This window comes from Mesorhizobium tamadayense (genome assembly GCF_003863365.1).
Taxonomy (GTDB): Bacteria; Pseudomonadota; Alphaproteobacteria; order Rhizobiales; family Rhizobiaceae; genus Mesorhizobium; species Mesorhizobium tamadayense.
The window spans coordinates 1-85,783 of record NZ_RQXT01000032.1 but is presented as its reverse complement, the minus strand read 5'-3'; the positions used below and the strand labels follow the sequence as shown (position 1 = coordinate 85,783).

The following is an 85,783-nucleotide window of genomic DNA, read 5'->3' as shown; positions in this document are numbered from 1 at the left end:
CGTGCGCGGATGGCGGAGAGGGAGGGATTCGAACCCCCGATGCCCTTGCGAGCATGCCGCATTTCGAGTGCGGTGCATTCGACCACTCTGCCACCTCTCCGCGAGGTCATGGTCGGCCGTTGCCGGCGCGGCGCACTAGATAACGGCTGGGCGCTGCAGTTACAAGGCCTTATTCAGCCGATTTTCAGGCTGCTGCGGAGAGCCGCAACGCCGCGATGATGCGGCCGTTGCCGGCACAGCCGGCTGAGGGCGCCTTCGCCGCTTGCCGCGCGGTTCGTGCCGTCGACCAACTCAGAGCGCCCGGCGCATGCCCGGTCACAACTTCGGGCGAGGCTCTGCTCAGGGACATTGTCGCTTCCCAGGCCGGGGTAAGTGCGGGGTTCCATTGCCTTGACTTCCGCGCAACCTTCGGTTAGGGACGGCGCGCAATCGGCGTGGAGGCTCTTCCGCGCCGCTTGTTTTTTGAACCCGCAGACTGACAAAAAGACGGCCGAACCGCTTGAGGCGGTTCATCGAGGCCGACCGAACAGCGAAAGGCAAAAAATGTTCGCAGTCATCAAAACGGGCGGCAAGCAGTATCGCGTCGCCGCTAACGATCTGCTCAAGATCGAAAAAGTCGAAGCCAAGGTCGGCGAGATCGTCGAGATCGGCAATGTGCTCGCGCATGGCGAGGGCGAGAATGTCACCTTCGGCGCGCCGTTCGTCGATGGCGCCATGGTCACGGCGGAAGTCGTCGAGCAGGGCAAGAACCGCACCGTTATCGCTTTCAAGAAGCGCCGCCGCCAGAATTCGCGCCGCAAGATCGGCCATCGCCAGCTTCTGACCACAGTGCGGATCGCCGAGATCCTGCTGGGCGGCGCCAAGCCGTCGAAGAAGGCCGCCGCGAAGCCGGAAGCCAAGGCCGAGGCCAAGGCGCCCGAAGCCAAGGCGGAAGCCGCTGCCGAAGCGAAGGCAGAGGCCGCTCCGAAGGAGGCCAAGGCCAAGAAGGAAGCCAACGCAGAGGTGGCTGCGAAGGAAGAGGCCAAGGCCGAGACCGCGGCGCCGCTATTCAAGGCGCCGAAGGGCGAGCCAGATGACCTGACCGTGATCAAGGGCATCGGCCCGGTCGCCGCCAAGGACCTGGCAGAGCAGGGCATCGTCACCTTCGCACAGCTCGCCAAGCTCACCGACAAGGATGTCGCCAAGATCGACGAGCACATGCCGTTCAGCACCGACCAGATCAAGGACTGGCGCGAGCAGGCCAAGGAACTGGCGAAGAAGTAAGGCGAGCGAACAAGTAGACGGGCCGGCGAAAAAACGTCGCCGGATCGGACTTGAAACGGAACGCGAACGCGTTCATAAGACCATTCAGGCGCCCTAGGGCGCATCGGAGTTAGTTAGATGGCACACAAGAAAGCTGGCGGTTCGTCGCGCAACGGTCGCGACTCGCACTCCAAGCGGCTCGGCGTGAAGAAGTTCGGCGGCGAAGCCGTCGTCGCCGGCAACATCATCATTCGTCAACGCGGTACCACCTGGCATCCCGGCGTCAATGTCGGCATGGGCACGGACCACACCCTTTTTGCGCTGGAAGCAGGCGCAGTCGCCTTCAACAAGAAAGCCAACGGCCGAACCTACGTGTCGGTAAACCCGATCACCAAAGCAGCGGAGTAGCCGGTTCCGCACCATAACACCGGCGCCCATCTCGGGAACCGGTGTCTGGCCAGGCCAGGAAAAGGATCAGGAGAGATGGGCTTCCATCTCTCCTTTTTATTTTCTTTGCCTGGAGGACTAAAATGGTTGCCGAAGCGGAAGACACCGAAGACGAAAGTTACGCGATCGATTGCCCCGTGCTCGCCACCGAGCGTCTGGTCATGCGTGCTCCTCGCGAGAGCGATCTCGAGCAACTCGTTGCTTTAGCCGACAACCGACATGTCGCCGAAATGCTGGCCCGCATGCCGCACCCCTACGGCGAGGCCGAAGCCCGCGCCTTCCTGGCCATGGCCTCGTCGCGCCGCGCCGGCATCGTCTACGCGCTGACGCTTGCCGGCACCGGCACCTTCGTCGGCTGCGCGGGGCTCAACACCACCGATCGCGGGCTGGAGCTCGGCTACTGGATCGGCGAACCCTACTGGAAGCGCGGCTACGCCACCGAGGCCGCGCACGCGCTGGTCGACCTCGCCTTCCAGAAGACCCCGATCCAGGTGCTGCACGCCTCGACCAGGGTCATCAATCCGGCCTCGCGCCGGGTCATGCACAAGTGCGGCTTCCAGTATGCCGGCCAGGGCATGCTGAACTCGATCGTCGCCGGCCAAGTGCCGGTCGAGCGCTACCGCCTCGACCGGAAGACCTGGACCAGCTTGCGGAACTGGGTGCATTTTTGATGGCTGCTCCGCAAGCTGTGCTTGATTAAGAGTCCCCCTCACCCGGATTGCCGACCGAATTGCGAAGAGCAATTCGGGGCAATCCGACCTCTCCCCTAGGGGAGAGGAGTTTGAGGCGCCGGTGCCTACCTCTTCCCCCTTAGGGAGAAGGTGGCCGCGAAGCGGCCGGATGAGGGGGCTGCTACGCGGTTGGGCTCAGCCCAGCTCGACCCAGACCGGCAGGTGATCCGACCCACGGGCCTGCCGGTCGGCCCACAGGCGCTTCAGCGAGCCAGCGAGCGAGGCGCTGGTGAAGACATAGTCGATGCATTTGTGGCGGCCGGCATCGTCGGGCCGCTTGGGATCGACCCAGGTGACGAGATCGGAGACGCCGAGGCGCTGGGCGGCATCGACGGCGAGATCGGCGGTGAGCGGCATGCCGAACTCATGGTCGGGACGGCCGGCGAGATCGACATATTCGGGCGACCCCGGCAGCATGTTGAAGTCGCCCATGACGATGAAGGCTTCCGGATAGGGCAGGTCCGGCAGGCCGATCTCGGGAATGCCGGAGAGCCCGCCGCCTTCCAGCGCGTAGTTCAGCAGGCGCTGGCGCAGGAAGCGGATCTGGCTTTGGCGCTCGACCGGGCTGCGGTGGTCGAGATGGGTTGAGTAGAAGCGGACGAAGCCGAGCGGCGTCTCGATCAGCGCCTCGAGCGCGCCGCGCTGGAAGTTCATCGCCTCGAGGCTGCGGCTGCGCGGCAAAAGGAGATTGCGCGATAGATGAATGGGCGTCTTCGACAGCACCATGTTGCCGAGCTGGAAGGTCCTGGTGACGGCGCGGCCGGCATCCAGGCGCGAGCCGACATTGACCTCGAAATTGCTGCCGTAGGCGACAAAGTAGTCCGGCAGCGCCTCGCCGATCTCGGCCACCATGTCGTGGTCGCCGTTGCGCGGGTTGTTGCGGGTCACCTCCTGTAGGGCGATCACATCGGCGCCGCGCACGGCATCGGTAATGCGGTCGACATCGTAGCGGCCGTCGAGACCGATGCCGTACTGGATGTTGTAGGTGACAAGCAACATTGCGGCATCTCCCCAGCCCTTGCGCATATGCACGTCCAAAGGACGCGCGACGCTGTTGTTGCAAAACGGCCTCGCCCTTCGCCTCGCCTTGGTTTAGAGCAATCCCGCAAAGCCACTAGCAGAAACTCAGCAATCCTATGAAATTCCTCGACCAGGCTAAAGTTTACATCCGTTCCGGCGACGGCGGCGCCGGTTCGGTGTCGTTCCGGCGCGAGAAATTCATCGAGTTCGGCGGCCCGGACGGCGGCGACGGCGGCCGCGGCGGCGATGTCTGGGCCGAAGCCGTCGACGGCCTGAACACGCTGATCGACTACCGCTACCAGCAGCATTTCAAGGCCAAGACGGGCACGCACGGCATGGGCCGCAACATGACCGGCGCCAAGGGCGCCGACGTCACGCTGAAAGTGCCGGCCGGCACCCAGGTCTTTGCCGAGGACAATGAGACGCTGATCTGCGACCTGACCCAGGTCGGCCAGCGCTTCCTGCTTGCCAAGGGCGGCAATGGCGGTTTCGGCAACCAGCATTTCAAGACCTCGACCAACCAGGCGCCGCGCCGCGCCAATCCCGGACAGCCGGGCGAAGAGCTCAACATCTGGCTGCGGCTCAAGCTGATCGCCGATGCCGGGCTGGTCGGCCTGCCCAATGCCGGCAAGTCGACCTTCCTGGCCGCGGTCACCGCCGCCAAGCCGAAGATCGCCGATTATCCGTTCACCACGCTTTATCCCGGTCTTGGCGTTGCCCGCATCGACGGCCGCGAATTCGTGCTGGCAGACATTCCCGGCCTGATCGAGGGCGCGCATGAGGGGGTCGGCATCGGCGACCGTTTCCTCGGCCACGTCGAGCGCACGCGCGTGCTTTTGCATCTGGTTTCGGCGCTGGAGGAGAATCCGGGCAAGGCCTACAAGACCGTGCGCGCCGAGCTCGAAGCCTATGGCAACGGGCTAACCGACAAGGTCGAGATCGTCGCGCTCAGCCAAGTCGACATCCTCGATGCCGATGCCCGCAAGAAGAAGGCGGCGTCGCTGAAGCGCGCCGCCGGTCGCGCGCCGATGCTGGTGTCGGCGGTCACCGGCGAAGGCGTCGAGGCGGTGTTGCGCGCGCTGATGGCGGTGGTTGCCGAGGCGCGCGACGCCGTTCCCGCCCCCGTCGACACGCGCTGGCGGCAAGACCGATGAAATCGCTGAAATCATACCGGCGCATCACCGTGAAGATCGGTTCGGCGCTGCTCGTCGATCGCGAGACCGGATTGAAGCGCGACTGGCTGAGCTCGCTCGCCGACGACATCGCGGTGCTCGCCGATGCCGGCGCGGAGGTGCTCGTCGTCTCGTCGGGCGCCATCGCGCTCGGCCGCACCATTCTCGGCCTCGGCAGGCGCGCGCTGAAGCTCGAGGAGAGCCAGGCCGCGGCCGCCGTCGGCCAGATCGCGCTTGCCGGCGCCTGGTCGGATGCGCTCGGCAGGGACGGGCTGAAATCGGGCCAGGTTCTCTTGACCCTTGGCGATACGGAAGAGCGCCGTCGCTACCTCAACGCGCGCGCTACGATCTCGACGCTGCTCAAGATGAAGGCGGTGCCGGTCATCAACGAGAACGACACGGTGGCGACCTCCGAGATCCGATATGGCGACAACGACCGGCTGGCCGCGCGGGTGGCGACGATGATGGCGGCCGATCTCCTGGTGCTGCTCTCCGACATCGACGGTCTCTACACGGCGCCGCCGGCCAAGGACCCTGGCGCCAAATTCATTCCCGTTGTCGACCGCATCACCCCCGACATCGAGGCGATGGCGGGAGCGGCCGCTTCCGAATTGTCGCGCGGCGGCATGCGCACAAAGCTCGACGCCGGCAAGATCGCCAACGCCGCCGGCACGGCGATGATCATCACGTCCGGAACGCGGCTTTCGCCGCTGATGGCGATCGAGCGCGGCGAACGCGCCACCTTCTTCCGCCCGAGCGCTAACCCGGTGAAGGGCTACAAGACCTGGATCGCCGGACAACTGGAACCGGCCGGCCGGCTCACCGTCGATGCGGGCGCCGTCGGCGCGCTGAAGTCGGGCAAGTCGCTGCTGCCGGCCGGCGTGAAGCTGGTCAGCGGCAATTTCTCGCGCGGCGACACGGTGGCGATCCTGTCGCCCGAGGGCCGCGAGATCGCGCGCGGGCTGGTTGCCTACGATGCCGCCGATGCCGTAAGGATCGCAGGTTTGAAGACGGCAGAGATCGAAAATGTGCTTGGCTACGAGGCGCGCTCGGCGATGATCCATCGCGACGACCTTGTGGTAAGCCTTGCTGGCGACCAAGTATTGGCCAGCGATCAAGTATTGAGCGGCGAATGACCCGGCGGAGGATGAACCATGCTGAAGCTGCATGAAAAATCCGGGGAAGACACGGTGACGCTGATGGCCGATATCGGCCGTCGCGCCCGCGCCGCCGCCCGACCGTTGGCTGTTGCAACTACCTCCGCCAAGAACGCCGCGCTGCTGGCCATGGCCGACGCGATCCTGCGCAACGAGCAGGCGATCCTCGACGCCAACGCCATCGACATGTCGAACGGCGGGGAAGCCGGCCTGTCAGTGTCTTTCATGGATCGGCTCAAGCTGACACCGTCGCGCATCAAGGCGATGGCCGACGGCATGCGCGAGATCGCCGCGCTGAAGGATCCGGTCGGCGACGTGATCGCCGAATGGGACCGCCCGAACGGGTTGCATATCGAGCGTGTGCGCACGCCGCTCGGCGTCGTCGGCGTCATCTATGAAAGCCGCCCGAACGTGACGGCGGACGCCGGCGCGCTCTGCCTGAAGGCCGGCAATCCGGTGATCCTGCGCGGCGGCTCGGATTCGATCAATTCGTCGTCTGCGATCCATGCCTGCATGGTCGAAGGGCTGAAGGCGGCGGGCCTCCCCGAGGATGCCGTCCAGCTGGTGCCGACCACCGACCGCGCCGCCGTCGGCGAGATGCTCAAAGGCTTGAGCGGCAATCTCGACGTCATCATTCCGCGCGGGGGCAAAAGCCTGGTCGGGCGCGTGCAGAACGAGGCGCGCGTGCCGGTATTCGCGCATCTCGAAGGCATCTGCCACCTCTATGTCGACCGCTCGGCGAAGCTCGACATGGCGGTGAAGATCGCCGTCAACGCCAAGATGCGGCGCACCGGCGTCTGCGGCTCGGCCGAGACGCTGCTGGTCGACCGCGCTGTGGCCTCCACGCATCTGGTGCCGATCCTCGAGGCGCTGCGCGCGGCCGGTTGCGAGATCCACGCCGACACCGAGGTGCTGCAGGCTTTTTCCGACGCGAGCCCGGCGACCGATGCCGACTGGGTGACGGAATATCTCGACGCCATCATCGCCGTGAAGCTGGTCGGCGGCGTCGCCGGCGCGATCGAGCATATCGAGACCTTCTCCTCGCACCACACCGAAGCGATCATCGCCGAGGATGCGCAGGCGGTCGAAAAATTCTTCAATGAGATCGATTCCGCCATCCTGCTGCACAACGCCTCGACGCAGTTCGCCGATGGCGGCGAGTTCGGCATGGGCGCCGAGATCGGCATCGCCACCGGCAAGATGCATGCGCGCGGACCGGTCGGCGTCGAGCAGCTGACCTCGTTCAAATACCGCGTGCGCGGGTCGGGACAGGTGAGGCCTTGAAGTTGTTTGGCGCTAGAGCGTAGACCGTTGCGCCTGGACACCCCCCTCTGCCCTGCCGGGCATCTCCCCCGCAAGGGGGGAGATCGGCTGTCACAATTCCCTTCGCCAATCGCCGGCGCTGCAAAGTTTGTGCCTTCGCCGAAACCGCTAATCTCCTCCCTTGCGGGGGAGATGTCCGGCAGGACAGAGGGAGGTGCCTAGCGCATGCTTTCCCAGCCCGAGCAGCCTGTCCCAACCCGCTACTTAAAAATGCCGCATGCCGGAAAGGGCCTCGCCGTCGGCCTGTTCGGGGGCTCGTTCAACCCGCCGCATGCCGGCCACGCGCTGGTGGTCGAGATTGCGCTGAGACGCCTCGCGCTCGATCAGCTCTGGTGGATCGTCACGCCCGGCAATCCTCTGAAAAGCGCACGCGAGCTGGCGCCGCTCGGCGAACGCGTCGCGCTGTCCGAAAAGATCGCCAGGAATCCGAAGATCAAGGTCACCGCCTTCGAGGCAGCGCAGCATGTCCGCTACACTGCCGATACGCTGGCGCTGGTCAAGGCGCGCAATCCGGGCGTCGACTTCGTCTGGATCATGGGCGCGGATAGTTTGCGCGACTTCCATCGCTGGCAGCGCTGGCGGGAGATCGTGCTGACCTTTCCGATCGCGGTCATCGACCGCCCGGGCGCCACGCTCTCTTTCCTGTCGTCGGTCGTCGCCAAGACCTTCGACTATGCCCGCGTCGACGAAGGCGACGCTCCGCTTCTTGCCCGCATGCGGGCGCCGGCTTGGACCTTCGTCCATGGTCCGCGCTCGTCGCTGTCCTCCACCGCGATCCGCAACGCGGCGAAGGGGTAGCTCCTTACCTTTTCCCACATGGGGAGAAGGGAAGACCGGCCATGTCGCTTTTACGGCGGCTTTTCGCCCTTCGGTGAGCGATGCTGGCAGCCATGCTGGAGAAGAGCCGCACCGCGATCGACCTGGGCGCGCAGTCGTCGCCGCTGATCGCCATCGCCAGCGTCGTCGTGTCGATGGCGCTGATCGCGATCGGCAACGGGCTGATGTTCGCCTTCATTCCCGTCCGCCTCGGCGCCGAAGGCTTCGATCCGACCTGGGCCGGACTGATCGTCACCGGCCTTTCGGCCGGCGGGCTCGCCGGCTGCATCCTGACCGGACCGCTCGTCAGGCGAGTCGGTCATGCCCGTGCGTTCATGGTGCTCTCGGCGCTGATCGCGCTCTCCAATGTCGCGATCGGCGCCGGACCGATGCCGCTGCTGTGGATCGCGGCGCGGGCGCTCTACGGCTTTGCCATCTGCGGCCTGTTCATCGTCGCGCAGAGCTGGCTCAACGACGCCTTGCCGAATGCCATACGCGGCCGGGTCATGGCCGTGTTCTACGTCGCCTATATCGGCGGATTGGGCGTTGGCTATGCGACACTTGCCGCGATCGACATCGAGACAGCGGCGGCGCCGCTGATCGGCGTCGCCTTCACCGCGCTCTCCATCCTGCCGGTGGGCATGACGCGGCTTGCCCAGCCGCCCGCGCCGCAGGCGGCTTCGGTGGCGCTCGGCCAGGCCTGGAAGATCTCGCCGGTCGGCGTCGTCGGCATGCTGGCGGTGGGCGGGCTGTCGATGATCATTTCCGGTTTCGCGCCGATCCACGCCACCGCCAAAGGCTACAGCCAGGCGGATGTGGCGCTGCTGTTGTCGGCGATGCCGGTGGGCACGCTGATCCTGCAGATACCGCTCGGCTGGCTCTCGGACCGCACCGACCGGCGCTACGTGCTGGCGGGCGCGGCGGCGCTCGCGGTGGCGGCGAGCCTGCTCGCCATTGTCTTCGACGGCGGAGCGCTGATCGCGCTGGTGGTGATCTATCTCATCTGGGACGGCGCGTCGGAATCGATCTATTCGATCTCCAGCGCGCACGCCGCCGACCGCGCCGGGAGGGAGGAACTGCTGGCGCTCTCGAGCTCGCTGCTTTTTGCCTGGTCGCTGTCCGGCTTTATCGTGCCCGGCATCGTGACGGCGCTTTCCGCCGTCTTCGGCACCGAGACCTTCATCTATGTCGCCATCTTCATCGCTTCGGCATTTTGCCTGTTCGTGCTGTGGCGCGTGATGGCGGCGCGGCCGACGCCTGCTGCCGCCACCGGCAGCTTCGCGCCGATGTCGGCGCAAACACCTCTGCCGGTGGAGCTCGCCTTCGCGCCGGACGAGCAGTCACGACAGGCCAAGAACTGAGCCGTTGGATTTCGCTTTGCAATCCGGACAGAAAACCGCTTCACGCTTTTCCTGGAATTGCTCGAAGGTTTGTTTTTGAACCATGATCTTCTCCGAAAAGTCTGCGACTTTTTAGGGATCGTGGCCTACTGCTTGCGAGCCTCCGCGTCCGGCAGCTCGGGCGGCGGCAGCGGGATCGAAATGCCTTCGTTGTCGAAGGCCTGCTTGGCGCGTTTGGTCATGTCGATCTGGGTGGCGAAGTAATCGGCAGCCGACGTCCAGTAGCGCAAGGTCAGCGAGACCGTGCTCTCGCCGAGGTTCGCGATGAAAGCGATCGGCGCCGGTTCGCGCCGGATGCGCTTCTCGGCATTGGCGATGGCAAGCAGCGTCTTTTGCCCGCGGTCGATGTCGTTCCATGAGCCGATGCTCAAGCTGATGTCGCAGCGCCTGACGCCGTTGCGGGTGAAGTTGCGCACCGGCTGGTTCCACAGCGTCTGGTTGGGCGCCAGGATATAGACGCCATCGACAGTGCGCAGCTTGGTCGCGAACAGCCCGATCTCCTCGACCGAGCCGGCAATCGAGCCGACCTCGACATGTTCGCCGATGCGGAACGGCCGCAGCGCCAAAAGCATGATGCCGGCGGCTATGTTCTGCAGCGTGCCCTGCAACGCCAGTCCGATGGCCAGGCCGATGGCGCCGATGGCGGCGATGATGGAGGCTGTCTGCACGCCGAACTGGCCGAGCACCATGATGACGACGAGAATCAGGATGGCGTAGCGGACGATCTTCGAGAAGAAATGGCGAAGCGTCGCGTCGAAGCCGTGGATGTGGCCGAGGCCGGCGAAGATCGAGCGCTCGGCAAGGCCGGCGACGAAATAGCCGACAATCAGAAGGATGATGGCGCCGATCGCCGAGAAGGAATAGGAGACGATGAGCGTGCTGAGCTGGGCAAGCCCGGCCTGGACGGTGAGGAGGGCGCTTTGCGGGTCGGTCGGCATGGAAAAGTCCCCATTGGTCAATGAGCCGATAACCCGTGCCAAGCGTAATGGGTTCCGATTTTTTCGGGAGTGCGGAACCCAACGAAGAGGGGCCGCGTTGGCACCGATAGGCCGGCCCGTCTTGAAACTGCAACGGAACTCTGCCTATCTAAGTGGTGTCACCTGATTTGCCGGGTGATTTGGTTGTTCTTGTTGGGAAAGGAAACACACTGAGAACAGCACTGCGGAAGAAGGCCGATATCGTGCCTTCGCCGGCCGGGATCAGCGGAAGCGATGCTGCGTCCCTCGCCATCGACACAGTCCTTGCCAGTCTGGAAGACTCCAAGGCCGAAAATATCGTCTCAATCGACATCCAGGGAAAATCGAGCCTCGGCGACTATATGGTCATCGCCTCGGGCCGATCGCACCGTCATGTCTCGGCTGTCGCCGATCATCTCCTCAAGGCGCTCAAGGATGCCGGTCTCGGCACGGCGCGCGTCGAGGGGCTGGCCAGCGCCGACTGGGTCCTGATCGATTCGGGCGACATCATCGTCCATGTCTTCCGTCCCGAAGTCCGCGAATTCTACAATCTCGAAAAGATGTGGCAGGCGCCGGACCTCGAGGAAGAGACCTTGCACTGAGCCGTATCGCATGCCGTGACCGTTCCGGTCGGGCGTCGATCGAGGGCTCGCCGAGGCGAGGATGAAGATCACCGTTCATGCCGTGGGCCGGATGAAGTCCGGCCCCGAGAGAGAACTCGCCGACCGCTATTTCGAGCGCTTCGCCAAGAGCGGGCCTGCGGTCGGGCTGGAATTTGCCGGCATTGTCGAGACCCCCGAGAGCCGCGGCCAAAGCGCCGACGACCGCCGCCGCGAGGAGGGCCAGAAGCTGCAAGGTCAGTTGCAGCAGGGCACCGTGCTGTTCCTGCTCGACGAACGCGGCAAGGCACTGTCCTCCGAGGATCTGGCGTCCCGCATCGGCCAATTGCGCGACGGCGGCCGCAAGGCGCTGGTCATCGCGATCGGCGGCGCCGACGGCCACGACAAATCCTTGCGCGAGCAGGCCGATATTGTGCTGTCGTTCGGGGCGCTGACCTGGCCGCATCAGCTGGTGCGCGTCATGCTCGGCGAACAGCTCTATCGCGTCGCCACCATTCTGTCCGGACACCCCTATCATCGCTCTTGAGGCATCGTTCGCGATATGACTCCCGAAAGCTGGGGATCACGTCCGCTTGCACGGATTTCCGCCTCATTGGCCCGACATCACAGTTGTTGCGGGTGCGCCAACATGGTTGATGGTTCGTTAACGAAGCGGCGGATAGAGTCGAGGCCTGATGTCTGAAGGCTGGAATTCGAGAACGCGCGCCTGGCGCAGCCGCCGCGGCTTGACACTTGTCGCCGCGCTGATGGCGCTCGGGTCGGCTCAGGCGGCGGAAAACACGCTCGATGTCGCGCCGGACCCCGACCAGAGCCGGGCCGAATACGAGCAGGTCTCCAAGGAAATCACCTTATCCTCCGAGCGGCTGGCCAAGCTCGCCGCCGATGTCGCGACGGTCAAGAAGGACCATGCCTCGATCAGCGCGGCGCTGATCCAGTCGGCGATGACCGAGCAGAAGCTCGGCCAGGACATCGAGGACATCGGCGCCAAGCTGGAAGGGCTGAAGGCCGAGGAAGAGAAGCTGCACGCCTCGCTGGTGGCGCGTCGCGACGTGCTCGCCGAGGTGCTCGGCGCCCTGCAGCGCATGGGGCTCAACCCGCCGCCGGCGATCCTGGTCAAGCCGGAGGACGCGCTGTCGTCGGTGCGCAGCGCCATCCTGCTCGGCGCCGTGGTGCCTGAACTGCGCCAGCAGACCGACAGGCTGCTCGCCGATCTCAAGGAACAGTCCCGGGTGACGGCCTCGATCGAGGCCGAACGAGGGCGGCTCAGCGCCGCCGTCACCGAGCAGACGGCGGAAAAGAAGCGGCTGACCATGCTGCTCGAAGCCAAGCGGAAGCTGCAGGCCGATACCGAAGCGGCTTTGACCGCCGAGCAGCAGCGCTCGCAGCAGCTGGCGGCCAAGGCCAGCAGCCTCAAGGACCTCATCGCTTCGCTCGAGGCCGACAAGGCGCGCAAGGCGGCCGACCTGGCCAAGGCGGCCGAGCAGAAATCGGCCGATGGCGACACGACGGCGTCCACCACGGACCTTGCCGCGCCGCCGGTGCCGGAGGGCAACCGTTTGGCCGCTGCCGCTCCGTTCGCGGCGCTGCAGGGCCAGATCGCGCTGCCGGTCATCGGCAAGATCAAAAGGCGCTTCGGGGCCGACGACGGCAATGGCGCAATGATGCAGGGCGACATGGTTGCGACACAATCGGGAGCCATCGTCACCGCGCCGGCGGATGGAAATGTGCTTTATGCGGGGCCGTTTCGCTCCTATGGTCAACTCTTGATCCTCAATGCGGGCGATGGGTATCATGTCGTCCTGGCGGGGATGAGCAGAATCAGCGTCGCGACTGGCCAGTCGGTGCTCGCAGGAGAACCGGTCGGCGCGATGGGAGAGGCGCGGGTGGCAAGCACCTCGGCCTCGCAGAATGGAAATGCGACGCCGGAACTCTATGTGGAGTTCCGCAAAGATGGAAAACCCGTCGATCCGAACCCCTGGTGGGCGGACCGATTTTCTGGAAGGACGTGAAATGATGCGGAAACTGTCGCTTCTTTTTGCCGGCGCGCTGATGGGCGCTTCGGCAATGAGCCTGGTCTATGGCGCGCCCGGCTCGGCGGCGAACGCTGCGGGTTCCGAGACTTACAAGCAGCTGGCGATCTTCGGCGACATCTTCGAGCGGGTGCGCGCGCAATATGTGACGCCGCCGGACGACAAGTCGCTGGTCGAGAACGCCATCAACGGCATGCTCGCCTCGCTCGACCCGCACTCCTCCTACATGAACGCCGAGCAGGCGCAGGACATGCGCGTGCAGACCAAGGGCGAGTTCGGCGGCCTCGGCATCGAGGTCACGATGGAGAACGACCTCGTCAAGGTGATCACGCCGATCGACGACACGCCGGCCGCCAAGGCGGGCGTGCTTGCCGGCGACTACATCGCCAAGATCGACGGTGAGGAGGTGCGCGGGCTGACCCTCAACGACGCGGTCGAGAAGATGCGCGGCCCGGTCAACACACCGATCAAGCTCACCATCCTGCGCCAGGGCGCCGACAAGCCGATCGAGCTGACGGTGGTGCGCGACATCATCAAGGTCAAGGCGGTCAAGTTCCGCGTCGAGAACGACGTCGGCTACATGAAGATCACCTCCTTCACCGAAAAGACCTATGACGACCTCGAGAACGCCATCGAGACCATCAAGAAGCAGGTTCCGAACGACAAGCTGAAGGGCTATGTGCTCGACCTGCGCCTCAATCCGGGCGGCCTGCTCGACCAGGCGGTGAGCGTGTCGGACGCCTTCCTCAAGCGCGGCGAGATCGTCTCGACGCGCGGCCGCGATCCGAAGGATGTCACCCGTTTCGACTCGAAGCCGAAGCAGAATGACGACATCAACGGCAAGCCGCTAATCGTGCTGGTCAATGGCGGCTCGGCAAGCGCTTCCGAGATCGTCGCCGGCGCGCTGCAGGACCTGCGCCGCGCGACCGTCGTCGGCACGCAGTCCTTCGGCAAGGGCTCGGTGCAGACCATCATCCCGCTCGGCGAGAACGGCGCTCTCAGGCTCACCACGGCGCTCTATTACACGCCATCCGGCAAGTCGATCCAGGGCAAGGGCATCACGCCCGACATCAAGGTCGAGCAGCCGTTGCCGCCGGACCTGCAGGGCAGGGACCTGACCCGCGGCGAATCGGACCTCAAGGGCCACATCAAGGGCGCCGACGAGGGCACAACCGGCTCGGGCTCGGCCGCCTATGTGCCGCCGGAGCCGAAGGACGACCTGCAACTGATCTATGCCGAACAGCTGCTGCGCGGCCAAAAGACCGATCCGGCCTTCCCGCCGAACCCGGACAAGGCTGTGCTGAACCAGTAAAGGCGGGAAGGCCGGGGCATATCGCTCTGGCCGCCCGATCGAAGCGATGCGATGCTGCCGGGACCGCGAGGTTCCGGCAGTTTGATTCGGGGACATGTTGGTTCGGGATGGGCGCCGGGGCGCCGAGGGTTTGAATTCGCACGTGAGCGCTGATCCGATCCGCTACACTGATCCGATCAGCCGCGCCACGGGCTTGGGGATGCGGCTTGGCTGACATCGGCAAGGACATCGAGCGCCCGCTCGGACAGACGCTCCGGCCTCAGCGCCCTGCCTCTCGCGGCATCAGCGCCGGCACGCTTGGCACGGCGGTCGTCATCTTCGCCGTGGTCGGCATTTCCGGCGCGATCGCCTTGCGTGAAAGACCTTTCCGCAAGCCGGAAGAGATAGCCGTTTCGACGCCGAAGGCGGCCGAGGCGCCGGCCCCGGCGCCGGCACCGGCGGCGACGCCGGCGCCGGCTGAGGTGGCGACGGCGAAACCCGGCGCCAGCACGCCGATGAAGAGCGGCGGCCCGCAGATCATCCATGTCCAGACCGAAGAGGGCGACGGTCCGCCAAAGGCCGGTATCGTCATCCGCGATCCTTCGACGCTCGGCCAGAACCTGAAGGTCGCGCATATCCCGGACAGGGCGCTGATCGAGGCCAGCGACACCGGTCCGCTGCCGGTCCGTTCCGCCGACGGCAGGCGGCCGTTCGACGTCTATGCGCGGCCGTGGTCCGGCGCGCGCGGCGCGCGCGTGGCGATCGTCATCGGCGGGCTCGCCGTCTCGCAGACCGGCACGCAAGCCGCGATCGCCAAATTGCCGGCCGAGGTGACGCTGGCTTTCGCACCCCAGGGCAACAGCATCGACCGCTGGATGAAGGCGGCACGCCAGAGCGGGCACGAGGTCGTCATGCAGGTACCGCTAGAGCCGTTCGACTATCCCAACGTCAATCCGGGGCGCAACACGCTGACGGTTTCGGCGAGCCCGGACGAGAACCTGAAGCGCCTGCACTGGGCGCTGTCCAGGACGACCAACTATACCGGCGTCATGAACTATATGGGCGCACGCTTCTCGGCCGATGCCAATGTGATGGGACCGTTCATGACCGAACTCGGCAAGCGTGGGCTTGCCTATGTCGACGACGGCTCGTCGGCGCGAAGCCTGGCGCCCGACCTTGCCCTGAAGGACGGCGTGCCGTTCGTCGCCGGCGACATGGCGATCGACGCGGTGCAGGATCGCGGCGAAATCCTCAAGAAGCTGGACAGCCTCGAAGCGACCGCGCGGGCCAAGGGCTCGGCCGTCGGCATCGGCTCGGCTTTCGACGTCACCGTCGACACGGTGACGTCCTGGGTCGCCGAGGCGAAGAAACGCGGCATCGAGATCGTGCCGATTTCGGCGGTAGCGATCGATCCGCAAAAAGGCTAGCCACGGGGATCCATGGAATGTCCACGAAAATGATCGATCCCGAGACATTGCCTTACCGCCCGTGCGTCGGGCTGATGATCCTCAATCGTGCCGGGCTGGTCTGGATCGGGCACCGCATCGCCGAACCGGACAGCGAGTTTTCCGACACCACAAAGCTCTGGCAGATGCCGCAGGGCGGCATCGACAAGGGCGAAGAGCCGCTTACCGCGGCGGAGCGGGAGCTTTACGAGGAAACCGGCATGCGCAGCGTGTCGCTGCTCGCCGAGGCGCCGCATTGGATCAATTACGACCTGCCGCCGCATCTGGTCGGCCTCGCCTTCAAAGGCCGCTATCGCGGCCAGACGCAGAAATGGTTCGCCTATCGCTTCGAGGGCGACGAGAGCGAGATTGAGATCAACCCGCCGCCGGGCGGCCACACGGCCGAGTTCGATCAATGGGCGTGGCGGCCGATGCAGGAGCTCCCTGATCTGGTCGTGCCTTTCAAGCGCAAGGTCTACGAGCAGGTGGTGGCGGCCTTCCAGCACCTAGCCAGCTAGCCGCGAGTATCGCGGATGCAACAGGCCGTGGTCTTCGGCTGAGCAAAACGGGTTCACACTGCTGGAAATCGTGCTCTATTTACGCCGATGCGTCCCAAGCAAGAGGCAGGCATGAATGACACATGGCAACCGCACATCAATTGGGCGTCAGCGCTGCCCCTCACCTGCCTGCCGGCATCCTCTCCCCGTATAGTGACGGGAAGAGGGGCGCTGTCGCCGCCGACTTCGCCAGCCTCCAGCGTCGCAAGAAAGGCGCCGAGGTTGTGGCCAGCCACTTCTCCCCGTCACTATACGGGGAGAAGTGCCCGGCAGGGCGATGAGGGGCAGCGCCGACTTAGACAGCCGGGCGTCTCCGCGACAAGCGTAGGTTCTCCTTGTCTGAAGCGATTGCTTCGATGAAGGACGCCAAAGCGCCTTTGCCGAAAGCGGACGTCTCCGGCAGCCAGCCGGTCAGCGAAGCGGCGGCCGGCGCGATCCTGACCATCGATCTCGGCGCCATCCGCGAGAACTACCGGCGGCTGAAGGCGCGGCTGGCGGGCGTGCGCTGCGCTGGCGTGCTCAAGGCCGACGGCTATGGTCTTGGCGCAGCGCCGGTGGCATCGGCGCTAATGAAGGAGGGCTGCGACATCTTCTTTGTCGCGCTGCTCGGCGAGGGCATCGCGCTGCGCAAGGCGCTTGGGCCTGGGCCTGGGCCTGACATCTTTGTCCTCAACGGCCTGCCGCCGGGCTCCGAATCGGAGGCGCTCGCGGCCGGACTGCATCCCGTCATCAACAGCGCCGCCCAGTTGAGAGCCTGGCGCGAAGCGGCGCGCGCCGCCGGCCGAAAGCTGCCGGCCGCGATCCAGGTCGACAGCGGCATGTCGCGGCTCGGCGTGCCGCGGGAGGACGTCGAGGCGCTCGCGAAGGACGCTTTCGACGGCATCGACATCCGCTTCGTGATGAGCCATCTCGCGTGCGCCGATGAGCCGCGCAATCCTGCCAACGAAGCCCAGCGGCTGGCATTCGAGCGGCTGCGCAAGATACTGCCCAAGGCGCCGGCCTCGCTTGCCAATTCGTCCGGCATTTTCCTCGGATCGGCCTACCACTACGATCTGGCGCGGCCGGGCGCGGCGCTCTACGGCATCAACCCGACGCCGAGCGAGACCAACCCGATGCTGCCGGTGGTGCGGCTGCAGGCGAAGGTGGCGCAGACGCGCGGCGTCGAAGACGGCGCCGGCATCGGCTACGGCCACACCCATCACGCGCGCGGACCGCTCAGGCTGGCGACGATCTCGCTCGGCTATGCCGATGGCTGGCACCGGCGCGCGGCTTCGGCCGCCTGGTTCGACGGCGTGCGGCTGCCTTTCGTCGGACGGGTATCGATGGATTCGATCATCCTGGACGTTTCAGCGCTTCCGGCCGGCAAGCCGGGCGAAGGCGAGCTCGTCGAGCTCATCGGCCCGTCGCAAAGTCTCGACGACGCGGCCGCGCATGCCGGCACCATCGGCTACGAGGTTCTTGCCAGCCTGGGTTCGCGCTTTCATCGCCATTATGTCGGCGGCTGAAGCCGTATCGCGCTGACAAGGCTTCAGGCGGCCTTTGATATGCGTGTCGTTTTCCCGAAGCCGCCTGCACGCTTCGGGCGACATGTGCCAGCGGAGCCCTTGGCGGGGGCGGCAAAATCCGGCAGACAGAAGATGACGATCCGGCCCCTCGGCGGCATGATCGGCTTTGAGGGAGCATAGAATGAAAGTCCTGGTGCTGGGCGGCGGCGTGATCGGGATCACCACCGCCTACTTCCTTGCCGAGGCCGGCCATGAGGTCACGGTGATCGACCGGCAGCAGGGCCCGGCGCTGGAGACCAGCTTCGCCAATGCCGGCGAAGTGTCGCCCGGCTACGCTTCGCCATGGGCGGGGCCCGGCATCCCGGTCAAGGCCGTCAAATGGCTCTTGATGAAATACGGTCCGCTGGTGGTGCGCCCCGCCTTCGATCCGCATATGTGGACCTGGCTCATCAAGATGCTGCGCAACTGCACGGCCGAGCGCTATGCGCTCAACAAGTCGCGCATGGTGCCTTTAGCCGAATACAGCCGCGACACACTGAAGGCGCTGCGCGCCGCGACCGGCATCGCCTATGACGAGCGGGCCAAGGGCACGCTGCAGCTGTTCCGCAAGCAGAAGCAACTCGACGGCACCGGCGGCGATGTCGAGGTGCTGAAGAAATACGGCGTTCCCTATGAGGTCCTCGACCGGGACGGCTGCATCGCGGCCGAGCCGGCGCTGGCCGGCGTGCGGGAAAAATTCGTCGGCGGGCTGAGATTGCCCGGCGACGAGACCGGCGACTGCAACATGTTTACCGAGAAACTCGCCGAGCTCTGCGTCGCGCGTGGCGTCACCTTCGAATACGGCACGACCATCCGGCGCGTCGTCAGGAACCGCAACCGCGTCGTCCAGGTCGGCACCGACAAGGGCTGGCGGATGGCGGACGCCTATGTGATGGCGCTGGGCAGCTATTCGGCGCCCTTCATGCGCAAGATGAAGCGGCCGATCCCGGTCTATCCGGTCAAGGGCTATTCCATCACCGTGCCGATCACGGATGCGGCGGCGGCGCCGGTGTCGACGGTCATGGACGAGACCTACAAGGTAGCGATCACCAGGCTCGGCGACCGCATCCGCGTCGGCGGCACCGCGGAGATTTCGGGCTTCGACCTTCGCCTGCATGAATCGCGCCGCCGCACGCTCGAGCATTCGGTCGGCGACCTGTTCCCGGGCGGCGGCGACCTCAAGGCGGCTAGTTTCTGGTGCGGCTTGCGGCCGATGACGCCGGACGGGCCGCCGCTGGTCGGGCGCAGCGAGCTGTCCAACCTCTACCTCAACACCGGCCATGGCACGCTGGGTTGGACCATGGCCTGCGGCTCGGCCAAGGTGCTTTCCGACGTCATGTCCAACCGGGTGCCGGAGATCAACGCGCTCGACCTCAGCCCGGACCGGTATTTGAAGTAAGGAAGGCCGCATCCAGAGCGCTACACGAATAACCCCCTTTCCCGCTCCACGGCCTTGGTAATGAAATTGGCGACGAGTTGGACCCGGCGCAGCGGCCTCACCGATTCGTGATAGACCAGCCAATAGGCGCGGCGGATGGGCGCCACGATGTCGACCGGCACGAGCTCCGGCATCGAGCGGGCGACGAAGGTGTGCAGGATGCCGATGCCGGCGCCCGACCGCACCGCTTCAGCCTGGCCGAGCGCCGAGGAGATGGCGAAGCTCGAGCACCAGTCGGCGCTGAACTCGGCGGCATAGTCGAGCGAGGGACTGACGATGAGATCGGGCACGTAGCCGATCAGCGCGTGCCGGCCGATCTCGGCTGCCGTCTTCGGCAGGCCGTTCGCCTCGGCATAGGCGCGGGAGGCGAACAGGCCGAGCGTGTAGTCGACCAGCTTGCCCGCCACCAGCCGCCCCTCGGTCGGCCGTTCGACGGTGATGGCGATATCGGCCTCGCGCCGCGACAGCGAGAAGGAGCGCGGCACCGGCACCAGCTGGATGGTCAGCTCGCGGTGAAGCGCGGTCAGCTCGCCAAGCCGCTTGGCGAGGAAAGCGACGCCGAAGCCGTCGGGCGCGCCGATGCGCACGGTGCCCGACACATCGTCGCCCTCGCCGGCAATGGTCGAGCGCGCGGCGATCATGTCGCTTTCCATGCGCTCGGCAATGTCGAGGAAGCGCTCTCCGGCGGGCGTCAGCTCGCTGCCGGTGGTCAGGCGACGGAAAAGTTTTGTGCGCAGGGCGTCCTCGATCGCGGCGATGCGGCGCGAGACGGTCGCATGGTTGAGCTCCAGGCGCTTGGCCGCGCCGAGGATCTGCCCGGCACGCGCCACGGCGAGGAAGATGCGGACGTCATCCCAGTTCATGGGAAACGTCCATGCTAATGATGAGCGTCGAGTTCCCGCCCACCCCCCTCTGGCCTGCCGGCCATCTCCCCCGCAAGGGGGGAGATTGGCAGCTTCCTTGACGGCACTTCTCCTCGTGCGTTGGCGATTGGCGAAAGCGGGCGTGACGTCCGATCTCCCCCCTTGCGGGGGAGATGTCCGGCAGGACAGAGGGGGGTGTGAAGGAACGCAACCTTCAATCCTTTTCAACGATCGAGCAGCCAACCATTTTGCGGCAATTAATGCACGCCCGGCGGCGGTTGTCTATTTTCTGCACAACGGTTGCGTTTTGGCTCGCGTTGCCATCTCCGCCGCAAAGGCGGACAATGCGCCATCACGAACACAGGGAGAGAAACCATGATCGAGTACGGTCATTTCATCGGCGGCAAGCGTGTCGCCGGCACCAGCGGCCGCAAGCAGGATGTCATGCAGCCGATGGACGGCTCCGTGCGCGGCACTGTGGCGCTGGCCTCGGCGCAGGAACTGCGCGCCGCGGTCGAGAATGCCAAGGCCGCGCAGCCCAAGTGGGCCGCCACCAACCCGCAGCGCCGCGTGCGCGTGCTGATGAAGTTTCTCGAGCTGGTCCAGCGCGACTATGACGAGCTGGCCGACATCCTAGCGCGCGAGCATGGCAAGACCATCGCCGACGCCAAGGGCGACATCCAGCGCGGCCTCGAAGTGGTCGAGGTCTGCATCGGCGCGCCGCATATGATGAAGGGCGAGTTCACCGACGGCGCCGGCCCCGGCATCGACGTCTATTCGATGCGCCAGCCGCTCGGCGTCGTCGCCGGCATCACGCCGTTCAACTTCCCGGCGATGATCCCGCTGTGGAAGATCGCCCCGGCGATCGCCTGCGGCAATGCCTTCATCCTGAAGCCTTCGGAGCGCGATCCGGGCGTGCCTATCCGCATCGCCGAGCTGTTCATCGAGGCCGGCCTGCCGGCCGGCATCCTCAACGTCGTCAACGGCGACAAGGAAGTGGTGGACGCCATTCTCGACGATCCCGACATCAAGGCCATCGGCTTCGTCGGCTCGACGCCGATCGCGCACTACATCTACTCACGCGGTACCGCGTCAGGCAAGCGCGTGCAGTGCTTCGGCGGCGCCAAGAACCACATGATCATCATGCCCGACGCCGACATGGATCAGACGGTCGATGCGCTGATCGGCGCCGGCTACGGCTCGGCCGGCGAGCGCTGCATGGCGATCTCGGTGGCGGTTCCGGTCGGCAACGACACCGCCAACCGGCTGATGGAGAAGCTGGTGCCGCGCGTCGAGAGCCTGAAGGTCGGTCCGTCGACGGATTCCTCCGCCGATTTCGGCCCGCTGGTGACGCGCCAAGCGCTGGAGCGAGTGAAGGGCTATGTCGACATCGGCGTCAAGGAAGGCGCCAAGCTGGTCGTCGATGGCCGCGGCTTCAAGATGCAGGGCTATGAGAACGGCTACTATATGGGCGGCTGCCTGTTCGACAACGTCACCGCCGACATGCGCATCTACAAGGAAGAGATTTTCGGGCCGGTGCTCTCGGTGGTGCGCGCGCCGACCTACGAGAACGCCATCAAGCTTGCCAACGACCACGAGATGGGCAACGGCGTCGCCATCTTCACCCGCGACGGCGACGCTGCGCGCGACTTCGCGTCGAGGGTCCAGGTCGGCATGGTCGGCGTCAACGTGCCGATCCCGGTGCCGATCGCCTACTACACCTTCGGCGGCTGGAAGGCCTCGTCCTTCGGCGACCTCAACCAACACGGGCCGGACGCGTTCCGCTTCTACACCAAGACCAAGACGGTCACCTCGCGCTGGCCGTCCGGCATCAAGGACGGCGCCGAGTTCGTCATCCCGACGATGAACTGATCCAACATAGATCGAACAGTTGAAGGCCCGGTACATGCCGGGCCTTTTGCATTCCTGTGCGCCAAAATGCCGACGCGATGGAACCAAGACGGCACCATCCGCCTTAGCCTTTATTCCTGCAAAGATTGCAGGCCAATCAAACAGCGCCGGTGGCAGCCGGGGTTCTCGTCTGGCGCGAGGAGGTGTCAGATGACACGATGCCTTTTGACGACAGTCTTCCTTGCGGCGATAGCAGTGTCAGCCGCAACCGCTCAGGCCAATGCGGCCGCGCAATGCGCCCCACGTGCTGAAGTGATCAAGGCACTCGGCGACAAGTTCCACGAAACCGTAGCGGGGCGCGGGCTGATCAATCCGAACGTCGTGCTCGAGATATTTGTCTCCGACCAGGGCAGTTGGACGGTCCTTGCTTCCGACACCAAGGGGCAAAGCTGCATTCTGTCCGTGGGCGAAGGCTGGGACAGCCCTTCGATCACGGCAGCCATGCCGGGTGCCTGAACACTCAAACGCCGGCGAAGCGCCTCGCCACGAGCGCAGGCGCTCGCCGCGCCCGCTTGTTTACGGAGCATAGGTTCACCATATCGAATCCAGGGAGTAATGGTCTCCCTGCGACAGACCGGAAACCAGAAGGAGTGACGTGATGAAGACGTCGAATCCGGCCTGGAACGTTCCGGCACACTGAGGCGGCCGAATGTGCCTCCCTTGCCGGAATGCCAAGGCAAAGGAGGTGCCCCCATGGCACGCGAATTTTCGTTTCGATGGATCAAGCCGGCGGCTGTCGGCGCCATGATGGCTTTGCCGGCGGTCCCAGTGCAGGCGCAAGTCATCTGCGGCGGCCATGACTTTCTGGTCGCAAGGCTGGCAGAGGCATTCGAGGAGAAGCGGCTGGGCTACGGCGTGGCCGGAGACGTCGCCATCTTCGAGGTGTTTGTGTCGGCTAGCGGAACCTGGACCATCCTGATGACCGACGTTAAGGGCCAGAGCTGCATCCTGGCGGCCGGCGAGGGATGGGAAGACACGCTGGCCACCGCGGTCGGGCAGCCGGGCGGCTGAAAGCAATTCCAGGAAAATGTGTAACGGTTTTCCTGAAATTGCGTAAATAACTGACCGGGGCAGTTCAGCGAAGGCTGAACCGCTCCGATTAGCGTGTCGCGGCCACCTCGGCGTGGCCGCGCAGCAGCGTCATCAGTTTCTTGGCGTCCTTGGCGGCGCCTTCCTCGTCGCCGTCGAGGATCGAGCGGATGAGCGCGACATGGTGTTCGGCTGATTCCGCCAGGCCGGTATCGGCCTTGTAGCGGAACCAGAAGCGGCGGCTGTGCGTCTGCAAGGGCGCCGCCACGCGCGCCGCGAACGGATTGTCGGCCGCGATCGCCAGTGCCTCGTCGAGCTGCTTGTCGGCCTGGATGAAGGCAAGCACATTGCTGGAGATCACCGCCTTCTGCATGGCAAGGGCCGCCTCGTGAAAAAGGTCGGCTGCCTCGCGGGTGACGAAGCGCGCGGCGGAGCGGGCGAGCACGACCTCGACGCCGCGCCTGGCGTCGATGACGCGCAGCCAGTCGCCGGGGTGGAGCGGCGCGACCGCGATGCCGGCGCGCGGCCTGACGTCAAGCAAGCCTTCCCAGGCGAGCCTCTGGATCGCCTCGCGCACCGGGGTGCGGCCGAGGCCGAGCCGCTCGATCAGCGCGCCCTCGGTGACGAAGCTCGAGGGCGCCAGCTCAAGCGTCACGATCATGTGCTCCAGCACACGATAGGCCTTGGTCGCCACAGGCTCGAAGGCCGGGCTCGTCTCAATGGATATCAATGAGGATATCAATGCCGGGCTCCTGATATATTTTTCATATATCATAACGGATTCCGTGTTGACAGCCCGCTTCTTAATAAATATACCGCTGATATATCAGATGGAGAGATAACCATGTGGGCCGGAGTTTTCCCTGCAGTCACGACCAAATTCACCGCCGACGACCGCCTCGATCACGCCGAGATGGAGCGCTGCTATGGACTGCAGATGGAGGCCGGCTGCGACGGCATCATCGTCTGCGGCTCGCTCGGCGAAGGGCCGATGCTGTCGCATGACGAGAAGATCGAGGTGCTGAAGACGGCACAGAAGGTCGCCGGCAAGAAGCCGGTGCTGTTGACCGTCAACGAGCCAGGCACCCGCGAGGCGGCAAGCATCGCGCGGCGCGCCGCCAAGGAAGGCGCCAACGGCCTGATGGTGGTGCCAAGCCCGATCTATCACACCGACCGGCAAGAGACCGTCGCGGCCCTTCGCGCCGTGGCTGAAGCCGGCGACCTGCCGGTCATGATTTACTCCAATCGGCTCGCCTATCGCGTCGACGTCACCGTCGACCTGATGGAGGAGCTGGCGTCCGACAAGCGCTTCGTCGCCATCAAGGAATCCTCGGACGACATCCGCCGCTCGACCGAGATCATCAACCGCCTCGGCGACCGCTACGACCTCTTCACCGGCGTCGACAACCTCGCCTTCGAAGCGCTGTCGGTCGGTGCCATCGGCTGGGTGGCCGGCCTGGTCACCGCCTTCCCGCGCGAGACCGTCGCCATCTACCAGCTGATGAAGCAAGGCCGCCGCGAGGAGGCGCTGAAGATCTACCGCTGGTTCCGGCCGCTGCTCGACCTCGATGTCTCGACCTATCTGGTCCAAAACATCAAGCTTGCCGAGGTGCTGGCGATCGATACCAATGACCGCGTGCGCATGCCACGCCTGCCGCTGTCGGGCGAGCGCCGCAGGGCCGTGGAAAAGATCGTTCAGGATGCGCTGGCCGCGCGGCCGGAACTGCCGCAGTTCTAAAGGTCTCTTCTCCCTGTTCGAGGAGAAGATGGCGGCAGCCAGATGAGGGGCAGCGCCAACGTGCAAGGTAATTCCAGGTCGACAAAAGAGGGGCGCCGCCGCGCCCTCCGTGCCCCTTCTCCCCATGAACGGGGAGAAGGGGAAGATGTCGTCATCGTCGGCGGCGGCATCATCGGCATCAATGCGGCGGCCTTTCTTTCCGAAGCGGGACGCAACGTCACCGTCTTCGACCGCACCGGCATCTGCGAGGAGACGAGCTCCGGCAACGCCGCCGCCTTCGCCTTCTCCGACGTGCTGCCGCTGGCGCATAAGGGGATGATCAGGCAATTGCCGAAATGGCTTGCCGATCCGCTCGGGCCATTGGCCATCCCGCCAGCCTATCTGCCCAAACTCCTGCCCTGGCTGATCCGCTTCTGGCGCGCGGGTGCCGCCAAGCATTTTGAGGCGAGCCTGGCGGCACAAGCCGGCATGATGAAGCTCGCTGAGGCCGAATGGATGGGCCTGCTCGACCGCTCCGGCACGAGGCCGATGCTGCGCGAGGACGGCTCGCTCGAACTCTACGAAAGCGAGGCCGAGTTCCGAGCCTCACTTGCGGGCTGGGCGCTGCGCGAGCGCTTCGGCATCGGCTTTAGCCATGTCGAGGGCGAGGAGATGACTGCCCTGCAGCCCGGCCTGTCTCCACGTTTCGTCAAGGGCACCTTCGTGCCTGGCTGGAAGACGGTTGCCGATCCAAAGCTGCTCGGCAAGGCGGTCTGGGCCCATGCGGAGAAGCTGGGCGCGCGATTCGAGCATGCCCGCATCGATCGCGTCGAAGCTGGCCCGGATGGCGCCACGATCATGCTTTCCGACGGCACGACGCGGAAGGCGAAGCAAATCGTCATCGCCGCCGGCGCCTGGTCGCATCTCTTGGCCAGGAACCTCGGCGACCGCATCCCGCTAGAGACCGAGCGCGGCTACAACACGACGCTGCCGGTGTCGGCCTTCGACGTGAAACGGCAGCTGATCTTTTCCAGGCACGGCTTCGTCATCACGCCGCTGGAAACGGGCTTGCGCGTCGGCGGCGCCGTCGAACTCGGCGGCATCGAACGTCCGCCCAATTTCGCGCGCTCGAAGGCGATGCTGGAAAAAGCAAAACGCTTCCTGCCGGGGCTCGATCCGGCGGGCGGCCGGGAGTGGATGGGTTTTCGCCCGTCGCTGCCGGATTCGCTGCCGGTCATCGGCCGGGCGCGGGCGCCGAACGTGTTCTACGCTTTCGGCCACGGCCATCTCGGCCTGACCCAGGCGGCGGCAACAGGCCGCTTGATCCGCGATCTCGTTCTCGGGCAGACTCTGCCGCTCGATCTCAACCCTTTCCGCCCGCAACGGTTCTGACATCAAGAGAGCATCATGGCCAAGAAATCATTCTTCTGCATCGACGGCCACACCTGCGGCAATCCGGTGCGGCTGGTCGCCGGCGGCGGGCCGCTGCTCCAGGGATCGACAATGATGGAGCGGCGCGCGCATTTCCTCGCCGAATATGACTGGATCCGCACCGGGCTGATGTTCGAGCCGCGCGGCCATGACGTGATGTCGGGCTCGATCCTCTATCCGCCGACGCGCGAGGACTGCGACATCGCCATCCTGTTCATCGAGACCTCGGGCTGCCTGCCGATGTGCGGCCACGGCACGATCGGCACCGTCACTTTTGCCGTCGAGCACGGACTGGTGAAGCCGAAGACGCCGGGCGTGCTCAGGCTCGACACGCCGGCCGGCCTTGTCGTCGCCGAATACAGCCAAGTCGGCGAATATGTCGAGGAGGTGCGCATCACCAACGTGCCGTCCTTCCTCTATGCCGAAGGATTGACCGTGGAGTGCCCGGTGCTTGGCGAGATCAGCGTCGATGTCGCCTATGGCGGCAATTTCTACGCCGTCGTCGAGCCGCAGGAGAACTACCGCGACATGGCCGACCATTCGGCCGGCGACCTCATCGCCTGGAGCCCGGTGGTGCGCCAGCGCCTCAACGAGAAATACCCATTCGTCCATCCGGAGAATCCCGGCATCAACCGGCTGTCGCACATGCTGTGGACCGGCAAGCCGAAGCATGCAGAGGCGGATGGGCGCAACGCCGTCTTCTACGGCGACAAGGCGATCGACCGTTCGCCTTGCGGCACAGGCACCTCGGCGCGCATGGCGCAGCTCCATGCCAAGGGCAAGCTCAAGGCCGGCGACAGCTTCGTGCATGAATCGATCATCGGTTCGCTGTTCAAGGGCAGGGTCGAAAAAGAGGTCAGCGTGGCCGGCAAGCCGGCCATCATCCCGTCGATCGGCGGCTGGGCGCGCATGACCGGACTGAACACCATCTTCATCGACGACCGCGATCCGTTCGCGCATGGGTTCATCGTCACGTAACCGTCACCCCCCCTCACCCGGCGGAAGGCATTCCGCGCAAAATGGACCGCTTCCATTGATGCAAGAAATCCGCTCTTCAACTTATTTTGACGGCGGTTTCTTCGAAATGGCGAGCATGATACGGCTGAATCGTCAAAGACATTGCGTTGTGCCAATGATAGGGTCCGCGATAGTCCAGGGCCTGGATGCGAAAAAACGGGCAATCGGGTGGCGTGCTTCCAAACCACGTCCGGCGATTGAAAAATCACGTTGCAATCCGGGCTCGAAACTTTACGACTAGGGGAAATATGAAAAGGGGTGCGACCCGGAAACGGGGCGACATTCCAGGGGAGCCGCATAAATATGCAGTACTTCGTCCAGCAGCTTATCAATGGGCTGACGCTGGGATCTATCTACGGGCTGATCGCGATCGGCTACACGATGGTCTACGGCATCATCGGCATGATCAATTTCGCCCATGGCGACATCTTCATGGTCGGCGCCTTCGCAGCCCTCATCGTTTTTCTCCTCCTCGGCGCGTTGTTCTATTCCGTGCCGGTGGTGGTGGCGCTTCTGATCATGATGATCGTGGCGATGCTTTTGACCAGTCTGTACAACTGGACGATCGAGAAGGTGGCCTACCGGCCGCTGCGCGGATCGTTCCGGCTGGCGCCGCTGATCACCGCCATCGGCATGTCGATCGCGCTGTCTAACTTCGTGCAGGTCACGCAAGGGCCGCGCAACAAGCCGATCCCGCCGATGGTCAGCCAAGTCTACACGATCGACGGCATCAGCGTCTCGCTGAAGCAGATCGTCATCGTGCTGGTCACCGCCGCGCTGCTGGCGATCTTCTGGTATCTTGTCAACAGGACGGCATTGGGGCGGGCGCAGCGTGCCTGCGAGCAGGACCGCAAGATGGCGGCGCTGCTTGGCATCGACGTCGACCGCACCATCTCCATCACCTTCATCATGGGCGCCGCGCTTGCCGCGGTCGCCGGCACGCTGTTCCTGATGTATTACGGCGTCGTGGTCTTCTCCGACGGCTTCGTGCCGGGCGTCAAGGCCTTCACGGCAGCGGTGCTCGGCGGCATCGGCTCGCTGCCCGGCGCGGTACTCGGCGGGCTGCTGATCGGCTTCATCGAGAGCATGTGGTCGGCCTATTTCTCGATCGACTACAAGGACGTCGCAGCCTTCTCGATCCTGGCGATCGTGCTCATCTTCCTGCCTTCCGGCATCCTGGGCCGGCCTGAAGTCGAAAAGGTCTGATCCTCATGGCCGTTACCGCATCTCCGGAGCGCGACATCGTTGTCCCTCCCATGCAGCGCGCTTTCCGCGAAGCGCTCTATGCCGGCGCCATCGCGCTTGGCCTGTTCGTGCTGTTCATCGGGTTGAGAACCGACCAGAACATCTCCAACGAGCTGATCCTGGTGCAGCGCTGGGGACTACTTGCCCTGGTGGTTATCCTCACCGCCGTCGGACGCTTCCTCTACGTCGCCTATGCCCAACCCTTCTTGGCCAGCCTAAAGGTCGCCGATGTTGCCACCGGCCTGCTGCCGGAGAGCATGGCGACGCGCTTCTTCCGAATCCCGTATTTGTTTGCGGCCATCATCATAGCGGTCGCGCTGTTGGCGTTGGCCGGCTCCCTCGATGGACTGCTGGGGCCGGACCTTGCCGGCTATGCGCGGTTCCTACGGGCGCTGGCCATTATCTATGCCGTAGCTTCGGTGATGTTTTACTTCCGCAGCTTCATTCACGATCACTTCTCGGCATTGGGCGTCAGCGCGCTGGCGTTGTATCCGGTCGTCGTCGTCCTGACGCTCGCGCTATATTCAGGATCTGTAGCCGGAGGGTTCCAAGGCTCGCTGAAGTGGGTCGACAATTTCGGCATCCAGATCCTGATCTATGTGATGCTGGCCTGGGGGCTCAATATCGTCATCGGGTTGGCCGGCCTGCTCGATCTCGGCTACGTCGCCTTCTATGCGGTCGGGGCCTATGCCTACGCGCTGCTCGGCACGCATTTCGGCCTGTCGTTCTGGATCCTGCTTCCGGCCGCCGGCTGCATGGCCGCCTTCTGGGGCGTCATGCTCGGCTTCCCGGTGCTCAGGCTTCGCGGCGACTACCTGGCGATCGTGACGCTCGCCTTCGGCGAGATCATCCGCCTGGTGCTGATCAACTGGCGCGAGGTGACCAACGGCTCGGCCGGCGTATCCGGCATTCCGAAGGTCTCCTTCTTCGGACTGATATCGTTCAACGTCTCTGACCCGAACTACATCGCCAAGGTGTTGAACATCGCCACATCGAGTGCCTATTACAAGATATTCCTTTACTATCTGATCCTCGGACTCTGTCTTTTGACCGCCTTCGTCACCATCAGGCTTCGCCGGCTGCCGGTCGGCCGGGCCTGGGAAGCGCTGCGCGAGGACGAGATCGCCTGCCGCTCGCTCGGCATCAACACCACCACCACCAAGCTCACCGCTTTCGCCACCGGCGCCATGTTCGGCGGTTTCGCCGGCTCGTTCTTCGCAGCCCGGCAAGGCTTCGTCAGCCCCGAATCCTTCGTCTTCCTGGAATCGGCGATCGTCCTTGCCATCGTCGTGCTCGGCGGCATGGGCTCGCTGCCCGGCATCGCCGTGGCGGCGCTGGTGATGATCGGCGGCACTGAAGCATTGCGCGAACTCGACTTCCTGAAGCGGATCTTCGGTCCCGATTTCACGCCGGAGCTCTACCGCATGCTTCTGTTCGGCATGGCCATGGTGATCGTCATGCTGTGGAAGCCGCGCGGCTTCGTCGGCAGCCGGGAACCGACAGCCTTCCTGAAGAAGCGAAAAGCGGTCTCAGGCTCCTTCACCAAGGAGGGCCATGGCTGATGAACGGGCAAGCTTCCGCAGGCGATCTCATTCTGCAGGTCGAGCATCTGTCGATGAAATTCGGCGGCCTGGTCGCCATCGGCGATCTGTCCTTCCAGGCCAAGCGCGGAGAGATCACCGCGCTGATCGGACCAAACGGCGCCGGCAAGACGACGGTGTTCAACTGTATTACTGGCTTCTACAAGCCGACGGAGGGCATGATCACGCTCAGCCGGGGCGACGGCTCGACCTATCTGCTCGAGCGCCTGCCCAACCACGAGATCCCGGCGCGCGCCAAGGTGGCGCGCACCTTCCAGAACATCCGCCTGTTTTCGGGCATGACGCTGCTCGAAAACCTGCTGGTCGCCCAGCACAACAAGCTGATGAAGGCCTCGGGCTACACCTTGCTCGGCCTGTTCGGCTTTCCGAGCTATCGCCAGGCCTCGGCCGAATCGATCGACCTCGCCAGGCACTGGCTGGAGAAGGCCGACCTCGTCGATCGCGCCGACGACCCGGCCGGCGACCTGCCCTATGGCGCGCAGCGCCGTCTGGAGATCGCGCGCGCCATGTGCACAGGACCTGAGCTGCTGTGCCTCGACGAGCCGGCCGCCGGCCTCAACCCGAAGGAATCCGCCTCGCTCAATCAGCTCCTGATGGACATCAAGGACAACACCGGCACCTCGATCCTTTTGATCGAGCACGACATGTCGGTGGTCATGCAGATTTCCGACCACGTCGTCGTGCTCGAATACGGCCGCAAGATCTCCGACGGCAATCCGCAGTCGGTAAGGACCGACCCGCGCGTCATTGCCGCCTATCTCGGCGTCGACGACGAAGAGGTCGAGACCGTGCTCACCGAAGTCGGCGACGAGGACGTCATCGAACAGCTCGACACCGGCCCCGACTCCGAGCATGGCCCCGGTTCGTCGTCTTCCTTTCTCGCCGGACCGGTGACAGACACGATCGGCCACAGTGAAGGCGAGCGCGTCACGGTATCGAAGGGCGCCTCGAAAGCGGCTCAGGTCGATGCGCGCAAGCCTGCGGTGAAGCCGAAGCCGGCCGCCAAAAAATCCACCTCGCCGGCTAAGCCGGCCGCGAAATCCTCGACAGCAAAGCCGCGCGGAGGGCGTAAATAATGGCCGGCGCAACGCTGCTCGATATCAAGGGCGTGCAGACCTATTACGGCAACATCCGGGCGCTGAACGGCGTCGACGTTACCGTCAACCAGGGTGAGATCGTGGCGCTGATCGGCGCCAATGGCGCTGGCAAGTCGACGCTGATGATGACCATCTTCGGCGCGCCCCGCGCCCGCGCCGGCACCATCACCTTCGCGGGCACCAACATCACCCAGATGCCGACGCACGAGATCGCCCGCATGCGCATCGCGCAGTCGCCGGAAGGACGCCGCATCTTCCCGCGCATGACGGTGATGGAAAACCTGCAGATGGGTGCCAGTCTCGACAACCTCCAGCACTTTGACGAGGATGCCGAGAAGGTGTTCACGTTGTTCCCGCGCCTCAAGGAGCGCATCGGCCAGCGCGGCGGCACGCTGTCGGGCGGCGAGCAGCAGATGCTGTCGATCGCGCGCGCGCTGATGGCGCGGCCGAAGCTGCTTCTGCTCGACGAGCCCTCGCTTGGGTTGGCTCCGCTGATCGTCAAGCAGATCTTCGACGCCATTCGCGCGCTGAACAAGACACAAGGATTGACCGTGTTCCTGGTCGAGCAGAACGCCTTTGGCGCGCTCAAGCTCGCCGATCGCGGCTACGTCATGGTCAACGGCAATGTGACGATGAGCGGCACCGGCAAGGAGCTGCTCGCCAATCCGGAAGTGCGCGCCGCCTATCTCGAAGGCGGCCATCACTAAGGTCGGGAGACACCACTCATGCATGGCATTCTCTACGAAGAAGCCTCGATCTGGCATTTTCTGTTCGTCACGGGCCTGCTCGGCGGCGGGGCGGCGTGGATGACCGGCAAGGCCGTGGCCCGGACCTGGGGCACCCACGTCCGCCTGTTCCTTTACATGCTTGGCCTCGGCATCGGGGTAAGGTTCATCCATCATGCGCTGTTCTGGAGCACGATGTTCTCGCTGCATTATTACATCGTCGATACCATCGTGCTGATGATATTCGGCTTCCTCGGCTATCAATACACGCGCACCAACCAGATGGTCACGCAATACAACTGGCTCTACGAAAGAGCTTCCCTATTGAGCTGGAAACCGAAGGGTTGAGGTTCATGCTTAACGTCGTTTCAGGGATGAATCGGCGTGACAAGTGCCTGAAAATCGGCATTCTATGCTTTCTGCGATAAGGGTGGGCATCGCATGAAAGTATCATCCACGCCCACTCCGTAAATGGGAGCGTTTCAATGAAAAAATCACTTTTGTCCGCCGTGGCGCTGACCGCGTTCATCGCGTTCAGCGGCAGCGCGTGGGCCGACATCCTGATCGGCGTCGCCGGCCCGATCACCGGTCCGAACGCCGCCTTCGGCGCGCAGTTGCAGAAGGGCGCGGAACAGGCGGTCGCCGACATCAATGCGGCGGGCGGCATCAATGGGCAGCAGCTCAAGCTTGAGATCGGCGACGACGTCTCCGATCCCAAGCAGGGCATTTCGGTCGCCAATAAGTTCGTCGCCGACGGCGTCAAGTTCGTCGACGGCCACTTCAACTCGGGCGTGACCATTCCCGCGTCGGAAGTCTATGCGGAGAACGGCATCCTCGTTATGACGCCGGCCGCGACCAATCCGAAGCTCACCGAGCGCGGCCTGTGGAACACCTTCCGCACCTGCGGTCGCGACGACCAGCAGGGCAAGGTGGCGGGCGACTACATCGCCAAGAACTTCAAAGACGCCAAGATCGCCATCATCCACGACAAGACGCCTTACGGCCAGGGCCTCGCGGACGAGACCAAGAAGAACCTGAACGCCAATGGCGTCACGGAAGTGTTGTATGAAGGCGTGAATGTCGGCGACAAGGACTTCTCGGCGCTCATCGCCAAGATGAAGGAAAGCGGCGTCACCCTGATCTACTGGGGCGGCCTGCACACCGAGGCCGGCCTGATCATCCGCCAGTCGGCCGACCAGGGCCTGAAGGCGCCGCTGTTCTCGGGCGACGGCATCGTCTCCAACGAACTGGCCTCGATCGCCGGCGACGCCGTTGCCGGCACGCTCAACACCTTCGCTCCGGATCCGCGCAAGAATCCGGCCGCCAAGGAAGTCGTGGAGAAGTTCCGCGCCGCCGGCTTCGAGCCGGAAGCCTACACGCTCTACTCCTACGCCGCCATCCAGATCATCACGCAGGCCATCGCCAAGGTCGGCTCCGCCGACGACGCGCAGAAGGTCGCCGAGTTGATCAAGTCGGGCGGTCCGTGGAAGACGGCGATCGGCGAGATCGGCTACGACTCCAAGGGCGACATCACCCGTCCGGACTATGTCGTCTACGAGTGGAAGAAGGGCGAGGACGGCAAGTACAGCTACTTCGAGAAATAAGCCGGCAAACAGAGCCGACTTTTCGGATGCCCGGCGCTCTGCGCCGGGCATTTTTCATTGGCGGATGCTTTTCCCCCACTCGAGGCGCCAACCTTCATGACAACGCCTGCAAACCGCTCCTTGAACCGTCGGGCGGAAGAATAGCGGCGTTTTGGCGCAAACGAGCGATTTAAATCGTTTTAGCTGTCGCGCGATTTTGTTTGCGCTGCAGCATTTTCACGCTAATCATTGCGCCGTTCACCTCACTTTCCGCTGCTGGAGCCCAGTCCTTGGCAATCACGAAGATCCTCGTCGCCAACCGGTCCGAAATCGCCATCCGCGTCTTTCGCGCGGCCAACGAATTGGGTCTCGAAACCGTGGCGATCTGGGCGGAAGAGGACAAATATTCGCTGCACCGCTTCAAGGCCGATGAAAGCTACCAGGTCGGTCGCGGCCCGCATCTCGCCAAGGATATGGGCCCGATCGAAAGCTATCTTTCGATCGACGAGGTGATCCGCGTCGCCAGATTGTCGGGCGCCGACGCCATCCATCCGGGCTACGGCCTGCTGTCGGAGAGCCCGGAATTCGCCGAGGCCTGTGCTGCCGCCGGCATCACCTTCATCGGCCCGAAGCCGGAGACGATGCGGCGGCTCGGCAACAAGGTCGCCGCGCGCAACCTGGCGATCGAGGTCGGCGTGCCGGTGGTGCCCGCCACCAATCCGCTGCCGGACGATATGGAGGCGGTCAAGGAGCTCGCCAAGGCGGTCGGCTATCCGGTGATGCTCAAGGCATCATGGGGCGGCGGCGGCCGCGGCATGCGCGCCATCCGCTCCGAAGCAGACCTCGCGCGCGAGGTCATGGAAGGCAAGCGCGAGGCGAAGGCCGCCTTCGGCAAGGACGAGGTCTATCTCGAAAAGCTCATCGAGCGCGCCCGCCATGTCGAGGTGCAGGTGCTCGGCGACGCCCATGGCAACGCCGTGCATCTGTTCGAGCGCGACTGCTCGATCCAGCGCCGCAACCAGAAGGTCGTCGAGCGCGCGCCGGCTCCCTATCTCAGCGAGGCGCTGCGCCAGGAGCTTTGCGGCTATGCGCTGAAGATCGCGCGCGAGACGAGCTATATCGGCGCCGGCACGGTCGAGTTCCTGCAGGACGCCGACACCGGCAAGTTCTACTTCATCGAAGTCAATCCGCGCATCCAGGTCGAGCACACCGTCACCGAGATGGTGACCGGCATCGACATCGTGAAGGCGCAAATCCACATCCTCGACGGCTTCGCCATCGGCACGCCGGAATCGGGCGTGCCGGCGCAGAAGGACATCAAGCTCAACGGCCACGCGCTGCAGTGTCGCATCACCACCGAGGACCCGGAGCACAATTTCATTCCGGACTATGGCCGCATCACCGCCTATCGCGGCGCTACCGGCTTCGGCATCCGGCTCGACGGCGGCACCGCCTATTCGGGCGCGGTCATCACCCGCTTCTACGATCCGCTGCTCGAAAAGGTGACGGCATGGGCGCCGACGGCGGCCGAAACGATCGCGCGCATGAATCGAGCGCTGCGGGAGTTCCGTATCCGCGGCGTCGCCACCAACCTGACCTTCCTCGAAGCGATCATCAACCACCCGAGCTTCGCCGACAATTCCTACACCACCAAGTTCATCGACACGACGCCGGAGCTGTTCCAGCAGGTCAAGCGGCAGGACCGCGCGACCAAGCTGCTCAATTACCTTGCCGACGTCAGCGTCAACGGCCATCCGGAGACGCGCGGACGGCCGATGCCGAAGGCGGACGCGGCAGCACCCGTCGTGCCCTATCTCAATGGCAAGGTGCCGGACGGCAGCAAGCAGCAGCTCGATGCGCTCGGGCCGGAGAAGTTCGCCGCATGGATGCGCGCGCAAGCCCAAGTGCTGGTCACCGACACGACGATGCGCGACGGCCACCAGTCGCTGCTCGCAACCCGCATGCGTACCTATGACATCGCCGGCATTGCCGGCACCTATGCGCGGGCGCTGCCGCAGCTGTTGTCGCTGGAATGCTGGGGTGGCGCCACCTTCGACGTCGCCATGCGCTTCCTCACCGAGGATCCGTGGGAGCGGCTGAGCAAGGTGCGCGAAGCAGCCCCCAACCTTCTGCTGCAGATGTTGCTGCGCGGCGCCAACGGCGTCGGCTATACCAACTATCCCGACAATGTCGTGCAGCATTTCGTCAAACAGGCGGCCGCCGGCGGCGTCGACCTGTTCCGCGTCTTCGACTGCCTGAACTGGGTCGAGAACATGCGCGTCGCCATGGACGCGGTGGGCGCCGAGGGCAAGCTGATCGAAGCGGCGATGTGCTATACGGGCGATATCCTCGATCCGGCACGCGCCAAATACGACCTCAAATACTATGTCGGGCTGGCCAAGGAGTTGGAGGCGGCCGGCGCGCATATCATCGCCGTCAAGGACATGGCGGGGCTCTTGAAGCCGTCGGCGGCGCGCGTGCTGTTCAAGGCGCTGCGCGAAGAAACCGACCTGCCGATCCATTTCCACACGCACGACACGTCCGGCCTGTCGGCGGCGACGGTGCTGGCGGCGGTCGAGACCGGCGTCGACGCCATCGACGCGGCGATGGATTCTTTCTCCGGCAACACCTCGCAACCCTGCCTCGGCTCGATCGTCGAGGCGCTGAAGGGCACCGAGCGCGACCCCGGCCTCGATCCGCAATGGATCCGCCACGTCTCCTTCTACTGGGAAGCTGTCCGCAACCAGTACGCCGCCTTCGAAAGCGACCTCAAGGGGCCGGCCTCGGAGGTCTATCTGCACGAGATGCCGGGCGGGCAGTTCACCAATCTCAAGGAGCAGGCGCGCTCGCTGGGGCTCGAAACGCGCTGGCATGAGGTGGCGCAGGCCTATCACGACGTGAACCTGATGTTCGGCGACATCGTCAAGGTGACGCCGTCGTCGAAAGTGGTCGGCGACATGGCGCTGATGATGGTGAGCCAGGATCTCACCGTCGCCGATGTCGAGAACCCGGCGAAAGACATCGCTTTCCCGGATTCGGTCGTCTCGATGCTGCGCGGCGATCTCGGCCAGTCGCCCGGCGGCTGGCCGCAAGCGCTGCAAAAAAAGGCGCTGAAGGGCGAGAAGCCGATCACCGTGCGGCCGGGCTCGCTGCTCAAGCCGGCGAACCTGGAAGCCAGTCGCAAGGAGATCGAGGAGAAGCTCGAGCGCAAGATCAGCGAGTTCGAATTCGCCTCCTGGCTGATGTATCCGAAGGTCTTCACCGATTTTGCAGCCGCGCAGGAAACCTACGGGCCGGTCAGCGTGCTGCCGACGCCGACCTATTTCTACGGCATGAAGTCGGAAGACGAGATCTTCGTCGACATCGAGAAGGGCAAGACGCTGGTGGTGCGCTGCCAGGCGTTCGGCGATGTCGACGAAAAGGGCATGGTCACGGTCTTCTTCGAGCTCAACGGCCAGCCGCGCCGCGTGAAGGTGCCGGACCGCGCGCACGGCGCCTCGGCCGCCAAGGCGCGGCGCAAGGCGGAGCCCGGCAATGAAGCGCATATCGGCGCGCCGATGCCGGGCGTGGTCTCCGCGCTTGCGGTTGCCGCCGGGCAGGCCGTCAAGGCCGGCGACGTGCTGCTCTCGATCGAGGCGATGAAGATGGAGACGGCGCTGCACGCCGAGCGTGACGGCGTGGTCGCCGAAGTGCTGGTCAAGGCCGGCGACCAGATCGATGCGAAGGATCTGCTGATCGCCTTCAACTGACGGACAAGATCGAGGGCTGTGAAGGGCGGCTGGCAGTAACCCTTCATCCCGCATCGATAATGTCTTGACCAGCCGCGCCTGCTCGGGCATCGAACCCGCTCCAATTTTGCCGGGGCGGGAATCGCCGTGGCGCAAAAAACGCGGAGAGAAAAATGGCCGACGAGATCACCGAGACCAGCCAGACTGTTGCCGCCGGCCAGCTGCGCGCCATCATCGAGCGCATCGAGCGGCTCGAGGAAGAAAAGAAGACGATTTCCGACGACATCAAGGACGTCTATGGCGAGGCCAAGGGCACCGGCTTCGACACCAAGGCGATCCGCACCATCATCCGGCTGCGCAAGAAAGACCAGGCCGAGCGCCAGGAGGAGGAGTCGATCCTCGATCTGTACAAGGCCGCGCTCGGCATGGTCTAAGGCTCTCGGCCGGAGGCGGCCATGAGCGAGTTCGACTTCGGCGGCCACCGCGCTTCGGAGTTCCGTCATCGCGGCTTCTGGGCGCTGTTCGCCGAGCGGCATCCAGAAGAAAGAGCCCGGCTGGCGAGGCGCGGTCCCTGGTTCTGGCAGCGCGGGCTGTCCGAATTCGGCCTGGTGCTTTCCATGTATGTCGCGCCCAGCGAAAATGTCGTCGGCGTCTTCTTCGGCCGCAACGAGAAGCTTGGCGCAACGGAAGTCTGGGCGCGGCTGAAGCCGTTCCAGCCGGCAATCGAGGCACGGCTGAAGCTCAGGCCGGAGCAGAGCGCGCAAAACCTCGGCATCAATTCGCAGTGGCGAGTGAACTGTTTCGCCGAGGACAACTGGCCGGCTATGGCCGACTGGCTGGTGACGGAATGCTCGCGTTTCGAGCAAGCCGTGACTAAAGTGCTGAGGCAGGAGTAGAGCGCAGATGCTTGCCAGCTTCTTCCGACTTCGCTGGCAAGGCAAAGCGCCTCTGGATCGGCTGTTCTGGCGCGACATGCTGCTTGTGGGTACGGCGATCAACATCGCTTCGTCGGGGTTGGCGCTGATCCTGCTGGGGCTGAAGCTGCCGCTGTGGCTGGTTCTCACGGTGCATTTCCTGCCGGTGCCCTACAACATCTTTCTCAGCCTTGCCGTCTGGCGGACGGCGGAAAAGGCCGGCGGCGCCAAGGCCTCGCTGATGATGCTGGGCTCGGCGCTTTGGCTGATCGCGACAGTTGTCGCCTGAAGGCCGCGCCTGGCACTGCGCACACGAAAAGGGCGGCCAAAGCCGCCCTTCCAAAACCATGACGAACTGCCTATCTGGCGGCCGGCTCGAATCGCAGCGCCACGCCGTTGATGCAGTAGCGCAGGCCGGTCGGCGGCGGGCCGTCCTCGAACACATGGCCGAGATGGCTGCCGCAGCGCGAGCAGTGGCATTCGGTGCGGACCATGCCGTAGCTGCGGTCGACGGTGGTCTCGATCGAGCCGGGAACGGGATCGTTGAAGCTCGGCCAGCCGGTGCCGCTTTCGAACTTCAGCTTGGATTCGAACAGCGGCTGGTCGCAGCCGACGCAGAAGAAAGTGCCGGCACGCTTCTCGTAAAGCAGGGCGCAGCTTCCGGGACGCTCGGTACCGTGATTGCGCATGACGGCATACTGCTCCGGCGTCAGCCGGGCGCGCCATTCGGCATCGGTGCGGGTGACGGGATAGGCGTGGGTGTCCATGAAATCTCCTCAGCCTTGGCGGCTCGTTGTTGGTTGCAACCCATATCCGCACCAACATAGGCATTTGTTACAGGCCTGCCCAGCCAGAGCCGCTTGCTAATGCTTGCGCGACAGCTGTTTCGTCGCCGCTTCGAGCCCGGCGAGGGTCAGCGGGAACATGCGGCCGCCGAACATGTCACTGATCGTCGCGATCGAGTGCGTGTAACGCCAGTTCTTCTCAGCTTCGGGGTTGAGCCACACAGCATTCGGCCACTGTTGCAGAAGACGGCCGAGCCAGACGCTGCCGGCCTCCGGATTCCAGTGCTCGACCGAGCCGCCGGGATGGGCGATCTCGTAAGGGCTCATCGAGGCGTCGCCGACGATGATGACTTTGTAGTCCGGGCCATATTTGTGGAGCAGGTCGAAGGTCGGGATGGTCTCGGCAAGGCGGCGGCGGTTGTCCTTCCAGACGCGCTCGTAAAGGCAGTTGTGGAAGTAGAAATATTCGAGCTGGCGGAATTCGGCGCGGGCGGCGGAGAACAGTTCCTCGACGGCGCGGATATGATCATCCATCGAGCCGCCGACATCGAAGAACATCAGGAGCTTCACGGCGTTGCGCCGTTCGGGCCGGGTTCTCACGTCGAGATAGCCGTGCTCGGCCGTGGCGTGGATGGTGCCGGGCAGGTCGAACTCTTCCTCGGCGCCCTCGCGCACCCAGCGGCGCAGCCGCTTCAGCGCCACCTTGATGTTGCGGGTGCCGAGCTCGACCGCGTCGTCGAAGTTTTTGAACTCGCGCTTGTCCCAGACTTTCACCGCGCGACGGTGGCGGCTCTCGCGCTGGCCGATGCGCACGCCTTCCGGGTTGTAGCCATAGGCGCCGAAGGGCGAGGTGCCGCCGGTGCCGATCCATTTCGAGCCGCCCTGGTGGCGGCCCTTCTGCTCTTCGAGCCGCTGCTTCAGCGTTTCCATCAGCTTGTCGAAACCGCCGAGAGCCTCGACTAGCTTTTTCTCCTCGTCGGTCAGGTGCTTTTCGGCGAGCCGGCGCAGCCACTCCTCGGGAATGTTGGCGACGTCGACGGCATCGGCGCCGGCAAGCGCCTCGACGCCCTTGAAGACATGCGCGAACACCTGGTCGAAACGATCGATGTGGCGCTCGTCCTTCACCAAAGCCGAGCGCGCGAGGTAGTAGAAACCCTCGACGTCATAGTCGACCAGTCCGGCTTCCAGTCCTTCCAGCAGGGAAAGATATTCCCGGAGCGAAACGGGGACTCGCGCGGCCTTCAGTTCGAGGAAGAAGGGGATGAACAATTGCTATCTGTGCCCCTTGATCAGAACGCCCGCGATTTCGCCGGATCGCAGCAGATCCGCCATCGAGCGCGGGGCAGGCAAAGGCAAGTGCCTGGCAATCCGTGCTTCGGCCCATTCGTGCATGGCGGATGTCGCGTCGGAAATCGCTTCCTCGGGGCTTGCGCCGCCGCCATGGCAGCCAGGAAGATCGGGAACGCGCACGCCCCAAACATCGTCCGCACCATCCACAATTCCGACATAGCGGATCATTCAGCTCGTCCCGCGGCTATTTCGATCGCGCTCTCATCATAGCAGATCATATTCGATGAAACCCGTACGCCGCGCGACATGGTCGTAGAGCCGGCGGGCGGTGGCGTTGGTCTCGTGCGTCATCCAGTAGACGTTTTTCACGCCGATCTTGCCGGCCTCCTGCTTCACCGCCTCGATTAGCGCGGCGCCGATGCCCTTGCCGCGCACATCCGGGTCGGCGAACAGGTCCTGCAAATAGCAGTTGTTCTTCTCCGACCAGCAGGAGCGGTGGTAAAGGTAGTGGGTCAAGCCGACTGCCTTGCCGTCGAGCGTGGCGATAAAACCCTTCGGCTCGAATTCGCCGTCCGTGAACAGGCGCTTCCAAGTGACGTCGTAGACCTCATCCGGCAGCTTGGTCTCGTAGAAGGTTAGATAGGCGGTCCACAGCCGCCGCCAGTCGGCGTGGTCGGACTGCGCCAAGGGGCGGACGGTGATCTCGGTCATTTGTTCCTCTCCAATGCTTCGACCCGAAGCTGCACCGCCAATCGCTTGCAGGCAACGGTCCACGGCCGGAGAAAGCGTGCTGCCGCCGCCTACTGTTGTCGCCTGGCCATGAAGGCCAGGCGCTCGAACAGGTGCACGTCCTGTTCGTTCTTCAAGAGCGCGCCATGCAATTTCGGCAGCGCGTTCTTTGGATCGGCGCGCAGGTCCTCCGGCGCGATGTCGTCGCCGACGAGCAGGCGGATCCAGTCCAGCGCTTCGGACGTCGACGGCTTCTTCTTCAAGCCGGGCACATCACGGATCTCGTAGAGCTGGGTGAGCGCCGCCCGTACCAGGTTCTGCTTGATGCCGGGGTAATGCACGTCGACGATGCGGTGCAGCGTCTCGATGTCGGGGAAGCGGATATAGTGGAAGAAGCAGCGGCGCAGGAAGGCGTCCGGCAGTTCCTTCTCGTTGTTCGAGGTGATGATGACGATCGGCCGGAATTCGGCGCGGATGGTCTCGCCGGTCTCGTAGACGAAGAACTCCATCCGGTCGAGCTCCTGCAGGAGGTCGTTGGGGAACTCTATGTCGGCCTTGTCGATCTCGTCGATCAGCAGCACGACCTTCTTCGGTGCCGCGAAGGCGTCCCAGAGCTTGCCGCGCTTGATATAGTTCCTGATGTCGCTGAAACGGTCGTCGCCGAGCTGGCTGTCGCGCAGCCGCGAGACTGCGTCATATTCGTAGAGGCCCTGCTGCGCCTTGGTGGTCGACTTGACGTGCCATTCGATCAGCTCCAGCCCGAGTGCTGACGCCAGCTGGCGGGCGAGCTCGGTCTTGCCGGTACCGGGTTCGCCCTTGACCAGCAAGGGCCGCTCCAGCGCGATTGCGGCGTTGACCGCGACCATGAGAGCCTTGTCGGCGACGTAAGCCGCGGTGCCTTCGAAACGCATTTCTTCTCCTATCCGCGCGGCGGGACCGTAAGGAGCCAGGCGCATGCGCGCAAGCTCTAACGGCCGCGCGTTTCCGCCGCTCTTTCTCTGGCGCTCGGCCAACCATCGGACTATATTTGGTCCTGGCGGTCTGCGCTTCCCGGCAGGAGAAACTTATCCCCGGGGCCTTATCGATCCTTAGGGAGCTGTCCCTGGGAAGACCCGTGGGTTTTCTCACACGGCGCCCACCTACTTTGTAGGCACCCGGGATCGACCTCTCCACCGGTTGTGTGGATCGTCACCGATCGAAAAGGCCATGTTTGGCGGCTTTTGTCGTCGCGCCGTTTTGTGCGGTGCTCACGAACGAAAAGTTCGCTCCGCCGATCTTTTTTCTGCGCATGATCTTTTCACCGAACCGCTGACACTTCGGTGGATCATGCGGTAGAAAACGTCGCTCCTAAAACTCCATCCAAATCTGACCTTTTCTAGCGTCTGCGCATGACCTCATCGAGAGAACTGAAAAAACAGCTCCGCAAGGAAGCTCTGGCGCGTCGCGACGCGCTCGACGAGTTCTGGCGGGTGGAAATCGCGCTCGAAATGGCCGAGACAGCCAGGGATGAGATCGCCGTCGAGCCCGGGCAGATCGTCTCCGGCTTCTGGCCGATGCGCTCCGAGGTCGACGTGCGGCCGTTGATGTTCGCCTTGCGCGAGAAGGGCGCCAGGCTCTGCCTGCCGGCGATCCTCGACAAGACCACCATCGTCTTCCGCGAGCTGGTGCGTGGCGCGCCGATGGTCGAAATGGGCTTCGGCACGGTCGGGCCGCATGAAGAGGCGGAAGAGCTCGATCCCTCGCTGATGCTGGTGCCGCTCGCCGCCTTCGACGCGCGCGGCCACCGCATCGGCTATGGCGCCGGCTACTACGACCGGGCGATCGCCAGGCTGGCCGACAAGGGCCTGCCACCCCGGCTGATCGGCATCGCCTTCGACTGCCAGGAGGTTCCAATGGTGCCGGACGAGAACCACGACGTGATCATACCTGAAATACTCACCGAGAGCGGGTTGCGCCGGTTCACCCCTTGACGCAAACGCCCTTCTGGCGAATACTACTGAAATCCAGTAGGACAATATGCTCGAATTTGAATGGGATGAGGACAAGGCAGCGAGCAATCTTGCCAAGCACGGTGTGGCATTTTCAGATGCCAAAGCGTCTGTTTGATGACATCCATGGGCTGCACTACGTCGATCGTTCCATGGACTATGAGGAAGAGCGCTTCATTGGTATCGGTGTCATCAACGGCGTGGTTCTGACAGTGATTTATACCGAACGTGGCGACCGAATAAGACTGATTTCCGCCAGAAAGGCGACACGCCATGAGCAGAAAGCATATGACGAAGCACGCCAAGGATGAAAGCGATTGGGATCGCCTGCGCAACATGAGCGATGCGGAGGCGGAGTCCGGCGCTTTGGCCGATAAAGACAATCCCCCCATAAGCAAGGATCGACTAAGCATGACGCAAGTTGCGCGCGTCAAAGTGATCCGCCGGGCTCTGCATCTTACGCAGGAGGAGTTTTCCGGCCGCTACCTCATTCCCTTAGGCACGCTGAGGGATTGGGAGCAAGGCAGGACCGAGCCGGATCAGGCGGCGCGGGCCTATCTTCGCGTTATCGCCAAGGAGCCGGAAACGGTGTCGCGGGCGCTCGGCACGCGTAACGCCGCATGAGGCTTCTCTTTCTCGGCGACATGGTCGGAAAAACTGGACGAACGGCAGTGTGGGAACAACTGCCGGGGCTGATTTCCGACTTCAAGCTCGACTTCGTCATCGTCAATGGCGAGAACGCCGCCGGCGGCTTCGGCATCACCGAGGAGATCTTTCGCGAGACGCTCGCGGCGGGCGCGGATGTCGTCACCACCGGCAACCATGTCTGGGACCAGCGCGACGCGCTGATCTTCGCGCCGCGCGAGGAGCGCTTCCTGCGCCCCTCCAATTTCCCGAAGGGCACGCCGGGTCGCGGCTCCGGCGTCTATATCGCCAGGAACGGCGCGCGGGTGCTGGTCGCCAACATCATGGGACGCGTCTTCATGCACCCGGAGCTCGACGATCCGTTCCAGGCCGGCGAGCGCGAGCTTTCAGCCTGCCCGCTCGGCGAGCAGGCCGATGCGGCGGTGATCGATTTCCACGCCGAGGCGACCTCGGAAAAGATGTGCTTCGCGCATTTCGTCGACGGCCGCGCCAGCCTCGTGGTCGGCACCCACACCCACCAGCCGACCGCCGATCATCAGATCCTCAATGGCGGCACCGCCTATATTTCGGATGCCGGCATGTGCGGCGACTATGATTCCTCGCTCGGCATGGACAAGGAGGAACCCCTCAATCGCTTCCTGTCGAAAGTGCCGAAAGGCCGGTTCGAAGCGTCGACCGGTCCTGCGACGCTATGCGGCGTCGGCGTCGAGATTTCCGACCGAACCGGGCTCGCCGAGAAGATAGCAGCATTTCGTCGTGGGCCGCGGCTGGAGGAAACGGCGCCATCCTTCTGGTCGTGACATTGATATGAGCGAGGCCAGTACCTAACTGGCGACGAAACCCGCGAAAACTGCTCTAGAGCGGTTCACCGTTTCACGGAAACGCAGAACCGCTCTATCTCTTTGTTTTTACGCAATTCCGGACGGAAAACCGTTTCACACCTTTCCTGGAATTGCTTCTGGATCGTAGAGGGGACGACCTTCATGCAGCTTGTCGAATTCCTGGCGCCGCACTTCGGCTTTGTGTCCGATCCGACCGCATGGGTCGCGCTGCTGACGCTGGTGGTGCTGGAGATCGTGCTCGGCATCGACAACCTGATCTTCATCTCGATCCTGACCAACAAGCTGCCGGAAGCGCAGCGGGCACGCGCGCGCCGGCTCGGCATCTCGGCGGCGCTGATCATGCGGCTGGTGCTGCTGGCCACCATCTCGATCATTGTGCAACTGACGACGCCGGTGTTCATGGCGCTCGGGCATGGTTTCTCCTGGCGCGACCTGATCCTGATCGCCGGCGGCCTGTTCCTGGTCTGGAAGGCGACCAAGGAAATCCATCACACGGTCGACCCCGAGGATCACCAGGACACGATGATGGGAGAAACGCTGAAGCTGTCGCTCGCCGGCGCCATATTCCAGATCCTGCTGCTCGACCTCGTCTTCTCGATTGATTCCATCATCACCGCCGTCGGCATGACTGACGAGATCGCCATCATGTATATCGCTGTCATCGTGGCGGTGAGCGTGATGATGCTGGCGGCCACGCCGCTCGCCAATTTCATCGCCAAGAACCCCAGCATCGTCATGCTGGCGCTCGGCTTCCTGCTGATGATCGGCATGACGCTGATCGCCGACGGCATGGGCTACCACGTGCCCAAGGGCTACATCTACGCTGCCATGGGTTTTTCCGCCCTGGTCGAGGGGCTCAACATGCTGGCGCGGCGGCGTAAGAAGCAAAGGTCCGGCGGCGGGCACTAAAGCCGCGGCGCAGCGGCGGACCTCTACCCGGCCGAGAGGCCCTTCGGATGACGGTCGCCGATCAGGCCGAGCGTCACGCCCTGTTCCAGCCAGGCCTTGGCGCCGGCCAGCACCAGCGAGAAGCCGCCGGTCGAGTCGATTGCCTGCTTCACCTGTTCGTCGCCGGAGCCGGCGAAGCCGAAATTGCGGACCTCTAGGGAGGTCGTATCGCCGGACATCGCGGTGAAGGTCCAGACGACCGTGGTCGGCGGATCGCTCCACCGCATGACGATTTTTTCGTTGGGGACGATCTCGCTGACCTCGACTTTGGTCGAGACGCCATACATGCGCCATTCCCACTGAACCGGCTTGCCCTCGTCCAACCGGCCGCTGGAATGCGTGAACCAGAATTTCGTGGTGACCGCCGGATCGACGATCGCCTCAAACACGTCGGCGACGGGCCGACGGATCAGCATGCCGGTCTCGGCGGTGGGAGATTCTTTGCGGTCCATACGGTTCTCCTTTCCGAACAGGGTTCACCAGGCGTCCGGCTCTCGCACGAGATGAATGATGTTGGCCGGGTTGGTGACCCAGCCGCCACGGAAGCCCTCACCCAAGGGCTCGATGGCGTCGCAACGCACGACGCCGGCCTTGGCGAGACGGTTGGCGGCGCTCTTGAAATCCGCTGTGAAAAGCTCCAGCCAGATTTCGGCCTGGCTCATCGTCGGTGCCTCGTCGATCCAGAGGCGATTGGGACCAAGCTCGAAGCCGATCGCCGGCGCTTTGGCCGTAAACGGCTTCAACCCCACGACATCGCGATAGAAGGCGATCGTCGCCTCGTATTGGTGCGACGGCACCTTCATGGCGATGTTGATGCCGCCGGTGATCTCCGTGTTCATTCTTTGCTCCATGCGTTCGGGAGTTGTCTTGGCGGCCGGCTCGACCTCCGGCGCATCAGGGCAGGTTGATCTGCCAGGAAACGCCGAACCGGTCGTTGAGCCAGGCGAAACGGCGGCTGAAGCCGTAATTGCCGGTCGGCATCAGGAATGCCCCGTCTTTTGCCAGCACCTCAACGATGCGCTCCAGCTCCTCCTCGGAGGAACAGTCGACGAAGAACGAGACCGACGGCGTGAAGGTGAAGGCGTGATGCACCGGACTGTTGAAGACCATCACCTCAGTGCCGCCGATCAAGGCGCGTGCGAGCTTGACTGTCCCTTCGGGTCCATCCTCGCCTGCGCCGTAGCGCGTGACGTCGATGACGCGGCTCTGCGGAACGGTCTCGCAATAGAGGGTCAAGGCCTCCTCGGCCCGGCCTTCGAACATCAGGAATGGCGTTACTTTCACCGCAGGCCTCCTTCGTTCAGATGTTGGGCTCAGATATTGGTCTCGTTGGCCGGCTCGCCCTTCATCTCGCTGCGGTAGTAGCCGTCGCGCAAATTGATGCCGTATTCGAGATAGGCCTTCATGCAGGCCAGCATCTGCGACCAGCCCTCGCAATTGAGGTAGGATTTCTTCAGGCCGGCCTCGCCTTCGCGCCAGCCGGCCTCGGCAATGGTGACGAAGGTGCCGCCGTCGTCCAGCGGTTCGAAATTCATCTCGATGCGGGTCTTGTAGGCGGGCTTGCCCTCGGTGTCGGTGGCGTCCCAGCGCAGCACGATGCGCTTGTCCTTCGTCACCTCGTCGACCTCGACCGGCACCGTCTTCCACCAGGTGACGGTGGTGCCGGCGACCAGCGGAGCGGATGCGCCGCCTATGGTGGTGAAATAGCCGCTGAGCTTCGTCGGATTTACCACAGCGTCGAAGACCTCGGCGACCGGTTTGGCTATGCGTCCGGAAATCCTGAATCCAAGGGACATATCCACAGCTCCTTCTTGCTCACCAGGATGATATGTTATAGAAATATAACATGTCAAGTCAAACCGCGGACGACCATGTTTTCAAGGCCTTGGCGCATCCGCGCCGGCGCGAGTTGCTGGACCGGATGAGGGATCAGCCGCAGACCACGGGCGCGCTCTGCGAAGCTTTCCCTGACATGGACCGCTGCACGGTCATGATGCACCTGAAGGTGCTTGAGGAAGCCGATCTGGTCGTGGCAAAGCGCGAAGGGCGCGAGCGCTGGAACCATCTCAACGCGCTGCCGATCAAGCAGATCCATGACCGCTGGATCAGCCAGTATGCCGGCCATGCCATCAGCATCCTCGACCGGCTCAAATCGGATCTGGAGGGCTGACCGAGTTCTCACTTGGCATTGTCTGGCAGCTTCTGCCCCGGCTCGACGGCGCGGCTGGACGAATTGAGCCGATTTATCTATAAGCCGGCCATTCCGACAGAGAGCGCCGCGTGCCTTTGCAGGCATAGATCAGACGTTCTGAAAATTTGAATTCGAGCATTCTGCAAAGAGGCGAGGTGAAATCACACGCTTCAGAATGCTCTAGCCGAACACGACAGGGGTGCCATGGCTGGCCATTCGCAGTTCAAGAACATCATGCACCGCAAGGGGCGCCAGGACGCGGTGCGGTCGAAAATGTTTTCCAAGTTGGCGCGCGAAATCACCGTCGCCGCCAAGACCGGCACGCCGGACCCGGCGATGAACCCGCGGCTGCGCCTTGCCGTGCAGAACGCCAAGGCCGTGTCGATGCCGAAGGACAACATCCAGCGCGCCATCAACAAGGCTTCCGCGGGCGACGGGGAAAATTACGAGGCGGTGCGTTACGAGGGCTATGGCCCTGGCGGCGTGGCGCTGATCGTCGAGGCGCTGACCGACAACCGCAACCGCTCGGCATCCAATGTGCGCGCCGCCTTCACCAAGGCCGGCGGGGCGCTCGGCGAAACCGGCTCGGTGTCCTTCATGTGGGACCGCATAGGCGAGATCTACTATCCGGCCTCGGCCGGCGGCGCCGACAAGGTGATGGAAGCGGCGATCGAGGCCGGCGCGGACGACGTGGAGTCCGACGAGCAAGGCCATACCATCTACTGCAGCTTCGAAAATCTCGGCGACGTGTCGAAGTCGCTCGAAGCCTCACTCGGCGAGGCGGAATCGGTGAAGCCGATCTGGCGGCCGCAGAACAATGTCCCGGTCGACGAAGAGCGGGCGCAGTCGCTGATGAAGCTGGTCGCCACCCTCGAGGACGACGACGACGTGCAGAGCGTCTACGCCAATTTCGAGGTCGACGACGAGACAATGGCCAAGCTCAGCGCGGCCTGATCGGTTACAGCATGAGCGAGCAGCCGCTACCCACCATCCGCATCACCTACTGCACGCAATGCCTATGGCTGTTGCGCGCCGGCTGGATGGCGCAGGAGCTCTTGTCGACCTTCGGCACGGATCTCGGTGAAGTGGCGCTGGTGCCGGGCACCGGCGGCATCTTCACCATTTCCTGCAACGACCTGCTCGTCTGGGACCGCAAGCGCGACGGCGGCTTTCCCGATGCCGCAAAGCTCAAGCAGTTGGTCCGCGACGTCATCGACCCGGAGCGCGATCTGGGACATGCCGATCGCAAAACCCACAAGAAGACCGACCCCGCCTGAGGCGGGGTCTGTTGCATTCTTCAGATGAAAGCCATGATGAAGCAGGCCATCGCCACGGTGGCGGTGATGGTGCGGACATGGTTCCACATCACCCAGTCGCTCAGGTAGTTCGTCCAGACCGCGGCGCCGTTCGCGCTCGCCGGATCGACGGCGGCCAGCGCATCGTTGAGCGGCACGTTGAAGACCATGGTCACGATCGGGTTGCCGATAAGATAGATCACGGCGCCGGCGAGCAGCCAGAACGAGCCAGGCTGGCTCCAGCCGATGATGGCGCCGGCAATCAGCGCCAGGCAGACGAGGCCGGTGCCGAACAGCGCCGTCATGAAGGTCGGCGTGATCACGGTGATGTTGATCGAATTCATGGCCGCGATGCCGCTGGCGGCAGGCAGCCGGGCAAGGGCCGGCATGACGAAATTCGAGAAGGCGAAGAAGACACCGCCGACCACGCCGGAGCCGATCGCGGCGATGAAGGCGAGGGTGGGAAGAAGTTTCATCATGTCGGTTGCTCCAGATTAAAGCGGGCGATGCCCGGGTGATTAAAATGTGATGAGTCCTCACATTTGCAAAACGTGATAAACCCTCGTATTTTGTGGAGTCAAGACAGTTTTCGAAAACCGGAGTGAGCCATGGAAGGCAAAGTCGCTGCCAAGGCCGAGCAGGCGGCCATCGCCTCACCACGGCGGGCGCCAACGCAGCAGCGCAGCCGCGAGCGGGTCGAACGCATGCTTGCCGCCGCCTCGACGCTGATTGCCGAGCAAGGCAGTGACGCCATGCGCATGGGCGAGGTGGCGGAGCGGGCAGGTGTTTCGATCGGCTCGCTCTACCAGTTCTTTCCGGACAAGCGGGCGATCGTCTGGGCGCTGGCCGAGCGCTACACCGCCGAAAGCCAGGCCTGCATTGCGGCGGCGCTGAAGGATGTCAGCGACGCCGAGGCTCTGAAGCGGGCGTTTTCGGAACTGGTCGATATCTACTATCGGCTATTCCTGGCCGAACCGGTGATGCGCGACATCTGGTCTGGCACGCAGGCCGACAAGGCGCTGCGCGAGCTGGAACTCGCCGACAGCCGGGCCAATGCCGAATTCCTCGTCGCGGTGCTGAAGCGCCTGCGTCCCCGCGCCGATCCGGTGGCGCTGGAGACGACGGCGTTCCTCGTCTGGCAGATGGGCGAGACCGCCATGCGGCTGGCGATATCGGTTGACCGGGAAGAAGGCGACAGGCTGGTCGCGGCCTACAAGCGTATGGCGCTGCGGGAACTGGTGGGCGAGTAGGACGCTCGTACCCTTCCCACGTTAGGAAGGGTCGTCCGAAGCAGCGGGGAGGACGGCGCCAGGACCCTACCCGGACCTTCGGTCCGACCTCTCCACAAGGGGGTAGGGGCAAGCGCCTGCAACAAAAAAACCCGCCTCGAAGGCGGGTTTTTTGAATTCTGCAGACGTATCCGGCTTAGAGGCCGAAACCTTCGAAGCGCTTCTTGAACTTCGACAGGCGGCCGCCGCGGTCGAGCAGGGTCTGCTGACCGCCGGTCCAGGCAGGGTGCGTGGTCGGGTCGATGTCGAGGTTCATCGTGTCGCCTTCCTTGCCCCAGGTCGAGCGGGTCGTGTACTCGGTGCCGTCGGTCATGACGACCTTGATGGTGTGGTAGTCGGGATGGATATCGGCCTTCATTGTCGTGTTCCTGGCTTGCCGGCGCTGGTGACGGGCCCATGGCCTGCGTCGATGCGCCCCTTTTTAAAACTCGAAGCCGCAGCTAATGAAAAAGCCACGGCTTCTAAAACGGTCGGCGAGCCTATACATCAGCCGGAATTGAATCACAAGGCCGCGGCAAGCGCATATTGAAGCGCATGACCGGCGAGCGGCCAGAGGAAACGCTCATGGCGGACATCGGTGCCAGTCTAGACGAGCGCAGGCGCTCGATCCGGCCGCTCAGACGCCTTTTTCCCTATCTTACCCGCTACAGGAAACTGGTCTTTGGCGCCATCATCTCGCTGATCGTGGCGGCGGTGACGACACTGGCTCTGCCGATGGCCGTGCGGCGCATGATCGATCACGGCTTCCAGGCGTCGGGCTCTACCCTCATCGCTGAGTATTTCGCGGCACTGGTGGCGATGGCAGCCCTTTTGGCCGCTGCCTCCGCAAGCCGCTATTATTTCGTCATCACGCTCGGCGAACGCGTCGTCGCCGACATCCGTCGCGATGTGTTCGCCCATGTCACGACCTTGTCGCCGGCCTTTTTCGACAAGGCGCATTCCGGTGAGATCGTGTCGCGTCTTGCCGCCGACACAACGCAGGTAAAATCGGCGGTCGGCGCCACGGCGTCGGTCGCGCTGCGCAATCTCATCCTCGGCCTCGGCGCCGTGGCGATGATGGTGGTCACCAGCCCAAAACTCTCCGGCCTGGTCATTGCAGCCATCCCGCTGATCGTGTTGCCGCTGGTTGCGTTCGGCCGCTCGGTGCGGCGCAAGTCGCGGCTGGCGCAGGATACGCTCGCCGAGGCCACCGCCTATGCCAGCGAGCAGATCGGCGCCGTGCGCACGCTGCAGGCCTTCACCAACGAGAAGCTGGTGACGGCGCACTTCTCGGCTGCGGTCGAGGCCGCTTTCGAGGCGGCGCGCATGTCGGTGTTTGCCCGTTCCTTCCTCACCTTCTTCGCCATCTTTATGATCTTTTCCTCGGTGGTGGCGGTGCTCTGGTTCGGCTCGCGCGACGTGCTTGCCGGCACGCTGTCGCCGGGCACGCTCGGCCAGTTCCTGCTCTATTCGGTGTTCGCCGCCGGCGCGCTCGGCGCGCTGTCGGAAGTGTGGAGCGAGCTGTCGCAGGCGGCGGGCGCCGCCGAACGACTGACCGAGATCCTGGCTGAGAAGCCTGCTATCCAACCGCCTGCCGTTCCGCAGCCGCTGCCGGCAAAGGCCAAGGGCGCGATCAGCTTCGACGATGTCTCCTTCTCCTATCCGGCGCGGCCGGACCGGGCCGCAGTTCATGGCCTCTCCTTCCAGGTGAAGCCGGGCGAGACGGTGGCGATCGTCGGGCCCTCGGGCGCGGGAAAAAGCACCGTCTTTTCGCTGATCCTGCGCTTCTACGATCCGGAAAACGGCCGCGTCGTCATCGATGGCGTAAACCTGCGCGAGGCCGATCCGGCCGCCATCCGCGAGCGCATCGCCATCGTGCCGCAGGACGTCACCATCTTCGCGGCCAGCGCGCGCGACAATATCTGCTTCGGCCGGCCGGGCGCCGGCGATGCCGAGATCGAGGCGGCGGCTAAGGCGGCCCTTGCCGACGAGTTCATCCTCAAGCTCGAAAAAGGCTATGACAGCCAGGTCGGCGAGCGCGGCGTGACCTTGTCCGGCGGCCAGCGCCAGCGCGTGGCGATCGCCCGCGCCATCCTGCGCGACGCGCCGATCCTGCTGCTCGACGAGGCGACCTCGGCGCTCGACGCCGAAAGCGAAACGCTGGTGCAGACGGCGCTGGAGCGGCTGATGCTCGGCCGCACCACCATCGTCATCGCCCACCGGCTGGCGACGGTGCTCAAGGCCGACCGGATCCTCGTCATGGAGGCCGGGCGCATCGTCGAGGAAGGCACGCACCAGAGCCTGGTCGCCAAGGGCGGCACCTATGCGCGGCTGGCCAAGCTGCAGTTCGAGACCGGCGCCAGCGCCTTCAAGGGCGCGGCGGAATAGCCGCGCCACAAAGCAACTGGTTATAGACTGCTACGCGTCAGCTGCCATACCGCCTGCGCAAGTGCTCGGCGAAGTAGGCGGCGTTGAGCTTCTCGCCGGTGGCGCGTTCGAGCAATTCCGGCGTCGACCAGCGCGAGCCCTGCGACCAGATCTTGGCGCGCCGCCACTCGTTGATGGCGCTGAAATCGCCCTTGGCGAGATCCTCGTCCGCAGCCGGATGCTCCCGGGTCAACGCCGCCCATTGCTGCGCCGCCATCATGGCGCCCAGCGTGTAGGACGGGAAGTAGCCGAAGGTGGCGCCCGGCCAGTGCACGTCCTGCATCGGCCCGTCGGCCGGGTTGTCGATGGTCGACAGGCCGAGATAGTCGCGCATCTTGGCATCCCATGCCTCGGGCAGGTCGACGACCTCCAGCCGGCCGGAGACGAGCTCCTGCTCGAGCTCGTAGCGCAGGATGACATGCAGCGGATAGGTGACCTCGTCGGCGTCGACGCGGATCAGGCCGCGCTCGACATGGTGGACATGCGGCAGGATGGCGTCGAGCGACCAGGCTTCGCCTAGATGCTTCTCGACCACCGGCAAGGCCCAGCGCCAGAAGGCGGGGTTGCGGCCGATCTGCTTTTCGACGAACAGGCTCTGGCTCTCATGCACGGCCATGCCGCGCGCCTTGCCGAGCGGCCAGTGCGACCAGGCTTTTGGCAGGTTCTGCTCATAGAGCGCATGGCCGGTCTCGTGCAGCACGCCCATCAGCGCCGACAGGAAGTCGGAGGTCTTGTAGCGGGTGGTGATGCGCACATCGGTCGGCACGCCGCCGCAGAAGGGATGGTGCGACACCGACAGCGAGCCGTGGGTGAGGTCGAAGCCGACCGCCGCCATCATGGCGAGGCCGAGCTCGCGCTGCTTTTCGACGGCGTAGCTGCCGGAGAGCGGCTTCAGCGGATGCTTCGCCAGCCGCGCCTCCTGCGCTGCCAGCGCCTCCGGCACGAAGCCCTTGAGGAAGGTCTTCAGTTCGGCGAAGACCGGGGTGATGTCGGCGGCTCGGTTGCCGGGATCGTATTGCTCCATCAGCGCGTCATAGGGGGCGAGGCCGAGCGCGTCGGCGCGCAAAGCCGCCTCCTCGCGCACCAGCGCCACGACGCCCTCCAGCGCCGGCAGGAAGCCCGTCCAGTCGTTCTTGGCGCGCAGGTCACGCCAGAGCTGCTCCGAGCGCATGCGCGCCGTCGTTTGGCGCTCGACGAATTCGACCGGCAGGCAGGTGAGGTTGGTGTATTGCCGGCGCAGTTCCCGCACCGCCGCCTGCTGCTCGTCATTCAGCGGCTCGGCTTCGGCGGCGGCGATCCAGTCGCCGATCTCCGGCGCGGTCGCCTGGGCGTGCAGCATGCCGGCAAGGGCGGACGTCGCCTCGGCGCGCTTCTCGCCGCCGCCTACCGCCATGTGGGTCGCCTCGTCGGCGCCGAGGATGGCCAGCGCATGCTCCAGCGCTTCGAGCTTGTGGCCGAGATGGTCGAGTTTTTGGAAGGACATGGATGGATTCCGGCTGCAAATGGGCTGGCGCGAAAAGATACCAAGGCACAGAGCTTGGCAACCCTGATCCGCCGGTTCCGGGTTGGTTCCGGGTTAACCCATCTTGCCTTGCAGCAGCGCTGCGTGATCAATGCCTGATGCGAACGAGCGGAGGGGACAATGATCGGCAATATCCTGGTCGGGCTGGTGGCGCTGATCCACTGCTACATCGTCTATCTGGAGATGGTGCTGTGGGACACGCCGCGCGGCCACAAGGCGTTCAACCTCAAGCCGCACTTCGCCAGCGCCTCGAAAGTGCTCGCCGCCAACCAGGGGCTCTATAACGGCTTTCTTGCCGCAGGCCTGATCTGGGGCCTCTATCTCGGCGCCGGCGGTTTCCGGATCAAGATATTCTTCCTGCTTTGCGTTGCTGTCGCCGGACTCTACGGCGCGGCGACCGCCGGCCGGAAGATCCTGTTCATCCAGACGCTGCCCGCGACGCTCGCCATCATCGCGCTCTGGCTGGACTGGTGATCGAAAAGGACGTGATCGAGGACCCCCTTGGGGCTAGGTCCAACGCCGAAGCCGGCCGACGGCGGGCACGCCCGCGCGCCAAAAAGACGCGCGAGCCGTCACGACAGCCGCAATGGATGGGTTCAGCCGTTCGGATAGTAGCCGGCGTCGGCGCCGTCGCCGATGAGCGGGCTGCTGCCCGTGGCGTTCCGCAGGCGCTGGCTCACGTCATCGAGCTGCGCCACCAACTGCTGATACTGCGGGGCCGGTATCTCACCATGCCCTGCTGCAGCTTCCCTTTGCGCGACCCTGGCGATGTGGACAGCCTGCATGTGAAGGGTGCGCGCCTCGTCCGGCTTGATCTTGTCCGCCTGCCTCGCGGCCATAATGCCCTGATCCAGGCTCTGTGCCTGATCGATCAGGCCTGCCGTGTGCGGGGTGTAGAAGCCGGCCGACGCGGCATAGGCGCCGGCAAAGGGTACGGTGGCGAGAAGTGCGGCGAGCGCAGCGGTCCTAGGTATCTTGAAAGAACGCATGGCTGCGTCTCCCTGCTACTGGGAAGGCGGCGCCGGGAGCGACCTGCCTTCCGGCTTGGGCCGTCCGGCTCCGTCGCGTCGCGATGTGGGAGGCACCGCCGGCGGTCCTCGGCCCCGATAGCAGCCTAGGAGCGGTGCCCGGCAAAGTGGAATTAAAAAATAGTAATCTTTTCAGGCTTTGCCACTCTCGCGCCCCGCCCTAAAACAGCGCCGCTGTTGGACGCAGCGTCCGGCTCGGACGGCTTCGAGCGGCCACTCAACGTTCGGTGAGCTTCAGTTCAATACGGCGGTTCTTGCTGCGCGCGTCGTCCGTGTCGGCCGGATCGAGCGGTTGGAACTCGCCAAAGCCGGCAGCGACCAGCCGGTTGGCCGGCACGCCGTTCTCGATCAGGAACTTCACCACCGAGGTCGCGCGAGCCGTCGAAAGTTCCCAGTTATCGCGATAGCGGCCAGTGCCGGACAGCGGCTTGTTGTCGGTGTGGCCGTCGACGCGCAGCACCCAGTTGATCTCAGGCGGGATTTCCTTCTGCAATTCGATGACCGCGTCGGCGAGCTTCTTCATCTCGACCTTGCCGGCATCGTTGATCTCGTCGGAGCCGGTCGGGAACAGCACCTCCGACTGGAAGACGAAGCGGTCGCCGACGATGCGGATGTTCTCGCGGTCGGCGAGGATCTCGCGCAGCCGGCCGAAGAAATCGGAGCGATAGCGGTTGAGCTCCTGGACGCGCTGCGCAAGCGCCACGTTCAGGCGGCGGCCGAGGTCGGCGATCTTGGTGTTGGAGTCGCGGTCGCGCTGCTCGGACACGTTGAGCGCGTCCTCGAGCGCGCCGATCTGCTTGCGCAAGGCCGCGATCTGCTGGTTGAGGATCTCGACCTGGCTCAGCGCCTGCTGGCTGATCTGGCGCTGGTTGTCGAGCTCGCCCGAAAGGGCCGAGGCGCGCTTGTTGGCGGCGTCGCCGGCGCCGGCGCCCTGCTCCAGCAATTGCTGAAGACGGCTCTTTTCCGCTTCCGCCGCCGACAGCGAGGCCTGCAGGTTGGCGAGCGTGTCTTCCTTGTCCTGGCTGTTCGAGCGCTCCAGCGCGAGCAGTTGGGTCAGCTCGTTGATCTGCGAGTTGAGGCGGTTGAGCACCGTGTCCTTGCCGGAGATCTCGCGGCTGAGCAGGAACTGCGCCAGCACGAACACCGTGAGCAGGAACATGATGGCGAGCAGAAGCGTCGACAGCGCGTCGACGAAGCCCGGCCAGTAATCGATGCGCCGATCGGCGCGTCGCCTTGCCAGCGCCACGTCAGTGCACTCCGGTCTTCTTCAGCGCGTCCGCGATCTTTTCCAGCGTGTTGCGCATGGCCTTCTGCTCGTCGGATTGGGCTTCCACCCAGTCTCGCATGATCTGCTGCTCCGAGCGCATGTTCTTGACCAGGCCGGAAATGCCGTCGGCGAGGTTGGCCATGGCGGTGGCGACGCGCGGATTGGAGCCGCCGCCATTCTCCTGCAGGCTGCGCAGCCGCTCCGACAGCAGGCGGATCTCCTCCGACGGCTCGGCCCGGGCCTGATCGGACACGACGATATCGGACGAGAGATCGGTGACCGACGACAGCCAGTTCTCGAGCTCGGTGTAGAAGCGGGTCTGGGCGCGGCCGGCCTGCAGGTCGAGGAAGCCGAGCACCAGCGAACCGGAGAGGCCGAACAGCGAGGACGAGAAGGCCGTGCCCATGCCGGCGAGCGGCGCCGACAGGCCCTGCTTCAGCGCGTCGAGCACGGCGGCGGCATCGCCGGTGCCTGGGTCGAGCGCCTCGATGGTCTCGCGGATCGAGGCGATGGTGTTGAGCAGGCCCCAGAAGGTGCCGAGGAGGCCGAGGAACACCAAAAGGCCGACGAGATAGCGCGAAGTGTCGCGGCTTTCGTCGAGCCGGGTGGCGATGGAATCGAGCATGGTGCGCATCGAAGAGGTCGAGAAAGCGATGGTCGACGAGCGGCCGATCATGGCCTTCATCGGCGCCAACAGCACCGGCTCGGTGGTCTCGGAGCCGGCGCGGAAGGAATTGACCCAGCGCACTTCCCTGAACAGCCGGCCGACCTGGACGAAGGCGAGGAGGATGCCGACGGCGAGCACGCCGATGATCAGCCCGTTGAGGCCGGGATTGCTGGAGAAGGCGCTCGAGATCTGGCGGGTGAGGATGGCGGCGATGAAGGCGACAATGACCAGGAAGATCACCATGGTGAGCAGGAAGACCTGCGGGCTCGACAGCTTGTGCGGATCGTAGACCAGGACGTCCGAACGCCTGCCGAAGGATCTGAGAAAAGCCATCCGTGCCCCGTTTCCGATGCCACCACCGCAGAATTGCCGCGACTCTAAACGGAATTGTGACCAAATTGAATGGCGCTTGGCAATATCGCAGCCGCCAAGGGCCGGCAAGGGCTCAGAAGCGGCTGACGACCAGGCAGTCGACCATTGCGGCCAGGTGCAGCCCGGCGCCGGCGACGACGAAACCGTGCCAGACGGCGTTGTGGAAGCGCAGCCCTTTCCAGGCGAAGAAGATGACGCCGCAGGAATAGACGATGCCGCCGGCCACGAGCAGCGCGATGGAGGCCGTCGGCAGCGTCTCGACCAGCGGCCCGGCCAGCACCACGCCGCTCCAGCCGATGGCGAGGTAGAAGACGATCGCCAGACGGTCGTAGCGTCCGGGCAGGAACATCTTGATCGCGATGCCCATCGCCGCCGCGCTCCACACGACAACGATCATCGGCAAGGCCAACGGCGTGGTGTGGAGCTGGGCCAGGAAAGGTGTGTAGGTGGCGGCGATCAGAAGGTAGATCGCGGCATGGTCGAAGCGGCGCAGGATCCATTTCGCCGGCCACGATACCGGCCACAGATTATAGGCCAGCGACACCGACAGCACGGTGAGCAGCGACACCACATAGAAGACCGCGGCGACATATTCGCCGGGACCGGAATGAAAAGCGGCGAGCGCCAGGAAGGCCGAGCCGGCCGCGATCGCCAGCACGATGCCCACGGCATGCACGATGCCGTCGGCGATCATCTCGGCGCGCGAATAGTGCCAGCGACCCACAAAGGGGATTTCGATCTGGGACCCGATTTCGATCCGGGATTCTGGGCGAGCGTCGTTCATGAGTGATCCTGCGCCCTAATCTGGGCAGTCGCGGACCAATATTTCAAGCTTCGGTTGCGGTTTTGCGACTGCGGCGCTTCAGCGCGCCGTGCCGTCAACGCGCCGCAAGCGGCTTTTTCACGGTCTTGAGCAGCGCGCGCTGGATAGGCTCGTTGCCGGCGACGACCGCGCCGGCGTCAAGCATGTCCTGCCCGCCATCCATGTCGGAGACGAATCCGCCCGCCTCGCGCACAAGCAGGATGCCGGCGGCGATATCCCAGGACGACAGGCCGGTCTCCCAAAAGCCGTCCATGCGGCCGGCGGCGACGTAAGCAAGATCGAGCGCCACGGAACCGAGGCGGCGAACGCCGGAGACTTCCGCCATGACGTTGCGCAATTCGATCAGAAAATTGCCGTGCTGGCCGCGCCCGAGATGCGGCACGCCGCAGCCGATCACGGCATCGGTGAGCTTGGCGCGTCCGGCGACGCGCAGCCGGCGGTCGTTCATGAAGGCGCCGCCGCCGCGCTCGGCGGTGTAGAGCTCGTCCATCGCCGGATTGTAGACGACGCCGGCGACGATCTGGCCCTGGCGCTCGAGCGCGATCGAGACCGCGAAGAGCGGAATGCCGTGCAGGAAGTTGGTGGTGCCGTCGAGCGGGTCGACGATCCAGCGATGCTGGCTGTCCTCGCCTTCGACGGCGCCGCGCTCCTCCATCAGGAAAGCGTAGCCCGGCCGCGCCTTCGACAGCTCGGCAAAGACGATCTCTTCGGCCTTGCGGTCGGCCTGGCTGACATAGTCGCCAGGTCCCTTCATCGAGACCTGCAGGTTCTGCACCTCGCCGAAATCGCGCGACAGGGACCGGCCGGCCTTCATCGCGGCCTGGACCATGACATTGAGGATCGCGGAGCGTGCCATTCTTTTTCTTCCTCTAGCCCGTCTACTCGGCGCGGCGGACGTAAGTGATCTCATTGGTGTCGACGACGATGCGCTCGCCGGCCGAGATGAAGGGCGGCACCAGCACGCGGACGCCGTTCTCCAGCACTGCAGGCTTATAGGAGGAGGCCGCCGTCTGGCCCCTCACCACCGGGTCGGCCTCGGTGATGGCCAGCGTCACCTGGTCGGGCAGCGAGATGCCGATCGGGCGTTCCTCATAGAGCTGGACCGTCACCATCATGCCGTCCTGAAGGAAGGCGGCGCGTTCGCCGACGAAGTCCTTGTTCAGCTCGAGCTGCTCGTAGCTCTCGGTGTCCATGAACACCAGCGCCTCGCCCTGCTCGTAGAGGAAGGAGAAATCCTTCAGGTCGAGCCGGATCTGCTCGACGGTCTCGGCCGAGCGGAAGCGCTCGTTGAGCTTGGTGCCGTTGATCAGGTTCTTCAGCTCGACCTGATTGTAGGCGCCGCCCTTGCCCGGCTTGACGGTGTTGGTCTTGACCGCCACCCACAGGCCGCCATCGTGCTCGATGACATAGCCGGGACGGATTTCGCTGCCACTGATCTTGGCCATGATGAACTGATCCGGAATGAGATTTTTCCGCGCCGAGCGCGCTTTGGCGCCTCCAAGACCACAAATCGTCCGGAGAGGCAAGGGAGCGCGGAAAGGAGGGGCACGGAGCCGATTGCGGCGGTGAAGGCCGCTAGGGCAGCCGGTTCGCCTTCTGCAGCGCCTGCCTGGTCTGGTCGTCGTCGAGGCCCTGCAGGAAATCGTCCATCTGCGGGTCGATCAGCCCGGCGCGGCGGGCGACGATATACCAGGCTCCGGCCAGGATCAGATCGGGGTCGGTACCGATGCCGCCCATATAGAGCTTGGCAAGGCGGTTCTGGGCGGCGACGTTGCCGCCCTCGGCTGCCCGCCTCATCCAGGCGAAGCCCGACTTCAGGTCGCGCGAGCCGCCGCGTCCCTCGATCATCCAGGAGGCGAGATCGATCTGCGCGGTGTCGTAGTTCTGCCGGGCGGCCTGCGCCAACAGGATGCGTGCCTTGGCGTCGTCACGGGGCCTGCCGCCGGCGCCATTGGCGTAGAGTTGCGCCATCGCGTATTGCGCGTCGGCAAGGCCGGTCGCGGCAGCGCGCTCATAGTAGACGGCGGCCTTGGCGAGGCCGCCATCGCCCGGATCCTGCTGGACGAGCAATTGCGCGAAGTTGAATTGCGCCAGGCGGTTGCCGGCTTCGGCGGCGGCCTGCATCAGCGCATAGGCTTCCTTGTCGTCCTTCTTCACATAGCGGCCGTCGAGCAGCATCAGCGCATACTGGAACTGGGCCTCAGGCACACCCTGCTCGGCGGCAAGCCCATACCATTTCGCAGCCTCGGCGGCGTTGAGCGGCATGCCAAGCCCGCGCGACAGGATCTCGGCGGCCAGTGTCTGGGCCGCAGGATCGCCGTTCTTGGCCCGGATCATGGCGAGGTTGTAGGCGGTCTTGTAGAGCCCGCGCTGGAAGGCGCCGTAGGCGGCGTCCGGCGGCTTGGCGCCGAAGCGATCGGGATTGACGCTATCGGCCGATGGCGGCGTGAGCGTCGCCGGCTGCGGCAGCGATGTCTCGATCGGCTTGTCGGCATGTGCCGCGCCAGTATTCGGGGCGCCATTACTTGGGGCGCCATTGCTTGGGGTGCCATTGGTTGGGGTGCTTGTCTCCGGCGCCTTCGTGCCCGGCGTGCCGATGTCCGGCCTGGGCTGCGGCACCGGCACGGTCTCCGCGCCCGCCGCCGCGGCCGCATGGACCGTCAAGGCCGCGGCCAGGGCCGTGAAGGAAAGCCGGGACCAGCGCACGTCAGTCCTCGAAGCGCGGCGCGGTTTCGTCGAGCAGCGCGTTGGCAGCGGCGACCTGCGCGCGCGGATCGAGCCCGTCGGCGAAGACCGCGCTGGAGAGCGCCACGAACTCGGCTCCGGTGGCCGCTACCGTCTCCACCGAGGCAAGCTCGGACCCGGCCATCACGATGCAGGGTATCTGGATCATCTGCGCCCACCATTGGCCGAGCGAGAGGTTGCGCGGATGCGGCTCCGGCTTGTTGTCGTAACCGAAGCGGCCGAAGAACATATAGTCGGGCCGCGCCTCGCCGAGCCCCAGCGCATCGTCGCGGGTCTTGGCGCCGCCGGCGCCGACCATCATCTTGTCGGCCACGCGCTCGATCGTCTCGGCCAGTTCCTGGCGGTTTGCCTCGACGTGGATGCCGTCGGCGTGGACGCGGCCGGCAATGCGGCTGTCGCCGGCGATGATGACGGCGATGCCGGCGGCTTGAGCGACCGGCACGATCTTCTCGGCGAAGGCCTGGAAGGCGGCATCGTCCATGCCGTTGTCAGGCAGGATCAGCGAGGCGATGTCGCCGCCCTCGAACGCCGCGCAGATGCGCTCGGCCGTCGCAAGCGGCGGCGCGATCAGCACGATACGGCAGCGGTTGAGCAGCGTTGCTTCATTCATCGGTCTTCGATCCCGGTTTTCGCCTATGCCGGGCGAAGATGGTTGCATTGCGGCATAGAGCAAAGCGTCCGGCTTGAACAGGAGGCGTGCGAAGGTCGCCGCTGAAATGCGCGGTAACCGTCGCGGCTCGCGTTGACCAGACGGCCGGGGAACGCCCCGGCCTGAGCAGCAGCGGGCCGGCTTGCTAAAGATCCAGCTTGTAGCCGATGTGGCTGGCCTTGAAGCCGAGCCGTTCGTAGAAGCGGTGCGCGTCGAGGCGGCTCTTGTTGGTCGTCAACTGGACGATCCTGCAGCCGCGCTCGCGGCATTTCTCGATCGCCCATTCGAGCAGGCGATGCCCAAGCCCTTCGCCGCGCCGGTTCGCCGCGACGCGCACCGCCTCGATCTGGCCGCGCCAGGCGCCCTGTAACGACAGCCCCGGGAGAAAGCTGATCTGCAGCGTGCCGATGACATCGTCGCGGTCCGTCATCACCGCCAGCAACTGGTTGGGGTTGCCGTCGACCGCCGCGAAGGCATCCAGATAGGCTCGCGCCAAAGGCACGGCTGCATTCTCGCGGACGCGGCCAAGCGCGTCGTCGGCAAGCATCGCGACGATCGCCGGGAGATCGGCTTTTTCCGCGCGGCGAATCTGGAGTTCGCTCATCGTCAAAACCTCAAGCTGGTCCGGTGACCTTATGCATAGCCCCGCCGCTTGCCGCAAACCGGGTTACGGACAGTTGATCGCGCCGGTCGACCAGCCGGGGCACATTGTCTATCGCAGCGTTCCGCTTTGTGGTCTATTGCAGGTCCTCCCGCCATCTCCAACCGCTCTCATCCCCGCGCTCTCGTCCCAGCCGTTCCCCATGTCAGGCCTGCTCAGCGATCCCTGGTTCTATGCCGCCGCCATTCCGGCAGTCATCCTCGTCGGCCTGTCGAAGGGCGGTTTCGGCGGCGCTGTCGGCTTCGTTGGCGTGCCGTTGATGGCGCTGGCCATCCCGCCGGTGCAGGCGGCGGCCATTCTGCTGCCGATCCTTTGCCTGATGGACATCGTTTCGGTGTGGACATGGTGGGGCATCTATGACCGCAGGATGCTGGTCGACATGATGCCGGGCGCAGTCATCGGCATCGGCCTAGGCTGGCTGACGGCGGCCCTGGTGACCGAGGAGATGGTGCGGCTGATCGTCGGCGCGGTCGCGCTGGTTTTCGTCTTGCGCTGGATCTATCTGCAGTTTCGCCACGGCGCCGATCACGCGGCGGAACCGAACCGGATCGCCGCGGCCTTCTGGGGCACGGTCGCCGGCTTCACCAGCTTCGTCGCTCATGTCGGCGGCCCGCCATTCCAGGTCTATGCGCTGCCGATCCGGCTCGATCCGAAGGTGCTGTCGGGGACGGCGGCGATCTTCTTCGCCGCCACCAATGCGTTGAAGCTCATTCCTTATTTCGCGCTCGGCCAGTTCGACAGCACCAACCTTACCGCCTCTTTTGCGTTGATGCCGCTGGCGCCGCTCTCCACCATCGCCGGCGCCTGGCTGGTGCGCCGCATGCGGCCGGAGATCTTTTATCCGTTCACCTATGCGACGGTGGCCGTGGTGGCGGTCAAGCTGCTCTGGGACGGTATCGCCGGACTCATGTAACAGCCGGACTCGTGTAACAGATAGGGCGGCTCAGCAACCGCCCTACAATCGCGGTCTCAAGCCGCGCTCGGCACCAACTGGCGGCCGCCGCCAAGGGCGAGCGCCGCGCCGGCCGCCACCACCAGCACCATGCCGGCAAGGATGCCGATGTCGTCCAAGGTGGGCTTCAGCACCATGTCGGCGATGATCGCCAGCATGACGGCATAGTCGAGGCGCGCCCAGCTCATCATGCGCTGGCCGATGGCGAGAACCGCCGGCGTGACGCCTTCCTTGGCGACCATGGCGCCCATCCGCTCGCCGGTCGGCTTGAAGACGAGCATGCCGATCGAGAAGGTCGTGGCGTAGCCGACGAGGCCGATGACGATCCACAGCTCGGAAAAGCCGACCCAGAAACCGCACATGATGAGGCCGAAGATCAAGGTGAGCATCGACATCGGCGCGAAGAACTTGCCGCCGAGCTGGCCGCTGGCGCGCATCGCCAGCAGCTTGTCCTCGATGTTGCCTGCGCGCTCGGCAAGCACGCCGAGCAGGAACAGGACGAAGCCGCCACCGACCCACAGGATGGCCGAGACGACGTGGAGGAATTTGACGATCGAGTACCAGTCCATGGTGTGCTCCTGGATTTCTTGATTTGCGGCGGCGTCGATTGCGCCGACCGTTGAGAGGAGCGGGCGTTTAGCGCGGCGCGTGTTTCGGAACGATGTCGCGGCGGCGGCCAGCATGTTTCGGCGCCGCGATCAGCATCCGCGAATCCGGTTTCGCGCACCCTGAGAAAGCGAAAACGGCTCGTCCCGTTCCGGCACAGGAAGTTCGTTCGGTCAAAAATTCCGTCCGGCGTTAAGACTTCATTAAGCTTTACAGGCGTTTACTATGCGCATCCAGTTTTCTGGATTCTTACCGAGTGGTTGGAGCCACTTTGTTTGACGCCTCCCTGTTAAACTCCTGAGAGCCGCCTTATCCGCGGCTCTTTTTTTGTCCGCAGCGGCCGGCGGGAGCGTGGCGCGGCGTTAACCGTTTGTTAAACATGCGCTTGCCTTCATGGGCATCGAAGCGCATTTTCAAGCCTCAGTCGTTTAAGGGTGCAGGACGTGTCGGCAAGGATGCCGAATCGGCTTGCGGCAGTGCAGGGGCGTATAGATGACCGAGCCTTCGAAAGGCAGCGCGAAAACCATAAAGCTCGCGGAACGCCGGGTTTTCTCCCAATCCTTCAAGCCGCTCTATCAGGAGGGCATGGGCCTGGTCGAACAGGCGGCCGAATATCTCGACGGCATGGGCAGGCTCGAAGCCAAGAAGCTGTCGCGCACGGCGGCGACGCTCTATGCGGCCGAATCGATGCGTCTCACCACCAGGCTGATGCAGGTCGCCTCCTGGCTGCTTCTGCAGCGGGCGGCGAATTCCGGCGAGATGACCCGCGACCAGGTTGCCTCGGAAAAATCCAAGGTGCGGCTAGACACCGCTTCAGCGCATGACGAGGCGCTGGGCTGGAACGAACTGCCGAAGGAATTCCTGGACCTGGTGAGCCGGTCGCTGCGTCTGCAGGCGCTGGTAAAGCGCATGGACGAGGAAATCTATGGCGGCGCCATGAACGACGCGCCGCCCGCAGGCCGCCGCGTCAACCCGGTCTCCGATCAGATCAGTCTCTTGAACACAGCCTTCGCCCGCGGCTGATCCGGCCGCTTGAATCTTGAACGCGCGTGGGTCGTCCTCTAGCCGTTTCTGGTTTGTTCACATTTCGCTGGCATCCCAATGCGCCACAGCTAGACTTGGCGCATGGGGGAAGCGATTCGCATCATCGGCATCGATCCGGGCCTTAGGCGCACCGGCTGGGGCATTGTCGAGAGCCTCGGCAACTCGCTGCGCTTCGTCGCATCCGGCACCGTGCGCTCCGACGACAAGGCGCCGCTCGCAACAAGGCTCTGCCAATTGCATGACGGGCTGGCCGAGGTGCTGCATCAGGCCATGCCTCAGGAGGCCGCGGTCGAGCAGACCTTCGTGAACAAGGATGCGACGGCGACGCTGAAGCTCGGCCAGGCACGCGGCATCGCCATGCTGGTGCCGGCGCGCGCCGGGCTCGTGGTCGCCGAATATGCCCCCAACGCGGTCAAGAAAGCGGTGATCGGCGTCGGCCATGGGGAGAAGAAGCAGATCCACATGATGGTCAAAGTGCTGATGCCGAAGGCGGTGTTCGACACCGACGATGCCGCCGACGCGCTGGCCATCGCCATATGTCATGCGCATCACCGCCAAAGCGTCGCTTACCGGATGGCGGCGCTGGCCGGCTAGCGTGTTCTTGACTTGTTCTCGTCGGTACGATAAGTAATACTTGTGAGGTATTACCATGCGCGTGACCACCAAGGGACAAGTCACGATCCCCAAGCCGATCAGGGATCACCTGGGTATCGGGCCGGGCTCGGAGGTAGAGTTCGTGGCGACCGACGAGGGCGCCTGGCTCGTCGCCGTCAACGAAAACCTTTCCGAGGAGGAAGCCTCCCGCAAATTCAGGGAAGTCCTCGATAAAATGAAGGGGACGCTGGATCTGGGCGGCATGACGACTGACGAGTACATGCAATGGTTGAGGGGCCCGCGTGAAGATCTCGACGTTGGTTGACACGAATGTGCTGATAGACGTCTGGGGGCCGGGCGGACCCGCGACGGAATGGTCGGCCAACGCCATCGCCTCCTGCCGGCGCGAAGGCGCGTTGGTGGTCAACACGATTGTCTGGTCCGAACTTGCCCCGCTGATCGCGACAGAGGCACAGCTTAAAAGAGCGACCGACATGCTTGAGATCGACCGCGAGCTGGTGCCGTGGGAAGCGGCGTTCGCGGCCGGTGTCGCGCATTCCCGCTACCGTCGCGCCGGCGGCGTTCGGGAAAGGACGCTGCCCGACTTTTTCATTGGCGCTCATGCGGCCGTTGCCGGGCACCGTCTCCTGACACGCGACCCCGCTCGTTACCGCAGCTATTTTCCCGATCTCGAAATCATCTTTCCGGAAACATGAAAGCCACGACATGATCGGCAAGCTCAAGGGAACACTTGACGAGATCGATGAGGACTCCTGCCTGGTCGACGTGCACGGCGTCGGCTACGTCGCCCATTGCTCGGCACGCACATTGGCATCGCTGCCGGCGCCCGGCGAGGCGGTGGTGCTGTTCATCGAGACCTATGTGCGCGAGGACATGATCCGGCTCTATGGTTTCCAGTCGGCGTTGGAGCGCGAATGGTTCCGCCTTTTGATGAGCAATGTGCAGGGCGTCGGCGCCAAGGTGGCGCTGGCGGTGCTGTCGACGCTGGCGCCGGCCGACCTCGCCAATGCGATCGCGTTGCGCGACATCGCCATGGTTTCCCGCGCGCCGGGCGTCGGCAAGAAAGTGGCCGAGCGCATCGTCACCGAATTGCGCACCAAGGCTCCGGCCTATGCCGGCGCCGGCAACGGCACGATCGGCCTCAGGCAAGAGCTCGGCGAGGGCGTGGCGCCTGCACCGATCGCCGATGCCGTATCGGCGCTGGTCAATCTCGGCTATTCGCGCGACATCGCCGCCAACGCGGTTTCGGCGGCGCTTAAGTCGGCCGGCGAAGGGGCGGACGCGTCGAAGCTGATCCGCTTCGGATTGAAGGAACTGGCGCGGTGAGACGCTTGTCCTGCCCCTTGGCGTATGCGAGGAACGCCGCATGAGCCTTTCGCCTCGCCTCATTGCTCCCGACAAGCGCGGCGAGGATGCCGACCAAACCTTGCGGCCGCAGTCGCTGGATGAGTTCGTCGGCCAGGCGGCCGTGCGCGCCAACCTCAAGGTCTTCGTCGACGCCGCCAAGAGCCGCGGCGAGGCGCTCGACCATGTGCTGTTCGTCGGCCCGCCGGGGCTCGGCAAGACGACACTGGCGCAGATCATGGCGCGCGAGCTCGGCGTCAATTTCCGCTCGACCTCGGGTCCGGTCATCGCCAAGGCCGGGGATCTGGCGGCGCTGCTCACCAATCTCGAGGATCGCGACGTGCTCTTCATCGACGAGATCCACCGGCTCAATCCGGCGGTGGAGGAAATTCTCTATCCGGCGATGGAGGATTTCCAGCTCGACCTGATCATCGGCGAAGGTCCGGCGGCGCGCTCGGTCAAGATCGATCTCGCCCGCTTCACGCTGGTTGCCGCAACAACCCGGCTCGGGCTTCTGACCAACCCGCTGCGCGACCGTTTCGGCATTCCGGTCAGGCTCAATTTCTACACGGTCGAGGAACTGGAGCAGATCGTGCGCCGCGGCGCACGCATCCTCTCGATGCCGCTCGGCGACGATGGCGCGCTGGAGATCGCGCGCCGCGCCCGCGGCACCCCGCGCATCGCCGGCCGGCTCTTGCGCCGGGTGCGCGATTTCGCCTCCGTCGCAGGCGACGGCCATGTCGACAAGCGCATCGCCGACGAAGCGCTGACCAGGCTCGAGGTCGACGGGCTCGGGCTCGACGCGCTCGACCGCCGGTACCTGTCGATGATCGCCCGCAACTTCGGCGGCGGGCCGGTCGGCATCGAGACGATCGCCGCGGGTCTGTCGGAACCACGCGACGCCATCGAGGACATCATCGAGCCCTATCTCATCCAGCAGGGCTTCATCCAGCGCACGCCGCGCGGGCGCGTGCTGACCGCCAACGCCTGGCGGCATCTCGGCCTCGAAGCGCCGAAGGACCTCGCGCAGCAGCAGATCAGTCTGTTCCAGGAAGAGTAACGGACATTTGTTCGTCGGACGCACTTGGAGGGGCTTTCCTGCGCAAAATCTCCTTTGCTCCGCCAAGGTGAGGGCACAATTGCGGCCTCTAAGGCAAGCTTGATGCAACCCCAGGGGCGCGGGGCTGACCGATGATCACCAGACGTGGCTTCCTGCGCCTCATCGGCGGCTCGTTCCTGTCGATGGTGTCGCTCAGCGCCTATGCGGTCGGTATCGAGCCGATGCTTCTGACGCATGTGAAGCGCTATACCCTGACGCCGCCGCACTGGCCGGCCGGACTCAAGCTCCGCGTCGTGGCGCTTGCCGACATCCACGCCTGCAAGCCCTGGATGACAGCCGAGCACATCGCTTCGCTCGTCGAGCGGGCCAATGCCTTGCAGCCGGATCTCGTGGTTCTGCTTGGCGACTATATCGCCGGCATGCGGCTGGTGACGGCCGACGTGTCCGCACCGGATTGGGCGTCCGCCCTTTCAGGGCTGAGGGCGCCGCTCGGCGTGCTCTCGATTCTCGGCAATCACGACTGGTGGCACGATTATGCCGCCCAGGTGACAGGAGCCGGGCCGACAGTCGCGCGCAAGGCTCTGGAGAGCGTCGGCATCCCGGTGCTGGAAAACGACGCCGTGCGGCTGGAGAAGGACGGTCAAGGCTTCTGGATTGCCGGACTTGCGGATCAACTGGCAATCCGGCCGAGCAAAGCCTTGGGTCGCCACGGTTTCAAGGGCTTGGATGATCTCGACGGCACGCTCGCCAAGATCAGCGATGGCGCGCCCATCATCCTGCTCGCGCATGAGCCGGATATCTTCCCGAAAGTCCCGTGGCGGGTATCGCTGACGCTGTCCGGCCACACCCATGGCGGACAAGTGCGGCTGTTCGGCTATTCGCCAGTCGTGCCGTCCGACTTCGGCAACCGCTTCGCCTACGGCCATATCGTCGAGAACGACCGCAACCTGATCGTGTCCGGCGGACTCGGCTTCAGCATCATGCCGGTGCGTTTCGGCATGCCGCCGGAGATCCTGCAGATCGATCTCGGGTAGTTTTCCTTCGGGAAGGGCTCAGTGAAGTGACCTGATCGCGTCCATCACATTGGGCTCGGCCTTGGCGCCATCGAAGGCGTCGACGATGCCGAAGGCGCCGCCATAGCCCCAAACCGACCAGGAGAAGCCATGCGCCTCGGCGCGCGCCATCATGTCCCTGACATAGGCGGCGCGGTATTCCGCGGGCATCACATAGGCGTTGCCGTATTCCTGGCGGATCATGCCGAACTCGCCGAGTGTGATGTTCTGCGGCTTGATGCCGTTGGCTTTCGCCAGTCCTCGACGGTCTTGAAAGGCGCATCCATCACGCCGACGAGCTTGTCGGGGGTGTCCATGCCGGCGACCTGCTCGTCGAGATAGGCAAGCATGCCGCTGCGGCGCGTCCACGGCGCCTCGGCCTCGATCCTGTCGCGGATCATCTCCAGCGCCACATCGAGCCGGGCGCGCGGCACCGCGGTCAGCGGATAGGGCAGGCCGGTGACATAGCGGATGAAGTCGCCGGCCCAGGTCGCGCCCTGATGCGTCAAAAGGAAGGGATCGTAGGAGTGGAAGGCCCAGAGGATGTTGTCGTCGGGAATCGCCCTCGGATCGATCTTCGCCAGCGAAGCCGCGTTCGAATAGCAGCCGCCGGTGAGGACGAGCGTCAGCCTGGTGGCGGAAGACCGCGCCGCCGCGAACAATTTCTTCTGGCGGTCCGGCCACAGGTTCGTGCCGGTCTCGTCGCAATCGACGATCGGCTCGTTCATCAGCTCGAAAGCAACCTGGCCAGCGTCTTCTTCCGACAGCGTGTGCGCCATCTTGCGTACGACCTCGATATAGGCGTCGAAGGTGGCCGGGTCGTCCATCACCTCGCGCATGCCGATCTTGCGGCTGCCGGCCGGGATGAGATGCAGGTCGACAACCACTTTCAGCCCGGCGCGGTTGATCATGCGCGCCGAGTCCAGCACGCTGGCGTAGAGGTCGTCGCGCAACCAAAGCGTCTCACCGGACAGGAAAGCGAGGGATCGACCGGCATGCGCAGGAAGTCGAAGCCGGCCTCCTTCAGCGCCTTGAGGTCATCCTCTTTCAGGAATTGGCGCCATTCCGGATAGGGCAGGATGGCCTTCGGGTCGTTCCACTTCTCCTCGCCGGTCCAGGTCGTCCACTGGTCGAGATTGAGGCCGCGCTTCATCGAGAACGTCGCCGCCCCGGCGGGCAACGCCAGGGCGACAAGCGCCAGCAGCATCGCCATCAAGGTCTTGATCATCGCGCCCAACAGTGCCATCCGGTTCCGCGCCACGCGCGCACCGCCCGAGATCGTGCATCGGTTCGGAGGCGAGGGCGCGCGAACGAACAGGTGCCCGTTCGAGCCTGAAAAGGAAAGCGCGATGGACGATCATGGTGAATCGGCGGCGCTCGACGCCGGGCTTTCCGGCGCGCTGACGGAATTCGGCCATCGCCTGAAGGCCCGGGTCTACTATGCCGACACCGACTTCTCCGGCGTCGTCTACCATGCGCGCTATCTCGAATTCCTCGAGCGCGGGCGCTCGGATTATCTGCGGCTTGCCGGCGTGCATCACACCGAGCTTGCCGAGGGCAGGCATGGCGAGCGCATCGTCTGGGTGGTGCGGCGCATGGAGATCGACTTCCGTTCGCCTGCCCGCATGGACGATATCCTGACCATCGACACGCGCACCGAGGACATTTCGGGCGCCCGCATCTTCATGGCGCAGCAATTGACGCGCGGCGGCGAAGTGCTGGTCGAGGCGAAGGTCGAGGCGGCGATCATCGGCGAGAACGGCCGGCCAAGACGTTTTCCCAAGGAATGGATCGCTGCCTTTATACCGACGGGTCGCCGTTGAGCCCGACGGTCGCAGCGCGATGCTTCTGGAGCCGTTGACCAACCGATCCAAGCCCGGCAGCGGACTGCCGGGGCGCGGCAATGCGCCGCGCTTCATATCCTAACCCATCCTTAACCATAACGGTTCATGAAGGAATTGGTGAAGATTGGCGCAATTCGTGCGCCTTCCTTTCACCAACATTTGCCCTGAAAAGGCCGCGAACCGGTGCATTCGGGGCTTGTCCCGCAAGCTTCAACCTTCGCGCGATCGGACTAAAGGGATGCCCATGGGCCAGCCGCCAGCGATGCCCGGAAAATCTTAAGGACGTAGTCATGGAAAACATCGCACTCGCCGACCCGGGCGCGCATTTGTCGATATGGGCCTTGTTCATGCAGGCCGGCTGGGTGGTCAAGCTGGTCATGATCGGCTTGCTCTGCGCCTCGATCTGGACCTGGGCGATCATAATCGACAAGCTCGTCGCCTATAGCCGCATGCGGCTCGCGCTCAACCGCTTCGAGCAGGTGTTCTGGTCCGGACAGTCGCTCGAGGACCTCTACCGGACGCTCGCCGACCGCAAGACCACCGGCATGGGCGCGATCTTCGTCGCCGCCATGCGCGAATGGAAGAAGAGTTTCGAGAAAGGGGCGAAGTCGCCGCTGGCGCTGCAGACCCGCATCGACAAGGCGATGGATTTGGCGCTGACCCGCGAGATGGAACGGCTGGAGGGCCGCCTCGGCTTCCTCGCCACGACCGGCTCGGCCGCGCCCTTCATCGGCCTGTTCGGCACCGTCATCGGCATCATGACCTCCTTCCAGGCGATCGCCGCCTCGAAGAACACCAGCCTGTCGGTCGTGGCGCCGGGCATCGCCGAGGCGCTGCTGGCGACGGCCATCGGCCTGCTCGCGGCCATTCCCGCCGTCATCGCCTACAATAAGCTGTCATCGGATGCGAACAAGCTCGCTGTGCGCATGGAAGGGTTTGCGGATGAGTTCTCCGCCATACTCTCGCGCCAAATCGATGAAAAAGTCGCACAGAAGGCCTGAGGAACGATCATGGGTATGTCTGCTGCAAGCGCAGGTGGCATAGGGCGGGGCGGACGCGGCCACAGACGGCGCGGCCGTCACCATAGCCTGATGTCGGAAATCAACGTCACGCCGATGGTCGACGTGATGCTGGTGCTGTTGATCATCTTCATGGTCGCGGCACCGCTGTTGACGGTTGGCGTGCCGATCGACCTGCCGGACACGCAAGCCAAGCCGATGAACGCCGATACGCAGCCGATCACTGTGTCGATCAATGCGACCGGCCAGATCTATCTGCAGGAAACCGAGATTCCGATCGATGAATTGGTGGCGAAGCTGCAGGCGATCTCGAAGACAGGCTACGACGAGCGCATCTTCATCCGCGGCGACAAGTCGACGGACTACGGCACAGCGATGAAGGTCATGGCTCGCGTTTCGGCAGCCGGCTACAAGAACATCGGCCTGGTCTCGCTGCAGGAACAGGACCAGTAGACACGAAGATGAGGACGGGACTCACCACATCGGTGATCTTGCACGCGGTGGCGCTAGCCTTCGGGCTGTTCACGCTGTCCTCACCGCCTGCCATGCCGGCCGCCGACGTGGAGTCGGTGGCGGTCGACATCGTGCCGATGGAGGCCATCGCGCAGACGCTGCAGGGCGACAAGAAAGCGGTTATGCATGAGAAGCCGGCACCGCTGCCGACCAAGCGCCCCGATGTCGTTCCCGATGCGCAGAAGGTCGGCGAGAACAGCGTCGACACCGAGAAACCTGTAACCGACGAGGCCAAGCCGAAGCCGGTCGAGAAGACATCCGCGCCACCGCCGGCGCCGACGCCGACCGAGAAGCCGGCCGCCGAAGACGTGCCGAAGCCGCAGGAGAAGCCGAAGCCGGTGCCCGCGACTGAAGTCGCGCCGACCCCGGCGCCGAAGGAAGAGGTCAAGCCCGAGCCGGTCAAGCAGACGGACCCCAAGCCGACACCGGCCAAGGAGCCCACTCCCGCGCCGCCGAAGGACACGACCGCCGCTATCCAGAAGGAAGAGGTGAAGCCTGACGCCGTCGCCGAGGCGATCGCCAAGGAACAGCCGACCGACGAGGCCAAGCTTCCGGACTCAGCTCCAGCACCCGAGGCGCGGCCAAAGCCGCAGCCCGCTCCCGCCGAAAGCGCCAAGGCGCCGGAACGCAAGGACGCGGAAAAGCCGGTCAAGGAGGCGTCCTCGAAGCCGAAGTCGGATGACAAGCAGTTCAACGCCGATGAGATTTCAGCGTTGCTCGACAAGCAGAAGCCTTCCGGCGGCGGCGCCAAGCGCTCGACGCAACAGTCGTCGCTCGGCGGCGAGAAGGACCAGGGCCAGAAGCTTTCCAAGTCCGAGCAGGGCGCGCTGGAAGCTCAGCTCGGCGGCTGCTGGACGTTGCCTGTCGGATTGGAAGGTTCGGAGAACTTCGTCGTCGTGGTCCGGTTCAACCTCGATACCAACGGCAAGCTCGACGGCCGCCCGTCGGTCGAGCAGTCGAGCGGCAACCGGCAGTTCGACGAAAGCGCCGTGCGCGCGGTTCAAAAATGCGACGTGGCCGGCCTGCAGGTTCCCGCCGGGAAGCAGGATATCTGGAACGACATCCGGGTCACCTTCGATCCAAGGGAGATGCTCGGCCTCTAGGCCGGGCGTCTGAGCCATCAAAGAAGAAAAGCGAGAAGACATGAGATCTTTCCTCAAGCCGCTCCTGACGATTGCAGCCATGGCCCTGGGCATGACAGCCGGCGCCACCTTGCCGGCCTGGGCGCTCGTCGAGCTCAACGTCAACAAGGGCAATGTCGAGCCGCTGCCGATCGCCATCACGGATTTCCAGTCCGGCGACGCGCTCGGCGCGCAGATCACGGAGATCGTCACCGCCGACCTTAAGCGCTCCGGCCTGTTCGCGCCGATCGACAAGAGCGCCTTCATCGAGAAGATCTCGGGCCCGGATGCCACGCCGCGCTTCGACGACTGGAAGGTAATCAACGCGCAAGCGCTGGTCACCGGCAGCGTCGGCAAGGAGGCCGACGGCCGCATCCGCGCCCAGTACCGGTTGTGGGACACTTTTGCCGGCCAGCAGATGGCGGGCGAGCAGTTCTTCGCCAACGACGCCAACACCCGCCGCCTCGCCCACATCATCGCCGACGCCATCTATGAGCGGCTGACCGGTGAGAAAGGCTATTTCGACACGCGCGTTGTCTTCGTCGACGAATCCGGCGCCAAGAACGCGCGCAAGAAGCGTCTCGCCATCATGGACCAGGACGGTGCCAACGTGCGCTATCTCTCGGACGGCCGCGCCATCGTGCTGACGCCGCGCTTCTCGCCGAACCGGCAGGAAATCACCTACATGTCCTATGAGAGCGGGCAGCCGAAGGTCTACCTGCTGCAGATCGAGACCGGGCAGCGCGAGCTGGTCGGCAACTTTCCCGGCATGACGTTCGCGCCGCGCTTCTCGCCCGACGGCCAGAAGGTGATCATGAGCCTGCTGCGCGACGACGGCAACTCCAACATCTTCGCCATGGATCTGAGAAGCCGCACCACCACGCGGCTCACCAATTCGGTCGCCATCGATACCTCGCCGTCCTATTCGCCGGACGGCTCGCAGATCGTCTTCACCTCCGACCGCGGCGGCGGCAGCGGCCGTTCGCAGATCTATGTCATGGGCGCGGACGGCTCCAACCCGCACCGCATCTCGTTCGGCGACGGCGTTTATTCCACGCCGGTATGGTCGCCGCGCGGCGACCTCATCGCCTTCACCAAGCAGTCCGGCGGCGAGTTCCAGATCGGCGTCATGAAGACCGACGGCTCGAGCGAGCGCATCCTTTCCTCCGGCTTCCAGCAGGAGGGACCGACCTGGGCGCCGAACGGCCGCGTGCTGATGTTCTTCCGCGACTCGGCCGGCGGACCGAAATTGGTTTCGGTCGATCTCACCGGCCGCAACGAACAGCAGATCCCGACGGCAAATTTCGCCTCGGATCCGGCCTGGTCGCCGCTGCTGGAGTGAGGGAATTGGGGAATTGAAGAACTGAGGAACTGAGGAACTGAAGAAAATGGAGAAGCCGGGGCGCTTCGTTGAGCGCGCGAGGGACTTGGAGGTCTACAAGCGCGCCTACGCAGTTTCTCTTGAGGTGCATAGAGCCACGCTTGCTTTCCCGAAAATTGAGCAATACGCGCTAGCCGATCAATTGCGTCGCTCAAGTAAAGCGATCTGCGCCAATCTGGCTGAGGGATTTGCCAAACAGAGCCACTCCAAAGCTGAATTTGCTCGCTTCGTTTCGATGACGATGGGGTCATGCAGTGAAGTGGAAACGTGGATATCCTACGCGTTCGACCTTCGATACATCACGCAGGGCCAACTCGACGAGTGGCGGCAATCCTATCTCCAAGTCCATGGGATGCTTGTGAATCTCAGAGAGAAGCTGACCTAATTTCTTTCCTCAGTTCCTCAGTTCCTCAGTTCCTCAGTTCCTCAGTTCCTCAGTTCCCCAACTCCCCAATTCCCCCTTTTTCATGTTTTAGCCGCATTTCCGCCTACGGTTCGCGCACATCTTGGACCCGACAAAAAAGGGCCGAGGACGGCGGCTCGAAACGAAAAATTAACCGTGTTTCTTGAATGCCGGTTAACCCAAACGTGGTTACTGGGTGATCAACGAAATCACTCGAATACGAAGGAGAGGGCGGCAATGGGCCGTATCGCAGCACTTACCAGAAATCCGGCGGTGATCGCGTTGGTGGCAGCGCTTGCCATCACCGGTTGCGCCTCGAAGAAGACCCCGAACAGCGCGGCCGATCTCGGCCTCAACGGCGCCGGCGCCGCCACGCCAGGTTCGGCGCAGGATTTCACCGTCAATATCGGCGACCGCATCTTCTTCGATACCGACTCCTCGTCGATCCGCGCCGACGCACAGACCACGCTCGCCCGCCAGGCGCAGTGGCTCAACCAGTACAGGCAGTATGCCATCGTCATCGAGGGCCATGCCGACGAGCGCGGCACGCGCGAATACAATCTGGCGCTGGGCGCCCGCCGCGCCGCCGCCACCCGCGACTTCCTGGTTTCCAAGGGCGTCGCAGGCAATCGCCTGAAGACGATTTCCTACGGCAAGGAACGTCCGGTCGCTGTCTGCGACGATATCTCGTGCTGGTCGCAGAACCGCCGCGCCGTCACCACGCTCTCCGGCGCCGGCTCCTGAGGCTCCGTCGGGCGGCAAAAATACAACATATGCGAAACGAAAGGCGGCCTCAGGGCCGCCTTTTTCGTATGCGACGGCCTGAAACAAAATTTGGCCGAAGTCTCGCGTCCTGTTATGAGCGCGAGGGCGCTTCCTCCCATTCCGATTTGGAAAGGCGCATCAGGCCAACAGATTTCACGGCGAGAGACATAATGCATTTCAGAACGGTCCTGAGCGGCACGCTTGCGCTGCTGCTCGTATCAAGCATCGCAGGCATCGCAGCCCCGGCGGACGGCGGGCAATCCTCGGACAGCGGGTTCACCTTCCATCTGCCGACGCTCGGCATCTTCGGCGACAAGAAGAAGACTGAGCAGGCTCAAATGGCGCAGCAGGACGGCGCCGGCATCACCGGTCTGGAAGACCAGCTGCGCCAGATGAACGGCAAGATCGAGGAGCTCAATTTCCAGATCCTGCAGATGCAGGAGCAGATGCGCAAGCAGCAGGAAGACAACGAGTTCCGCTTCCAGCAGCTCGAAGGCGGCTCGCAGGGCGCCAAGCCCGCCGAGCAGAAAAAATCCGAGGCCGCGCCGCAGGACGGCAACACCAGGAACGGCAATACGAATTTGGGCGACGCGGGCACCGACACCAGCGTCGCCGATGCTCCGGCGACGCAAGCTCCGGCCGGCACGGGTGCGCAGGACGGCGGCGGCAAGAGCGTCGGCGACGTCATCGTCGAATCGCAGACCGGCGACCCGGGCAAGCTGATCACCGGCGCGCCGCCGAAGACCTTCGGCACCATCACGGTCGACAAGAACGGCAATGTCGTCAATGCCGAACCCAACCCGCAGGCGGGCTCGCAGGCGCAAGCTCCCGCGGCCACGGCAACCGCGCCTTCCGCCGAGACCGGCGCCAAGAGCGACAAGAGCAAGTCCGGCGGTACGGTCATGGCTTCGCTGCCCTCGACCAACGATCCGGACGAGCTTTACCGCAACTCCTACCAGTTCATCCTGTCGGGCGACTATCCCACCGCCGAGCAGGGTTTCCGCGACCATATCTCGCGCTTCCCCAAGGACGCCAAGGCGGCGGATGCGCATTACTGGCTGGGCGAATCCCTGCTTGGCCAGCAGAAATACCGTGATGCGGCTGAGACCTTCCTGGCCGCCAGCAAGGAATACCCGAAGGCCAAGAAGGCGCCCGACATGCTGTTGAAGCTCGGCGTTTCGCTGGTCGGCCTCAAGCAGAACGACGTGGCCTGCGCCACCTTCAGCGAGATCGGCAAGCGCTATCCGGATGTTTCCGGCGCGTTGAAGGAACGCATCAAGCAGGAAAAGGCGCTGGCATCGTGCTAGCCTGCATGTCGTTGTCCCGAAACCGGGACCGCTTTTGGGCTACATGCGCTGATGCTCGACACCGGGCCTGACCTTTCGGACCGCCTTTTTTCAGACTTCGACTTTTCCAACGGCGCCATTGCAGCCGTGTCCGGCGGCAGCGACTCGACCGCCCTTCTCCTTCTCCTCAAGCACCATCTCGACCGAACCCTGCCCGCGGCAAGGCTGCTTGCGGTGACCATCGATCATGAGCTCAGACCAGGGTCGGCAGCCGAAGCGCAAGCCGTGGCCCGGCTCTGCGCCGAGCACGGGATCGCGCACCGCACGCTCATCTGGTCCGGCCGCAAGCCGTCGACCGGCCTGCCGGCCGCCGCGCGTGAGGCACGCTACCGGCTGCTGGCCGAGGCGGCCGAAGCGGAAGGCATCTGCCTGGTCCTGACCGGCCACACCGCCGACGACCAGGCAGAGACCGTGCTGATGCGGCAAGCGCGCGACGGCGGCCGCGGCCTCGCCGGCATGGCGCCCGCCATGCTCTACGACTGGCGCACATGGATCGCCCGGCCGCTGCTCGGCACGCGCCGCGCGGCATTGCGCGAGATGCTGAAGCGCCGCGGCATCGGCTGGATCGAGGACCCGACCAATACCAACCGGCGTTTCGAGCGGCCGCGCATGCGCATCTCGCTTGCGGGCGGCGACGGCGAGGCGCGCTTCGCGCAGGCAATCGCCAAGGCCGGGCAGGCGGCCGCCGAACGCGAGGAACTCGGCAGCCGCGCGGCCGCGGTGATCGGCGCCTTTGCCAGCAGGCCGGCTTCGGGGCTCATCCGTCTCGATCGCGATTTCGCCAATGAGGACAGCGAAGCGGCGCTCTATGCGCTGCGCATCCTGCTTGCCACGGTCGGCGGCGTCTCGTTCCTCGTCGATGAAGCGCGCTGCCGGGCGCTGTTCGAGCGTCTGCGGTCCGGGACGCTTTGCGCCACATTGTCGCGGACCGTGGTCGATACGCGCCGGACCGGCATCTTCCTTTATCGCGAGGCCCGCAACCTGCCCGCCGTTCCGGCGGAGAACCGGGCCCTTTGGGACGGTCGGCGCCGCATCACATTGAGCGACAGACCGGACGGGTTGGTGATCGCGCCAATGGGTGCCGCCGCCAAGCGATTTGCCCCGGAAGGCGGCGTTCCGGCAAGCGTGCTGCGCATGGCGCTGGCCGCTGAACCAGCGCTGTGGCGCGGCGGCGAATGCCTTGATTTTGCTGGCGGCGGCGCTGCGGCGCCGGCAGCGGCAATCGTCCCGGTGGTGTCGCCTTTCGCCCGCTTCCTGCCGTCCTTCGATCTCAAGCCCGCGGCAGCGGTGGCCGCGCTGATCGGCGCGCCGCCGCTGCCGCCATCGCCTTTTCGCGGCCATGATCGCGGCGGAGGATGGGCGAAAGCTTAACCGACGCATGCTGTTATGCTTGGCAAGGGGAGGCGCTCTCCCTATGTTAGGCTCAAGCTTCCTCCATCATCGTGGGTCCGCGCGCGGACGCCAACAGGACAATAGATGAATCCGAATTATCGCAACCTCGCGCTCTGGGCGATCATAGCGGTCCTGCTCATCGCCCTGTTCAATCTTTTCCAGACGCCGCAGACGCGCGGCGCCTCCAGCGAGATTGCCTATTCGCAGTTCCTGCAGGATGTCGCGTCCGGCCGGGTCAAGAGCGTGACCATCGCCGGCGCCCGCATCTCGGGCAATTACACCGACAACGCCAACGGCTTCCAGACCTATTCGCCCGGCGATCCCTCTCTGGTCTCGAGGCTGCAGGACAAGAACGTCACGATCAATGCGCGGCCTGAATCCGACGGTTCCAACTCGCTGTTCGGCTATCTGATCTCGTGGCTGCCGATGATCCTGATCCTCGGTGTGTGGATCTTCTTCATGCGCCAGATGCAGTCCGGCTCCGGCCGCGCCATGGGTTTCGGTAAGTCGAAGGCGAAGCTGCTGACCGAGGCGCATGGCCGCGTCACCTTCCAGGACGTTGCCGGCGTCGACGAGGCCAAGGAGGACCTCGAGGAGATCGTCGAGTTCCTGCGCGACCCGCAGAAATTCCAGCGCCTCGGCGGCAAGATCCCGCGCGGCGTGCTGCTCGTCGGCCCGCCCGGAACCGGCAAGACGCTGCTCGCCCGTTCCGTCGCCGGGGAAGCCAACGTGCCGTTCTTCACCATCTCCGGTTCGGACTTCGTCGAGATGTTCGTCGGCGTCGGCGCCAGCCGCGTGCGCGACATGTTCGACCAAGCCAAGAAGAACGCGCCTTGCATCATCTTCATTGACGAAATCGACGCGGTCGGCCGTCATCGCGGCGCCGGCCTCGGCGGCGGCAATGACGAGCGCGAGCAGACGCTGAACCAGCTCTTGGTCGAGATGGACGGCTTCGAGTCCAACGAAAGCATCATCCTGATCGCCGCCACCAATCGGCCCGACGTGCTCGACCCGGCGCTGCTCCGACCCGGCCGCTTCGACCGCCAGGTCGTGGTGCCGAACCCCGACATCGTCGGCCGCGAGAAGATCCTCAAGGTGCATGTGCGCAACGTTCCGCTGGCGCCCAATGTCGACCTCAAGGTCATCGCGCGCGGCACGCCCGGCTTCTCCGGCGCCGACCTGATGAACCTCGTCAATGAATCCGCGCTGATGGCGGCGCGCCGCAACAAGCGGCTCGTCACCATGGCGGAGTTCGAGGACGCCAAGGACAAGATCATGATGGGCGCCGAGCGCCGCTCGTCGGCGATGACGCAGGCCGAGAAGGAGCTGACCGCCTATCACGAGGCCGGCCACGCCATCCTGGCGCTCAACGTCCCGACGGCCGACCCGCTGCACAAGGCGACCATCATTCCGCGCGGCCGCGCGCTCGGCATGGTCATGCAGCTGCCGGAAGGCGACCGCTATTCGATGAGCTACAAATACATGATCTCGCGGCTGGCGATCATGATGGGCGGCCGCGTCGCCGAGGAGTTCAAGTTCGGCAAGGAGAACATCACCTCCGGCGCTTCCTCCGACATCGAGCAGGCGACCAAGCTGGCGCGCGCCATGGTCACGCGCTGGGGCTTCTCCGACAAGCTCGGCCATGTCGCCTACGGCGACAACCAGGAAGAGGTCTTCCTCGGTCATTCGGTGGCGCGCCAGCAGAACATCTCGGAAGAGACGGCGCAGATCATCGACGCCGAGGTGCGCCGGCTGATCGACGAAGCCTATTCGACGGCGAAGTCGGTGCTCACCAAGAAGAAGAAGGACTGGATCGCGCTGGCCGAAGGGTTGCTCGAATACGAGACGCTGACCGGCGAGGAGATCAAGCAGCTGATCGCCGGCCACAAGCCCGCCCGCGATCTCGGTGACGACACGCCGCCTAGCCGCGGCTCGGCCGTGCCGAAGGCCGGCACCGGCGGCCGCCGCAAGAAGGGCCCCGAGCCCGAAGGCGGCTTGGAGCCGCAGCCGTCGAGCTAGCAAGTGCCACTGATTTGAAGGAAACGCCGCGGCTTCAACCCCGCGGCGTTTTGCTATCCGGCGTTGGTCACAACGGTGTGGGCGCCTGCCTTACCCGGGCGCTGGCCGTCGGTCCGGCCGGCGTGTTGCTTGCCCCATCTGACGAGCGGGATCAGCGCATTGTCCAGCTCGATGCCGAATTCGGTGATCGAGTATTCGACCCTCGGCGGTACTTCGGGGAAGGCTTCGCGATTGATGATGCCGTCGGCCTCCATCTCGCGCAACTGCTGGATAAGCATCTTTTCGCTGATGTCCGGCACCAGCCGCTTCAGTTCGCCGAATCGCGCCGGCGCCTTGTGTACCTGCCAGAGCAGCAATGCTTTCCATTTGCCGCCGATCACCTCAAGCGCCGGCCCTAGTCCGCAACTATCTGGCTGTTCTTTCCCATGTTTCATCCAATTCTGAGCAATCGGTGGGTAGCTTACATTTTTGTCGGTACTTGAGAAAAACCAAGCCGGTCCATAGCTTCGGACCTGATCGCCAATACCGGCGAACACCACAACATCATATCGGTATTTTCGCTTCGGCCTGCAAAGGCCGTCGGCGGCCGGATTTTGTCGAAAGAGGATGGATCATGACACGATCACAAACAAGAAGGCCGTGGTGATCGGCGGGACGCACGGCATGGGACTTGCCGTCGCCGAAGCCCTGGCCGACGGCGGCGCCGAAGTCCTGGTCACCGGACGCGACCAGCGCAATGTCGACGCCGTCCGCGCGAAGCTGTTTTCTCGGGCTCATGTCGTGCAGTCCGACATCAGCGACATGGCCGATATCGTCACGCTCGGGGCGGAAGTGGGACAGAAGCTCGGCCAGATCGATTTCCTTCACATCAATGCCGGCGTCGCCAATCTCCAACCGGTGGAGCGTGTCACCGAGGACAGTTACGACTACGCCTTCAACATCAATGCGAAAGGCGCCTTCTTCACCGCGCAGCGCCTGCTGCCGCTGATCAGGGATGGCGGCGCCATTATCTTCACCTCGTCAGTTGCCGACGAATCCGGCACCGCTGGCATGAGCGTCTATTCCGGATCAAAGGCGGCACTTCGCGCTTTCGCCAAGGTGCTGGCCGCCGAGCTTCTGCCACGCCGGATCCGCGTGAATGTGGTCAGCCCCGGTTTCATCGATACGCCGACCATGGGTGTGGCCGGTGCTTCCGCCGAAGAGCGGGCCGCCTTCATGAGGATAGGCGATGCCGTCACACCGATGAAGCGTCACGGCACGGTCGAGGAGGTGGCGCGCGCGGTGCTGTTCCTGGCGCTCGACGCGACCTTCACCACGGGCGCGCGGCTGACCGTCGATGGCGGCCTTGGCCAGGATCTGAGCCCGGTGCCAGCGTGACCCCCGCAAGCGAACAAAGGAGAAGCAGGATGAGATATCACGGTAATTGGCCTCGGCGCCATGGGCACGGCGCTCGCCGAAGCCCTTCTCAACAAGGGACATGCGGTGACGGTGTGGAACCGTTCACCGGCAAAATCGGAAGCTTTGGCGGGAAAGGGGGCCATCGTGGCCGCGAGCGTAGAGGAAGCCGTCAGATCGAGCCCTCTGATCGTGCGTGCCTTCTTGTCTATGACACTGTCCATGAGGTGATTGATCCGGCACGGGAAGCGCTGTCGGGTCGCACATTTGTCAATCTCACCAACGGTACACCTGAGCAGGCAAGGGCGATGTCCGTCTGGGCCACCAAATACGACGCCCACTATATCGATAGTGGCATCATGGCGGTGCCGCCGATGATCGGCGGGCAGCATGCCTTGATCCTTTACAGCGGCCCAAGGCAAGCATTCGACGCCCATTCGGGGCTGCTCGATGCGCTCGGCACCAGCAGATATCTTGGCGAGGATGCGGGTCTCGCGCCGCTCTACGATATCTCGCTTCTGGCCGGAATGTATGGGCTGTTCGCTGGTGTCCTGCAGGCGCTGGCGTTGACCGGCACGGCTGGAATCCCGGCCGGGGAATTCATGCCGCTGCTGATGTCATGGCTTCAGGCCATGCAAGGCGGGTTGCCCAAATGGGCGGAGCAGGTCGACAGTGGCGATCACACCAGCAATGTCGTTTCCAACCTGGGCATGCAGGCTGATGCCTATGTCAATCTGGTCGACGCCAGCAGGGCGGCCGATATCAGCACTGAACTCGTTTTGCCGATGCAAAGCCTCATGAAACGCGGGGTGGCTACCGGCAAAGCCGACGCCGATCTTTCAAGCCTGGTCGCGCTCCTGCAGTTCTCAAAGCAAGGCAACTGAGGCTGATCTAAAGCGCGTCGTCTCGAAACGGATTCATGCGACGCGCTTTAGGTCGCTCTTTCGACGCATGTCGTTCGCCCAAAACCGATATGCATAGCTCGGCAAAAAGCCCGCGAACCTTGCGGTTCGCGGGCTTTGTTTTGGGTCCTGCTGCCGATCAGCTCTTCAGCTTGGCGTTGCAGAGGCTGTAGAAGCCGCCGCCCTTCTGGATCCACTTCAGGCCGTTCAGAGTATTGGCGTCCTTGTTGGCATAGTACTGCTCGAGGCAGGTATGCATGCGGCCCTTGGCCGGGGTTTCGGTGGCAAATTTCGGCGAGATGGCGGTCGGGAAGGTCACGCCCTTCGGAGCGGTCACCGTCGGCTTCGCCGGTTCCTTCGTGAAAGTCGCCTCCGTCGGAGCCGGCACGGTGTCGTCATCGGCTGCGGCAGCACCGCATTCGGCCTTGCGGAAGTCGTTCCACTTCATGCCGTTCAGCTTGTTGGCGGTCTTGGCCGCCTGGTACTTGGTGCTGCATTCGGCCATGCTCAGGCCCTTGCCGCCGTCGGCCGCAGCGGTCGACGTCTTGGTGGCAGGTTTGGTCTCGGTCGCTGCCGCGGTGGCGCCGGCCGCGCATTCGGTCTTGCGGAAGTCGTTCCACTTCATGCCGTTCAGCGTGCCGGCGGCCTTCGCGGCCTGGTACTTGGCGCTGCATTCCTTGGCGGTCAGGCCCTTGGCCGAGCTGTCGGCTGTTGCCGCGGCGGTCGTCTCCTTGGCCTTCTTGGCTGGCTTGGTGTCAGCCGCCTTGGTGTCGGTCGCCGCCTTCGTGTCGGTCGTGGCCTTCGTGTCGGTCGCGGCGGCATCGCTGCCGCACTGGGCCTTGCGGAACTGGTTCCAGGTCTGGCCGTTGAGCGTTCCGGCATCCTTGGCCGCGTTGTACTTGGTGCTACACTCGGCCATGGTCAGCGCGTTGGCCGGCGCCGCCACGAAAAAGGCTGCGACGGCTAGGCCCGTCAATGTTGCAAGTCTATGAATAAGCATGGCGTTTTTCTCCCTTGCTGCCGCCAGGTCCCTATACCAAATCAATAGCTCTCAACTTCGGATTGCGCCAGATGCTTCCGGGGCGGATGCCGTAACAAAGTGTGCTCGTCCCGATAAGATGATGAATTGCTTGCGGTCGGTTGCGCGAGCAAGGTCTTGCCAGGCGACGTTGGGCAGAAAAGCTCGCTCCGGCTGGTATATTGCCGCTGCAGTGGGGGCTCGTGGTAGGCTGTCGAATCACTTGACCCGCCCGCGACAATGATTTTCTAAGGAATGGTAATATACAATCACGAAATGTGATGATCGGATGCGGCCCAATTGTGGCAATACGGGCGGCTGAAAACCGACGGGGACTTTAGCAAGCATGGCAGGGCAGTATTTCGGCACCGACGGCATCCGCGGACGCGCCAACAAGTTTCCGATGACGGCCGAGGTCGCCATGCGGGTGGGGATGGCCGCCGGGCTTTCTTTCCAGCGCGGCAATCACCGGCACCGAGTCGTGCTCGGCAAGGACACGCGGCTTTCCGGCTACATGATCGAGAACGCGATGGTGTCGGGCCTTTGCGCCGCCGGCATGGACGTGTTCCTGCTCGGACCGATTCCGACGCCGGCGGTCGCCATGCTGGTGCGCTCGCTGCGCGCCGATATCGGCGTGATGATCTCGGCCTCGCACAACCCCTACTACGACAACGGCATCAAGCTGTTCGGTCCCGACGGCTACAAGCTCTCCGATGAGATCGAGGAGCGTATCGAAGGCATGCTCGACAAGGACATCGAGCTTGCGCTTGCCGATTCCGACGGGCTGGGCCGCGCCAAGCGCGTCGACGGCGTCCACGACCGCTACATCGAATTCGCCAAGCGCACGCTACCGCGCTCGATGTCGCTTTCCGGCTTGAGGATCGTCGTCGACTGCGCGAACGGCGCCTCCTACAAGGTGGCGCCGGAGGCGCTGTGGGAGTTGGGCGCCGAAGTGGTCGCCATCAATGTCGAGCCGAACGGCTTCAACATCAACAAGGAGTGCGGCTCGACCCATCCGGCCGGCCTGCAGAAGAAGGTGCACGAGGTGCGCGCCGACATCGGCATCGCGCTCGACGGCGACGCCGACCGCGTCGTCATCGTCGACGAGAACGGCGCCATCGTCGACGGCGACCAGATCATGGCGCTGATCGCCGAGTCCTGGCACCAGAACGGACGGCTGGCCGGCGGCGGCGTCGTCTCCACGGTGATGTCCAATCTCGGCCTCGAGCGTTTCCTCGGCGACATGAAGCTGCAGCTGCACCGCACCAAGGTCGGCGACCGTTATGTCGTCGAGCACATGCGCGCGCACGGCCTCAATGTCGGCGGCGAGCAGTCCGGCCATATCGTGCTGTCCGATTTCTCGACCACCGGCGATGGGCTGGTTTCGGCGCTGCAGGTGCTGGCCTGCATCAAGCGGCAGAACCGGCCGGTCAGCGAGCTGTCGAAAAAGTTCGAGCCGGTGCCGCAGCTTCTGAAGAATGTCCGCATCTCCGGCGGCAAGCCGTTGGAGGAGGCGCTGGTCAAGGCGGCGATCGAGAACGCGCGCAACCGGCTCGGCAAGTCCGGCCGCCTCGTCATCCGGCCCTCCGGCACCGAACCGCTGATCCGCGTCATGGCCGAAGGCGACGATCCGCAGCTGGTCGAGACCGTGGTCAACGACATCGTCGGCATCATCTCGGAAACCCGCAGCGCCGCTTGATTGGCCGCGAACCGGCCCGCCGCATTTGGAAGCCCGCAGTCCGGCGGGCTTTTTTGTGCCGGCAGCGTTCCGGACAACGGCATACCCTCTAAAATTGTATA

92 protein-coding genes, 1 tRNA gene, 1 other RNA gene and 4 pseudogenes are annotated in these 85,783 nt (G+C 64.3%); 67 read left to right on the top strand and 31 right to left on the bottom strand.

Annotation, left to right across the window (positions count from 1 at the left end):
* Positions 1–10: 10 nt before the first annotated feature.
* Both EH240_RS23310 and EH240_RS38105 read right to left on the bottom strand, forming a co-directional pair.
* Positions 11–100, bottom strand: a tRNA-Ser gene (locus tag EH240_RS23310).
* An 84-nt stretch (positions 101–184) separates the two neighbouring features.
* The gene (locus tag EH240_RS38105) at positions 185–349 is read right to left on the bottom strand and encodes a hypothetical protein (RefSeq protein ID WP_167484122.1); all 165 of its coding nucleotides are present in this window, start codon (positions 347–349) and stop codon (positions 185–187) included.
* Positions 350–543: 194 nt separating this feature from the next.
* Here EH240_RS38105 and rplU point away from each other — a divergent pair, with 194 nt between their 5' ends.
* The 3 genes from rplU to EH240_RS23295 all read left to right on the top strand — a co-directional run bounded on the left by rplU (position 544) and on the right by EH240_RS23295 (position 2,360).
* Positions 544–1,263, top strand: coding sequence for a 50S ribosomal protein L21 (rplU, locus tag EH240_RS23305; RefSeq protein WP_125002981.1), 720 nt, complete (start codon positions 544–546; stop codon positions 1,261–1,263).
* Between the two features lie 117 nt (positions 1,264–1,380).
* Complete coding sequence (gene rpmA / locus EH240_RS23300; RefSeq protein WP_125002979.1) at positions 1,381–1,650, top strand: 50S ribosomal protein L27; 270 nt, start codon at positions 1,381–1,383, stop codon at positions 1,648–1,650.
* Between the two features lie 122 nt (positions 1,651–1,772).
* Entirely contained in the window at positions 1,773–2,360 is a 588-nt protein-coding gene (locus EH240_RS23295) for a GNAT family N-acetyltransferase (RefSeq protein WP_125002977.1), read from the top strand.
* A gap of 195 nt (positions 2,361–2,555) precedes the next feature.
* On the opposite strand, the gene EH240_RS23290 is transcribed toward EH240_RS23295, so the two are convergent.
* Complete coding sequence (locus tag EH240_RS23290) at positions 2,556–3,419, bottom strand: endonuclease/exonuclease/phosphatase family protein (protein ID WP_125002975.1); 864 nt, start codon at positions 3,417–3,419, stop codon at positions 2,556–2,558.
* Between the two features lie 137 nt (positions 3,420–3,556).
* Between EH240_RS23290 and obgE the strand changes: the two genes are divergently transcribed.
* From obgE to EH240_RS23260, 5 genes are all read left to right on the top strand, one after another.
* A complete protein-coding gene (gene obgE, locus EH240_RS23285; RefSeq protein WP_125002973.1) occupies positions 3,557–4,594 on the top strand; it encodes a GTPase ObgE in 1,038 nt (345 codons plus the stop codon).
* Positions 4,591–5,748 carry a glutamate 5-kinase gene (gene proB / locus EH240_RS23280; protein ID WP_125002971.1) on the top strand — a complete coding sequence of 386 codons (1,158 nt, stop codon included), beginning with the start codon at positions 4,591–4,593 and terminating at the stop codon, positions 5,746–5,748. The genes obgE and proB overlap by 4 nt, the downstream gene beginning before the upstream one ends.
* 18 nt (positions 5,749–5,766) lie before the next feature.
* Positions 5,767–7,053 (top strand): glutamate-5-semialdehyde dehydrogenase, encoded by a 1,287-nt coding sequence (locus tag EH240_RS23275; RefSeq protein ID WP_125002969.1) that lies wholly within the window; start codon positions 5,767–5,769, stop codon positions 7,051–7,053.
* Positions 7,054–7,302: 249 nt separating this feature from the next.
* On the top strand, positions 7,303–7,890 hold the full coding sequence (locus EH240_RS23265; RefSeq protein WP_125002998.1) for a nicotinate-nucleotide adenylyltransferase: 588 nt from the start codon (positions 7,303–7,305) through the stop codon (positions 7,888–7,890).
* Positions 7,891–7,970: 80 nt separating this feature from the next.
* Entirely contained in the window at positions 7,971–9,269 is a 1,299-nt protein-coding gene (locus EH240_RS23260) for an MFS transporter (RefSeq protein ID WP_167484121.1), read from the top strand.
* Positions 9,270–9,394: 125 nt separating this feature from the next.
* Here EH240_RS23260 and EH240_RS23255 read toward each other — a convergent pair whose 3' ends face one another.
* Complete coding sequence (locus EH240_RS23255; RefSeq protein ID WP_125002965.1) at positions 9,395–10,246, bottom strand: mechanosensitive ion channel family protein; 852 nt, start codon at positions 10,244–10,246, stop codon at positions 9,395–9,397.
* Positions 10,247–10,488: 242 nt separating this feature from the next.
* On the opposite strand from EH240_RS23255, the gene rsfS reads away from it, so the two are divergent.
* The 8 genes from rsfS to EH240_RS23210 all read left to right on the top strand — a co-directional run bounded on the left by rsfS (position 10,489) and on the right by EH240_RS23210 (position 19,150).
* The gene (gene rsfS, locus EH240_RS23250; protein WP_125002963.1) at positions 10,489–10,866 is read left to right on the top strand and encodes a ribosome silencing factor; all 378 of its coding nucleotides are present in this window, start codon (positions 10,489–10,491) and stop codon (positions 10,864–10,866) included.
* Positions 10,867–10,927: 61 nt separating this feature from the next.
* Complete coding sequence (gene rlmH / locus EH240_RS23245) at positions 10,928–11,410, top strand: 23S rRNA (pseudouridine(1915)-N(3))-methyltransferase RlmH (protein WP_125002961.1); 483 nt, start codon at positions 10,928–10,930, stop codon at positions 11,408–11,410.
* Positions 11,411–11,558: 148 nt separating this feature from the next.
* The gene (locus tag EH240_RS23240; protein ID WP_125002959.1) at positions 11,559–12,893 is read left to right on the top strand and encodes a murein hydrolase activator EnvC family protein; all 1,335 of its coding nucleotides are present in this window, start codon (positions 11,559–11,561) and stop codon (positions 12,891–12,893) included.
* Between the two features lies 1 nt (position 12,894).
* Positions 12,895–14,226 carry a S41 family peptidase gene (locus EH240_RS23235; RefSeq protein WP_167484120.1) on the top strand — a complete coding sequence of 444 codons (1,332 nt, stop codon included), beginning with the start codon at positions 12,895–12,897 and terminating at the stop codon, positions 14,224–14,226.
* A gap of 206 nt (positions 14,227–14,432) precedes the next feature.
* A complete protein-coding gene (locus EH240_RS23230; protein ID WP_125002957.1) occupies positions 14,433–15,632 on the top strand; it encodes a divergent polysaccharide deacetylase family protein in 1,200 nt (399 codons plus the stop codon).
* 17 nt (positions 15,633–15,649) lie between these two features.
* A complete protein-coding gene (locus EH240_RS23225; RefSeq protein WP_125002955.1) occupies positions 15,650–16,168 on the top strand; it encodes an RNA pyrophosphohydrolase in 519 nt (172 codons plus the stop codon).
* A 395-nt stretch (positions 16,169–16,563) separates the two neighbouring features.
* A complete protein-coding gene (gene alr / locus EH240_RS23215; protein WP_125002953.1) occupies positions 16,564–17,712 on the top strand; it encodes an alanine racemase in 1,149 nt (382 codons plus the stop codon).
* A gap of 181 nt (positions 17,713–17,893) precedes the next feature.
* Positions 17,894–19,150 (top strand): D-amino acid dehydrogenase, encoded by a 1,257-nt coding sequence (locus tag EH240_RS23210; RefSeq protein ID WP_125002951.1) that lies wholly within the window; start codon positions 17,894–17,896, stop codon positions 19,148–19,150.
* A 20-nt stretch (positions 19,151–19,170) separates the two neighbouring features.
* On the opposite strand, the gene EH240_RS23205 is transcribed toward EH240_RS23210, so the two are convergent.
* Positions 19,171–20,052 (bottom strand): LysR family transcriptional regulator, encoded by an 882-nt coding sequence (locus EH240_RS23205; protein WP_125002949.1) that lies wholly within the window; start codon positions 20,050–20,052, stop codon positions 19,171–19,173.
* Positions 20,053–20,427: 375 nt separating this feature from the next.
* Here EH240_RS23205 and EH240_RS23200 point away from each other — a divergent pair, with 375 nt between their 5' ends.
* From EH240_RS23200 to EH240_RS23190, 3 genes are all read left to right on the top strand, one after another.
* Positions 20,428–21,924 (top strand): CoA-acylating methylmalonate-semialdehyde dehydrogenase, encoded by a 1,497-nt coding sequence (locus EH240_RS23200; protein WP_125002947.1) that lies wholly within the window; start codon positions 20,428–20,430, stop codon positions 21,922–21,924.
* A 189-nt stretch (positions 21,925–22,113) separates the two neighbouring features.
* Entirely contained in the window at positions 22,114–22,419 is a 306-nt protein-coding gene (locus EH240_RS23195) for a hypothetical protein (protein WP_125002945.1), read from the top strand.
* Positions 22,420–22,656: 237 nt separating this feature from the next.
* Complete coding sequence (locus tag EH240_RS23190) at positions 22,657–22,974, top strand: hypothetical protein (RefSeq protein ID WP_125002943.1); 318 nt, start codon at positions 22,657–22,659, stop codon at positions 22,972–22,974.
* An 88-nt stretch (positions 22,975–23,062) separates the two neighbouring features.
* Here the strand turns inward: EH240_RS23190 and EH240_RS23185 are convergent, their stop codons facing one another.
* The gene (locus EH240_RS23185; RefSeq protein ID WP_245436311.1) at positions 23,063–23,767 is read right to left on the bottom strand and encodes a GntR family transcriptional regulator; all 705 of its coding nucleotides are present in this window, start codon (positions 23,765–23,767) and stop codon (positions 23,063–23,065) included.
* Positions 23,768–23,836: 69 nt separating this feature from the next.
* On the opposite strand from EH240_RS23185, the gene EH240_RS23180 reads away from it, so the two are divergent.
* From EH240_RS23180 to EH240_RS23120, 14 genes and pseudogenes are all read left to right on the top strand, one after another.
* Entirely contained in the window at positions 23,837–24,730 is an 894-nt protein-coding gene (locus EH240_RS23180) for a dihydrodipicolinate synthase family protein (RefSeq protein ID WP_125002941.1), read from the top strand.
* 42 nt (positions 24,731–24,772) lie between these two features.
* Positions 24,773–26,101: an NAD(P)/FAD-dependent oxidoreductase gene (locus EH240_RS23175; protein ID WP_125002939.1), complete on the top strand. Its 1,329-nt coding sequence runs from the start codon at positions 24,773–24,775 to the stop codon at positions 26,099–26,101.
* A 15-nt stretch (positions 26,102–26,116) separates the two neighbouring features.
* The gene (locus EH240_RS23170) at positions 26,117–27,118 is read left to right on the top strand and encodes a 4-hydroxyproline epimerase (RefSeq protein ID WP_125002937.1); all 1,002 of its coding nucleotides are present in this window, start codon (positions 26,117–26,119) and stop codon (positions 27,116–27,118) included.
* A gap of 342 nt (positions 27,119–27,460) precedes the next feature.
* Positions 27,461–28,363, top strand: a complete 903-nt coding sequence (locus EH240_RS23165) for a branched-chain amino acid ABC transporter permease (protein ID WP_125002935.1) — start codon at positions 27,461–27,463, stop codon at positions 28,361–28,363.
* Positions 28,364–28,413: 50 nt separating this feature from the next.
* Positions 28,414–28,668, top strand: a pseudogene (locus tag EH240_RS40140) (DUF3382 domain-containing protein); the annotation flags it as partial.
* A 174-nt stretch (positions 28,669–28,842) separates the two neighbouring features.
* A pseudogene (gene livM, locus EH240_RS23160) lies at positions 28,843–29,964 on the top strand (high-affinity branched-chain amino acid ABC transporter permease LivM); the annotation flags it as partial.
* Positions 29,964–31,073 (top strand): annotated as a pseudogene (locus tag EH240_RS23155) (ABC transporter ATP-binding protein); the annotation flags it as partial. The pseudogenes livM and EH240_RS23155, both read left to right, overlap by 1 nt.
* Positions 31,074–31,078: 5 nt before the next feature.
* Positions 31,079–31,807 (top strand): ABC transporter ATP-binding protein, encoded by a 729-nt coding sequence (locus tag EH240_RS23150; RefSeq protein ID WP_125002929.1) that lies wholly within the window; start codon positions 31,079–31,081, stop codon positions 31,805–31,807.
* Between the two features lie 18 nt (positions 31,808–31,825).
* Entirely contained in the window at positions 31,826–32,173 is a 348-nt protein-coding gene (locus EH240_RS23145; protein WP_125002927.1) for a DUF6867 family protein, read from the top strand.
* A 137-nt stretch (positions 32,174–32,310) separates the two neighbouring features.
* Positions 32,311–33,429, top strand: coding sequence for a branched-chain amino acid ABC transporter substrate-binding protein (locus tag EH240_RS23140; RefSeq protein WP_125002925.1), 1,119 nt, complete (start codon positions 32,311–32,313; stop codon positions 33,427–33,429).
* Between the two features lie 269 nt (positions 33,430–33,698).
* Positions 33,699–37,157 carry a pyruvate carboxylase gene (gene pyc, locus EH240_RS23135; protein WP_125002923.1) on the top strand — a complete coding sequence of 1,153 codons (3,459 nt, stop codon included), beginning with the start codon at positions 33,699–33,701 and terminating at the stop codon, positions 37,155–37,157.
* 152 nt (positions 37,158–37,309) lie between these two features.
* Entirely contained in the window at positions 37,310–37,570 is a 261-nt protein-coding gene (locus EH240_RS23130) for a DUF2312 domain-containing protein (RefSeq protein ID WP_095804728.1), read from the top strand.
* Between the two features lie 21 nt (positions 37,571–37,591).
* A complete protein-coding gene (locus EH240_RS23125) occupies positions 37,592–38,032 on the top strand; it encodes a DUF4268 domain-containing protein (RefSeq protein WP_125002921.1) in 441 nt (146 codons plus the stop codon).
* A 7-nt stretch (positions 38,033–38,039) separates the two neighbouring features.
* Complete coding sequence (locus EH240_RS23120; RefSeq protein ID WP_125002919.1) at positions 38,040–38,339, top strand: hypothetical protein; 300 nt, start codon at positions 38,040–38,042, stop codon at positions 38,337–38,339.
* 70 nt (positions 38,340–38,409) lie between these two features.
* Here EH240_RS23120 and msrB read toward each other — a convergent pair whose 3' ends face one another.
* The 5 genes from msrB to EH240_RS23095 all read right to left on the bottom strand — a co-directional run bounded on the left by msrB (position 38,410) and on the right by EH240_RS23095 (position 41,765).
* Positions 38,410–38,817: a peptide-methionine (R)-S-oxide reductase MsrB gene (gene msrB / locus EH240_RS23115; protein ID WP_125002917.1), complete on the bottom strand. Its 408-nt coding sequence runs from the start codon at positions 38,815–38,817 to the stop codon at positions 38,410–38,412.
* Positions 38,818–38,913: 96 nt separating this feature from the next.
* Complete coding sequence (locus EH240_RS23110; protein WP_125002915.1) at positions 38,914–40,104, bottom strand: vWA domain-containing protein; 1,191 nt, start codon at positions 40,102–40,104, stop codon at positions 38,914–38,916.
* A gap of 3 nt (positions 40,105–40,107) precedes the next feature.
* The gene (locus EH240_RS23105) at positions 40,108–40,353 is read right to left on the bottom strand and encodes a type II toxin-antitoxin system HicB family antitoxin (protein ID WP_125002913.1); all 246 of its coding nucleotides are present in this window, start codon (positions 40,351–40,353) and stop codon (positions 40,108–40,110) included.
* Positions 40,354–40,389: 36 nt separating this feature from the next.
* Positions 40,390–40,836 carry a GNAT family N-acetyltransferase gene (locus tag EH240_RS23100; RefSeq protein WP_125002911.1) on the bottom strand — a complete coding sequence of 149 codons (447 nt, stop codon included), beginning with the start codon at positions 40,834–40,836 and terminating at the stop codon, positions 40,390–40,392.
* Between the two features lie 89 nt (positions 40,837–40,925).
* The gene (locus tag EH240_RS23095; RefSeq protein ID WP_125002909.1) at positions 40,926–41,765 is read right to left on the bottom strand and encodes an AAA family ATPase; all 840 of its coding nucleotides are present in this window, start codon (positions 41,763–41,765) and stop codon (positions 40,926–40,928) included.
* A 124-nt stretch (positions 41,766–41,889) separates the two neighbouring features.
* On the opposite strand from EH240_RS23095, the gene ssrS reads away from it, so the two are divergent.
* The 6 genes from ssrS (at position 41,890) to EH240_RS23065 (ending at position 45,238) form a co-directional block, all read left to right on the top strand.
* A non-coding RNA gene (ssrS, locus tag EH240_RS23090) (6S RNA) lies at positions 41,890–42,045 on the top strand.
* A 197-nt stretch (positions 42,046–42,242) separates the two neighbouring features.
* Positions 42,243–42,824, top strand: coding sequence for a 5-formyltetrahydrofolate cyclo-ligase (locus EH240_RS23085; protein ID WP_125002907.1), 582 nt, complete (start codon positions 42,243–42,245; stop codon positions 42,822–42,824).
* Positions 42,825–42,940: 116 nt separating this feature from the next.
* The gene (locus tag EH240_RS23080) at positions 42,941–43,153 is read left to right on the top strand and encodes a BrnT family toxin (protein WP_245436309.1); all 213 of its coding nucleotides are present in this window, start codon (positions 42,941–42,943) and stop codon (positions 43,151–43,153) included.
* Positions 43,131–43,466: a helix-turn-helix domain-containing protein gene (locus EH240_RS23075; RefSeq protein ID WP_167484119.1), complete on the top strand. Its 336-nt coding sequence runs from the start codon at positions 43,131–43,133 to the stop codon at positions 43,464–43,466. The genes EH240_RS23080 and EH240_RS23075 overlap by 23 nt, the downstream gene beginning before the upstream one ends.
* Complete coding sequence (locus EH240_RS23070) at positions 43,463–44,287, top strand: TIGR00282 family metallophosphoesterase (protein ID WP_125002905.1); 825 nt, start codon at positions 43,463–43,465, stop codon at positions 44,285–44,287. The genes EH240_RS23075 and EH240_RS23070 overlap by 4 nt, the downstream gene beginning before the upstream one ends.
* Before the next feature lie 183 nt (positions 44,288–44,470).
* The gene (locus EH240_RS23065; protein ID WP_125002903.1) at positions 44,471–45,238 is read left to right on the top strand and encodes a TerC family protein; all 768 of its coding nucleotides are present in this window, start codon (positions 44,471–44,473) and stop codon (positions 45,236–45,238) included.
* Between the two features lie 23 nt (positions 45,239–45,261).
* Here the strand turns inward: EH240_RS23065 and EH240_RS23060 are convergent, their stop codons facing one another.
* From EH240_RS23060 to EH240_RS23045, 4 genes are read right to left on the bottom strand one after another with little or no spacing between them, the layout of a single operon-like run.
* The gene (locus EH240_RS23060; protein ID WP_125002901.1) at positions 45,262–45,729 is read right to left on the bottom strand and encodes an SRPBCC family protein; all 468 of its coding nucleotides are present in this window, start codon (positions 45,727–45,729) and stop codon (positions 45,262–45,264) included.
* 24 nt (positions 45,730–45,753) lie between these two features.
* Positions 45,754–46,116 carry a VOC family protein gene (locus EH240_RS23055; protein WP_125002900.1) on the bottom strand — a complete coding sequence of 121 codons (363 nt, stop codon included), beginning with the start codon at positions 46,114–46,116 and terminating at the stop codon, positions 45,754–45,756.
* A 55-nt stretch (positions 46,117–46,171) separates the two neighbouring features.
* On the bottom strand, positions 46,172–46,561 hold the full coding sequence (locus tag EH240_RS23050; protein WP_281035150.1) for a VOC family protein: 390 nt from the start codon (positions 46,559–46,561) through the stop codon (positions 46,172–46,174).
* A 29-nt stretch (positions 46,562–46,590) separates the two neighbouring features.
* Positions 46,591–47,073 (bottom strand): SRPBCC domain-containing protein, encoded by a 483-nt coding sequence (locus tag EH240_RS23045; RefSeq protein WP_125002897.1) that lies wholly within the window; start codon positions 47,071–47,073, stop codon positions 46,591–46,593.
* Between the two features lie 50 nt (positions 47,074–47,123).
* Between EH240_RS23045 and EH240_RS23040 the strand changes: the two genes are divergently transcribed.
* The 3 genes from EH240_RS23040 to EH240_RS23030 all read left to right on the top strand — a co-directional run bounded on the left by EH240_RS23040 (position 47,124) and on the right by EH240_RS23030 (position 48,745).
* On the top strand, positions 47,124–47,447 hold the full coding sequence (locus EH240_RS23040) for an ArsR/SmtB family transcription factor (protein ID WP_125002895.1): 324 nt from the start codon (positions 47,124–47,126) through the stop codon (positions 47,445–47,447).
* Between the two features lie 225 nt (positions 47,448–47,672).
* Positions 47,673–48,422, top strand: a complete 750-nt coding sequence (locus EH240_RS23035; RefSeq protein ID WP_125002893.1) for a YebC/PmpR family DNA-binding transcriptional regulator — start codon at positions 47,673–47,675, stop codon at positions 48,420–48,422.
* A gap of 11 nt (positions 48,423–48,433) precedes the next feature.
* Positions 48,434–48,745, top strand: a complete 312-nt coding sequence (locus tag EH240_RS23030) for an Rdx family protein (RefSeq protein ID WP_125002891.1) — start codon at positions 48,434–48,436, stop codon at positions 48,743–48,745.
* 20 nt (positions 48,746–48,765) lie between these two features.
* On the opposite strand, the gene EH240_RS23025 is transcribed toward EH240_RS23030, so the two are convergent.
* Positions 48,766–49,242 (bottom strand): anthrone oxygenase family protein, encoded by a 477-nt coding sequence (locus EH240_RS23025; RefSeq protein ID WP_125002889.1) that lies wholly within the window; start codon positions 49,240–49,242, stop codon positions 48,766–48,768.
* A gap of 129 nt (positions 49,243–49,371) precedes the next feature.
* On the opposite strand from EH240_RS23025, the gene EH240_RS23020 reads away from it, so the two are divergent.
* Complete coding sequence (locus EH240_RS23020) at positions 49,372–50,013, top strand: TetR/AcrR family transcriptional regulator (RefSeq protein WP_125002887.1); 642 nt, start codon at positions 49,372–49,374, stop codon at positions 50,011–50,013.
* 175 nt (positions 50,014–50,188) lie between these two features.
* Here the strand turns inward: EH240_RS23020 and rpmE are convergent, their stop codons facing one another.
* Positions 50,189–50,410: a 50S ribosomal protein L31 gene (rpmE, locus tag EH240_RS23015; RefSeq protein WP_095804712.1), complete on the bottom strand. Its 222-nt coding sequence runs from the start codon at positions 50,408–50,410 to the stop codon at positions 50,189–50,191.
* A gap of 206 nt (positions 50,411–50,616) precedes the next feature.
* Here rpmE and EH240_RS23010 point away from each other — a divergent pair, with 206 nt between their 5' ends.
* A complete protein-coding gene (locus tag EH240_RS23010; RefSeq protein ID WP_125002885.1) occupies positions 50,617–52,419 on the top strand; it encodes an ABC transporter transmembrane domain-containing protein in 1,803 nt (600 codons plus the stop codon).
* A 37-nt stretch (positions 52,420–52,456) separates the two neighbouring features.
* Here the strand turns inward: EH240_RS23010 and EH240_RS23005 are convergent, their stop codons facing one another.
* On the bottom strand, positions 52,457–53,941 hold the full coding sequence (locus EH240_RS23005) for a carboxypeptidase M32 (RefSeq protein ID WP_125002883.1): 1,485 nt from the start codon (positions 53,939–53,941) through the stop codon (positions 52,457–52,459).
* A gap of 159 nt (positions 53,942–54,100) precedes the next feature.
* Here EH240_RS23005 and EH240_RS23000 point away from each other — a divergent pair, with 159 nt between their 5' ends.
* On the top strand, positions 54,101–54,454 hold the full coding sequence (locus EH240_RS23000; protein WP_125002881.1) for a DUF1304 domain-containing protein: 354 nt from the start codon (positions 54,101–54,103) through the stop codon (positions 54,452–54,454).
* Positions 54,455–54,576: 122 nt separating this feature from the next.
* On the opposite strand, the gene EH240_RS22995 is transcribed toward EH240_RS23000, so the two are convergent.
* The 9 genes from EH240_RS22995 to EH240_RS22955 form a co-directional block, all read right to left on the bottom strand.
* Positions 54,577–54,969, bottom strand: a complete 393-nt coding sequence (locus EH240_RS22995) for a hypothetical protein (protein ID WP_125002879.1) — start codon at positions 54,967–54,969, stop codon at positions 54,577–54,579.
* A 256-nt stretch (positions 54,970–55,225) separates the two neighbouring features.
* Complete coding sequence (locus EH240_RS22990; RefSeq protein WP_125002877.1) at positions 55,226–56,254, bottom strand: peptidoglycan -binding protein; 1,029 nt, start codon at positions 56,252–56,254, stop codon at positions 55,226–55,228.
* A gap of 1 nt (position 56,255) precedes the next feature.
* On the bottom strand, positions 56,256–57,275 hold the full coding sequence (locus EH240_RS22985; RefSeq protein ID WP_125002875.1) for a MotA/TolQ/ExbB proton channel family protein: 1,020 nt from the start codon (positions 57,273–57,275) through the stop codon (positions 56,256–56,258).
* Positions 57,276–57,387: 112 nt separating this feature from the next.
* A complete protein-coding gene (trhA, locus tag EH240_RS22980; RefSeq protein WP_125002873.1) occupies positions 57,388–58,098 on the bottom strand; it encodes a PAQR family membrane homeostasis protein TrhA in 711 nt (236 codons plus the stop codon).
* 94 nt (positions 58,099–58,192) lie between these two features.
* A complete protein-coding gene (locus EH240_RS22975; protein WP_125002871.1) occupies positions 58,193–58,993 on the bottom strand; it encodes an inositol monophosphatase family protein in 801 nt (266 codons plus the stop codon).
* Between the two features lie 22 nt (positions 58,994–59,015).
* Positions 59,016–59,582, bottom strand: a complete 567-nt coding sequence (efp, locus tag EH240_RS22970; protein ID WP_125002870.1) for an elongation factor P — start codon at positions 59,580–59,582, stop codon at positions 59,016–59,018.
* A 130-nt stretch (positions 59,583–59,712) separates the two neighbouring features.
* Positions 59,713–60,843: a tetratricopeptide repeat protein gene (locus EH240_RS22965; RefSeq protein ID WP_245436307.1), complete on the bottom strand. Its 1,131-nt coding sequence runs from the start codon at positions 60,841–60,843 to the stop codon at positions 59,713–59,715.
* 1 nt (position 60,844) lies between these two features.
* A complete protein-coding gene (locus EH240_RS22960) occupies positions 60,845–61,492 on the bottom strand; it encodes a thiamine phosphate synthase (RefSeq protein WP_125002868.1) in 648 nt (215 codons plus the stop codon).
* 184 nt (positions 61,493–61,676) lie between these two features.
* A complete protein-coding gene (locus EH240_RS22955; protein ID WP_125002866.1) occupies positions 61,677–62,135 on the bottom strand; it encodes a GNAT family N-acetyltransferase in 459 nt (152 codons plus the stop codon).
* A 199-nt stretch (positions 62,136–62,334) separates the two neighbouring features.
* On the opposite strand from EH240_RS22955, the gene EH240_RS22950 reads away from it, so the two are divergent.
* Positions 62,335–63,105 carry a sulfite exporter TauE/SafE family protein gene (locus EH240_RS22950; RefSeq protein WP_125002864.1) on the top strand — a complete coding sequence of 257 codons (771 nt, stop codon included), beginning with the start codon at positions 62,335–62,337 and terminating at the stop codon, positions 63,103–63,105.
* A gap of 56 nt (positions 63,106–63,161) precedes the next feature.
* Here EH240_RS22950 and EH240_RS22945 read toward each other — a convergent pair whose 3' ends face one another.
* On the bottom strand, positions 63,162–63,713 hold the full coding sequence (locus EH240_RS22945; RefSeq protein WP_125002862.1) for a DUF2269 family protein: 552 nt from the start codon (positions 63,711–63,713) through the stop codon (positions 63,162–63,164).
* 529 nt (positions 63,714–64,242) lie between these two features.
* Between EH240_RS22945 and rcdA the strand changes: the two genes are divergently transcribed.
* The 7 genes from rcdA (at position 64,243) to EH240_RS22910 (ending at position 68,847) form a co-directional block, all read left to right on the top strand.
* Positions 64,243–64,773: a protease adaptor protein RcdA gene (gene rcdA, locus EH240_RS22940; RefSeq protein WP_125002860.1), complete on the top strand. Its 531-nt coding sequence runs from the start codon at positions 64,243–64,245 to the stop codon at positions 64,771–64,773.
* A gap of 102 nt (positions 64,774–64,875) precedes the next feature.
* Complete coding sequence (gene ruvC / locus EH240_RS22935) at positions 64,876–65,388, top strand: crossover junction endodeoxyribonuclease RuvC (RefSeq protein WP_125002857.1); 513 nt, start codon at positions 64,876–64,878, stop codon at positions 65,386–65,388.
* 55 nt (positions 65,389–65,443) lie between these two features.
* On the top strand, positions 65,444–65,713 hold the full coding sequence (locus tag EH240_RS22930) for an AbrB/MazE/SpoVT family DNA-binding domain-containing protein (protein WP_125002855.1): 270 nt from the start codon (positions 65,444–65,446) through the stop codon (positions 65,711–65,713).
* A complete protein-coding gene (locus EH240_RS22925) occupies positions 65,691–66,104 on the top strand; it encodes a type II toxin-antitoxin system VapC family toxin (protein ID WP_125002853.1) in 414 nt (137 codons plus the stop codon). Before EH240_RS22930 ends, EH240_RS22925 begins: the two co-directional genes overlap by 23 nt.
* A gap of 10 nt (positions 66,105–66,114) precedes the next feature.
* A complete protein-coding gene (gene ruvA / locus EH240_RS22920; protein WP_125002851.1) occupies positions 66,115–66,735 on the top strand; it encodes a Holliday junction branch migration protein RuvA in 621 nt (206 codons plus the stop codon).
* Between the two features lie 40 nt (positions 66,736–66,775).
* Positions 66,776–67,813, top strand: coding sequence for a Holliday junction branch migration DNA helicase RuvB (ruvB, locus tag EH240_RS22915; RefSeq protein ID WP_125002849.1), 1,038 nt, complete (start codon positions 66,776–66,778; stop codon positions 67,811–67,813).
* A 131-nt stretch (positions 67,814–67,944) separates the two neighbouring features.
* A complete protein-coding gene (locus tag EH240_RS22910; protein WP_125002847.1) occupies positions 67,945–68,847 on the top strand; it encodes a metallophosphoesterase in 903 nt (300 codons plus the stop codon).
* Between the two features lie 18 nt (positions 68,848–68,865).
* Here the strand turns inward: EH240_RS22910 and EH240_RS22905 are convergent.
* Positions 68,866–70,111 (bottom strand): annotated as a pseudogene (locus EH240_RS22905) (glycoside hydrolase family 5 protein).
* 103 nt (positions 70,112–70,214) lie between these two features.
* Between EH240_RS22905 and ybgC the strand changes: the two are divergent.
* From ybgC to ftsH, 10 genes are all read left to right on the top strand, one after another.
* Positions 70,215–70,688 (top strand): tol-pal system-associated acyl-CoA thioesterase, encoded by a 474-nt coding sequence (ybgC, locus tag EH240_RS22900; RefSeq protein ID WP_125002845.1) that lies wholly within the window; start codon positions 70,215–70,217, stop codon positions 70,686–70,688.
* Positions 70,689–70,999: 311 nt separating this feature from the next.
* A complete protein-coding gene (gene tolQ / locus EH240_RS22895) occupies positions 71,000–71,710 on the top strand; it encodes a protein TolQ (RefSeq protein ID WP_125002843.1) in 711 nt (236 codons plus the stop codon).
* Positions 71,711–71,719: 9 nt separating this feature from the next.
* Positions 71,720–72,181 carry a protein TolR gene (gene tolR / locus EH240_RS22890; RefSeq protein WP_125002841.1) on the top strand — a complete coding sequence of 154 codons (462 nt, stop codon included), beginning with the start codon at positions 71,720–71,722 and terminating at the stop codon, positions 72,179–72,181.
* Positions 72,182–72,189: 8 nt separating this feature from the next.
* The gene (locus EH240_RS22885) at positions 72,190–73,344 is read left to right on the top strand and encodes a TonB family protein (RefSeq protein ID WP_125002839.1); all 1,155 of its coding nucleotides are present in this window, start codon (positions 72,190–72,192) and stop codon (positions 73,342–73,344) included.
* Positions 73,345–73,423: 79 nt separating this feature from the next.
* Positions 73,424–74,704, top strand: a complete 1,281-nt coding sequence (gene tolB / locus EH240_RS22880) for a Tol-Pal system beta propeller repeat protein TolB (RefSeq protein ID WP_245436313.1) — start codon at positions 73,424–73,426, stop codon at positions 74,702–74,704.
* Positions 74,705–74,750: 46 nt separating this feature from the next.
* A complete protein-coding gene (locus tag EH240_RS22875; protein WP_125002835.1) occupies positions 74,751–75,128 on the top strand; it encodes a four helix bundle protein in 378 nt (125 codons plus the stop codon).
* Positions 75,129–75,383: 255 nt separating this feature from the next.
* Entirely contained in the window at positions 75,384–75,890 is a 507-nt protein-coding gene (gene pal, locus EH240_RS22870; RefSeq protein ID WP_125002833.1) for a peptidoglycan-associated lipoprotein Pal, read from the top strand.
* 191 nt (positions 75,891–76,081) lie between these two features.
* Positions 76,082–77,218 (top strand): tol-pal system protein YbgF, encoded by a 1,137-nt coding sequence (gene ybgF / locus EH240_RS22865; protein ID WP_125002831.1) that lies wholly within the window; start codon positions 76,082–76,084, stop codon positions 77,216–77,218.
* A gap of 51 nt (positions 77,219–77,269) precedes the next feature.
* Positions 77,270–78,628, top strand: coding sequence for a tRNA lysidine(34) synthetase TilS (gene tilS / locus EH240_RS22860; RefSeq protein ID WP_125002829.1), 1,359 nt, complete (start codon positions 77,270–77,272; stop codon positions 78,626–78,628).
* A gap of 105 nt (positions 78,629–78,733) precedes the next feature.
* Positions 78,734–80,668, top strand: a complete 1,935-nt coding sequence (gene ftsH, locus EH240_RS22855; RefSeq protein WP_125002827.1) for an ATP-dependent zinc metalloprotease FtsH — start codon at positions 78,734–78,736, stop codon at positions 80,666–80,668.
* Positions 80,669–80,721: 53 nt separating this feature from the next.
* Here the strand turns inward: ftsH and EH240_RS22850 are convergent, their stop codons facing one another.
* Positions 80,722–81,204 (bottom strand): winged helix-turn-helix transcriptional regulator, encoded by a 483-nt coding sequence (locus EH240_RS22850; RefSeq protein WP_281035149.1) that lies wholly within the window; start codon positions 81,202–81,204, stop codon positions 80,722–80,724.
* Positions 81,205–81,274: 70 nt separating this feature from the next.
* On the opposite strand from EH240_RS22850, the gene EH240_RS22845 reads away from it, so the two are divergent.
* The 3 genes from EH240_RS22845 (at position 81,275) to EH240_RS22840 (ending at position 82,947) form a co-directional block, all read left to right on the top strand.
* The gene (locus EH240_RS22845) at positions 81,275–82,045 is read left to right on the top strand and encodes an SDR family oxidoreductase (RefSeq protein WP_125002824.1); all 771 of its coding nucleotides are present in this window, start codon (positions 81,275–81,277) and stop codon (positions 82,043–82,045) included.
* A gap of 60 nt (positions 82,046–82,105) precedes the next feature.
* The gene (locus EH240_RS39165) at positions 82,106–82,294 is read left to right on the top strand and encodes an NAD(P)-binding domain-containing protein (RefSeq protein WP_245436305.1); all 189 of its coding nucleotides are present in this window, start codon (positions 82,106–82,108) and stop codon (positions 82,292–82,294) included.
* 77 nt (positions 82,295–82,371) lie between these two features.
* Entirely contained in the window at positions 82,372–82,947 is a 576-nt protein-coding gene (locus EH240_RS22840; RefSeq protein ID WP_245436303.1) for an imine reductase family protein, read from the top strand.
* A 157-nt stretch (positions 82,948–83,104) separates the two neighbouring features.
* On the opposite strand, the gene EH240_RS22835 is transcribed toward EH240_RS22840, so the two are convergent.
* Positions 83,105–83,965, bottom strand: a complete 861-nt coding sequence (locus EH240_RS22835) for a hypothetical protein (RefSeq protein ID WP_125002822.1) — start codon at positions 83,963–83,965, stop codon at positions 83,105–83,107.
* Between the two features lie 364 nt (positions 83,966–84,329).
* On the opposite strand from EH240_RS22835, the gene glmM reads away from it, so the two are divergent.
* Positions 84,330–85,682, top strand: a complete 1,353-nt coding sequence (gene glmM, locus EH240_RS22830; protein WP_125002820.1) for a phosphoglucosamine mutase — start codon at positions 84,330–84,332, stop codon at positions 85,680–85,682.
* Positions 85,683–85,783: the final 101 nt, after the last annotated feature.

Excerpts from the sequence above, each read along its gene's own strand:
- EH240_RS38105 (WP_167484122.1), bottom strand. The coding sequence starts at position 349 with ATGTCCCTGAGCAGAGCCTCGCCCGAAGTTGTGACCGGGCATGCGCCG.
- rplU (WP_125002981.1), top strand. The coding sequence starts at position 544 with ATGTTCGCAGTCATCAAAACGGGCGGCAAGCAGTATCGCGTCGCCGCT.
- rpmA (WP_125002979.1), top strand. The coding sequence starts at position 1,381 with ATGGCACACAAGAAAGCTGGCGGTTCGTCGCGCAACGGTCGCGACTCG.
- EH240_RS23295 (WP_125002977.1), top strand. The coding sequence starts at position 1,773 with ATGGTTGCCGAAGCGGAAGACACCGAAGACGAAAGTTACGCGATCGAT.
- EH240_RS23290 (WP_125002975.1), bottom strand. The coding sequence starts at position 3,419 with ATGTTGCTTGTCACCTACAACATCCAGTACGGCATCGGTCTCGACGGC.
- obgE (WP_125002973.1), top strand. The coding sequence starts at position 3,557 with ATGAAATTCCTCGACCAGGCTAAAGTTTACATCCGTTCCGGCGACGGC.
- proB (WP_125002971.1), top strand. The coding sequence starts at position 4,591 with ATGAAATCGCTGAAATCATACCGGCGCATCACCGTGAAGATCGGTTCG.
- EH240_RS23275 (WP_125002969.1), top strand. The coding sequence starts at position 5,767 with ATGCTGAAGCTGCATGAAAAATCCGGGGAAGACACGGTGACGCTGATG.
- EH240_RS23265 (WP_125002998.1), top strand. The coding sequence starts at position 7,303 with ATGCCGCATGCCGGAAAGGGCCTCGCCGTCGGCCTGTTCGGGGGCTCG.
- EH240_RS23260 (WP_167484121.1), top strand. The coding sequence starts at position 7,971 with ATGCTGGCAGCCATGCTGGAGAAGAGCCGCACCGCGATCGACCTGGGC.
- EH240_RS23255 (WP_125002965.1), bottom strand. The coding sequence starts at position 10,246 with ATGCCGACCGACCCGCAAAGCGCCCTCCTCACCGTCCAGGCCGGGCTT.
- rlmH (WP_125002961.1), top strand. The coding sequence starts at position 10,928 with ATGAAGATCACCGTTCATGCCGTGGGCCGGATGAAGTCCGGCCCCGAG.
- EH240_RS23240 (WP_125002959.1), top strand. The coding sequence starts at position 11,559 with ATGTCTGAAGGCTGGAATTCGAGAACGCGCGCCTGGCGCAGCCGCCGC.
- EH240_RS23235 (WP_167484120.1), top strand. The coding sequence starts at position 12,895 with ATGATGCGGAAACTGTCGCTTCTTTTTGCCGGCGCGCTGATGGGCGCT.
- EH240_RS23225 (WP_125002955.1), top strand. The coding sequence starts at position 15,650 with ATGTCCACGAAAATGATCGATCCCGAGACATTGCCTTACCGCCCGTGC.
- alr (WP_125002953.1), top strand. The coding sequence starts at position 16,564 with ATGAAGGACGCCAAAGCGCCTTTGCCGAAAGCGGACGTCTCCGGCAGC.
- EH240_RS23210 (WP_125002951.1), top strand. The coding sequence starts at position 17,894 with ATGAAAGTCCTGGTGCTGGGCGGCGGCGTGATCGGGATCACCACCGCC.
- EH240_RS23205 (WP_125002949.1), bottom strand. The coding sequence starts at position 20,052 with ATGAACTGGGATGACGTCCGCATCTTCCTCGCCGTGGCGCGTGCCGGG.
- EH240_RS23200 (WP_125002947.1), top strand. The coding sequence starts at position 20,428 with ATGATCGAGTACGGTCATTTCATCGGCGGCAAGCGTGTCGCCGGCACC.
- EH240_RS23195 (WP_125002945.1), top strand. The coding sequence starts at position 22,114 with ATGACACGATGCCTTTTGACGACAGTCTTCCTTGCGGCGATAGCAGTG.
- EH240_RS23190 (WP_125002943.1), top strand. The coding sequence starts at position 22,657 with ATGGCACGCGAATTTTCGTTTCGATGGATCAAGCCGGCGGCTGTCGGC.
- EH240_RS23185 (WP_245436311.1), bottom strand. The coding sequence starts at position 23,767 with ATGATATATGAAAAATATATCAGGAGCCCGGCATTGATATCCTCATTG.
- EH240_RS23180 (WP_125002941.1), top strand. The coding sequence starts at position 23,837 with ATGTGGGCCGGAGTTTTCCCTGCAGTCACGACCAAATTCACCGCCGAC.
- EH240_RS23175 (WP_125002939.1), top strand. The coding sequence starts at position 24,773 with ATGAGGGGCAGCGCCAACGTGCAAGGTAATTCCAGGTCGACAAAAGAG.
- EH240_RS23170 (WP_125002937.1), top strand. The coding sequence starts at position 26,117 with ATGGCCAAGAAATCATTCTTCTGCATCGACGGCCACACCTGCGGCAAT.
- EH240_RS23165 (WP_125002935.1), top strand. The coding sequence starts at position 27,461 with ATGCAGTACTTCGTCCAGCAGCTTATCAATGGGCTGACGCTGGGATCT.
- EH240_RS23150 (WP_125002929.1), top strand. The coding sequence starts at position 31,079 with ATGGCCGGCGCAACGCTGCTCGATATCAAGGGCGTGCAGACCTATTAC.
- EH240_RS23145 (WP_125002927.1), top strand. The coding sequence starts at position 31,826 with ATGCATGGCATTCTCTACGAAGAAGCCTCGATCTGGCATTTTCTGTTC.
- EH240_RS23140 (WP_125002925.1), top strand. The coding sequence starts at position 32,311 with ATGAAAAAATCACTTTTGTCCGCCGTGGCGCTGACCGCGTTCATCGCG.
- EH240_RS23130 (WP_095804728.1), top strand. The coding sequence starts at position 37,310 with ATGGCCGACGAGATCACCGAGACCAGCCAGACTGTTGCCGCCGGCCAG.
- EH240_RS23125 (WP_125002921.1), top strand. The coding sequence starts at position 37,592 with ATGAGCGAGTTCGACTTCGGCGGCCACCGCGCTTCGGAGTTCCGTCAT.
- EH240_RS23120 (WP_125002919.1), top strand. The coding sequence starts at position 38,040 with ATGCTTGCCAGCTTCTTCCGACTTCGCTGGCAAGGCAAAGCGCCTCTG.
- msrB (WP_125002917.1), bottom strand. The coding sequence starts at position 38,817 with ATGGACACCCACGCCTATCCCGTCACCCGCACCGATGCCGAATGGCGC.
- EH240_RS23105 (WP_125002913.1), bottom strand. The coding sequence starts at position 40,353 with ATGATCCGCTATGTCGGAATTGTGGATGGTGCGGACGATGTTTGGGGC.
- EH240_RS23100 (WP_125002911.1), bottom strand. The coding sequence starts at position 40,836 with ATGACCGAGATCACCGTCCGCCCCTTGGCGCAGTCCGACCACGCCGAC.
- EH240_RS23095 (WP_125002909.1), bottom strand. The coding sequence starts at position 41,765 with ATGCGTTTCGAAGGCACCGCGGCTTACGTCGCCGACAAGGCTCTCATG.
- EH240_RS23085 (WP_125002907.1), top strand. The coding sequence starts at position 42,243 with ATGACCTCATCGAGAGAACTGAAAAAACAGCTCCGCAAGGAAGCTCTG.
- EH240_RS23080 (WP_245436309.1), top strand. The coding sequence starts at position 42,941 with ATGCCAAAGCGTCTGTTTGATGACATCCATGGGCTGCACTACGTCGAT.
- EH240_RS23075 (WP_167484119.1), top strand. The coding sequence starts at position 43,131 with ATGACGAAGCACGCCAAGGATGAAAGCGATTGGGATCGCCTGCGCAAC.
- EH240_RS23070 (WP_125002905.1), top strand. The coding sequence starts at position 43,463 with ATGAGGCTTCTCTTTCTCGGCGACATGGTCGGAAAAACTGGACGAACG.
- EH240_RS23065 (WP_125002903.1), top strand. The coding sequence starts at position 44,471 with ATGCAGCTTGTCGAATTCCTGGCGCCGCACTTCGGCTTTGTGTCCGAT.
- EH240_RS23060 (WP_125002901.1), bottom strand. The coding sequence starts at position 45,729 with ATGGACCGCAAAGAATCTCCCACCGCCGAGACCGGCATGCTGATCCGT.
- EH240_RS23055 (WP_125002900.1), bottom strand. The coding sequence starts at position 46,116 with ATGAACACGGAGATCACCGGCGGCATCAACATCGCCATGAAGGTGCCG.
- EH240_RS23045 (WP_125002897.1), bottom strand. The coding sequence starts at position 47,073 with ATGTCCCTTGGATTCAGGATTTCCGGACGCATAGCCAAACCGGTCGCC.
- EH240_RS23040 (WP_125002895.1), top strand. The coding sequence starts at position 47,124 with ATGTCAAGTCAAACCGCGGACGACCATGTTTTCAAGGCCTTGGCGCAT.
- EH240_RS23035 (WP_125002893.1), top strand. The coding sequence starts at position 47,673 with ATGGCTGGCCATTCGCAGTTCAAGAACATCATGCACCGCAAGGGGCGC.
- EH240_RS23030 (WP_125002891.1), top strand. The coding sequence starts at position 48,434 with ATGAGCGAGCAGCCGCTACCCACCATCCGCATCACCTACTGCACGCAA.
- EH240_RS23025 (WP_125002889.1), bottom strand. The coding sequence starts at position 49,242 with ATGATGAAACTTCTTCCCACCCTCGCCTTCATCGCCGCGATCGGCTCC.
- EH240_RS23020 (WP_125002887.1), top strand. The coding sequence starts at position 49,372 with ATGGAAGGCAAAGTCGCTGCCAAGGCCGAGCAGGCGGCCATCGCCTCA.
- rpmE (WP_095804712.1), bottom strand. The coding sequence starts at position 50,410 with ATGAAGGCCGATATCCATCCCGACTACCACACCATCAAGGTCGTCATG.
- EH240_RS23010 (WP_125002885.1), top strand. The coding sequence starts at position 50,617 with ATGGCGGACATCGGTGCCAGTCTAGACGAGCGCAGGCGCTCGATCCGG.
- EH240_RS23005 (WP_125002883.1), bottom strand. The coding sequence starts at position 53,941 with ATGTCCTTCCAAAAACTCGACCATCTCGGCCACAAGCTCGAAGCGCTG.
- EH240_RS23000 (WP_125002881.1), top strand. The coding sequence starts at position 54,101 with ATGATCGGCAATATCCTGGTCGGGCTGGTGGCGCTGATCCACTGCTAC.
- EH240_RS22995 (WP_125002879.1), bottom strand. The coding sequence starts at position 54,969 with ATGCGTTCTTTCAAGATACCTAGGACCGCTGCGCTCGCCGCACTTCTC.
- EH240_RS22985 (WP_125002875.1), bottom strand. The coding sequence starts at position 57,275 with ATGGCTTTTCTCAGATCCTTCGGCAGGCGTTCGGACGTCCTGGTCTAC.
- trhA (WP_125002873.1), bottom strand. The coding sequence starts at position 58,098 with ATGAACGACGCTCGCCCAGAATCCCGGATCGAAATCGGGTCCCAGATC.
- EH240_RS22975 (WP_125002871.1), bottom strand. The coding sequence starts at position 58,993 with ATGGCACGCTCCGCGATCCTCAATGTCATGGTCCAGGCCGCGATGAAG.
- efp (WP_125002870.1), bottom strand. The coding sequence starts at position 59,582 with ATGGCCAAGATCAGTGGCAGCGAAATCCGTCCCGGCTATGTCATCGAG.
- EH240_RS22960 (WP_125002868.1), bottom strand. The coding sequence starts at position 61,492 with ATGAATGAAGCAACGCTGCTCAACCGCTGCCGTATCGTGCTGATCGCG.
- EH240_RS22955 (WP_125002866.1), bottom strand. The coding sequence starts at position 62,135 with ATGAGCGAACTCCAGATTCGCCGCGCGGAAAAAGCCGATCTCCCGGCG.
- EH240_RS22950 (WP_125002864.1), top strand. The coding sequence starts at position 62,335 with ATGTCAGGCCTGCTCAGCGATCCCTGGTTCTATGCCGCCGCCATTCCG.
- EH240_RS22945 (WP_125002862.1), bottom strand. The coding sequence starts at position 63,713 with ATGGACTGGTACTCGATCGTCAAATTCCTCCACGTCGTCTCGGCCATC.
- rcdA (WP_125002860.1), top strand. The coding sequence starts at position 64,243 with ATGACCGAGCCTTCGAAAGGCAGCGCGAAAACCATAAAGCTCGCGGAA.
- ruvC (WP_125002857.1), top strand. The coding sequence starts at position 64,876 with ATGGGGGAAGCGATTCGCATCATCGGCATCGATCCGGGCCTTAGGCGC.
- EH240_RS22930 (WP_125002855.1), top strand. The coding sequence starts at position 65,444 with ATGCGCGTGACCACCAAGGGACAAGTCACGATCCCCAAGCCGATCAGG.
- ruvA (WP_125002851.1), top strand. The coding sequence starts at position 66,115 with ATGATCGGCAAGCTCAAGGGAACACTTGACGAGATCGATGAGGACTCC.
- ruvB (WP_125002849.1), top strand. The coding sequence starts at position 66,776 with ATGAGCCTTTCGCCTCGCCTCATTGCTCCCGACAAGCGCGGCGAGGAT.
- EH240_RS22910 (WP_125002847.1), top strand. The coding sequence starts at position 67,945 with ATGATCACCAGACGTGGCTTCCTGCGCCTCATCGGCGGCTCGTTCCTG.
- ybgC (WP_125002845.1), top strand. The coding sequence starts at position 70,215 with ATGGACGATCATGGTGAATCGGCGGCGCTCGACGCCGGGCTTTCCGGC.
- tolQ (WP_125002843.1), top strand. The coding sequence starts at position 71,000 with ATGGAAAACATCGCACTCGCCGACCCGGGCGCGCATTTGTCGATATGG.
- tolR (WP_125002841.1), top strand. The coding sequence starts at position 71,720 with ATGGGTATGTCTGCTGCAAGCGCAGGTGGCATAGGGCGGGGCGGACGC.
- EH240_RS22885 (WP_125002839.1), top strand. The coding sequence starts at position 72,190 with ATGAGGACGGGACTCACCACATCGGTGATCTTGCACGCGGTGGCGCTA.
- tolB (WP_245436313.1), top strand. The coding sequence starts at position 73,424 with ATGGCCCTGGGCATGACAGCCGGCGCCACCTTGCCGGCCTGGGCGCTC.
- EH240_RS22875 (WP_125002835.1), top strand. The coding sequence starts at position 74,751 with ATGGAGAAGCCGGGGCGCTTCGTTGAGCGCGCGAGGGACTTGGAGGTC.
- pal (WP_125002833.1), top strand. The coding sequence starts at position 75,384 with ATGGGCCGTATCGCAGCACTTACCAGAAATCCGGCGGTGATCGCGTTG.
- ybgF (WP_125002831.1), top strand. The coding sequence starts at position 76,082 with ATGCATTTCAGAACGGTCCTGAGCGGCACGCTTGCGCTGCTGCTCGTA.
- tilS (WP_125002829.1), top strand. The coding sequence starts at position 77,270 with ATGCTCGACACCGGGCCTGACCTTTCGGACCGCCTTTTTTCAGACTTC.
- ftsH (WP_125002827.1), top strand. The coding sequence starts at position 78,734 with ATGAATCCGAATTATCGCAACCTCGCGCTCTGGGCGATCATAGCGGTC.
- EH240_RS22845 (WP_125002824.1), top strand. The coding sequence starts at position 81,275 with ATGGATCATGACACGATCACAAACAAGAAGGCCGTGGTGATCGGCGGG.
- EH240_RS39165 (WP_245436305.1), top strand. The coding sequence starts at position 82,106 with ATGGGCACGGCGCTCGCCGAAGCCCTTCTCAACAAGGGACATGCGGTG.
- EH240_RS22840 (WP_245436303.1), top strand. The coding sequence starts at position 82,372 with ATGTCCGTCTGGGCCACCAAATACGACGCCCACTATATCGATAGTGGC.
- EH240_RS22835 (WP_125002822.1), bottom strand. The coding sequence starts at position 83,965 with ATGCTTATTCATAGACTTGCAACATTGACGGGCCTAGCCGTCGCAGCC.
- glmM (WP_125002820.1), top strand. The coding sequence starts at position 84,330 with ATGGCAGGGCAGTATTTCGGCACCGACGGCATCCGCGGACGCGCCAAC.